The organism is Nonomuraea sp. NPDC059007 (genome assembly GCF_042740555.1).
Taxonomy (GTDB): Bacteria; Actinomycetota; Actinomycetes; order Streptosporangiales; family Streptosporangiaceae; genus Nonomuraea.
In genome coordinates, this window is the sequence record NZ_JBHYJD010000006.1 from 112003 (window position 1) to 223635 (window position 111633).

The window sequence follows — 111633 nt, forward strand, 5'->3', positions numbered from 1 at the left end:
CCGACCCGCTCGCGAACCTGGCCGTCGGCTCCGGCACCCACGCCAAGCAGACCGCGGCGCTCCTGATCGGCCTCGAAGAGGTCTTCACCGAGCACGATCCCGACCTGGTCGTGGTCTACGGCGACGTCAACTCCACGCTGGCCGCGATCCTGGTGGCGGCCAAGCTCGGTATCAAGACCGCGCACGTCGAGGCGGGCCTGCGCTCGTTCGACCGCGGCATGCCGGAGGAGGTCAACAGGATCGTCACCGACTCGCTGTCGGATCTGCTGTTCACCACCTCGCCGGACGCGCTGCAGTTCCTCGCGCGCGAGGGCGTCGCGCCGGAGAAGGTGCACTTCGTCGGCAACCCGATGATCGACAGCCTCTTCTCCGCGCTGCCCAGGCTGGACCCCGCGCCGATCGTGGCGCGGCTCGGCCTGCCCGAGCGCTACGCCGTGGCCACGCTGCACCGCCCGGCCAACGTCGACAGCCCGGCCGCCGCCAAGGAACTGGTCGACTCCGTGTTGTCCGTGGCCGAGCGCATCCCGCTCGTCGTGCCGATCCACCCGCGCGGGCGTACCCGGCTGGCGGAGGCCGGCCTCGTGGACGGCCCGGCGGTCAAGGTCGTGGACCCGCTCGGCTACGTCGAGTTCCTGTCGCTGGTACGCGGGGCCGCGCTGGTCGTGACCGACTCGGGCGGCGTGCAGGAGGAGACGACCATGCTCGGCGTCCCGTGCCTGACCGTGCGGCCCAACACCGAGCGCCCGGTCACCATCACCCACGGCACCAACCGCCTGGTCACCCCGGCCTCGCTGCCGGCCGCGGCGGACAAGGCGCTGGCCGAAGGCGCGGCGACGCCCTCGGGCGAGCTGCCGCCCCTGTGGGACGGCGCCGCCGGCCCGCGGATCGCCCGGGTCGTGGCCGCGTGGCTCAAGGGGGACAACCTGTCTCCGGCCGCGCAGGGCACTCGGGGCGAATAACCCCACAAACCCGGACAAGGGGTACGGCGCAGCCGTACCATCGACTGACCCCCGCGAAGCGATAGGCGAGCACCATGGCCGAAACCCCAGAAGAGCCGACCTACCAGCGGCTCGGTCCCGTCAACTGGCTCCCGGAGGAGCGCAAGCTCGTCGAGCGCTACGAGGCCGACATCAGGGAGCTGCGGCGACGGCTGGAGATCGCCGAGGCCAAGGCCGCCTACGCCGGATGGAAGCTGGAGGCCACGCAGGCCAAGCGGACGTTCAAGCTGGGTGAGGCGCTCGGTGCCAAGAGCCCGGGGCAGATCATCAAGGCCGTCCGCTCGCACGACAAGGCGCCCAAGGCGCCCGAGCAGGCGGTGACCGAGATCATCGAGCAGGCGGGCAAGCGCCCGCCGCTGGTCGACGTGCCCGCGATCAAGTGGCCGGCGGGCCCGGTGAACCGCCCCGACCTGCGCGTGGCCGTGATCCTGGACGACTTCTCCCGGATGGCCTTCCGCTACGAGTGGGACCAGATCGAGTTCGGGCTCAAGGACTGGCCGGAGATCTTCGCCGAGAAGCGGCCCGACCTGCTGTTCTGCGAGTCGGCCTGGCACGGCAACCAGGGCCGCTGGCGCTACCAGATGACCGGCACCAACGCGCCCAAGGACCCGCTGCGCGATCTGGTGGCCTGGTGCAAGCAGGAGGGCATCCCCACGGTCTTCTGGAACAAGGAGGACCCGCCGAACTTCGACTTCTTCATCGACACGGCCAAGCTGTTCGACTACGTGTTCACCTGCGACGGTGACATGCTGCCGAAATATCGGGAAACATTGGGACACGACCGGGTGGACGTGCTGCAGTTCGCCGCCCAGCCCCGCGTGCACAACCCGATCCAGCAGAAGCAGGGCCGCCTGCACGACGTGGTCTTCGCCGGCATGTACTTCCGCGACAAGCACCCCGAGCGCCGCGAGCAGATGGAGACCGTCCTCGACCCGGTACGCGAGCTGGGCCTGCACATCTTCGCCCGCAACGGCGAGGTCGACGAGAAGTACGCCTGGCCGGAGAAGTACCGCCCGCACATCGTCGGCGAACTCCCCTACGACCAGATGCTGGCCGCGTACCGCATGTACAAGGTCTTCCTCAACGTCAACTCCGTGCTCGACTCCCCGACCATGTGCGCGCGCCGCGTCTTCGAGCTGTCGGCCTGCTCCACGCCCGTCGTCACCGGCTGGTCGCGCGCGATCGAGGAGACGTTCGGCGAGCTGATCCCGATCGCCCGCGAACCGATCGAGTCCTACAACCAGGTGCTCCACCTCGTCAACAGTCCCGAACTGCGCGCCCGCATGGGCCACCTGGCCATGCGCGAGGTGTTCGACAAGCACCTGTTCTCCCACCGCGTCGACCAGATCCTGCGGCTGCTGGGCCGCCCGGTCAGCGCCGGTGAGCGCTCGATCTCGGTCGTGCTGCCCACCAACCGCGCCTCTCAGATCGAGCACGCGATCTCCTCGGTGGCCAAGCAGATCCACCGCCCGCTGCAGCTCGTGATGGTGCTGCACGGCCTCGACATCGACCCGGTCGTCGTGGCCGACAAGGCGCGCATGGCGGGCATCAGCGACGTGACCGTGCTGCCGGCCGCCGCGGAACTGTCGCTCGGCGCGTGCATGAACCTCGGCATCGCGGCCGCCGAGGGCGAGCTGATCGCCAAGATGGACGACGACAACCTGTACGGCGAGCACTACCTGTCCGACCTGGCCCGCGCCTTCGACTACACCGACGCCCAGCTCGTCGGCAAGGGCGCGCACTACAGCTACTTCGAGGGCTCCAACACCACGATGCTCCGCCTGCCCGGCCTGGAGCACCGCTACTCCTTCCTGGTCCAGGGCGGCACGTTCCTCGGCAAGGCCGAGATGTTCCGCGCCTACCCCTTCGCCGACATCACCCGCGGCGAGGACACCCACCTGGTCCGCCGCCTGAAGGAGGACGGCGTCAAGATCTACTCGGCCGACCGCTTCAACTTCGTCTACTGGCGCAGCGCGGACGCCAGCATGCACACCTGGCAGGCCGACCACATCAAGCTGACCCGCAACGCCCAGTTCTCCTTCGTCGGCCACCCAGGCCCGCACGTGCTCATCTGAGCACCTGGCGGATCATCACGGCCAGGCAGAACACCCCGAGCACCAGCCCCCACACCACGTCGGTGACGTAGTGCATGCCCCGGTAGAGCCGGGAGGCCGCCACGATCAGCGGCAGCCCGGCGCCCATCGCCCACACCAGCCCGGTCAGCACCCGGTGCCCGTGCAGATGGATCGCCAGCAGGACGGCCAGGCCGCCGTAGAAGCAGACGGCGGCGCTGACGTGCCCGGACGGCCAGCTGCTCGTCGGCGGCGCGGCGTCCAGGTGCGCCACCGGCGGACGGCTCCTGGCCACGAGCGCGCTGGTCGCCAGGAACACCAGCGACTGCGACCAGACCGCCGCGACCAGGAACACCGACTCCCGCCAGCGCCCCAGCGCCAGCCGGAACCCGATCGCCGCCAGCGCGGTGAGCACCACGATGACCGGGGTGTCGGACAGGCTGCTGCCGATGTGGGTGGCCTGATCCAGGAGCGGCACGCGCTCGGCGGCGATGTCCGCCATGACGCCCGGCTCGGCCCAGTCGGAACGCTCGACCAGCTCCCCCAGCGCGAACGTCGCCGCCGTCATCAGCGACAGCCACACGACGGCCGGCCATAACCGGGCGATCACGTCACGCACGTCGCGCCACCTCCGGTTCCACGCCTTCGACCATCGGCTCGGCCGGCTCCCTTCCCATGTCGCGGCGCCACCCCTCGAACGCCGCCGTCGTGGCGGCGACCACCAGCAGGCCGAGCAGCACCCCGCCCACCGCGTCGCTGACCCAGTGCACGCCGAGCGCCACGCGCGTGGCGGCCACCGACACCGCGAGGAACGCCGCGATCCCCCACGCCAGCGCCTTGCCCGCCCCACGCAGCCGGGGCAGGAGCAGAAGCACGAGCACCCCGGCGCCGAGCGTGGCGGTCAGCGCGTGCCCGGAGGGGAACGCCTCGCCGGGCGCGATCGAGACCGGGTCGGGCAACTCCGGCCTGATCCGGCCGATGACGAGCTTCAGCAGCAGGCCGAGCACCCCGCCCGCGGTGATCGTGACCATCGCCCAGACCGCCGGCCGGCAGGCGCCCCGCCAGGCCAGCCACGCCGCGACCGCGATCACCGCCAGCCGCCACGGCCAAGGGCCGAACACGTCCGTCCAGGTCAGCATCCACCGGGTCAGCTCCGGGTTGGCCGTGGCGACGGCGTGCAGGCCGTACGCGGTGGCGCGGTCGAGCTGCCACAGCGGCGGGAAGGCCGCCTCGACCAGCAGCGCGAGCACGGCGAAGAGCGCACCCGCGCAGAGGGCGACGACGACGGCGAGCGTGAGCCTGAGACCGAAACGAGGCATCAGAAGTCCTGGGTACGGCGCAGCCGCGGCGGCCGGCCGTCCGGGTCGACGACGAGACGGTAGAGGGGCATCGCCAGCGCCTTGCTCACCCGCCCCAACTCGGGACGGCCATGGCGGCGCAGGCGGCCGGGCGGGCGGGGGCCGCGCCGGTCGTTGTCGTGCCAGGCGTCCAGCCGCGCCGCGGACTCGGCGAACGCGTCGAAGGCCGCCTTCGGATCGCACAGGTCGAGGACGTCGTCCTCGTCGCGGTCCAGATGCTCGGCGGCCAGCGTGAGGCGCAGGTCGCGGGCGAAGCGCCGCGCGCCGGCGGGCGGGCGCGGGTCGGGCTCCTCGTCGACCACCGCGCAGCTCAGCTCGGAGTCGAACGTCCAGGAGCGCAGGTTGACGTTGTCGGAGCCGATCGTGGCCCACACGTCGTCCACCACGCAGACCTTCGCGTGCACGTAGACGGGCGTGCCCTCGTGGTTCTCCAGGTCGTAGATGGCGATGCGGCCGTCCCCCGCGCGCGTCAGCCGGTCCAGCGCCTCCGCGCGGCCGATCAGGCTGGCCGGGCCGGCCAGCCAGCCGTCCTGGTCGGGATGGCGCGGCACCACGATGATCATGTGAAGGCCGGGTTCGCGCTCCAGCGCCTCGGCGAACGGCTCGATGACCTCCGTGGACCAAAGGTACTGGTCCTCCAGGTAGACCAGCGAGCGGGCGCGGGCCAGGACCTTGAGGTAGGCCCGCGCCACGCTGCGCTCGCCCTCCGGCGCGAACGGCAGGGCCTTGCGCAGATGCGGGTAGGTCCGCAGCAGTTGCACCGCGTGCGTGCCCGCCGGCTCGGGCGGCGGGCCCGGCTCTGGCAGCGGGGGCGCGTCGTCCATGCTGCTCAGGCGGTCGCGCAGGCGCCTGAGCGGGTGGCGGGTCTCCGGCGCCGGGTCCTCCCAGCGCTCGCAGAAGACCTTCTCCACCTCGGCCACCGCCGGGCCGCTGATCGCCGCCTGGGCGTCGTGCCAGGGCGGGCGGGCGCCGTACGCGCCCGGCATCGGGGCGGCCTGCGGGTCACCGCGGTGGGTGGCGTCGTCGCGGCGGCTGTGACACAGGTCGATGCCGCCGACGTAGGCCACGTCCCGCCGCGGGTCGCGGTCGTGGCGCAGGATGACGAACTTCTGGTGGTGGGAGCCGCCGTGCCGTACGCGGGTGTCGAGCAGGCACTGGCCGCCGGCGGCCTCGACGCGCTCGCCCAGGTGGCGGTTCTCCTCGGCGCTGAAGCGCAGGAAGTCCAGGTGCGAGCGCCAGATGAGGCCTCTGACCAGCGCGCCCCTCTCCGCCGCCGCGGCCATCGCGCTCGCGATGGCCGGGCCGTCCTTGGCCAGGCGCTCGTCCGGGTCGCCGCGCCAGTCGGCGAACAGCAGCAGGTCGTCGCGGCCCAGGGCGGCCAGGCGATCCCGGAGTTCGGCGAAGTAGGTGGCGCCGTGGATGAGGGGGCGGACGAGGTTGCCCCGGGTCCAGGTTTCGAGCTTGGTCTCGGGGTTCCCGCGTTCGTCCTCGGTGAGGAACCAGTCGTCGAGTCTCATGTCCGGCGCCAGCGCGACTCCCCGAAGCAGTAGCCGGCGAACAGCAGCAGCCCGAGCGCGACCACCACGAGCAGCCACGGGCCCGCCGGGGTCTTGGCGAAGGCCCTGAGCGTGCCGTCGATGCCGCTGACCTTGTCGGGGTCGAAGGTGAGCGCCGCCTGGACCACGAAGATCCCGGCCAGGCCGGCGATCAGCCCGCGGGCGACGTATCCGGCGAAGCCCAGGCGGTCCATCACCATGCGGGCGCGCGGCGGCATCCGGCCTATGTCGAGCTCCTCGCGGAACTTCTTCTTGACACCCTGGTACACCCAATACGCGCCCAGCGCGACCAGCACGAGCCCGATGACGGTGACGATGACCGCCCCGGCGGGCAGCGCGAGCAGGTCGCCGGTGACGTCCTGCGACTTCTTGTCCTCCGACTTCGCGCTCCCGGACATCAGCACGGTCAGCAGCGTGAAGACGATGAACACATACACCGCCACCCGGCCTGCCGACTCGGCGCGGTCCAGGGCCTTCCCGCTGCCGAAGAACACCTCCGACAACTGCCAGAGCGCCAGCGCGGCGAATCCGACGACCATGATCCATAGGACCACGGCGCCGAAGGGCAGGCCGGCCAGCATGCCGATGGCGCCGTTCTTGTCGGCCTCACGCTCGCCGTCGCCCAGGGCGATCTGGACGGCGAGCACGCCGATCAGGCCATAGAGCACGCCGCGGCAGGCGAGCCCGATGCGGGCCAGCCGTACCATGGCGGGGCTGTCGGCCGCTTGGCGGGCCGCGGACTCTGCCTGGCTCACCGTTCCTCCTGAGGGTCGTTGAGACCCCCAAGTGCCCGGAAAAATCCCGCTTAGACCTCTTTTACGGCTTCCGCCGCGTGCCAGCTCGCCAGAAACCGCAGCGCCTCCTCGGTACGCGAGCCCGGCTCGGCCAGGTAGGTGACCAGAACCTGGTCGCCCTGCTCGCCCGGCCGCAGGCTGTCGTAGTCGAGTACCAGTTCGCCCGCGAGCGGGTGGTCCAGGATGTTGCGCCCGGCAGACCGCTCCTGAACCTCGTGCTCGGCCCACAGGCGGCGGAAGTCCGCGCTCTTGACCGACAGCTCGCCCACCAGCGCGGCCAGTTCCCGGTCGCCGGGATGGCGGCCCGCGTCCAGCCGCAGGAACGCCACCGTCTCGCGGGCCTTGTGCTCCCAGTCGCGGAACAGGGTCCTGGTGTGCTCGTCGAGGAAGACCAGGCGGGCGCAGTTCAACGGGCCGTCCGGCGGAGTGGGCCGGTTCCAGAACAGCAGGGAGGCCAGCCGGTTGCAGGCCAGCATGTCGGTCCTGCGGCCCATGACGAAGGCGGGGATGTCGGGCATCGAGTCGAGCACCCGCCTGAGCGTGGGACGGACCCGCTCCACCGGGGCCTTCACCGCCTTGCCGCTCGCCGGGCGGGCGAGGTCGTGCAGGTGGGCGCGTTCGGTGTCGTCCAGGCCGAGCACGCGGGCCACGGCGTTCAGCACCTCGGCGGAGACGTTGCCCGCCCGCCCCTGCTCCAGCCGGACGTAGTACGGCACGCTGACCCCGGCGAGCAAGGCGACCTCTTCCCTGCGCAGCCCGGCCACCCGGCGGCGCTCGCCGTACGTGGGCAGGCCGGCGTCGGAGGGCCGCACCCTGGCGCGGCGCGATCGCAGGAACTCCCCGAGGTCATTGGCCATGACCCCATTGTCGGACATTTCGCCGAACGGCGCCTGACCCTGCGAGTACCACCCTCGGCACTGTCCTGGCTACCCCGGTCGGCGTCCTCCCAGGATGAGAGCCATGGACAACCGCATCGCCGTCATCACCGGCGCCTCCTCCGGCATCGGCGCCGCCGTAGCCGTCAAACTCGCCGAGCGGGGCGCCAGGGTCGCACTCGTGGCCCGCAGGAAGGAGCGCGTCGAAGCGCTCCGCGACCGGATCGGCGACCGGGCCATCGCCGTGGCCGCCGACGTGAGCGACCCCGCCGAGGTCGAGGCGGCCAGGAGCCGTGTCGCCGCGGAGCTGGGCCGGGCCGACCTCGTCGTCAACGCCGCGGGAATCCTCGTTCCCGGCCTGCTCGACACGCCGGGACCCGGTACGCCCGCGGACTGGCGGCGCCAGCTCGACGTGAACGTCGCCGGGCTGCTCCACGTCTTCCGCGCGTTCCTGCCCGACCTCCAGGCCGCCGCCGCGGCGGGCGGACCCGCCGACCTGGTGAACATCTCCTCGATCGCGGCCGCCAGGATCGAGCCGGGCGCGGCGGTCTACGCGGCCACAAAGGCCGCGGTCAGCCACCTGTCACGAAATTTCCGGAACGAGCTGGCGCCCCGGAACATCCGCGTCACCAACCTCGAACCCGGCGTCGTCGTCACCGAACTGCTGTCCGCCTCCGAGCTGGGAACGGCCTGGCTGGAGGACATGAAGACGAGGATCGACCCGCTGGCCGCCGCCGACCTGGCGGAGGTCGTGGCCTTCGCGGTCAGCCGCCCGATCCACGTGAGCCTCCCGGAGATCACCGTGGTGCCGACCCGCCAGGTGTAGATCTTCTATGTGCATGCATATTCTGTATGTGCATGTACAATGAGGTTCCGCTGGGAGGGAGGCGCCTGATGGCGACGGACGACGACGACATGTGGGTGGGCGTGATCCGCCTGCACGCCAGAGTCGAGCACGAGGTGGCCGCCGCCCTGCAGAAGCACGGCCTCGGCCTGTCGGAGTACCGGGCGCTGTGCCACCTGTCGACCGCCGACGGCGGCTCCCTGCGCATGCAGGAACTGTCCGAACTCCTGGGCCTCAACCAGAGCTCCGTGACGCGCCTGGTGGGCCGCCTGGAGAACAGCGGCCTGAGCCGCCGCGACTTCTGCGACCAGGACCGCCGGGGCGTCTACACCCTCATCACCGACGAGGGCCGCGCCAGAAAGGACGACGCCGCCCCCACCTACGAGGAAACCCTCACCGCCGCCCTGGACAGAGCCGCCAAGGAGGGCCTGGCCGACACCGTCACCGCACTGCGCGCCTCCATGCGCCGCACCACCTGAACCGTCGGCGGCATCAGGGCCTGATCGTGCGCAGTTCGGTGAGCAGATCCCTGATCACCGAAGATCCGGCCAGCTCGCGGGTGGTCACGTACCCCACCTGACGCAGCGGCGCCCCCTCCCCGAGCTCCTCCGTGGCCACCTTGGGCGGCGCCCCCGCGGCCGACAACCGGGGCACGATGGCCGTCCCCAGCCCGTGCCCGACCATCGACATCGCCACCCCGTCGTCCTCGACCGTGATGTCGCCCGACGGTATCCACGCCTGCGCCGCCAGCCACCGCTTGGTCTCGCCCGAGCAGTTCTCGTGCCAGTCGATCATCGGCAGCGCGCGCGGGTCCGGGTGTCCCGACGGATAGGCCAGCACGTACGGCTCCGCGTACAGCTTCTTGCTGACCAGCCCGTCCACGTACACCGGCAGCGACACCACCCCCACGTCCGCGCGCCCGTCGGCGACCTCCCCCGCGATCCCCCGCCCGAGGTCGGGCACGATCCGCACGTCCACGGTCACCCGAGGATGCCGCCGCCCGAACCGCACCAGCACCCCGGGCAGCAGATGGAAGGCCGCGCTTCTGAAGGCGGCCAGCCGGATGGTCCCGGTGGCCTCGCCGCGGGCGGCGGTGTGGGTGTCGGTCCGCATGACCTCCATGAGCCGCAGGATGCGCCGCGCGTGGCCGACCGCCGCCGACCCCGCCGCGGTGGCCGTGGCCCCGCCGCGCCCGCGCCGGAACAGCACCGCGCCCATCTTCCGCTCGGCCGCGCGCAGGGCGTGGGAGACCGCCGACTGGGTGAGGCCGAGCCGTACCCCTGCCCTGGACACGCTGCCCTCGCCGTCCACGGCGACGAGCACGCGGAGCTCGGCCGCGCTCAGATCGTTCACGGCGGCGACAACATATGAAGGACGTTCATACATTCCGCCACTCCCACGAACACCACCTGCTGGCTACGCGGGCACCCCTCTCCTAACGTCGGGGCCATGAGAGCGATGCGTGCGGAACGGCGTGGCGGACCCGAGGTGCTGACCCTGACCGAGGTCCCCGACCCGGTGCCGGGCCCCGGCCAGACCTTGGTGGACGTCGAGGCGGCGGGCGTGAACTTCTCCGACCTGGGCCGGCTGGACGGCAGCTACCAGCCGCCCGAGCTGCCGTTCGTACCGGGCGGCGAGGTGGTGGGCCGCACGCCGGACGGCCGACGGGTGCTCGCCTTCGCCGGCAGCGCGTTCGCGACGAAGGCGCTGGTGACGGAGGCGGTGGAGATCCCCGACGACATGGCGGCGGGCGCAGCGCTGGCCCTGCTGGTGCAGGGGCTGACCGCCTGGCACCTCCTGCGTACGGCCGCGCGGCTGGTACCCGGCGAGAGCGTCGTGGTCAACGCGGCGGCAGGCGGCGTGGGCCACCTGACGGTCCAGCTCGCCAAGGAGTTCGGCGCCGGCCGGGTGATCGGCACGGCGTCCACGAAGGAGAAGCGCGAGCTGGTCATGGGCTTCGGCGCGGACGCGGCCATCGACGGCGAGGCGGACGGCTACGCCGACCGGGTGCTCGCGGCCAACGACGGCGGCCCGGTGGACGTGGTCCTGGACGCGGTGGGCGGCCCGGTCTTCGACGCGGCGATCGGCGCGCTGGCCCCGTTCGGCCGCCTGATCGCGTACGGGATGTCGAGCGGCCTGGACCCGTCGCCGATCGATCCCGGCGAGCTGGCCCAGCGCAACGTCTCGGTGGGCGGCTACTGGCTCGGCGCCCAGCTCCGCCTGCCCGGGAGCACCGCCACGCGACCGCTGCCCGAGCTGATCGCCCTGACCGCCGCCGGCCGCCTGCGGCCGCTGACCGGCGGGGAGTACGAGCTGGAGCGGGCCGGGCAGGCGCTGGCCGACCTGGCGGCCCGCCGTACCGTGGGGAAGGTGGTTCTCAGGCCGTGATCCTGGCCAGCTTCTCGTCGGCCAGGCGGGCGAGCTCGTTCAGGCCCTCCTTCTTCACCTTGGTGCCGATGACCAGCAGGCTGGTGACCACGCCCTTCCTGGCGATCACCATCGCGGCGATCTGGGCGGCCTTGCCGCCGCTGACCGCGGTGGTGACGAAGGCGTGCGAGCGCTCGCCGCGGGCGGGCATCTTGAGCGCGACGGTCCGGTAGGTGACCTTGGCGCCGGCGACCTCGGCCCGGTACTTCACGCACCGCGCCGGCACCGGTCCCGGGAAAGAGTCGGTGGCCACGATGGCCTGGGTGATGGAGCCGTCCTTGGAGGAGTAGGCGACGACGGCCGCGGGCGCGCCGCCGAGCTCGGCCGGGTCGAGCTGGCCGACCCCGGCGCAGTCCGGCTCGGACACCTTGGCCTCCTTGAGCGCGGCCATGCCCTGCTTGGTGGCCTTGAGCGAGCCGTACGCGCCGGTCTCGGGGCCGTAGGCGACGCTCATGCCGTTCGGCGCGGACAGCAGCCCCGCGCCGAGCCTGGCCGCGTCGACGGGCTTCTTCGCGGAAGGGGAAGGGCTGGCGGCCTGCCCGCTGGAGCAGCCCAGGCCGACCGCCATGATGAGAATGATTCCGGAAAAAGCCTTATGCATGAATTCCCCAATTCGCATCAGCGGCATTTTTCATCACGCTAGACGAATCGGAGCACACGTTTTCCGGCCTTGACGGAACGCCCCGCCTTTACGGTTTCACGGGCTTTTGTGGTTTTTCTTCGGTTCCATTGGGCGTCGCTCCGTTGAGAATGGCGCGGGCCAGTCCCAGCCCGGTGCCGCCCAGCGTGAGCGCCTTGGCCAGCAGCTCCTCGACGCCCTGCGCGCCGTTGAGCACCACCATGTGGTCCACGTTGCCGAACGCCTGGGCGCCCGCCTGTACCACCTCCGGCCAGCGCTCGGCCAGCTGCTGGGCGATGACGGCCTCCTGGTTGTCGGCGAGCGCCTCGGCGCGCGCCCTGATGGCCGCCGCCTCCGCCAGGCCCTTGGCCTGCTCGGCCTCCGCCTCGGCCAGGCCCAGCGCCCTGGCCGCCTCGGCCTGGGCCAGACCGCGCGCCTTGGCCGCCGCGGCCTCCGCCTCTCCGGCGACCCGGGTGGCCGAGCCCGCGGCCTCACCGCGCAGCCGTACCGACTCCGCGTCCGCCGCGGCCGCCTGCTTGACCTGGGAGGCCTGGGCCACGGCGCGCAGCTCGGTCTCCCTGGCCTCGGCCTCGGCCTGGGCGATGCGGGCGTCGCGTTCCGCCTGGGAGAGCGTGACCGTCTCGTACGCCTTGGCGTCGGCGGGCTTGCGTACCTGCGACTGCAGGCGCTGCTCCGACAGCTGGGCCTCCAGCTCGGCGGCCCTGGTCTCCTGGACGACCACCTCCTGACGGGCGCTGGCCTCCGACAGCGGTCCCGCCTGGCGGGAGGTCGCCTGGGCGCGGTCGATCTCGGCCTGGTAGGAGGCCTGCTTGATCTGGGCGTCGCGCCAGGCCGCCGACTTGTTGGCCGCGGCGACCTGCTCGGCCTCGGTGGCCTCCTGGTCGCGCTGCGCCTCGGCGATGCGGGCGCTGGCGGCGATCTTGGCGGCGTGCGGCTTGCCGAGGTTGGCGATGTAGCCGGTCTCGTCGTCGATCTCCTGGATCTGCAGCGAGTCGACGATCAGGCCCAGCTTGCTCATCTCGTCGGCGGCCGAGGCCCTGGTCTCGCTGGTCAGGCGCTCGCGGTTGAGGATGAGGTCCTCGACGGTGAGGCCGCCGATGATCGAGCGCAGGTGGCCGGTGAACAGCTCGTGGATCGCGCCCGTCATGAAGTCCTGCTGGTCGAGGAAGCGCCGGGCGGCGTTGGCGATGGAGGTGAGGTCGTCGCCGACCTTGTAGATGACCACGCCCCTGATGTGGACGGGGATGCCCTGCTGGGTGACGCAGGAGACCTGGAGATTGGCGGATCTGGTGTCGAGGCGCAGGCGCCTGGCGGTCTGGAAGCCGGGCAGCACCGCCGTACCCTTGCCTGTGATGATCTTGAAGCCTAACGAGTCGAGAGCGTCGCCGCGGCGACGGGCGCCGAGGCCCGAGATGATCAGCGCCTCGTTCGGCTCCGCGACCCGCCAGACGGCCTTGAACAGCAGGATGATGACAACGACCGCGACGAGGATTCCCCCGCCGGCGATGAAGAACTCAGGGGACATCAGGTCTCCTTAGACCAATGCGCGAGCCACGTAGACCGTGCGCGGCGGGAAGTACTCCACCACCACCACGATCGTCCCGACCGGGAATTCCTCGTCGGCCACGCTCGGATGGGCGTAGAAGGCCTCCACGCCGCCCCTAACCTGGACCATCACCTCGCCGACCAGACCCGGGCCGATCCTCCCCGTGACCCGTCCCTGCTTGCCGACCATCGGTCTCCCCCCGTCGGTGATATTCCGGACGGTACTCCAATCAGGCATTCGCGGTAATAGGCGCCGCAAAATGTTCCTCCAGGGGCTGCGCGCCTTAGAGCGGTATTTACCGCCCGTAGCGATGATCGCGCCCATGAGTGACATCAACCCCCGCAGGGCCCACGAGCTCGGGATGGGACGGCCTATATCGCGCCGGGACTTCTTCGACGGCGTGGCGATGGCCGCGGGGGTGGCGGCGCTCGGCGCCGCGGCGGGGTGCGGGCCGGGTTCCGGTGAGCCGGGCGTCATCGGCACCCCCGAGCTCCAGGTTCCGGCGGACGTGAAGTTCCCGCCCACGCTCACCGGCCTGCAGGGCAACACCGCGCAGGCGCTCAGCGTTCCGCACGCCCTGCGCGACGACCGCTTCTGGGAGTACGCCGGCACGCCCGAGTTCACCGGCGAGAACTACGACCTCGTCGTGGTCGGCGGCGGCATCAGCGGGGTCAGCGCCGCCTTCGAGTGGCTGCGGGCCAACCCCAGCGCGCGCATCCTCATCCTGGACAACCACGACGAGATCGGCGGCCACGCGCGCCGCAACGAGTTCACCCCGCAGGCCCGCAAGGGCCCGCTCATCGGCTACGGCGGCTCGCAGTCGATCGAGGCCCCCTCGGTCTGGACGCCCGAGGGCAAGAAGCTCCTGCAGCAGCTCGGCGTCAAGGTCGAGAAGTTCGAGAAGTACTTCGACCAGAAGCTCTACACCAACCTCAAGATGTACGACAGCGTCATGTGCGACCGGGAGACCTTCCCGGTGGAGCGGCTGGTCAAGTACACGCCGGGGATCAAGGCCGAGGAGTGGATCGCCCAGCTCCCGGTGGCCGCGCAGGCGAAGAAGGACCTGCTGCGCCTGTACAAGAATCCGCCCGACTGGTTCCCGGGCATGCCGCAGGCCGAAAAGGAACGCAGGCTCGCCGACCTGACGTACTCGCGGTTCCTGCTGGAGGTGTGCAAGGTCCACCCGGACGCGGAGCTGTTCCTGCGCACGCAGTCCAGCGACGAATGGGCCTACAGCACCCAGGCGTTCGGGGCGATCGACGCCTGGGGCAGCGCGGAGGAGTGGGACTTCCCCGGCTTCCAGGGCCTGAAGCTCGACGCCGGCAAGCCCTCCAAGTTCAACTCCCCCAGCATGATCAAGGAATGGGACGCCGACGACGCGTACATCTACCACTTCCCCGAGGGCAACCAGGCCCTGGTCAGGATGATGGTCGGCCGGATGATCCCCGGCTTCGCCAGCGCGACCGGCATGGACGACATCACCACCGCCTCCTTCGACTACGGCAAGCTCGACCTGCCCTCGAACCGGGTGCGCTTCCGGCTGTCCAGCCCCGTGGTGACGGCGTACAACGACGGCGACCCCGACACCGCGACCACCGCCACCGTGGGCTACTTCGACGGCCACCAGATCAAGACCGTGCGCGCCGGCGCCGTCGTCATGGCCTGCTGGAACATGGTCATCCCCTACCTGGTCCCGTCGCTGCCGCCCGCGCAGAAGCAGGCCATGCACCAGGCGGTCAAGATGCCGCTGCTCTACGCGATGGTGCAGTTGCGCGACTGGGAGGCCTGGCGGAAGGTCGGCATCAACCACACCCGCTGGACCGGCGCCTACTGGTGCGTCTCCGAGCTCGACTACCCGGTCAGCATGCCCGGCTACGAGTGCCCGAAGGACCCCTCCCAGCCGATCAACGTGCACATGATCGCCACGCCGTGCGTGTCGGCGATGGGCCCGAGCGAGGGCGCGATCGCCGGCCGCCACAACCTGCTCAAGACGGACTTCTCCTTCTTCGAGTACACGATCCGCGACCAGCTCGCCAGACTCCTCGGCGCCGGCGGCTTCGACCCCGGCAAGGACATCGAGGCGATCACCGTCAACCGCTGGGGCCACGGCTACGCCCCCGAGTACTGCCGCCCCTGGAACGCCTTCTACCCCGAGGGCCCCTTCCCCGCCGAGACCGCGCGCAGGCAGCACGGCAGGATCGCGATCGCCAACTCCGACTCGATCCCGGCCGCCTACGCCGACGCCGCCGTCACCGCCGCCTACCGAGCCGTCGCGGAGCTGTCCACATGAGACCCTGGCTGAAGATCTTCCTCATCGGGCTGGCGCTGTGGGCCGCGTCGGTCCTGGTCACGATCTGGACGGAGAACTCCAACCTCGTCCCCACCGTGGTGCTGCTCGGCAGCTTCCTGGTGCCGGTGACGTTCGTGGTCTGGGCGTACACGCGCGAACGCTCGTCGGAGGTGACCGTCGAGCTGCTGTTCAAGGCGTTCGTGATCGGCGGCGTCCTCGGCGTGCTCGGCGCCTCGATCCTGGAGAGCTACCTCCAGCCGTCGCTGGTCATGTACGCCGGCGTCGGCCTCATCGAGGAGGGCGTCAAGCTGGCGGCCCTGATGCTGCTGACCCGCGGCCTGCGCCGGCACGACGTCTGGGACGGCGTCGTACTCGGCGCCACGGTCGGCTTCGGCTTCGCCGCCTTCGAGAGCGCCGGATACGCCTTCAACGCGATGTTCACCAGCGAAGGGCTCTCGGTGGTCGAGATGGTGGAGACCGAGATCCTTCGGGGCGTGCTCGCGCCCGTCGGCCACGGCCTCTGGACCGCGATCGTCGGCGGCGTACTGTTCTCGGCGGGCGGCAGGCTGGCCGGCAAGGTGATCCTGACGTACCTGGGCGTCTCCCTTCTGCACGCGCTCTGGGACTCGATGAGCGGGCTGGCGATCGCGATCACGCTGCTGCTGACCGGGCAGCCGTGGCAGTTCCAGCTGATCCGCATCGGGAAGGTGCCCGGCGTCACCGACGGGCAGATCCACCTCTACACGGTGCTGAACTGGGGCGGGCTGATCCTCATCTCGGCCCTCGCGTTGCTCTGGCTGCGCTCGATCAGCAACCGAGCGCGCTGAGGCTGGCCGTCCAGAGCCGCTCGGCCAGGTCGTGGTCGGCCCTGCCGCGGGCCGGCTTCTCCTTGACGTAGTAGCGGCCCGGCTCGCCCGCGGACGAGGCCAGGTGTACGAGCGTGCGCGCGCCGGTCTCCGGCGGCTTGGCCATGCCGGGGACCGCCAGGTAGAAGCGCATCAGCAGCGTGTCGCCGGCGAAGCCGGTGCGGATGACGCCCGGATGGAAGCAGGTCGCGTGCACCCCTCGGGCGGCCAGCGCCTGCGTGAAGAGCATGTTGGCCTGCTTGGTGTCGCCGTACTGCATCCACGCGTTCCACCGGCGCCGCTCCCTGCTGAGGTCGCCGGGGTCCAGGCGGCCGGTGTTCGCCGCCATGGAGGTCGTCGTGACCACCTTGTCAACCCGCCCGGTCAGAGAATGGGTCAGCAGGAACGGCGCGAGATGGTTGACCTGAACCATCAGCTCGTGGCCGTCTTCTGTCACTTGACGCCGCTTGCTGAGCACTCCGGCGTTGTTGGCCAGCACGTCGATGCGCTCGTAGCGCTCGCGGAGCACCCCGGCCAGCCGCCGCACGTCGTCGAGCGAGGCGAAGTCGCAGGTCAGGACCTCGGCCTTGGGGCCGGTCAACCCGTCGGCCACGGCCTTGAGCCGGGCCGCGTCGCGGCCCACGAGCACGACCTCGTGCCCGAGGGCCGACAGCCGCCCGGCCGCGGCGGCTCCGATCCCGGCACTGGCCCCAGTTATCACGGTAATCATCACGTTCCTCCCACTGCGCCGGAACCTTATTAGGTGCTAGTCTCCTGTGCGATCTTCCGGAGGTGTATTTACACAAAGTGTGGATATACGCCTCGACCCCGAGGTTGGAACATGGGCTCCCGAAACCGGTCAATTCGGTTCAAGATCTTCTTATTGCTGCTGCTCCCCCTGCTGTCTTTGAGCGCGCTCTGGGGGTTCGTCCTCAACCTCACCGTCGGTGACGGACAGAACCTTCTTCGGGCCAACACCCTGTACCAGACGATCGGCGTGACCTCCACCGATCTAGGGCTCCAGCTTCAAGCGGAACGTACGCGTTCCGTCGCCGCGGCCACCACGCGCAGGCTCACCGAGGACCTGGGCGAGCAGCGGGCCCGGACCGACACCTCCGTCACCCGGTTCCAGAAGGCCGCCGTGGAAGCCGGCGACGCCGTCACCGAGGAGATGCGGCCCACCCTCGACGCCCTCAACGCCGAACTCGCCCGGCTGGGCTCCATCCGCAGCGACATCGACACCGGCAACAGCTCCCGGCTGAGCGGCATGAACGAGTACAACCGGGTGCTGGACGCGCTCTTCCGCCTCTACGACCACCTCGTCACCGTGCCCGACCTCGCCCTGTTCCAGCAGGCCTCCTCGCTGCAGTCCATGGGCAACGCCCGCGAGCTCATCGCCAGGGAACAGGCACTCGTCGGCGGCGCCGTGATCAGCGGCGACCTCAGCCCCGCCGAGGTCACCGCCGTGACCGAGTACGTGGCCTCCCGCAAGTTCATGCACGCGCGCGGGCTGGCCGGGCTCGACGTGTCGCTGCGGCAGCCGTACGAGGAGGTGTTCGGCGGGGAGGCGTTCCTGAACTTCAGCGCCGCCGAGCTGAGCGTGGTCAAGACCGGCCGGCCCCCGGCCGACGCCGACGAGTGGAACACCGCGGTCACCAAGCTCGCCGACCAGCTCGACAAGATCGGCGCCTCCGCCACCGGCGTCATCGCCGAGCGCGCCACCGACGGCGCCACCGCGATCATCGTGCGCATCGCGCTCGCCGGCGGCGTCGGGCTCGTCGCCGTCATCGCCTCCATCCTCATCTCCGTGCGCTTCGGCCGCCGCCTCGCCGCTGAGCTCGCCGGCCTGCGCACCGCCGCCCTGGACCTGGCAGAGGTACGGCTGCCGCGCCTGGTCCAAAGGCTGCGCGACGGCGACGAGATCGACGTCAAGAAGGAGGCCAAGCCGCTCAAGGTCAGCGGCTCGGCCGAGATCACCGACGTGGCCAGCGCGTTCGGCTCGGTGCAGCGCACCGCCGTGGAGGCCGCCGTCGGCCAGGCGACCGTCCGCCAGGGCGTCAGCCAGGTCTTCCTCAACCTCGCCCGGCGCAAGCAGGGCCTGCTGCACCGCCAGCTCTCCCTGCTGGACGCCATGCAGCGCCGTACGCACGACCCCGACCGGCTGGATGAGCTGTTCCGCCTCGACCACCTGACCACCCGCATGCGCCGGCACGCGGAAGGCCTGATCATCCTGTCGGGCGCCGCCCCCGGCCGCGCCTGGCGCAAGCCGGTGCCGGTGCTCGACATCGTGCGCGCCGCCATCGCCGAGGTCGAGGACTACGCGCGGATCAACGTCGAGACCATGCCCGGCGCCGCCCTCGACGGCGGCGCCGCGGCCGACCTCACCCACCTCGTGGCCGAGCTGGTCGAGAACGCCAGCATCTACTCCTCACCGGAGACCGCCGTGCAGGTGCGCGGCGACCTGGTCAGCAACGGCTACGTGCTGGAGGTCGAGGACCGCGGGCTCGGCCTGAGCCCCCAGGAGTACGCCGAGATCAACGCCCGGCTGGCCGACCCGCCCGAGTTCGACCTGGCCGACAGCGACCGGCTCGGACTGTTCGTCGTGGCGAGGCTGGCCCAGCGCCACGGGCTGCAGGTGACGCTGCGCGCCTCCCCCTTCAGCGGCACCACCGCGATCGTGCTCATCCCGAAGCGGCTCGTCACCGAGCGGGAAGCGCTGCCTCCCGCGCCGGAGGAGGAGCCGATCGAGCTGCCGAGCCGTTCGAGCAAGAGGCCCAAACCGCTCGCCGTGGTGGGCCAGCCGAACGACGGCCTGCCCAGGCGGGTACGGCAGGCCAACCTGCCCGCCCAGCTCAGCAAGCCGCCGGATCCACCGCCGCCGCCCACAACTGAACGCTCTCCCGACGAGGTACGCGACCTATTCTCCGCGTTCCAGCGGGGAACCCAGCGCGCCCGAGAAGAAGCAGACAACGAGGGGGACGACTCATGAGCACGCCCATCACGAACACCGGGGAGCTCAACTGGCTCCTCGACGACCTGGCGACCAGGGTCGCAGCCGTCAGGCAGGCCGTGATCCTGTCGACCGACGGCCTCGCGGTCGGCTACTCCAAGGGCCTGACCCGCGAGGACGCCGAGCATCTGGCCGCCGTGGCGTCGGGTTTCCACAGCCTGGCCCGCGGCACCGGCCGCCACTTCGACGGTGGCGACGTGCGCCAGACCATCGTGGAGATGGAGCAGGCGTTCCTGTTCGTCACCGCCGCCGGCCAGGGCACCTGCCTGGCCGTGATGGCCGAGGCGAACGTGGACGTCGGCCACATCGCCTACGAGATGGCGATGCTGGTCAAACGGGTCGGGCAGCACATCACGACCAACCCCCGATCGGGCCTGTCATGACGATGTGGATGGACGACGAGGCCGGGCCGCTGGTCCGTCCTTACGCTCTGACCCGGGGCAGGACGCGGTCCGCCACGGGTGAGACGCTCGACCTGATCGCCATGGTGAGCGCCGTGGGCGATCCGCCGGGCGGTCTCGGCCCCGAACAACTCGCCATCCTGCGGGCAGCGCGCTCGCCGATCTCGGTCGCCGACGTCGCCGTCGAGCTCGACCTGCCGGTCGGCGTCGTCCGCGTGCTGCTGAGCGACCTGCACGACCACGGACTCATCTCGGTGACCGCTCCCAACGCGGCGGGGCCGCGGCCCAGCGAGCGACTTCTCAAGGAAGTGATCAATGGACTCCGAGCTCTCTGACGACCCCGTAGCGCTCAAGATCCTCATCGCGGGCGGCTTCGGCGTCGGCAAGACCACCCTGGTCGGCTCGATCAGCGAGATCAAGCCGCTGCGGACCGAGGAGGTGCTGTCCGACATCGGCATCGGGGTGGACGACCTCGACGGGGTCGAGACCAAGACGACCACGACCGTGGCCATGGACTTCGGGCGCATCACGATCAGGGAGGGACTGGTCGTCTACCTGTTCGGCACGCCCGGCCAGGAGCGGTTCTGGTTCATGTGGGACGAGCTCTCCCACGGCGCCCTGGGCGCGGTCGTCATCGCCGACACCCGGCGGCTGACCGACTGCTTCCCCTCGGTGGACTACTTCGAGCAGCGCGGCACGCCGTTCGTGGTCGCCGTCAACTGCTTCGACGGCGCCTCCAGGCACAGCGTCGAGGACGTGCGCGTGGCGCTGGACCTGGACGAGGACGTGCCGGTGCTGCTCTGTGACGTGCGGCGGCGGGCGTCCGCCAAGGAGGTCATGGTCTCCCTGGTGGAGCACTCCCTGCGCACGCTGACCGCCGCCGGCTAGGCGTGCGGCGGTCCGGTGTACGGGAAGCCGGGCAGCAGGTCGGTGTGCGGCCCGATCCCGTCACCCTGGATCTTGCCGTTGCTGACCAGCTGCAGGCGGATGTCGGTGACGTCGTCGTCGAGCCGCCTGCCGTTCGGGTAGCGGGCGGGCTTGGAGCGGTCGAAGCGCAGCACGTCGGGCAGGACCGCCTCCAGGGCCTTGGCGGCCTCTTCTGAGGTGTAGCCGCCGGTGTGCTCCAGCACCTTGACCCACGTGTCCCGATATTTCCGGACGTCGTCCACGGGCTCACCGGCGTTGTACGCGTCCTTGGCGTCCTCGGCGTTGAAATAGGCCGTGAGCGACGGATGGGCGCCCCGGTCCACCGAGACCCACCGCCCGTCCCGTTCGACGACCACGCGGCCCCACAGGCCGATCAGCGGCTCGTCTCCGAGCACCCGGTCGGGCATCTCCATCGCGATGCTGATCACGTTGTTGCCGGCCATGGTGTCGTTGCCGGTCCACGTGAAGTCGTTGCCGATGCCTTCGAGGTCGGCGAAGAACGGGTCGCTGCGCAGGCCCACGGAGAGCGTGAGCCAGCCCTCCCTGACGATGATCGGGTCGGGGCCGAAGCTCACGTCCGCGTCGCGGACGACCACCTCGCCGCTCGCGTGGTGCTCCCCGGCCCGCTCGCCGGTGGCGTGGTAGAGGGTGACCTTCTGGCCGCCCTCGGCGTCCGGCTCGGAGAAGACGAAGCTGAACGCCACGTCGGGCCGGTTGTCCCCGTCGGTGTCCACGTTGATCCGGTAGACGGCGCCCGGGTACGGGTGGGGACCGGCCGACGGGTCGAAGCCGAAGGAGTTCACATCCATGATCAACACGGTGTGCTCCCGCCGGTCCGGCGACTGGAACGCGAACAGGTCGGTGAGGTCGAGACGGGCGTCCCCCACGGGCGGGCGCAGGTTGGGGCCGCTCAGATGATGTGACATGCCCCGCTCGTTCCCGGGCCCGCCTCTGGGTTATCCCAGGATTTCTACAAGGCCTTGAGGCCGCTGATGACCTCTCTGAGCAGGTTCTCCGTCGGTGAGCCCACCTTGCCGAGCGGCGGGCGTACCTGGACCAGCCCGTAGTCGATCAGATCGCCCAGCAGCACCCGCACGACGCCGACCGGCAGGCCCAGCTCGGCCGCGACCTCGGCCACCGGCGCGCCCCGCCGCTGGGAGATCTGCCCCAGGAGCCTGCGGTGCTGCGTGCTCAGCTCCGCCTGCGCGGGCGCGGGCAGCCCGGTCGCGGCCACCGTCGCCAGCAGGTCGAGAGCCGCCGAAGAGGAACGCGTGCGGCCGCGGGCCACCGCGTACGGCCGCACCACCGGCCCGGCCTCCTCATCCACCCACTCGTCCTCGCGACTCACGATTCAGATCCCCCATCCTTCTCGCTGTCCTGGCGTCCGCGCTGCCAGCCTGACTGCAGCGAGGAGAGCAGCGCCCTCGTCTCCTCGGGCGAGCGTTCCTCTGTCTGTTCCTGCTTTACCCGTTGCGGAAGGTTTGCCTGCCTCGTACGGCGGGGCAGTTCCGCGTTTTTCGTCGTGGTCCGCGTACGGCGCGGCAACCCGGTCTCGGTCGTACGCACCACCGAGACGGAGACCGACTCCAGCTCCGGCGGCGCGTCGGCCACCGTGGGCAGCGGCTCGATCAGCACCGACGGCAGGAGCACGATCGCCGTCGTGCCGCCGTAGGGAGAGGGCTTGAGCGTCACCACCGCGCCGTGCCGGGCCGCGAGCATTCCCACGACCGCGAAGCCGAGCCGCTCGGTCTGCGACGGGTCGAACTCCTGCGGCCTGGCCAGCCGCTCGTTCACCGCCGACCTGGCCTCCTCGGACATGCCCAGGCCGCGGTCCTCGATCTCGACGGCGAAGCCCCTGCCGACCAGCTCGCCGCGGACCGAGACCTCGTTGCCCGGGGAGGAGAAGGCGGCGCCGTTCTCCATCAGCTCGGCGAACAGGTGCATGAGGTCGGCGACCGCGGCTCCGGCGACGCCGCACTCGGGCATCGGGTAGACGCGGACCCGGGTGTACTCCTCGACCTGGGCCGCGGCTCCGCTCAGGACGTCCTCGACCGGGATCGTGGAGCGCCACCTGCGGCCGGCCGTACCGCCGGACAGGAGCACGAGGCCCTCGGCGTGGCGGCGCATGCGGGTGGTCAGGTGGTCGAGGCGGAACAGGCGCTCCAGGGCCTCCGGGTCCTCGGTCTGGCTCTGCATCTCATCCAGCAGCTTGAGCTGGCGCTGGACGAGCGACTGGCTGCGGCGGGCCAGGTTGCGCAGCGCCTCGGCGATGCCCTGGCGGAGCCTGGCCTGCTCGACGGCGGCATCGATCGCGGTGCTCTGCACGCTGTCGAAGGCGGCGGCCAGGTCGACCACCTCGCTGGTGGACCCCGCCTGCACCGCGACGGGCGGCGCCTCGGCGACCAGGTCGACGTTCTCGCCCTTGCGCAGGCGGCCGACGAGCTCGGGCAGCCTCAGCTCGGCGAGTTCCAGCGCGCCACGGCGCAGCGTGGCCAGTTCGCGGGTGATCCGGCGGCCGACCCTGACGGAGACGATGATCGAGAAGATGACGGCCACCAGGCCGAGCGCGCCCGCGGCGACGGCCCGCAGGATGATGGCGTAGCCGGCCGGCTCCATGCGGGCCAGCAGCGCGTCGCCGTTCTTCCAGACGGCTTCGTCGTAGCCCTTGAGCACCGGTTCGGCGACGCCGCGCCAGAGCTCGACGTCGCTCTTGCCGCCCGCGAGGTAGCCGGTGATCATGCGGTCAAGGACCGTCGTGTCGACCTTCTGGAACGGCACCCGCAACCCGGGTTCGAGGTCGGCCATGGCCCTGGGGTACTGGTAGGCCCTGGCGCCGTCGAGGCGGGCCAGCAGCCGGCGGTCGGCCTCCGACGGCGCGCCCCCGGCGGCGACGATCAGCGCGTGCTCGCGGTTGAGCAGCTCGCGCACCTGGTCGGCGCCGATGAGGCCGCGGGCCTGCTGGTAGAGCTGCAGGTCGGTGCCCAGGGCGAACGCGGCGTACAGCCGGTGGACGGAGTCGGAGATCTCGCCGTAGGCGGCGATCAGCTCGGCCGGGGTCGCGGAGCCGGCGTCGACCAGCCGCCGGGCGTCGGCGAGGTCGCCGACGGCCGTGAGGGTCTCCTTGAGCTGGCGGGCCATGTCGGGGCTCAGGGCGGCGACGGTGTCGGCGGAAGAGGCCTGGTCGGTGAAGGTCTTACGAGCCTTGTCGGTCCTGGCCCTGCTCGCGGCCAGCGCCGCGGGGTCGCTCTGGTTTCCGGCCACCTTTTCTGCCGAGGCGAGCCGTTCCTGCTGGAGAGCGCCGACCAGACTGTCGGCGTGGTCGATCGCGCCGCGCCACAAGGTGTCGATCTTCAGCAGGTTGAGTGCGTCCCCGGAGGTGGTCCCGGCGGCGAATCCCCAGAGCCCCACGAGGGAGACCAAGGGGATCACGAGCAGCGCCGAGATCTTGAATCGGATGGATCTGCCCGATGCCATGACACCCGCTCCCGGTTAGAAGATCGCGGGAGAGGATAGCACCGAAGTAGTAGGTGATTATGATCAATTCGTGAGAAACTTGTGATATGTCAGGATTTGGACACGCTTTCCCCAGGCCAACCTGACCAACCACGCGGCCAGAACCCCGAGCACCGCGACCTCGGCGCCCAGCAGCACGCGCTCCACGAGCCCGATCAGCACCCGGTCGCCGGGCATCGCCGCGTAGGCGATCGCCAGCACGCCCAGCCCGCCCGCCAGGGCCAGCCACTCCATGGTCCGCGCGATCGGCTTCCACCGGGCGTCGGCCGTGAACCTCGGCACGAGCAGCGCGGCCGCCGCCGGCAGACTGATGAACGCCGCGACCGATACGTAGCGGTGGATCAGCGCCGTCGTGGTCATGTCCATCCCGATGGGCGTGGTCGGCACCGCCGCGGCGACGATCAGCGCTCCCGACCACACCCCCAGCAGCCACTGCGGCAGCCCCTTGATCGGCGCCCCCGCCGCCCGGAGCCCCGCCAGCAGCACGAACGACCCCAGCCCCAGAATCGCCATCCCCAGCTCCGTGACGCCCCCGCGGTCGGCCACGGCGTACTCGCTGACGGTCACGTTCATCGGGTCCAGATACGGGTCGGGCACGATCTGGCCCACGACGACGGCGATCACCGAGAAGGTGATCGCCAAGAACGCGATGTGGGGATAGAACCTCTTTACTGCGGCCATATCCCAAGCCTGCCCGGCGCGGGCCGGGGCGGGCATCGGGCCATACCCCTGACCTGACCCTGATCCCGTCTCAGGGGTTCCCGGGGGTCAGCGCTCGCGGTCCTCGGGGCCGCCTTCGATGAGGTGGTCCATCACGCGCTCGATGGCCTCTCCCACCGGGCGCAGGACGCCGGCCGCCGCGTTGACCAGCGGCGCCACGATCTCGGTCAGTTCGTCGAACAGGTCGGGCTCTTTGGTCTCCGGAGGCGCCCAGCGCATCGAGTCGGCGCTCATCGCCTCCCAGTCGTCGACCACCCCGTCGATGACGTCGACGATGTGCTCAGGGTCGCTCCGCATGACCTTCTCCCGGGCGGGTCAGTCTCCTATGGCAACGGTAACCCGGAAATCGGAAAGTCCGCGGAAAGTGTCCGTAGTGTCCTGGGAACCTGGCCGCGGCTCTAGGCGGGGATGGAGACGCCCACGCCGCCGCGGGTCTGCCCGCCGTACCGCTCGATGTCTTTGGCGAGGTCGAGCGGGCGGATGCCGGAGCGGGCGGCGATCACCTCGTCGGTGATGAGCGCGGCGGGCAGCAGCCAGGAGACCTCGAACTCCAGCCCGTCGGGGTCCTTGGCGTAGAGCGCCTTGGTGGTGGAGTGGTCGGAGGCGCCCGCGAGCGCGCCGAGCTCGCTCAGCTTGGCCGCGATGCGCCGCAGCTCGTCGAGCGTGTCGACCTCCCAGGCCAGGTGGTAGAGCCCGACGGAGGTACGCCCCGCGGTCGTGGGACCGGCCTGCGCGCCCATCTGGAACAGCCCGAGATCGTGGTCGTTGGTCGAGCCCGGAGCCTGCATGAAGGCGGCGCCCGGCATCTCCATGACGATCTCGAAGCCGAGCGCGTCGCGGTAGAAGGCGACGCTGCGCTCGACGTCGCGGACGTAGAGCACCGCGTGGTTGAGCCGCTGGACCGGCATGACGATCCCTCCTCGGAAATTTGAACTCTCAAGCAACATACCCCGACTTATTTGAGAGTTCAAATAAACTGACCGGCATGACCCGATGGCTCGACGACGAAGAGCAGCGCATCTGGCGCAACTTCCTGGCCACGACCCAGCTCGTCAACGAGCGCCTGGACCGCCAGCTCCAGCGCGACGCCGGAATGCCGCACACCTATTACATGATCTTGGTGGCCCTGTCGGAGGCGGAGGGCCGCTCCATGCGCATGACCGACCTCGCCCACCGGGCCCAGTCCTCGCAGAGCCGCCTGTCCCACGCCGTGGCCCGCCTGGAGGAGCGCGGCTGGGTCCGCCGCGCCCCCTGCGCCGACGACCGCCGCGGCAACATCGCCGTCCTCACCGACGAGGGCTTCGCCGCCCTGGCCGCCGCCGCCCCCGGCCACGTCGAAGAGGTACGGCGGAGCCTGTTCGACGCCCTCACCCCCGCCCAGCTACGCGCCCTCGACGAGATCTGTACGGCGGTGCGGAGCAAAACTGTCGGCGGCTCGTCGTAGCGTGACCCCGGGGAAAATCTGTCGACGATGAGACGGGGTCGCATGCACAACACGGACGCAGCGCTGTTCCAGGCCGTTCACGGCATCGCGGGCAGCCTGGCGGGCCAGCCGGTGCCGGTGGTGATGGAGGCGCTGCTGCGGCAGTTGCCCAAGGCGCCGGGCCTGGAGGTCTCGGAGATCCGCAGGATCGCCGAGGAGATCAGCGTGGGACGTGATCCCTCGGGCCTGTGAGACCCGCGGGGCATGCGGCCGACCGGATCACCGGTCGGCCTTTGCTCGTTCGTGAACGGGAGTTTGCCACCCCCTGAAACGGGGCATACCGGGGCCAATCTCTGCGCTCTAATCTCATCCGTGGGAGCTGATCAGCGTGGGAGAAGGCGCGGGGGACATCATGCCCGGCGAGCGCGAGTGGCCTGGGCCGCTCGACGTCCAGGGTCTCCTCGAATCCGGATGGCGTCCCACGCCGTTCCGGCAGTTCATCGTCAAGCTCCACAGCCGCTGCAACCTGGCCTGCGACTACTGCTACATCTACGAGATGGCCGACCAGGGCTGGCGCAGCCAGCCGAGGCGCATGTCCAAGGCCACCATCGACCGGGTGGCCGCCCGCATCGCCGAGCACGCCGCCGGTCACGGCCTGAGCGGGGTCGAGGTCATCCTGCACGGCGGGGAGCCGCTGCTGGCCGGCGTCGAGCACACCCGTTACGCGGTCACCGCGCTGCGCGCCGCCCTCGGTGAGACCGATCTGGTCCTCCGGGTGCAGACCAACGGCGTCCTGATCGACGAGTCGTTCCTGGAGCTGTTCGCCGAGCACGAGGTCTACGTCGGCGTCAGCCTCGACGGCGACGCCGAGGGCCACGACCTCCACCGCCGCCGCGCCTCGGGCCGCGGCACCTACGACGAGGTCCGCACCGGCCTCGAACGCCTCGCCACCCCCGCCTACCGCCACCTGTTCAGCGGCCTGCTGTGCACGCTCGAACTGGCCAACGACCCGGTCAAGACCTACGAGGCGCTGATCGAGTTCCGGCCGCCGATGGTGGACTTCCTGCTGCCGCACGGCAACTGGGAGACCCCGCCGCCCGGCTGGTCGGGCACCACCACGCCCTATGGCGACTACCTGTCCGCCGTCTTCGACCGCTGGTACTCCGCGCCTGAGCGGGAGACGCAGATCCGGCTGTTCACCGAGATCATCCGGCTGCTGTGCGGCAGGACCTCGCGCAGCGAGGCCATCGGGCTCTCACCGGTGGCCGTGGTCGTGGTGGAGACCAGCGGCGCCGTCGAGCAGGTGGACACGCTCAAGTCCGCCTACGACGGGGCCGCGGGCACGCTCCTCCACGTGCTCAAGGACTCCTTCGACGCGGTCCTGACCCTTCCGGCGATCGCGGCGCGGCAGATCGGCATGCGCGCCATGTCCGGCGCCTGCCTGTCCTGCGACCTCGTCCGGGTGTGCGGCGGCGGCCTCTACCCGCACCGGTACCGGCCCGGCAGCGGATTCCGCAATCCGTCGGTCTACTGCCAGGACCTGTACCGGCTGATCTCCCACATCCGGCAGGTGATGGTCGAGGATGTGTCGCTGCTGTCGCAGCCCCGCGCCTAGATCGGCGGCGGGTCGAAGTCGCAGTCGAGATGCCGGCCCTCCATCGCCACGACCGCGTCGCGGTGGTCGAGGCCCAGCGTGTCCCGGTAGCGGTCCATGGTGTCGGCCGACAGCGCCTCTGCCTTCTCCGTCTGGCCCGACTGCGCGAGGTCCACGACCAGGTTCGCCGCGGCGGCCAGCGTCGTGGGATGGTTCTCGCCCAGCAGGCGGCGCAGCCGTTCGAGGGCGTCGGCGCCCAGCTTGCAGGCCTCCTTGAGCTCGCCGAGCAAGGCCAGGTCGCTGGCGAGGTTGACGGCCACCGTGAGCGTGAAGTGGTGGTCGCGCCCGACCCGCTGGTCCAGGCCCTCCATGGCGTGCTCGTTGAGTCGGCGGGCCTCCAGCGGCTCGCCGCGCACCCGGTACATCAGCGCCACGTTGCTGGCGCAGCCGTAGTTGTAGGGGTGCTCGGGGCCGTACAGCCTGGGGTAGCGCTGCATCGTGTCGTTGGCCAGGTCGAACGACTCCTGGATGAAGCTGTTAACGCGCAGCGCGTTGGACAGGCAGGTCGCCGCGGCCAGGGTGCCGGGGTGGTCGAGGCCGTACAGGCGCACGTACCGCGCGTGGACGTCCTGGGCCAGCTCCAGCGCCCGCTCGTGCTCGCCGTAGCGGTGCAGGGCGATCGACAGGTCCTTCTGCGTCAGCAGGACGCGCGGGTGGTCGGCGTCCAGCAGCTCGCGGCCGAAGGCCAGGGCGTCCTCGCCGAGGTCGCAGGCCTCGCTGTAGAAACCGCACAGCCGGACCGACCGGCCGAGACCGGCCCACAGGTTGAGCTGCGTGATCCGGTTGACCGCGTTGCCGCCGGAGCGCAGGGCCTCCTCAAGCAGGGTCCGCGAGCCCAGGTAGTCACTGGTCAGGCCGTAGTCGAGCGCCAGGTTGTTGACCGCGCGCAGCGTGCTCACGTGGTCGGGCCCGAACACCTTGCGGTGCAGGCGCACCGACTCGGTGTCGTGGTCGCGCGCCTCCACGAAGAGCCCCTGGGCACGCAGGTCCGCGCCGATGCCGTTGAGCAGCACCAGGCTGTCGGGGTGCTCCACTCCCACGCTCGCCTGGATCTTCGCCAGCGTCGCGGTGTTGAGCCGGTGGCCCTCGGTGTACTGGCCCATGCTGCGCAGCAGGTCGCCCTGCACCCGCCGGGCCCGCAGCACGTAGAGGTCGTCGGGGCCGAACTCGTCGGTCCACTTCTGCAGGAACGTGTCGAGGTGGTCGCGCAGCCCCTGGTGGTTTCCCGAGGCGTTCAGGTAGGTGAAGACGTTGAGCGCGAAGCCCCGCACGTCGTCGCGGACGCTGTCGGCCAGCCTCGCCGGTTCGAGATGGGCCAGCAGCGCGTCGTACGTCGCCCAGTCCGTCGGGTTGTCCGGTGACTCCGGCGCCGCGCCCACGAGCAGGGAGTGCACCTCCGAGCGGATCTCCTCCTGCGTCTCCGGCTCCAGTTCCTCGCGCAGCAGCGCCTGGATCAGCCGGTGGACCTGGAGTGTGGTGGGCCTGGACGGCTCCGACTCGATGCGCACCAGCGCGTACTTGCCCAGGCGCCGGATGGCGGTGCCCAGCCGGATCGGGTCGGCCAGCAGGTCGGCGATGACCGGGCGGACCGGACCGTCGACCGAGACGAAGATCGAGCGCGGGATCGGCTCGGGACCGAAGAAGGCGCAGCAGCGCAGCAGCTCCATCGCCTCGGGCAGGTTGTCCTTGAGCTCGTTCACCGACAGGCTCCACGCCGCCGTCATCGGCAGCGGGTACTCGCTCGGCTTGCCCTCGCCCAGCAGGATCGCGGTGCGCTCGGTCAGCATGCGCAGGTAGTCGTCGGCCGACATGCCGGTCTCGGTCTGCAGGGCCGCCGCCTGCTCCAGCGCCAGCGGCAGGTCCCCGAGCGCGCCGGCCAGCCGGTCGGCGTCCTTCTCCGTGATCGAGCGGCGCATGCGCTTGATGAAGAACTCCACGCTCTCCGGACGGGGGAAGACGTCCACGGCCACCGTCTCGTACAGGCTGGCCCAGCGGTGGTTGCGCGAGGTGATCAGGACGTTGCCGGCGCCCTGGGGGAGGATGTCGTTGATGTCCTCTGGCTCGTCGGCGTTGTCGAAGATCAACAGCCATCGGTCGTACGGCTTGCCACTGCGCAACGTGTCGAGCACGGAGTTGGCGGCCTCCTCGATGCCCGTCGTGGTCGGGTCGGGCAGGCCCAGCTTCGGCGCGAGCTGTGCCAGCGTGGACCGGACCAGGCCGGGCTGGTCGGAGGGGATCCACCAGACGACGTCGTACTCGCCGCGGAAGCGGTAGGCGTACTCGATGGCGATCTGGGTCTTGCCGACACCGCCGAAGCCCTGGAGGGCGTGCGGGACCACGGCCGTGGTCTTCTTCGTGATGCTGGAGCGCAAGCTGCCCATGAGCTCGTCGCGCCCGGTGAAGTTCGTGTTGCGCGGGGGGACTTTCCAAACCTCAGGAAAGCCGCCGGTCGCCCCCCGCATGATGGGACGTTCCGAATCGGTCACGCGCTCCGCCCTCCCGTCCGCAGAGAATGGACAAGCAAGGAAACGATAGCCGCAACACCGGTGGGCGGACAGGCTCAGTGGCGGCCCTATCCGCACATTCGGCGTCGCAAAAAAGGCCTTGCGTTTGTGAAGGGTATACCGCGACCCGCGAATGTGATACATGCCAGTTGAGAACATTCACCGGAACGGCCGCGCCGGGCAGGAAGGAGTGTGATCCGGGCGGCGACACAGCAGGCCGTATGCAGGCGTCGATAGGGGAATGTCCGTGCGACCACAGCTTGCCGAGCACCGCAGCGATTTCGTCGATCTTTCCCTGCTCTCCCATCCCGACCTGGACCGACTCGGGGACACGGTCCTCGCGCAGGCCCTACGTGAGCTGCTCGAACCTGACCTCGAAGAAGGGGAGGGCTTCGCGCGCTTCGACAACAGCACCGCTCTCTAGCGGATCTCGAAGCACCAAAGTCGTCGGACGTGCATGCCTAATTGGCGATTTCGGCCACCCAAATCGAGCTCTTTCGAAATCGAGGAATTGCCGTATTATTGCGGAGCCTCTTGACGGGCGCGCCGCGACGGCGAGCGGGTTTCGGTCTCGCCACAATCGGCAGTATCGTCGCCAGGCGACAGCGGCGCGATCTCAAGGCGGTTGATCCGTACCGTCCTCCATGAGCGAGGTCTGGCTAATGACAGCTTTCTCAGCGGTTCCCGCGGCTCCACGCGGACCATTCATTGGAGCGCGGCCTTTCGAAGCCCACGATGAGATGCTGTTATTCGGACGAGCCGAAGAGGTCCGAAAACTAACCCGGACATGGCAGCAGCGCCGGCTGACGATCCTCCATTCCGACGCCGGCGCGGGCAAGACCTCGCTGCTGCGCGCGGGCGTTGTGCCGGCCCTGAAGGCGGGCAACGCCCACGTGCTCCCCATCGGGCTGACCGCGCCCACGCGCGTGTGGCCCGTCGCCGCCCTGCCCGACCACAACAGGTACGTGCTCGCCCTGCTGTCGTCCTGGCACGCGGCCAACGCGCACACCCACGTCCCGGGCCTGTCCATCGACGACTTCCTGCAACGCCGCGAGGAGGTCGACCGGCAGGGCCGCCCCGCGCCGACGCTGGCCGCCATCGACCAGGTCGAGCTGTTCCTGCGCCCGGCCGGCGACAACGAGCACGAACGCTGCGCCTTCCTCAACGAACTCCTCTCCACCGCCGCCAAGCGGCCCCGCCTGCGGCTGCTGCTGTCGGTGCGCACCGACTACCTCGACGAACTGCTGCGCGTGGTGAAGGGCTTCGAGGACCTGCAGTACGAGGAGTTCGCGCTCGGCCCCTTCTCCCCGGAGGCCGCCGCCGAGGTCGTCCGCCGCTCGATCGAGAGCTCCGGCTACCGCCCCGCCCCGTCCCGCACCCGCGAACTGCTCGACGAGCTCCGCACGATCAGGGACGCCATGGGCCGGCCGCACCGCCCCGTGTCCACCATCGACCCGATGCTGCTCCAGGTCACCGGCACCCGCCTGTGGAGCCGTCCGCCCGGCCAGGACCACCCCATCGCACGGATGGAGGACGAGGTCGACGCCGCCCTGACCGAGTACTGCTCGGCCACGCTCGCCTCGATCGCCGCCGACTTCGAGCTGCTGCCCGCCGCCTTCCACGCCTGGCTGCACCAGACGGTCGTGTCCGGCGTAGCCCGCAAGCTCGGCTCGTCGGAGCGGATCACCGCCGCCGTGGTGCGCTCCCTGGAGGACCGCCACCTCATCAGAGCCCCGCAGAAGTACGGCCTGCGCATGTACATCCTGCGCCACCCGAGGCTCATGGCCCCCCTCAGGCGGCTGGACCCCGGCCTGTGGCCCCGCCCCGCCCCCGGCACCGCGGACCGGCTGCGCGCCGCCATGGAGGCCGCCTTCGACGGCGAGCCGGAACGCGCCAGGAGCCTCGCCCGCAAGGCCGCCGACGCCTGCTCCCCCGACGAGCTGCGGGCCGGCGCGGCCATCGAGTCGCTGCTCGGCAGCATCGCCTACGAGCAGCACCGGCTCAACGAGGCCGCCGGCCACTACCTGCGCGCCTGTGAGCTCTACGAGGCGCTGCGCGACAACATCGCGGTGGGCTGGCTGCTGGCCGCGGCCGGCCGGGTCGCGCTCGACCAGGGCAGGCAGCGCCAGGCCACCGGCATGTTGCGCGCCGCCGTCGAGCGGGTCCCCCATGACGTCACCCTGCAGACCAGCCTCGGGCAGAACTTCTGGATGGCCGGAGAGCCGCAGGCGGCGCTGGCCGTACTCAACAATGTGATCAACCGCGAGGGCAACGTGCCCGAGGCCAGGCGCACCCGCGGCGAGATGCTGGCCGACCTGGGCGACGCGGAGTCGGCGCTGCGCGACATCGGGCAGGCGAGCAGCCGCTGGCCGCAGCCCTCCGCCCGCGCGGCCAGGGCGCTGGCGCTGGCGACGTTGTCACGTACGGAGGAGGCCGACCGGGAGCTGGCCGGCGCGGTCGCCGACGCCGGTGACAGCGGCCCGGTCTATCTGCGCGCGGCCAGGGTCCGCATGATCTCCGGCGACTCCTCTGACGCGGCCAGGTACGCCGAGCTCGCGATCCTGGCGATCCATCCTCCGCTGCCGCCGCATCAGCACGGTACGGCCAAGCGCCTTTCGGAGGAACCCTGAACCAGCTCGTCATGGTCGCCGTCATCTCCGCGTGCGCCGCCGTGTTCGGCGCGCTGACCGGATCGCTCACCGCGGTCCTCACCGAGCGGACCCGCTCGCGGCACACCCGGATCGCCGCGGCCGAGCAGCGGGCCGACGACCGGCGCGACGCTCGCGATCGCGAGCTCAGGGAGACCTTCGCCACCGCGGCCGAGGCCGTGATGAACCTGGCCCTGAACGTCGAGTACGCGCAGCAGCTCCGCCGAGGCGGCACGACGCGCTTCGACCCCGCCGATCTCGCCAAACAGGTCTGGCAGGTCAGGCATGACACCGTCGCCGCCAAGACCGCGATGGCCAGGCTGCGGCCGCTGTGCCCGCGGGCGTGCCACGCGCGGATCGAGGCGCTCGGGGAGTCGCTCAGCTGGGCCGCGGCGCACGGCGAGCTCGAAAGCCCCAAAGGGATCGCGCAGCCGGTCCGCTCCCGCCTGGAGAACGAGCTCTACGCCCTCAGCGACGCGATCTTTCCATCGCCCGGCCCGCAGCCGGACCCGGACGAGCAGCCCCCAGGCGAGCGAGCCGTATGACACGGTCAGCGCCATCAGCAGGATGACGCCGGCGACCATGACGACCGCCGTCTTGGTGCCGAGCCCCGCGATCACGTACCCGGCGGCCAGCGCCCCGAGCGGCACCGCCCCGCCGGAGAAGAACCGGCTGACACTGACCACCCGCGCGTGCAGGTGGACCGGCACCTCCTTGGCGTAGTGGACCGACAGCGCCACGTTGAGGCAGGCCCCGGTGAACCCGATCCCGCCCCAGGCCAGCGGCAACAGCACGGCGACGAAGAGCACCGAGCCATGGTCACTGACCGCCAGCGCCGCGCACAGGAACAACCACGCCCACACACAGATGACGATCACCCTGCGCGGCTGCCGCCCGCTCAGAAGCCGCGGCGCGACCAGCGACCCGAGCACCCCGCCGAACCCGGAGGCGGCGATCAGCACCCCCGTCAGCCAGTACGGCAGCGCCTGCGCATGAGCCAGCAGCACCAGAGAAAGTCCGACAATCTGGAAGAAAAAATTAGCAAGAGCGCAAACAATCACCACAAGGAACAGGAACGCATCACCGCGCAGAAAGCTGACGCCTTCCCTCAAATCACTCGTCATGGCGGATCGATGCGTCACCGGTGGCTTGAATGCCTTCTTGTCCATTTTCAGGAGGAAGAAAGCAGAAAGGGCGGAGGACACCGCATCGAGGAGAAACGGCAGTCCGTGCATCAGATCGAACAGCAGCCCGCCGAACGGCCGCCCCAGCAGCCCCGCCCCGTGGATGCGCGCCTCGTTGCGCGACACCGCCTTCGGCAGGCTCTCCTCCGGCACGAGCCGCGGCACCACCGCCAGCTCCGCCGTGGAGTAGAACACCGCGCAGACACCCTGCGCCCCGGCGACCAGCGGCAGCAGCAGGGTCACATCACCTTGGCCGAACACCCCCACGACCAGCACCGACGCCAGCGCCATCTGCAGGAACGCGCTGATCACCATGATCGCCCGGCGGTTGGACCGGTCGACGATCACCCCGGCGGGAAGGTAGAGCAGCAGGCGCGGCAGCGTGCCGGCGGCCGTGACCCAGCCGGCGAAGACCGGCGATCCGGTCTGCGCGAGCGCGAGCAGCGGAGCGGCCAGGGTGGCGTTGACGGTGCCGAACTGGGAGAAGGCCGAGCCGGTCCAGAGCAGCCGGAAATCCCGTTTCCAGGCGGAGTCACGAGCGGTGCCGGACTGTACGCCTCTGGTGCTGTCGGCCACCTCAATCCCCGCTCCAGGTGCAAAACGCCACATTTGCCGTAAAAGTGCCCCTGGAGCGTGATTACGCAGCGGCCCAAAGACGTAGCGCCCCGATAGACGGGCGTCAATCTACTGTATTCCCGGAGCCCTTGGGAACTGGTCTCTCCCCCTGGCAAACCCCTTTCATCAGATTGGGAACTGCTCCCTACCCCGGGTAAACCCCTTCCACCAGAGCGGCAAACTCCTCCGGCGACATGACCCGCACGCCCAGCGATTCGGCCTTGGTCCGCTTCGACCCGGCCTTCTCCCCCGCCACCAGCAACGACGTCTTGGCCGAGACGCTCGACGACGACTTGCCGCCCGCGCGTTCGATCAGCTCGTTCATCTGGTTGCGCGACAGCGACTCCAGGACCCCGGACATCGCCCCGGTCACCACCACCGTCATTCCGGACAGCGGCCCCTGCCCGCCCTCTTCCGGGGCGGCGTCGGGTGGGGTGGCGCCGGGCTCGGTCATGTTGACGCCCGCCTGGACCAGCTTGTCGATCAGCGGCGCGAGCTCCAGGAGCTCGGCCACCACCACCGGCGCCTTCTCCGGGCCGATGCCCTCGACCTGCTGGATCGCCTCGGCGTCGGCGGCGCGGATGGCCTCCATCGTGGCGAAGTGCCGGGCGATGCGCCGGCTCATCGAACGGCCCGTCCCCCGTACGCCCAGCGCGCAGAACACGCGGCTCAGCGGCCTGCTCTTGGCCTGCTCGATGGCGGCCAGGAGGTTGTCGGTGCTGGTCTCGCCCATCCGCTCCAGGCCGAGCACCTGCTCGCGGGTCAGGAAGAACAGGTCGGCGAAGTCGGTGATGAAGCCGGCGTCGAGCAGCTGCTGGATGCGCTGCTCGGCCAGGGTCTCGATGTCGAGCTGGTCGCGGCCGGCGGCGTACTGGATGGAGGCGATCGCGCGGCAGGCGCGGCCCCGCACGCACCGCCAGCGCTCCTGCGAGGCGTCGATCGCGTCGCCGCACGACGGGCAGACCTCCGGGATGGCGATCGGCTGTTCCTCGCCGGTGCGCAGGTGCACGACGGGGGCCTCGACGCGCGGGATCACGTCGCCGGCCTTGTAGACGACGACCGAGTTTATCTTGGGTTGTTGGCCTTTTCTCGCAGGTCAGGTAACGATGATCTTGTCAGGCACATAAGGCATGTAGAGCGAGTGCCATGAGCCGGGGCACCACGGCTCAGGCTCCCTGTGGCTGTCGCGGGCCACCATCCGGCCGACTACGGGAAGCAGCGGCCGCACAAGCAACGGCCCTCGCCAGCGCGGTGAGGGCAATCCCTCGTCTTTCCGGACCGGGACTTCGCGCGAGGTGGCCGAGGCAGGCCCCCACTTGATGCGCGTGTTGTGGAGGTCGATCAGGCTCAGCCGCCTCGTCACCAGGTCCGTTGATCGGTGAGCTGCCGACTACGCGGATTAGAAACAACCGGTCCGCGCCCCTGCTCCAACAGCGGGCCGCCATGGTGATTAGGGGTGGGACCCTCAGGAACCGCAGGACGCCGTGATCGCAGGGCTGGGGCCAGCGCAGCACACCCTGGCGATATGAGTAGCGGGTGGGGCACCGGGCCGTAAGCGGGTGGCTCAGCTCGCCAGGCGCCGGGCTTCCGCTCTGGCTTTGTTGCCTGCACGGAGCTTGTCGTAGTTCGGTGCGACCCGCACACCGTCGACACGGCTGAACATCTGCAGGGCGTTGCTGTAGTAGCGCTCGCGATCTGCGAGAGGGCCGTAGTCCAAGAACTTCATGCTGCTGTTGCATTCGGGGCAGAGCAGCCCGCGCCAAAGGTGGGTCTCGTGGTCGTGGTCGATCACCATGCGGTGCCGGCGGTCTGCCGGCACCGACTCGGCCTCGGGCCGGTTGCAGATCTGGCACTTGTGCCCGGCTGCGGCGCGGAGGGCTGCGACCTCGGCTGGCGAGATGTCGAAGTCCTTGCGGCGTCGCTTGGCCTCATCTCGATCGTATTGGGTGACCGAAGTGTCGAGGTATGGCGTCAGGTCCAGCCGGTTGTCGCGGTAGTGCGCAAGGGCACGCAGACGCCGTATGGATCCATAGGGGGTTCCGCGGGTTACATACCCGAGGTAGCGGGAGCAGCCGTCGAACGCGCGGCCGCGAGCGTTGGTGATGCTGCAGATCATGCCGACCCAGGTGCTCAAGTTCCAGAGATGGCGGTAGGGCTGAATGCCGCGCCAGCCCTGTTGGTCCGCCGCCGCCAGGCCGCTTACCAGCATCTCGCCGTTCTCGCAGATGTGGCACACCCTGCCGCCGAACTGTTCGATCTGGGCCTCAGAAAGTGAGTTGCCGCGCTTGGCGTGGGACTTGGTGCCTGAGTAGCAGCCCTCGGCACCTTTTCTGGACATACACGCCGTGCACAGGCCCAAGCTGGGTCGCCACCACTTTTGGTCACGTTGGCACCCGCCGTCGCACTGGGTCTCGGGGGTGCAGCCGCAGGCCCTGCAGGGGCCGAACTCGGTGATGTCGCTCAGGTAATCCCGGTAGGACATCTGGTCTCCCTTCGGACAGGGATCGGAGGCGAGCAAACCGTACCTCTCCGCACCGACAGATCGCTCGACAAGCCGGCCGTCAGCTGGGTCCTGGCTCTCCGGGTCTGACCTGTTAGTTCAGGCGACCTCGTCCGGCTTCTGCCGGGTGATGGTCAGGTCCGCGCGGGTGCGCGCCGTCATGGCCAGCGCAGCGGCGTCGACGGGGATGCCGTCGGGACCGAGCAGCAGGAGTCCGGCACCGGCCAGCGCCGGCACGACGGTCTCTGCCGTCTTCCAGATCAACTTGTCCGTCTCGTCGTCGACCGCGGTCTCATCCTCCTGCGACCGGGAGGGGTCGCGGTCGGCATAGACGCGTGCGGCGACCGTGCCGGCGAGGTGGAGCCGCATCAGCAGTCGGTCGCACCAGTACAGGTCATGCTCATTGTCCTCAACCGTGCGATCACCCTGCCAGTCTTCCCAGGGCTCAGCCGGACACCAGTCGCGCGGGAGCGCTCGCCGTACGGCCGCGACCAGGTCGTGGCCGGCGAGCCACCGGTTGCAGGCGCGTCGCCATGGCCAGATAGGCTCCTGGCCGTCGAGCGCGCAATTCCACAGATCCCGCGCCAGCTCCTTATGCGTGGCCTTCCACCCTTCCAGCTGCGGATGAGGGTCCGCCGATTCATCGACGAACTGGAAGCTGCATGGCAGTTCCGGATCCACATTGGCCAGCGCGCATAAAGGCGCGTTAATCGCGTACATGGTGCCCCATTGTCGGGGCAACTGGCCACCTTTCATCGCCCGCCGGACAGTTTCCTGGCTGGCGGTTCCGTCCAGATCCATGCCTCTGGCCTGGGCGACGATCTCTCGCAGACACGGACGTCCCGCACATCCGTACTTGTGGAACAGCTCCTTGAGCAACTCGCGGTGAGCACCTGACGGGACCACGACTTCGCTCGGCATCCGAATGCACCTAGTGGTCAACGCGGGGCCTCCATCGGCCAGTGACAACCGGCGGCAACCAGAGTCTGGATTTGACAAGTTCTGACACCCAGTGGCGTATCGGTGATATCCGGCGTCGGCGAGTAGCAGCGCTTGCACCGCATGTCCAAGGCCTCCACCTCGCCGACATCCGTCGGCCTGACGAGGCAGTCTCTGCCTTGAAAACACGTGTCGCATCAACTACTTCGCACGCAAGCAGATCCTGGTGGATACCACCGCATCAGGTCCGAAGCGGACGTCCCCTTGCTACCGGGAGAACAACATGCACCTGTTCACACTGCGCACCGCCGTCGTCCTTGGCGCCGCCGTCGGCGCTGCCGCCTTGGCCGCGGCACTCGTCCTAAAGGGCGGCAAGTCCTGGCCTGCCGCGGTCCTCATCGGTGCCGGCGCGTTCGCCGGAGCGGCCACCTTCCTCAACGGCGTGATCTCCTAAGCTTCCACGTGTCCGCCCTGTGCTCTCGGCGGGGTGGCACAGAGGCCCGACGGGTAGCCGGGGCGCGATATTGCGCCCCAGGCCCCGCGCTCCCGGGCGAAAGGCCTAGTAGCTGCGACGACGGCGCGCCCGGCTGGCTGAGCTCCATCGTGCGATCGAGGTGCTGAACAGCGCCCCTGCCGCCGTGCGCGGTCAGCCGCCTGCAGATGGCGTTGAAGATGGCCATCTGCCACCGCACCGTGACGAAGGTCGCCCTTCTGGGCGGGCTTCCCGGGCGGGAATCTAGGGCCGAACGGATCGTCGACCACCGAGCCGTTGGATCGAGGTCTGGCCAAGCCGGAGCGGACGGAACTGGACTGCGCCAAGGGGCGGTCAGGTCTGCCAGAATCGCCTGCGTGGCGGCCTCCCCCGATGTGACGACGTTGCGGCGCCTTCTCCAGGGCGTCGTCCAAGCCATCGGCGACAGATCAACCCACGCGTGTCTGCCGGAAGTCTGCCGGCGGCTCGGCCTGCCCGAACCGCCGGTGGATGCGGGCGCCAAGTGGAGGCGGGCGGTCGCGAGCCTGGCGGCGTTGCCGGACTCCGAGGTGCCGGTCGTTGCCCAGAACATCCTGGATCAGGAGGACGTCGACGCACCGACCCGCAATGCCATCGAGGATGAGCTGTGGGCGCCCCACCAGGGCCTTAGCATCCCGACACGCACCCGCCGCGACATCGCCCAAGAGCTCGACCTCGAACCCTTGGTGCACTACCCCGACCGTTTCACCGCGATGTTGGACCGGCTTTGGGTACTGGACGGCGGCCTGGCCGACGTGCTCGCCCCGACCCGCTCACTACGCGCCCTGATCGACCGGCACGTGCTCGCCAATCCCGGGGACTGGTCGGCCGAGGATCTCTTCGAGCGACTTGGCGCCTTCGACGCCGGCGATGCCAGATTCGAACGGTTCCTCCTCGCGCTCATGTCGCCTTACGTCCTGCCCGACGAACCCGCTCAACGCCGCGTCGTCGCCATCGTCAGCCCTCACCTGAACGCCATCGGGGCCGAACTCTTGGAGAACGGGCAAGAGGGCGGCTATCCCCTGTTCGTGATCGCACTCTCAGGAGCGTCACGTAACCGGACGCCGAAGAACCTGATTTTCGCGACGCTGTCCAAGCCCGACATCCGGTTTCGCAACGCCGTCGACAACGCTGTCGAACTTCTCGGCGATCCCGACGCCTGCTTGATGTACGACCAGCCCATCGGGCCCGGCGGGGTCCTCTGGCGCGACCTGCAGGCCTGGTGGAAAGACAGCCGCGACATCACCGATGACGGGGAGGCGAAGCGATCGCTTTATCAGCGGCTGGGCAGATGCCTGCCGGCCAATTCACCTGCCCAACGCAACCTGTGGGAGCTCTACCACGAGATCCACGGCCCCGCCGTCCACGAGCTGCCCGCTCTTCTGCCGGAGATCTGGCTGCACTGGGACCCCAAAACCGTCGAGCAACGCGGACGGGACGCGCTCCTGCACCTACGAATGGACTTTCTGCTGCTCATGCCCCACAACTGCCGGGTCGTGCTCGAAGTCGACGGATCCCAGCACTACGCCACCGCAGGCCGCCCCGACCGCCACAAATACGCCGCCCAGATGCGCGGCGACCGCAACCTCAAGCTCGCCGGATACGAGGTGTTCAGATTCGGTACCGCCGAACTCGAGGACCGCACCGCGGCCAAGCCGCTTCTCGAAGAATTCTTCACCACCGTGTTCCAGCGGTTCAACGTGCCCGTTGCCTGACTCTCTCCCTCGGGCGATTGAGGAGCCCGTCAGCGTGATTGCGTTGTACGCCCAATATTTGCACCGGCCCTAGGTACGTGCGGTAGCTGACTACCAGAAAGGATGCTGATTCCTACGATGGCCGACGTGAGACTTGCCGACTTCTCGGACCTGGCGGTGTTGTGCCGCGAGAATCGCCTCCGCTTCGAAGGCTTCGCACGAACGCCTGGTCAGATCGCTAAGGTGGCCGGACGACGTGGTTGAGCAGCTTCTCTACGACCACGGAGATGATGACGCGTTCCTGCTCGACTACGGATACATTGACCTCTCCAGAATACAATGGGATGTCGAGATAGTGCCCATCGGGGAATTCGCCGAAATGCCGACGGGAGCATCTGATAGCGGCTGCGTCGAGGAGTACGCCACGGGTCCAGATCACTGGGTTCAGGCGCGCGATCGCGGGATCCACCTAGGTGTTGCTCAATGCTGGGAAGCGCATGAGACGTGGAAGCGCTGGCCGATTCTGATCGACCGAAGACTGCTCGATGCCTTTGGAAGTGGCCTCCAGATTGTGGAGGGCCGGCCACGTGTGGGTGTACTGAGGGGCGCCATCGCCAAGGGGCCTTTGTAGCAGAGCGACACTTGGCGTGGGTCGGGCGCTCGTCAGCGTGAGCTGCACGGCCCGCCGACCGAGAGGTCCCGCGTCATGCTGCGGGACGTGGCTGTTGCTCCTCAGGCACGATGATGGTCATCGGTGCACAAGTTGACCATGCATTCACATCTGGAAGGAACCCCCGATGCTGTCCAACGACGTCCCCGCCGCCGAGACTGCTTTGCCTGTCCGACTGGACGGGCGGCCCGTCCTGACACGGTGGATCGGCGGGGTCAATCTCCAGCATCCAGTTGTAGCGGCCGCCGTCCCCGTGCCGGACGACCCGCAGCAGGACCCTGTGTTGGCGCGGCAACTCGACGTCTACGAGGACTTGCTCGCGACGCTGGAGGCCGGCGGGGCCGACCGGTGGAAGGCGAAGCGAGACAACGACTTCCCGGCGGTCACATCCCACGGCCAGCTCCTCGATCTGCGGGCCGAACTCGTGGTCGGCAGGGCCTTGCAAGATGCTGCCGTGAACTTCCGGCTGGGCAACACGAAGATCGCTAACCCCGATCTCGTCCTGTCTGACCACAACCTCGGCATCGAGGTGACGGCCAAGGCTCCGCTGAACATCGCTGCGCTGAACGAACGACTTGAAGACATCCTGCGGGACTTTCCGGGAATGGGTCTTCAGATGAGCTTCAGCGTGTATCCCACTCGGCTGGCCTCCCAGCCTGTCGAGGAGCTCGCCGCCAAGGTGGCCACTGCGATTCGGCAGGCCCAGCGGGACCACGCGAAGGTCACGGTCCAGCAGGTTGTCGAGGACCCCAAAAACGCCGCAACCGTGACCATCGAGGTCGTGCTCAAGCCGAACTCCGTGGGGGCGCTGGACGAGCCCGTTAGCTGGGAAGTACTGGCGGGCACCCTCCAAGGCCCGCTGAGCTCAGCCGAACACGCTGTGTTTGAGATCGGCAGTTCTCCTGCCAAGGCGAAGCAGGCCCGATCCATGGCCGGCGGAGTGATCTTGGCGGTGGACCTTTCGCGATACGGCGGAGCATGGATGCGACCTGCAGCCGTGTGGCCGGGCTGCCTGGCTCAGCGCTTCACGCCCACCTTTCCTTTCGCCGCCATTGCGGTGTTCCGGCAAGACCTCATGAACGCCCATATTGTGGAGCCTGCGGTGGCCATCTCCAGCCATGCCCCGCTCGACACGCAACAGCGCATCATGGAACTCGTCGAAACGATGTCCTGGCCCCACGCCCTTGGCCCGGACGCCAGGACCTCCAAGAAACCTGGACCGGTTCAAAGTGTGAGCCATCGTGGCGACGAACAAAGTCACATCCTCCACCATTGATTCGCGAAGCTGCGACGGACCGCAGTCACACACTTGCCGAGCCTTGGGAGTCGTAGTCGTCGTTGCCCTCGTCAGCAAGTGCATCCAGGAGCAGTAGGGTGCCCTCCGAGTCGACGCAGTTGAGTAGGTCGCGGTGCGGGACGTCGTCCACTGCGTATGCGTATCGCCTGGTCAGGAGGTCACGCATCGCTCCCTCGCCGGGTTCCTCCTGCCGCCCGCGGAGGTTCCAGCGGCTGGCGACGATAGCGGTCTGCATGTCCATGTGCATGTCAATGAGGCGGTCTGCGAACGCTGTGAGCGGCACCTGCGGGGATAGTGCGGTCTCGCTTTCGCGGGCGAGCTCCATGACCCTCGGGTCGCCGACGTCAGGCCGAATACCAGCGTGCTGCATCCGCCAGTTCCAGGCGGCGTTCATCAGAGCCACCAGAATCTGCCAGTCGAGCCAACCCGCTTCACGCAGCCGCACCACCGTCGTGTGGCCGCCTTCATCAGCCAGAAGACGCGGGAGGGTGTACCGGAGGGTATCGCTCGCAACCTCGTACCGCTCGCGGATGACCTGAAGCGCTTCCCTGCGGTCGTAACCCGGCCCGGCAGCAGTCGAAGGCCCGAGATGCTCCTGTTCGGCTGGCCGGAAAGTTCCCGACGACAGTGGCCTGGTTGCAGCGGCACACCGACCATAGTGGTCGTCATCGAGGAGAGCGGCAGACTCCGTGTACGGCCGACCGACTGAGACCTTGTGGAAGAGGCCGCCTTTGACCAGTGGCTCCAGAAGGTCTTGAAGATCTCTCGGCGAGCGGGCATGAACCGCCTGGAGAAGCTGATAGCACTGTGCGACGACGCCTGCGTCGAGATCGTCCCGTGTGCCGGAAAGGATCACGTTGGCTACGACTTCGGGCTTGGAGTCGTCGATGTCGATACTGTCGGTACCGTGGCTCGTACCCGCCCTCACCTGAACAGTGATACGGACCGTGCTGGTGATGAGGACCGGGTGCATGAGTGCAATATCGGCCAGGAGGACCTGGAGGGCAGCAACGAACCCTTCGGCAGCCAGCACTGTCATCCGGTCGTTGTCGAACTCGACGATCCAGCGAACGCCGAGAGCCCGGAAGTCGATCACTCTGCTCGGGCCGAGGTCGCCGAGGACCGGTCCTGCAACCTGCTCGGCCGCACGAGCCTGGAATTCTTCCTCGGTCAGGTCGAATGCAGCATCGACATGATTGATGGCCTCAACGAGCCGCTCATACCACTCTGTTGTGCTGTGCGCGGCTTCGATGAGTGGCTCAAGATCTGGCCAGAACGTGCGGATGCCGGACAGCTCGAGGATGGCGTTCGTCTCGTGCGCCGCGAGCTCGGGGTACTGATCGTAGTCGAACGGATCGGTCAGTAGCTGGGCTCGGGCGATGAGTGCGATCTCCGTCAAGGCCGCCGCGTCAACCCAGGTGCCGGCCTGTTGCGCGTACCTGGCTGCTTCGAGGAGCGCTTTCGGCACGTGCTGCTTCACATCGGGGTCGTCGCTCGTCATGGCCACGGTGGCGGATGTGCACGTGAACATCTTCGCCGCGTACATCAGCCCTAGATCGGCGTACACCGAGCCCAGGTATCGCATCGTGAGGATAGCGCCGTACAACGTGTCGCCGTGGAACCACTTGATCTTCGCGTGGTGCAGCTCGGCTAGGCCCTGCAGTGGCTTGCCGACCCGCAGAAAGGCTAATCCGCGATCGCGGCACCGTTCCGCGGTAGCGGCATCACCCTGAACCTGGGCCAGCGCGGCGTCGAGGCCGTCGCGCACCTTCTCGTAGTTCGGGTGCTCGGATGCGGCCGGGGCGAACATCGTGAACACGCGAGCCAGTTGCCTGGGCGAGTACACACGCGCTCGCGGGAGCAGATCCACCAGCTCCTCCAGGTGCGCCATCGCAGCCTCAAGGTCGACCAGGCCCGACTGCGCCACCCTTGAGGCGTCGACCTCGGATTCGCCGAATTGCACCCCGACGCCGAAAGCGACCGCTGCAGGTTCAGGCTTACCGTCGGCGGCTTCGACCTTCTCCCAGTTTGGAACCAGGTACGTGAAGGCAAGCGTTCCGGTCAGGGTCGCGGCACGGACCGGATGCGTGCTTGAGTCGGTCGCACGGCGCAGGTCGAGGAGATGCGCCCGCAGCCGCGCCATAGCCGCAGCGATCTCGGATGCCTCCGCCTTGGCGACGCCCGTTCTCCACATCACACCCCAGTACGAGGCCAAGGTCACGGCATCGTCGATGATGTCCGGCCGGTTGCTGGTGCCCGCGTAGCCGATGGCGCGGCGGACCAGATCCTCGATGCCGTCCGCGATTCCCATGCCGCGAAATCGTGCGACGGCCATCTCGTAGCAGGCCCGGAACACCAGTTCGGTGTCCTGACCGTCTTTGGAGTCAGCCAAGAACATGCCCATAAAGTTGAGCCACTCCGGCAAGTCGGCGTTCGCGTCCTGGTCCCACGTCGCATGTCGGAGCCCGTGCGTGACCTCCCCTTGCACCGCTGGCGTCAGGGCAACCGGCCCTCTGTTGCGCCGCAGGCCTTCGATGAGGTCGGCGTACCATTGCGGCGCCGGCTCACCCTCCAGCGGCGGCACCAGATGCGATGGGAGCTCCAGGTAGTGCCGTGCGACCCACACCAGGTCCTGCTGGGCAAGAAACGTCGCGATATCGGTACCGCAGAAGATGTCGAGCGTCACCCCGTACGTCTCTTGTGCAGTTCGCTGCAGGTCGTGGGTAATACCCTCGGAGATGGCGTGCACGCTGAAGAAGGCCACGTGTTCCGCTGGCGCGGCACTCTCAGCACAGATGCCGGCGAGGTCGTCGAGAACCTTTTGCTTCAAGCCCCCGTTCTGTACCGTGCAGGCCACCACGACCGGTGAGGTCGACGCCGCGGCGGCGAAGCCCGCCGAGTGCGGCAGTTCGTCAGGCAGCCGGGTTGTGAACGACTCCGCGTCCCGCTGCTGATCACCGCCCGAACTGACTGGCCCCGTGGCGATGAGGATGTTCGAGCTGATGCGCTTCTGGGCGACCCGTGTCGCGATCTCCTCGAACCGATGGTGCTCGTTCCTCGACGACATCTCGCTCAGGCGGAACCGGATGTAGGCCTCTGCTTCCGGGATCGGTTCAGTCATCGATCGTCCTTCACTTCCCGAGGCTGGCTGTCGGCCGGCTCAGCTCGCCGATCAATCGCCTGATGCTCGTAATGAGGAGATCAACGATATACGGGGCTTTCCACGGTGAAGACGGACACGGATCACCGGCGGGAAGCGGCGCGAGGGCTCTGCTGATGCCCGCCGGCGGCCCGCACGCCCGCCAGACCGGGTTCTTTCTCCTGGGATCGAGCTCTGGGCTCGTTGTTGATCCCGAAGGTTGTTGCCGGCAGAGAGGTCTTGCCGGGAATCCTTGGTCGGCGTGTCACGAATGGCCACAGGCCCTGGCGGCGCCGCTCGGCCAGTACGGTCTGGGCGGTTCCCGGGCCGCAGACGCGGTCGACGATCTCCCGCACCTCCTGGCCGGGTCATCGCTCCGACACCTGTTGGAGGTGCCTTGTGGAGGGTCTCTCGTTCCGCCTTTGGGGACAGCTGCCGGGACCGATCGGGTGCGTCACTGGTCACCGCGGCAGCCTACGCGAGCGCCGGAAAGTTCTCGGGATGCCGGTGTCCTGCGCGGCGTGCTACCGGTCGGGGGCGGCGGTCATCCGGGCGAAGGCGTCCGGCGTCACGATGGGAATGTCGTAGGCGCGGGCCTTGCGCGCCTTGCCCGACATCGTGTCGGGGTCTGCGGCGACCAGCAGTCGGACCCGCTTGGTGACGTTGGGGTGGGGGACGCAGCCGGCTTGGCGGGCCCGCTCTTCCCACAGCTCGCGGCCGCCGCTCATGTCCCCGGTGAACACGACGAGATCGCCTGGCTGGAGGCGGAAATGGCCAGCGGAGGCGGCATGATGCTCGGGTGGGGCAGCGGCGGCCAGGGCGTGTTCGACTGCGGCGGGCTCCAGGCCGAGCAGGGCGGCGGCAAGGTCGAGCTCGTGACGTTCCGCGGCGGTGACGACGCCGTCCGCCTTGGCCGCGGAAGCCAGCGCGTGCAGGTAGTCGTGGTGCAGGCGGAGCGCGTCGGCGCGGCTGAGGTCCAGGCGTGCGGCCAGGGCGATCAGCATGTCGGCCTCACTCACCGAGATGTGATGGTCCAGCAGCACCTGGTCGAGCAGGGCGAAGTATGGGTCGGCCCGGACGGTATCGGTTGCGCGCGGGAGCCGGTCCAGGAGCCGCGCCAGGAAGTGGCTGTCACGCTCGGCTGAGGCGCCTCGCCGTACCGGGGCTGCGGTGCTGCGGGGAACGATCGGCCAGACGGTTGCGGCGGCAGCGGTCAGGCAGGAGGCCCACGGCGATTGCGGGTGGGCCAACGTGAGGTAGTGGCGCAGGAGTTCGGCGGCGGCGTGGGCGTCGATGAGGGCGTCGTGGTGACGGTCGAGGGGAATGTCGGCGACCGCACAGCAACCGGCGAGCGTGCGCGGCGCGGCGGGCAGGAAGCGGGCGGCCTCGGTCATCGTGCAGACGCCGATGGAGCCCAGGCCGGGGATCGGCGTACCGGCCCGCGCGTATTCGTCGTGCAGGAAGCCCAGGTCGAAGCGGAGATTGTGCGCCACAGGGACCCGGCCGCGCACCAGCTCGGCAAGCGTTCCGGCGATGTCCTTGAAAAAGGGAGCGTGCCGGACGTCGGCGGCGCTGATGCCATGGATATGTTGCGGGCCCAGGTCACGCTCGGGGTTGACCAGCGTGCTCCACTCACCGGTGATCCGCCCGAGCGGGTCGAGCAGGACGACAGCGACCTCGATGATCCGGTCGTGCCAGGAGGGCCGCAGCCCTGTCGTCTCCAGATCGATGACGGCGTACCCGAGCTGGCTGTTGGTCATCCGACGCCCCTTTCCTGCCTGAAGGGACCATCGTCGGCAGGAGGTTGACGGTTTCGGGCAGCGCACGCATTGTGATGGGTTCGTGACAGAGGAGTTCCGGGCGATGGGTGGGGCGTATGCTCGTGACTCGTCATCACGCTCGCGCTCGGTTGATCCCGCAGCGAGACGGCTCGAGACGGCTGGCGGAGGGGGCACGGGCACCTGCCATGGATTATGGATTCGTTAATCACTAGGGTGAAGGGGTGCGTGGAGCGCCTCTGGACGACATCCGTGGGGTTTCTGCCTGCCTGTTCGGCCATCGGTACCGGCTGGAGGTGCTGGAGGCGTTCGCCAGCGCCTCCGATGGCCAGGTGAACCTCGGCAGGCTGGCCGCGCGGCACGGCGTGCAATCAGCGGTGTACTACCCGGTGGTGCGGGATCTGCTGGCTCTACGGATGGTGACCAGGGTGACGGAGCTCGGCCGGGACCGGCGGCGCTGGTATTGCCGGGCGGGCGGCGACGCTCTTTGGGAGCCTTTGGGACGGTTGGTCGCGGGCCTGCGAGGGCATCACGATCTGATCGCGGGGACGGGCCTGAACGGCACGAGTGAGCAGAAGAGGGTGGAGACGTGACCGGCACCGCAGAGGCTTTTCCTCAGGCCGTCGCCGACGCGCCCGGCTTCGCCCCGAACCGTACTTCGTCGTCGCGCGTGGTGCTGCAGGGCACCTCGGCCATGCTGCATTACGAGCTTGACCAGGCCGAAGTCGAGCGGCGCCGGCACGCCGGCCTGGGGGCCATCACGTCGCCGGACGCGTTGCGCGTCCTGCTGGATCTGCCGGTGGGCGTGCCGCTGCCGCTGTCGGCCGCCGGATGGACGACGCCAGATCTCCTGCGTCTGCTTCCGCGGGGTGCGATGCACCTGGGCCCGGGCCAGGTGACCTGTCTGGCGGTTCCTCCGATCGGGGCGCGCCTGGCGGTCGTGCCGGCGCGATCGTGGCGTGCCGGCCTGGAACGGGCAGGCCGGTTCGCGCCGTTCTGCTCGCGCGCGATGCTGCTGTCCTCGCTCCCACGCGAGCTCCAAGCGCTGCGGATGGAAGCCGACTTTTACGGCATTGGCGTGATCTGCGACGCCGATGGCGAACCCTGTGTGATCGTTCCTCCAGCCCCCTTCGAACGCCGCAGATTCACCGTCGCGGGCTGGCTGTTCCTGGAAGAGGCTTACCAGCAGATCACTTCGGCGGCGGCGGAGGCGTGACCGCCTGACCGTCGGTGCGGAGCGGCAGGCTGGCCCACTTCTCCAGTGACTTGGGCGGCTTGAGCCGGTTGGGCTGCTGGAGGCGGGTGTTCTCCAGGGCATGCGCGTTCACGGCCTGCTTGCAGCGGGCATGCCACCAAATCTGCCGGTCGGCCAGCGTGGGCTGCTGCAGCAGATCGGGCAGCCAGGCGTTCCAGGTGGCGCTGTTGTGCGCGTGTGCGGCGGCCTTGACCGGGTTGGTGAGGCCTGCGAAATCGTCCAGCGGCTTGCCCTGGCACTGACTGCAGGTGCAGCGGGGCGGGATGGCGTTGGCGTAGAGATCGGCGATGAACTTGGCGCTGCTGAAGCGCAGCAATTCGGGCATCAGCACCGAGGGGTAGTTTGCTCCGCCGCCGGAGCTCTCGGCGCGCTCCCCGGCGGGAACGAGGTGCCGCAACGAGCCGCCCGCGCCGATCCCGGCGAAGCCGGCACCATGGGCCAGCGCGTCGAACCCGGCCAGGTCCGTACGCCACAACCCGGTGCCCGGTACGTCGGCCAGTAGATCCCGCAATTGCTGGGGCGCAGCCGCGAAGTGCTGGAGCGGGTCGTATTGCCCGCCGAGGATCAGCGCGACCGGGTGCTCGATCGCACGGACCGCGGCCACCAGGGTCATGCGCGTCTCCGGCCGCAGCCAGACGATCGACACCGGAAGCGTCACCACGACGTCGTCGCGCCGCAGCGCCCCGGCTGCCTTCACCACGGCCTTCAAAGCCGCCGGATCGCCGGCCTTGATGTAACGGGTCGGGGTGATGGCGAAGGACGCCCCATTATCAAGCTGCTCCTGCAGCGCGCTGTCCAGGTCACCGCCGAACAGGGCATCCTCCGGCAGGCTGAACGGCGCGTCGGTGGTGGCGATCTCCTTCTCGTAGGCGGCGCAATCCTCGGCCAGTACGCCGGGGAAGGCTCGCCGGAGTGCGTTCAGCCGGCCCGAGCAACCGGTGCCACACACCACCAGGCCGCCGTGGTCGGGGTGCAGGTAACCGGGCGCTTCGGGCAGCAGGTTGGCGCGCTCCAAGGTCAGGGCGCGCTGGGTGATGGCGCGCCCGGCCGTACCGTGGTCGGGCAGCGAGGTGAGCAGGGAACTCGCCACGGTACGGGATGGGGCGCTGGTGCGGTCGTCCATGTGCTCACCTCGTGAGACGTAACCGGTGTCAGGCGGGGGTGGGGTCCGGCGAGCCGGGCTGGGGCGCGTACAAGCGGGTGAACTCCTCAGCGAGCAGTCCCGCGGTTTCGGCGGCGCGGTCGAGTCCGTGCTGAGCGACGAGGCGTTGCGCCGCGGCGGGCACGGTCTGCGGGAGTTCGCGGGGGATGTCGCCGGGCTCGTGGGTGCGGTAGCCGAGCGTGGACATTTCGATCATCAGGTTGCGGTACTGCCATTCGCTGATGGCGGCCAGGGTGAGCGCCTTGCGGGCCAGGGCGGCCATCGACACTCCCCAGCGCCGCTTCAGCGCCTGCAAGCGGGGCAGGTCCAGTCCTGCGCTCAGTTCGCCGCCGATGTCGGCGGCGGGCATCAGGAACTCGCTGGCGAATTCGTCGGCCTGCCGTTCCTGCTGTGGGGTGGCGCCGGGCTCGGGGTGCATGATCACATGCCCGAGTTCGTGGGCGAGGCTGAACCGGAAGCGGTCGGCGGGAGCGTGCGCCCCCAGCAGGAACAGCGGGCGCTCCGCATGGTTCCACTGGCTGGCCGCGTCCAGGTCGCGGCTGTCGAGGTCGCGGACGAGAATCAGCCCGCCGGCGGCCTCGATCACCCTCACCAGGTGAGTGATCGGCCCGGCCGGGACCTCCCACAGCTTGCGCAGCGTTTGTGCCGCCTCCGTGGGGGTGTCGAGGTCGTTCACGGCGATGTGCTCGAAGCGGTGCAGGCTCAGATCGACGGGTAGGGCCCGGAACAGACGGTGTGTCTGCAGGCGTCCCAGGGCGAGGTGCGCGTGGATGCGGCGCAGGGCGTGGGCTCCCAGCGCGGCCTTCTTGCGGTGGTGCACCAGCCCGATGCCGATCCCGGTCACCTCTGCGTCCAGGCGCAGCAGTCCTCGCGGATAGCCCAGCGCGCGGGCGTACACCGTCAGGCGCTCGCCCTCGACGGCAAGGCGGCCCGCCTCGGCCTTGCTCACATAGCCCTGACTGATCGGCTCTTGCGCCAGGTCCGACATGGCGCGGGCGAGCGCGGTCTGAGTCATCCCACGTGACTCACGAGCCAGCATCAGCATGCTCGCCTGCGCCGTCTCCTGGGCCACTCCACACTCCTCTTCCCACCATCCACCGCTGTTCTATCCCTCAGATTACCTCACCGAAATATTCCTCGTGTTGGAATGTTCTCTCCGTTGTACGGGGCTGCGCCTTCACTGGCTCGCTAAGCTGTTCGACCTGGCTCGTGGGAGCCCTCCATCCAGGCCGGCTCACAAGGGAGTGGCTGTGCGGGTCGATGCTTCTGTGCACGTCGAGCGTGCGGGTGTGGCTGCGTTGGCCATGGCCGCCCACGAACGTCTCGGCTGGTTGTGCCGGGAACAGCCGGTCAACGACTTCGGGGTCGATGCCATCCTCGAGCTTGTCGAGAACGGCCGTACCGCTGGGCGCCTGCTCGGTACGCAGGTCAAATCCGGTCAGAGCTGGTTCAACGAGCCGACTCGGGATGGCTGGATCTTCCGCTTCGATGACGAGCACGCTCAATACTGGTTCGACTACGACATCCCCGTTGTGATCGTCCTGTACGACCCCGCCTCGGGAGCGCTCTACTGGCAGTCGCTGTCCCACGACGCAGCCAAGTGCACAGGCAAAGGCTGGAAGGTGACCGTCCCCGCCGACCAGCAGATCGACCAGGCCAGCACGTCGGCGCTCACCCGCCTGGCGCGCCCCGCGCGCGAAGAAGGCGACCCGGCCGAGCAGCGTTTCGCCCGATGGCTGGACCGCCTGCCCGGCGAGGCACGCGACCGGCTCGGCCACCTCCGGCGCCAAGCCCGGCACGACGGCGACAGCACGGCAGCGCGGGCCGTCGAACGACTGGCGGATCTCCTGCAGGCAGGCCCGCCGGCCGAGGCGGTCTCCGCCCTCCTGGCGAAAACTCCCGCCTGGTGGCCGCCCGCAGAATGGGGGTGGCAGCTGTGGGCGTCGGTGGCCGACTATGCCAACGAGCATCTTCTGGAGCCCCAGGCGGCGGCATGCTTCGAGCGTGCCGTGACAGCGGGAGCCACCCCGGCATCGCGGTGGCGCGCCTTCGCCGGGTTGTCCTTGATCCGCTCCGACCCCGCCCGGGCGACCGCGATCCTGACCGAGGCGGCCATGTCGCCGGACGGCCGGCTCCTGGCCGAGATCGGCCTCGCCTTGCTTGAGCGCGAGAAGATCGGCGGAGCAGGACCTCTTCCCCTTCCCGCCAGCCTCGCCGAGGCCGTCGACGACGGCACTGTCCGGTCAGAAGGTACCGCTCTGCGCTTTCTCGCCGATCACGCCCTGGCCGGTCACGATCTCGACGCCGCCGTCACATGGCTCGAGATGCTCCTGTCCGCTTTTCCCCGGAGCGAGTCGGGTCGGGTCGCGCTGGCCAGGACGCTGGCTCAGCGGGCCAGCAAAGGACTGAGCCCGTTGTACGAGGGCGACCTCGCCCGTGCCCGCAAGCTCGCCGACAGCGCCCGGGCCGAGCAGCGACGGTGGGGCGGGCCGAGTCAACACCCGGCCTACGTCCTGTTTCACACTCACCTGCTCACCGACGACTTCGACGCGGCGATCGCCGTCGCGCTGCCGGAGCCGCACGGGCAGGCCAATGCCCGGGAGGCCGGCGCTGAGCATCTGGCACAGGCTGCCGCCCGGGTCGCGCTGCAACTTGGTCACCCGCAGGCCGATGACCTGGTTGCCAAGGTGCGCACTCCTGTCAGCGTCGCTGTGCTCGACGCCGTCCGCGCCGACGCCCAGGACGCCGAACCGAGTGACCTCATCGCCTTGTGGAATCACGTCGTCCAGCTGGCCGATGACGATGCCCTCGAAGAACGCATGATCGCCTTCAGGGCGCTGGCCGAACTCGGCCTCTGGCCGCTGCCCGGCCTTGCGGACCTGGTGGCCCGCGAGATCGTCACCGACGAGGAGGCCTCGGCCCTGCAGGCACGAGCCGACATCGCCCACGGCCGCCACCAAGCCGGCCTGATGCGCCTGCGACTGCTGGCCGACCGGTCCCTGTCCGGCGCAGCCGCCCTGGTGCAATCCCTGGTCGAGTTGGAGCGCCACGACGAAGCCGTCCACGCGTGCGACCGCGCGACCGCCCGGTTCGGAGACATCGAATTTCTGCAGCGGGCGATGCGGATCCTGCAGCGCACGGGCCGGCACGATGAGTGGAGGGACCGGGCCCTGCTGTTGCTGAGCCGGTCTAGTCTGCCCCAGGCCGTACGGGCGCGGCTGCGCCGCGAACTCCTGGATGACGCCTTTGGCCGCCGGGACTGGACGGCCGTCGAGCAGCATGCCGTCGCGGCCCTGACCGAGGGCGACACCCCGGGCGCGCCGGAACATACCGTGCTGGCGGGCACGCGCACGGGACCGCTGACGGCCGAGCAGGCGGGGTACGCCTGGAGCCTGATCGGCGCACGCTGCTTCGCACGCCAGCGAGACCTCGCGCTCCGGGCCTACACGGCGCTGCTCCCGCCGGTGCTCGCACTTACCCATGCCCAGCTCAAGGCGGCCGTGCTGCCCCGGGCGGGATGGTCGGCCGACACTGCGCAGGAACTGCTCGATCTGGTGGAGCGCTTCCCGGAACACCCCCAGTTCACCGGCCAGGTGCTCCTCGCGATCCTCCTGGCCACCGGCGAACCTCTCACGATGACGACTCGCCCCCCAGTTCCCGGCCACCCGCACTCGTCCTGCCTCCCACCCTGGGCGTCCGGCTCCAGGTAGCCCTGGAGACACATGTGCGCCTGCACCCGGATGGGCCGCTGCGCTCGGTCGGACTTCAGGACATCACCGATCCGGAGGCGTTGCGCCAGATGCTGGAGCCGGGTGCTCGCCGCGCCCAGCACCTGCGTAAGCACGTCCTGGCCGGCGCCATCCCGCTCGGGCTTATGGCCAGCCAGCTCCACCGCCCCTACGCGCTGGCACTGCTGCAGCGTGCGGCCGGCTGCATCCCCGCCGGCGAGGCAGATCCGGAACGCTTCGACGCCGAGGTGGCAACCGTTCAGGCCACGCTGGACCAGGTCGTGGTGATCGACACCAGCACACTGTACCTGGCCACCCAGACCGTCGCCGGCTTCGCCGAACTCCGTGCGCGCTTCGCCGCGGTGCGCCTGCCGGCCCCGTGCTACGACGATCTTGACATGGCCGCGACCGCCATCGAGCAGGTGCGGAAATCGTCGATGAACATCGGCGTCGAACCCGGCTCCGGCCTGCGCGTCTCCCAGCTAACGCAGCAGGAGAGGGACCATCTGGGTGACCGGATGGACCAGCTGATCAAAGCGGCCGAACTCACGGACATCGCCGCAGTGGCGGACCTGTCCCTCGTGACGGAACTCATCACCAGCGGTCTCGAGGCCGACCTGGTGGCCCAGAGCCCGACCTTCACCCTGCAGCGCGAAGGCGCATGGCTGGCGGCACTTCAACACGCCCTGGCGACAGGAGCACCGCTGTGGAGCGACGATGTCGTCCTGCGGGCCATCGCCGCCGAGGCCGAGATCCCCACATTCGGCACCTTCGCGTTGCTGCATGTCCTTTACGGCCAGGGCCTGGCCGACACCACCGAAGACGATCACCGCCGTTTCCTGGCCGACTTCGTGGTCGATCTTCCGTTGCACCGGGATCTGCTGATGCGGCAAGCCGAGGCCGACGGCTGGCAGCCGCGCAGCGCAGCCGTGCCCTTCGCCCGTCCCAGCGCCTGGCGGGAACCACGCGATACGCTGGAGACCTTTCTCGCCCTCGTCCGGGCGGTGCACCGGCAGGAGCCTCAGGCCGTCGCGGGATGGCTGCTGTGCGGGGTGTCCGGCTTCGCCGGGTCGGTGCACCCCCAGGAGGCACCCGTCCGTGCGGCTCGCCTGACCTGCTTGGTCGCCGAGCAGACCGTGGGGTTGACTCGGCAAGGACTCAGCGAGCTGGTGCTGTCGGCTGAGACGGGTGTGCGCCATGCACGCGAACTCGGCGCGATCCGCGCCGGCCTGGCCGAAGAACCGACGGCGTTCGGCCCTTCAGATGCCCCCGGGGTGTTGCGCGTCCACATCGCTGCGGTGCTGGTGGAAACTCTCCAGGCACAGAATCAGCCCGAAAACGACGCGGTCGCCCTCAAGCGAGAGGCGGAAGCGTTCGTCGACGGCGCCTATGCCCTGGCCGGAAGCTCCCAAGAAGATCAGCACCACCCCAGGTAGGGTCGGTCGCGGCGCCCGGTCGCCTCCCATGGGGACGCGGCATCATCGATGCTCCGCCGCTCCACTCCACTCGAACAAATCCTTGGCCGGCAGTCGCAGCGCGTCGGCGATCTGGAACACCTTGTCCAGGTGCGGACTATACATGCCGTTCTCGATCCGGTTGATCGTCTTGCGGTCGACGTCGGCCAGTTCGCTCAGTTGCTCCTGGGTGAGGCCGTGCCCTTCACGGAGTTCACGCAGCCGCAGGCCGAACTGTCTGCGCAGCTCAGCCAGGCGTGGCGTGATCGGATCGGGCACTTACCCACGGTGGCGGGCATGATCCTCAAGGGTCTGTACCAACGTTGGTACAAATGGCGCTGGAGGCGGCCAGCCGCACCGCTGTGACGTGCGAACATGCAGCCGCACCCCACCGCGTGCAGCCGTTCCCGCCGCGCTCTTTGGAGAAGAAGGCATGACCCGCTTCCGCCCGGCCAACTCCCTCCCGGTCCGCACCATCACCCCGCCCCGCCGCGACCGCCACGGCGGCATGTCGCCCGCGTGGCTACTCATGCAGGCCGCCCAGCTGTCCTGGGAGATCCGCAATGTGCTGCAGCTGATCAACGGTATGCGGCTCAACCTCAGCGAGGAGCTCCAGGTCCACAGCGAGGCCAGCGACATGCTGCTCAACGCCGCCCACGCCACCGCCATCATGGAAGCCCGGCTCCCACTCGCCCCCGCCTGGGGCAACGGGCCGCCCCGCGCGCGCTCCATCTTCGCCCAGGCCCGCGAGGCCGGCACCGAACCCGCCGAAGTCCGCCCGGACGTAGACCTGACGCGGCCGCCCGTCGACCCGCAGATCAAGCGCGACCTCGAAGCCGCCTACCACGAAGACCCCGACCCCGACGCGCAATGCGCCGGCGCCACGCTGAAGAAGGACCGCTGCGCCAAGACCATCGTCACCGGCATCGGCTCCCAGCACTGCGCCTCGCACCTCACCCCCGCCGAACGCCAACGCCGCGACACCCTGCGCGCCGCCCAGGACCGGCGCATGCAAGCCATCCAGGACGCGATGGAAGAGCACCGCGCGCGACTGGCCAGCACCTGGATCGACCGCTACGGGAACCACCCCCACCGCGTCGAACTGCCCGCCGCACCCAGCCGCCCACTCCAGGTGGTGCCCCTGTACGGACATCCAGGCCTGACGGCCGACAAGGACGAGCAGGCCATGCTCGCCCTGTTCGACACTGGTTGGCTGAGGCTGTGCCCCCGCTCGGCAGAAATCGTCGACGCGCTGCTGCAGCGCCCGCGCGCCACCACCACTGGCTTGGCCGACCTCGCCGCCGCCAAGGCGCCGGAGCGCTGGTCCAGCGGCGAGCAGTGGCTCGAATCCGACATCTGGGACGGCATCCGGCCCCCAGGTCTCGTACTGCCCGCCCCTGGCGAGGACCCTGAGCTGGACGAGCACCCCGCCGTACAGGAACTGCGCCGTCATATGAACGCGGGCCAGCGGGCCTGGGAGCTATGGCAAGTGGGCTTCGAAAGCATGGTTGAGGCCTGCGACGATCCGCCCATAGACACTATGGCCGACCTGCTGGCTTTTTGGCAGGACATCGGCATTCTGGTCTCGGACGGACGCGAGGCCGACGCTGCTCAATGGCAGCTCGCGGCCCTGCCGCCCTCTCCGTGGCGGGTGATGTACGCCCGCGGTCAGCTGGTCCCGTCTCACGTTCTTGCCGCCGCACTGGATTGGCTGCTCGAGCGCGGATCTCCTCAGGATCGCGATCTTCCACCGCGTGAGGTCTTCAGCTTGATTCTCTCTTCGGCCAAGCCGGCGAACTTTGAAAGCGCCATTGTCACCGCCCAGGCAGCGTCATGAACAAGCCTTGCCCATCCAGCCGGGCACAACTGGCGAGCATCGGGCACAGGCTCTCTTGTGCAGCTCAGGCCTCGGATCGCCGTCCAGAATTGTCGGTGGCAGGCGGCATGATGAACCCATGACCGACCAGCCCCCGATCACCCTCCTGGCCGACGACACGGCTTATGCCGAAGCCGTCCAGCTTGCCGTCGACTCCGCCGCGGCCTACTACGCCGACGGCACCTCGACGCTGGACGACGACTCCTATGACCGATTGGTCCGGGGCATTCAGGCATACGAGGAGGCACACGCCGACTCGGTGCTGCCGTCCTCGCCCACCGGCAAGGTGGCCGGCGGCGCGGTGGTCGGCGACGTACCGCACACGGTCCCGATGCTCAGCCTCGACAACGTCTTCGGCCCCGAGCAGCTTGCCGACTGGGCGGCGGGCCTGGAGCGCAGGCTCGGCAGGCCGGTGACGGTGTGGAGCGTCGAGCCAAAACTCGACGGCCTGGCCATCTCGGCGCGCTACCGGCACGGCCGCCTGACCCAGCTCGTCACCCGGGGCGACGGCACCGCCGGCGAAGACGTCTCCCACGCCATCGGCACCATCGTAGGGCTGCCCGAGCGGCTGGCCGAGCCGGTCACGGTCGAGCTGCGCGGCGAGGTGATGATGACCACCTCGCAGTTCGAGGACGCCTGCGCCAAGCGGCAGGCGCACGACGGCACCACGTTCGCCAACCCGCGCAGCGCCGCCGCCGGCACGCTGCGCGCCCAGGACCGCCCCTACGTGTGCGAACTGACCTTCTTCGGCTACGGCGCGATCCCGGCCCCCGACGACACCTCCAATCTGGCCGTGCGGCTGCGCGAGCTGCCGCACAGCGAGATCATGGGCTGGGTCGCCGCGCAGGGCGTGCAGACCACGGCCGCCACGCCGGTCGCCGGCATCGTCGCCCACACCCTAGAGCGGGTTCAGGAGCGCGTCGGCGAGATCGCCGCCGCCCGCGCCACGCTGCCGTTCGGCATCGACGGCATCGTCGTCAAGTGCGACCTGGCCGCCGACCAGGCCCAGGCCGGGTTCAGCTCGCGCGCGCCGCGCTGGGCGACCGCCTACAAGCTACCCGCCACCGAGAAGATCACCAAGCTGCTGGCCGTCGAGTGGAACACCGGCCGCACCGGCATCATCGCCCCGCGCGCCGTGCTGGAGCCGGTCGAGCTCGACGGCAGCACGGTCACCTACGCCACCCTGCACAACGCCGCCGACATCGGCCGAAGGCGGTTGATGCTGTTCGACAGCGTTGTTGTATACAAGGCAGGTGACGTGATTCCTCGGGTCGAGGCGCCGGTCGTCCACCTGCGCACGGGAGAGGAACGGCCGATCCAGATCCCGCAGGTCTGCCCGTCCTGCGGCGACGCCATCGACACTTCGCAGGAGCGGTGGCGGTGCGTGCGCGGGCGCGGCTGCCGGGCCATCGCCTCCATCGTCTACGCCGTCGGCCGCGATCAGCTCGACATCGAGGGCTTGGCCGAAAACCGCATCAAGCAGATGCTCGACGCCGGTCTGATCACCGACTTCGCCGACCTGTTCACGCTCACCCGAGACCAACTGCTCGACCTGGAGCGCATGGGCGAGACCAGCACGGACAACCTGCTGGCCGCCATCGAGCGGGCCAAGGCCCAGCCACTCAGCCGCGTGTTCTGCGCGCTCGGCGTGCGCGGCACCGGCCGCTCCATGAGCCGCCGCATCGCCCGTCACTTTGGCAGCATGGACGCCATCCGCATGGCTGGCGCCGAGGCGATCCAAAATGTGGAGGGTATCGGCCCGGAGAAGGCGCCAGTCGTGGTGACGGAGTTGGTCGACCTCGCCAGCCTCATCGACAAGCTGGTCGAGGCCGGGGTCACCATGACAGAACCAGGCTGGACGCCATCTGCCGAGCCCGGTACCGCGGCAAAGGACGGTGGAACATCTGAGCTTCCGTTGGCCGGGATGTCCGTTGTCGTGACCGGCACCATGAGTGGGGCGCTAGAGGCGCTGACACGTAACCAGGTGAACGAGCTGATTGAGCGTGCAGGAGGCAAGGCATCCTCCAGCGTTTCGGCGAAGACATCATTGTTGGTAGCTGGAGAAAAAGCGGGCTCCAAGCGGAGCAAGGCGGAGAGCCTGAGCGTGCAAATCGTCTCGCCTGAGGAGTTCGTTAGCCTGGTCAGCCCGTTCATCTAATCCAAGCGGTACACGTGATCGTACAAGCCCTGGGATCGAAAGGGGAGCTTGCCCCCCGCCGCGCAAAGTCGGTGATTTCCTCGGTAGCGGATAACGTGGGCGATCTCTTATCGGAGCCGCCCACGCTCCAGTTTCGCCTGTAGGCCGAAAGACGATCGTTCAGGCGTATGCCGTACCTGCGCTTGCATCAAGCTCAACGCCAGGGCGAACATCACGGGCCGGTGTTCTCCGTGTGGATCATGCGCCGCAGGCTGGATCGAGCGGCTGCCAGATCGTCTTCGGTATCGGCCAACCGTTCGGCAAGATCAACTGCTTCTTGCCGCAGTTGAAAAGCATCGTCGGTGAGTTTTTCGTTTTGGCGAGTCAGTTCATTGATCCGGGCCGCTAAGTCGGCCGTGCCGATCTGGTCCAGTTGCTTGCCCAATTGTCGCTGTAGGGCAACCTTGAGCTGGTCACGTTCGGCACGCAGGGTAGTGACCTGCTGTCGGGAAAGCTCCAAGTCGGTCGCCAGGCTTGCAGGACTGGAAACCAGACCGGTCTGCGCATCGAGGTGGAGCCGACCTCTCTGCTTCTTACGAGCAGCCTCGATGTACTCGCGCACTCCTGCGGCATACACCAGCCAGCTGGACACGCCCGCTGTCTTGGCAACGCCTGCGAAGGTAATCGCGTCTCCGCGCGCCGCCATCTCGTCCACAATGGCTACGACCCGAGCCCGCTTCTCGTGACTGTCCTTACGGCGAGAGGCAGCTAACACCTCGCGCGGGGTGCGCTTATCGGTCATGCACTGGACCCTCCGGGCTTGATCACAGTCAGTGGCAGCAAGGTACGGCCCTTGAAGGCCCTGCTCTTACGCAGAACCCTGGCTGATTCCATCAGTTCCTCACGTTCATTCTCCGGTAGCGCTTCAATCTGCTTACGCATGTTCGCGGCCGCATTCTTGAAGGAGTCGATCTGATCCTGCAAGTTGCGCACAACGTACTCCGCGGTGTTCATGGCTAGTGCGGTTTCTTTGTCAGCCTTCAGATCCCGGATATGGTCCTCAATCGCGGCCAGGTAGGACGGGTCGGGACGGTAGAAGCCACAGCCAGCGCACTGGAACCGGATTGGGCAGGCATGGCCGCCAGCCCTAACGTTCGACGGCTCACAGCAGTTGCCGAACGGAACCTGAATCGATCGCATCTCGTAAGTCTTGTTCGAGGACATCGGTGCCGGGTTGCCGTGTCGGTCCACGACATGTAGCCGCATCGACTTGACCGCTGCCTGCTTTCGCTTCAATGACACCCGATAATATCGGGCTGTGGTATCGACACTTGTGTGGTCCATAAGCTCCCTAAGAACGTCGATCGGGACGCCAGCGTCCGCGTGCCGCTGGGCGTAGGAATGACGAAATACGTAAGGGAAGACTTGCTTTCTGTCAAATGGGACAGGCAAGCCGTCTGGCCCGGTTCCCTCAGAATCGATCCGCTCGAAGGACTGCACCCACTGCCGCATCGCCTTGGCTAAATAGGACGAGGGCATATGCGGGTACTTACTCACATTGGAGATGCTCGGGAAAAGATATCTCTCGCTCCTATTGGGCGTGAGCAGAGCGGCTCGGCGCGCGGCCCAACGCTGGATCGTCTCGGCGGTGTCCCGGGTGATCGGCAACCGCCTCTTCAGGCGTTTGCCCTTGTAGTTGTTCCAGATCAGGAGGACGTCGTCGCCCTCGAACTCCAGGCAGTCTCGTTCTAGACTCACCACCTCCCATGGTCGTCGGCCAGTGTCTCTCAGGACTCGATAGACGGTCTGGAACATGTCCGCAACGTCCTGCGGCGCGTAACCCCGGTAAGGGAAGTTGACAGCGAACATGTGGAGGCGAGCGTCGAGTTGGCGGATCACTGATTCAGGGATGGCCTTGCCTAGCTCGTCCTCATTGACCTCCTCGCGGACGATCCGCAGCGACTTATGTCGGCCGAAAGCGCTGTGTAGGTCGTTCAACAGACCGGACCGGCGGCCGAAGTCCAAAACATTGTGGAGCATGGACAACGCGTCGGAACGTATCTTGCTCGTATGCAGAGCGCCATCTCGCCTGGTCATCCGGCGAAAGCCCTCGACAACCAAGGCCATCTCGGCGAACCGCACCTGGCCAGGATCCGTGCCTCCACCGGGCTGCCGGCCTAAGACTGTGGAGGTCAAGACACATGCGGAGACGTGCTTGCGCAAGCGCGTGCTGCTCGGCTGAGTCGATCGGGCCCACTCCAACAGAGCGTTCCGTAACCACGGTTGCTTGATGACCGTGAAATCCACCTTGCCCGCCCGAAAGCCTTCCCGGCCTTGGCCTGGCCTGCGACCTGCTGGGTTGTGCACCGCCTTCATGTCCCAGACGAGCTTATCGGTGGGCTGAATTCCGGCAAACTGCTCGCGCCCGCGATCGATGATCCATGCGATGTCCTGGATCAAAGACGTTCGGTTTGATGAAACCGGCCATTCGGAGGGCGAGAAAATCTCCGGCGTAGCAGTCAAAAGGCAGTCAACTTCGGTCAATTGCCTCACGACTGGACGGATCACGGACGGTTGCACAAGTTTAATGCGCAAGTCTCGTTGCTGTAGCGCGTACAGCATTTCCAGTCGGACAATGTCACTCAACGGCGCGAGGGAGAAGCTGTGACTGGCCAAATAGGGCGTGGTGTGCGCTATCCAGTACTCAAGGTCTGGCACGACGCCCACGGAAGCCTTGTGTCTGGACCACCACCCATAGTGTATTCGGCACAATCCGCTAGCCAAGGTCAACTGCTCTAGGCCACAGCCGGGGACACGGCAATCAGGCCAGGCATCGAGCGGTTCCGCCACGTTGGCGAGCCATTCGGTAAGCGTCCCGTCGAACGGTCTACGCTTGTCTGCGGCTTGCGTGGCCTTGATCCATTGGAGGCTATGCACTGAGCATAGCCCTCTGCTTCGCGCTTCACGCTTGCACCGCATCCCATTGCGCTCAACTATGCAACGCTCCGCTTTCATGCGGACGCCTTTTCGGCTGGGCTGGTAGGTTGCGGCGAACTCCTCCTCGCACAGCCCGCTGTGCCGGAAATGGTCTTCACAGGATTTGCATCGCCTGTTGCGTGCCTTCTGGACAGCCGAGCAGGTGGGGATGACGCAGGGCCAAGCTGCCGTATTTTCGCTGGCTAGCTCGCCGATGAACAACAAACAGGAAGCGTTCCACTCACTTGGCCTCCAGCTCTCAAGCAGCTGTGACTTAAGCCAGTTCATCCACGCGTCTATATCGGGTGCCGGTCTCTGCGGCAGCTGGATAGTCTTCGCGAGATTTTCGGTCACTCTCTGTTCTGACCCTTCTGAATAGCCGCCACTCGTTCAACGGCTTCCCGCTTGTCTTCCTCCGCTGCATGGAGGTACGGCTCCATCGACGACGCTGAGACGTGACCCAGCAGATTCTGCACCACATCTCGGGGCGTTCTACCTCGTACCCAGACGGTTGCTGCGGTGTGACGCAGCATGTGCGGATGCACCTTGAAGCCAGCTTGCCTCGCCAACCGATCAAAGAGGTCTTTAGCGTTATGGTAGGTCATCGCTCGGCCGAGCGGAGCTTTGAAAAGGTTGACAAATACCATGTCAACATTCGAGGCCTCGACTACCCGCCCTCGCTCAAAGTCGTAGTCAGCATAGAGCGTAACCAACTCCTCCGTCACCGGAATCCACCGTGGGAAGCGAGCCTTCGCCAAGGCGCCATTGGAATTCCGTCGCCGCCGGACATGGACATGCGGCCCAGAAACCTGGCAACCTAGCCCTGCGGAGTTCGCTAGGAAGTGCATGTCCTCGCGTCGAAGCCCTAAACCCTCTCCGATGCGCATGCCAGTGCCGGCCAACAGAGCTATCAAGAAGCGGTCCCTGGCGTGTCGTGTCAGGCCGACAATTGTCGCCAATTGCTGCTGGTTCAGCCACTCGAAGCCTTCGATTGCCACCTTAAACTTAATCACCTTCGTCCGCGCCACACGGAACTGCCCGTCCTCGCCCGGGTTGTACCCCGGCGGCAAATAGGACAAGTGCTTTTGCTCGGACAGTTGAGCCACCATCTCCACGGAGACCCATCCCTGCAAGGAGCAGAACCGCAAGAACCCGCAAATGGTCGTCATGATACCATTTGCGGTCTGTTTCTTCCGATAACGACTCTCATGAGGCTTTCGAGCCGTTTTGGATGGCAGCGGTTCATTCACTAGCCAGTGTAGAAATCGGGCCAGCCAGGGCAGACCCGGTTCCCTCCAGTCGAGGCCCTGGTCGCCGCAGTACGCCAGATACAGAGCAACCCGGCTTGCGTATGTGCGCTCTGTGTTGAACGACCGGTCTGCCATTCGAAGGCTCGCCAGGAAGGCACACGCTTCCACGTGCAACTCGAACTCCGATGAGACCACCACGCATGACACTGACTCGTCGTGAGGGGAGATGGCGCGTTCCGCTCTGTATCTAGAAGCCATGAACGCGAACGTAGCAGATGTAATCCAACGGCTAGTGGATACCTTCAAGGCTCATAGGAATAGGCACTCAATACTTATGTGCCAGACTCCATTTAGCTCCTAGAGATAACCGAGTCGCCGAGCATCAGGCCGCGGCGGGCGATGTCGGCCGGGTTGTGGAGGGTGGCGTAGGTGACGATGGAGCCGTCGAGCTCGACCGGCTCCAGCACGGCGCGGGGGGCGATGATGCCGGTGCGCCCGGTGTTCCACTCCACGGCGATCAGCTTGGTGATCTTCTCGGTGGCGGGCAGCTTGTAGGCGATGGCCCAGCGCGGGGCGCGCGAGCTGAAGCCCGCCGCCGCCTGGTCGTCGGCCAGGTCGCATTTGATCACGATGCCGTCGATGCCGAAGGGCAGGTCGGCGCGGGCCGCGGCGATCTGCTCGACGCGCTCCTGGACCCGCTCCAGGCTGTGGGCGACGACGCCGGCGACCGGGGTGGCGGCCGTGGTCTGGACGCCCTGGGCGGCCACCCAATCCATGACCTGGCTGTGGGGCAGCTCGCGCAGGCGGACGGCCAGCTCGGAGACGTCGTCGGGGGCAGGCAGCGCGCCGTAGCCGAAGAACGTCAGCTCGCAGGTGTAGGGGCGGTCCTGGGCGCGCAGGGTGCCGGCGGCGGCGCTGCGCGGGTTGGCGAACGTGGTGCCGTCGTGGGCCTGGCGCTTGGCGCAGGCGTCGTCGAACTGCGCGGCGGTCATCATGACCTCGCCGCGCAGCTCGACCGTGACCGGCTCGGCCAGCCGCTCGGGCAGCCCGACGATGGTGCCGGCGGCGTGGCTGACGTCCTCGCCCGCCGTGCCGTCGCCGCGGGTGATGAGCTGGACCAGCCGGCCCCTGCGGTAGCGGGCGGCGATCGCCAGGCCGTCGAGCTTGGGCTCCACGCTCCACTCCGCGACCGGCCTGCCGATCCTGCGCTCGACCGAGGCGGCCCACTCGGCCAGTTGCTCGGCGCCGAAGACGTTGTCGAGGCTGAGCATGGGCACGCTGTGCGGCACGTCGCCGACCACGGCGCCGCCCGCCACCTTGCCCGTGGGCGAGTCGGCCAGCACCTCCTCGGGATGCTCCTCCTCGTAGGCCACGATGCCGCGCAGCAGCCGGTCGTAGGAGTCGTCGTCGAGCGTGGAGGTGCCGTCGGCGTAGTAGGCCGCGGCGGCGTCGAGGGCCAGCTGCACCGCCTCCGCGTAGGCGGCGTGGTCGGCGATGAGGGTGAGGGGAGGCGCGTCGCTCATGGGTTCATCATGCCGGTCGCCACTGACATTTCCACGCCCTGAGCTGCTCAGACCCTCCGTTCCACGTGGAGCAGGTACTCCTTGCGGTTGAGCGGGTTGTGGTCGGTCCGCTCGCGCTCGGGCGGCGCGCCGGAGACCTCGTGGTGGCGCTCGAAGGAGCTCTCCAGCACGCCCTCGCCGCGGGTGAGCGCGGGCAGTTGCTGCTGCAGCTCGTGCACCCTGGCCGCGGGGATCTCTCCCTCGATCACGCCCTCGCTCTGCGTCCTGGGTACGGCCCGCAACCGCGCCAGCAACGGCAGCACCGGCCCCAGCGCGTCGGCCGGGATCTCCAGCCGGAAGCGGTGCAGCGGCTCGCACACCCGCGTACCCGCCCGCCTGAGCGCGCTCATCAGCACCAGCGGCGTCAGCCCCCTGAAGTCGGCCCCGGTGCTCGACATGCTCTTGTCGAAGCTCTGGTGCGCGTGACTCTGGCGCGGGTAGTAGCCGGAGTGCGTCATCGTGACCGTGCAGTCCACGACCTGCCACCCGCGCAGCCCCTGCCGGAGCGTCTCGTGGACGGTGTCCTCGACCGCCTTGAAGAACGCGTACGGCATGTCGCCCAGCGAGACCCCGAGCCGGAACTCCACCCCGCTGCCGACCGGCGCCGGATCCACGCGCAGCCCGACCGTGGCCAGGAACGGGTTGGGAGCCTTGTCGATGAACTCGACCGCCGAACCGGTGCCGGAGGGGCGTTCGACGCAGATCGTGGTGGTCTCGCGGAAGGTGACCGCGAGGCCGAACTCGTCGGCCAGCGTGGCCTCGATGACCTCCTTCTGCACCTCGCCGTAGAGGGACAGGAAGATCTCCTGCCGCAGGTCGTCCTGGCGCAGATCGATCAGCGGGTCCTGCTCGGCGAGCTGGGCGAGCGCGGCGCGCAGGGCGCCCTTCTCCGACGGGCGCGCGGGGATGACGACCGTCTCCAGGGAGGGCGGGGCGAAGTGGTGGGCGTCCGAGCCGGGCGCGGCCTCGCCGATCCGGTCGCCGATCCTGATGTCGTCCAGGCCCCAGAGTTTGGCGATCTGGCCCGCGCGCGCCTCCTGCCCGGGGATCGCCGCGCCGTTCTCGAAGGCGGCGATGGCGGTCACCTTGCCCTCCCGCGCGGTGCGGAAGGGCAGCTTGTCGCGCACGCGCACGGCGCCGGTGAACAGCCGGGCGTAGGCGATCTTCTCTCCCGCCGGGCCGCGTTCGATCTTGAAGACGGTGCCGGAGAGCGGTGCGTCCGCCCCGCCCTCGGCGGCCGGGAGGAGTTCGCGGATGCCGTCGCTCAGCTCCGCGACTCCGGCGCCGGTGATGGCCGAGCCGAAGAAGACCGGGTGGACCAGGGCGGCGGCGGTCTGGGCCGCCAGCTCGGTGCGCAGGCGGTCCTCCTCGACGGCGTCGGCCACGTACGCGGCCAGCATCGCCTCGTCGTTGTCGGCCAGCACGTCGGCTCCGCCGTACACGCGATGGAAGGAGGCGGCGGGAGTGCCGAGGTCGCGCGCGGTCCCCAGCGGGATGGCGGCGGGGGTGAGCCGTTCGGTGATCTGGCGCAGGACGGCGTCGGTCCGGGCGCCGCGGCGGTCGATCTTGTTGACGAACAGGATCGTCGGGATGCGCAGGCGCTTGAGCGTGCGCATGAGCACGCGGGTCTGGGCCTGCACGCCCTCCACGCCGGAGATCACCAGCACGGCGCCGTCGAGGACGCTCAGAACCCGCTCCACCTCGGCGATGAAGTCGGGGTGGCCGGGGGTGTCGATCAGGTTGACGGTGACGTCGCCGATCGCGAAGGAGACGACCGCGGACTTGATCGTGATGCCGCGGCGGCGTTCGAGCGCGAGCGAGTCGGTCTGGGTGCTGCCGTCGTCGACGCTGCCGATCTCGTCGATGACCCCGGCGGCGTAGAGGAGCCGCTCGGTCAGGCTGGTCTTACCGGCGTCTACATGCGCCAAAATCCCCAAGTTGAGCATCTTCACGAAGCGTCATGTCCCTAAAAGAGGTGAGGTTTACCTTTTGTGGAAACATGTACGCTTCGCGCATCTTGGGGCTCCTTCTTCTCATCGACGGAGCTGGGCGGCCGTCCGTCCCGAGTAGAGCAGACGGCCACCCCCGCTCTCAACGCAATTAACCCCCCGCCCTCATGCCGGTCAGCGCCCTGGTCAGGTCACGCGAGGACAGCCAGAGCTTGTACATGATCGCCACCTCGAAGACCAGCAGCAGCCCCGCCGCGGCCAGCGTGACCGGCACGACCAGCCCCAGCAGCGGCCCCACGATGAACACCGCCATCTGGAACTCGATGCCGCTCATCAGGTGCGTACGCACCCGGTGGTCGCGCAGCCAGTCGCGCGCCACCATGTACCAGGAGAAGCGGCTGCGGAAGCCGCGCTGCAGGTCGATCAGCTCCTCCGGCTCCACATGGTGCTCCTCGTCGTGCTCTTGGTCCGGGCCGCCGATCGCCTCGTCGAGCTGGCGGCGCATCGCGCGGCGGACCTTCGCCACCTGGAAGGCGTCGACGTAGCGCAGCATGTCGAGGAAGACCACCGCGATGCCGAGGATCAGGTAGAGGTCCTGCCCGGTCAGCCGGTACTGCCCCCACATGAGCGCCACGGCGCAGGCCAGCACCCGGATCCGGTCGAAGACGTAGTCGAGCCAGCCGCCGAAGACCGTCCCGGTCCCCTTGAGCCGCGCGATCTTGCCGTCCACGCAGTCCAGGACGAAGCTCAGGTGGTACAGGACCGCCCCGGCCGCCAGCCAGTTCCAGTCGCCCATGACGAAGCAGGCCGCCGACCCCAGCCCGAGCGCGAACGCCGCCCACGTGACCTGGTTCGGGGTGATCGAGGTGCGGTTGGCCGCGGCCACCACCAGCCGCCCCGCCAGCGGATCGACCAGGAACACCGTCCACCACGCGTCGCGCGGCTTGTACGTGCGCTCCCTGACCTCATTCAGCGTGAACACGATCGCTCTCCCAGTCCGGTTCCTCGTCCGTCCAGCCGATCTGCTGGTAGGCGGTGAAGGAGCTGACCTCCACGCTCTGGCCGTCGGCCAGCCGCCCCACGCCCTTGGTCTCGTTGGCCAGGGGGAAGCCGCTGTCCGGATCGACCACGAAGCGGGCGTCGCTGACCTGCCCCTCCGGCCGGTTGACCTGGTAGCGAAGCGCCTGTCCCGTACGGCCCAGCGGATCGGTCACCTCTCCCTCCGCCGTCATCCCGGGCAGCGAGGCCATCACCTGGTACGCGGAGGCGCGTACCTCAGGCGAGACCGGCAGCCCGGACAGGATCTCCATGCAGCTCTTGCGCAGCCGGGAATCCCGCTCCCGCGGGCTGACCGCGCCGATCTTCGCCTCCAGGTACGAGCGCAGCGGCGCCGCGCCCGCCGGGATCCTGCCGACCTCGTCCCAGTCGACCGGCTCCTTCGGCGCTCCGCCCACCCGCGCCCCCGGCGCCGACTGCACGGTCTCGCCCGCGCCGATGAAGCCCATGCCGGTGACGTCGTCCGGGTAGCGCCAGCTGACCGGCCCGCCCGCCGCCTGCCAGGCCAGCTTGTCCTTCTCCGAGGCCGGCCGGGCGCCCAGGTACTGGTTGAACGACCCGCTCCGCCCGCCAGCCGCCCGGGTCAGCCAGGTCTCGCTGGCCGAGTCGCGGCGCAGCACGTACCGGCGATCGGGGCTGACGATCAGCTTGCCGGTGACCGTGCGCGCCCGCCAGTAGTCGCCGGCCGAGGGCGTCCTGGCCATGGCCGTGGCCGCGGCGAGCAGGATCTGCCTGGCGGTCGGCGCGGTGGAGGCCGTGGTCGGGTCGGGGGTCAGCAGGACCAGGTCGTCCGAGGGCATGATGACCGCCACCCCCAGCGCCGTGGCCAGCGCGGCGGCGACCATGCCGGTACGCATCGGCGTGACCCATCTCCTGGGCCGGCGTGACAACGCGTCGCTCAGGCGCGCGCGGCCTTTGTCGGTCGTCTCCCGGGTGGGGCCCGGAGCGGAGAGCAGATCGCGCACCGCGGTCAGGTCGTCATCCATCGGTCCCTCCGATCATGGGATTGGTTCCGCCCAGGGCCGCGCGTAACTTCTTGCGAGCCCGGTTGAGGCGGGATCCGACGGTCCCGAAAGGAATGTCGAGCACCTGGGCGACCTCCTCGTAGCTGAGATCGGCCAGCGCGATGAGGAGCAGCACGTCGCGGTCCCCGTGGGACAGGCGTTCCAGCGCCGACGCGAGCCGCCCCTGTGCGTTCGCGGCGGCGACCCTCGTGGTCACGCTGTCCTCGGGGCCGTCGTCGGCCAACGCGTCCACCGGAGCGCGCTGGAAGGCGGCCAGCCGGCGGGTCTCACTCCTGCGGTGCTGGGCGAGGAGCTTGGTGGCGATCCCGTACAGCCACGGCCGTACGGCTCCGCGGGCTGCGTCGTAGGTCCGCCTCTTCCGGAAGGCGACGAGAAACGTCTCGGCGGCCAGGTCGTCGGCGATGTGCGGGCCGAGCCGGCCGGCGAGATAGCGGTAGATCTCGTCGAAGTACCGGTCGTAGAGCACCGCGAACACGTCCGGGCGGCGCCACGACTGCTCGATGAGTGCCGCGTCATCGACTGTCACAGGCACGTCCGGGGGAGCGGCCATTCGCATGGTGTCCCTTCTTTGGGTTACACCCGGTATTCCGCCGAAGCCCGGATTCGCCTTCACACTTTTTCGGGATATCTCCCACCAAGTTGCGTACAAGGTACCCAGTAACTTAGCCTGACCCCTAACCGCGTACAACGTACCCAGTATTGGAAGGGGCATCAGAATGGCGCACGAAGAGGTCCAGCGGATCCTGGACCAGGCTGTTGCCGAGGACGGCATCCCCGGCATCGTCGCCGAGGTCCACGACGCCGGTGAGACGTGGTTCGGCACCGCGGGAGTGGCCGACCTCGCCACCGGGCGGCGGCGGCAGCCCGGCGAGCACCTCCACATCGGCAGTTCCGGCAAGGCCTTCACCGCCGCCACCGTGCTGACCCTCGCGGCCGAAGGCAGGCTGAGCCTCGACGACCCGGTGAACACCTGGCTGCCCGGCGTCCTGGAGCCCGGCGGCTACGACGGCGGCAAGATCACCATCCGGCATCTCCTCAACCACACCGGCGGCCTGTTCCTCACCGGCCTCTCACCCGAACTGCAGCACAGCATGGTCACCCAGCCGACCCGCGTCTGGACCACCTCCGAACTGGTGAAGCTCGCGGTGTCCCAGCCGCCGGCCGGCCGGCCGGGCGAGCAGTTCGTCTACGCCAACGGCGGCTACTACCTGGCCGGCGCCATCATCGAGAAGGTCACCGGCAACACCTACGCCGCCGAAGTCGAACGCGCCGTCATGCGGCCGCTCGACCTGACCCACACCCACGTACGGCCCGCCGACGCCACCGGCTATCCCCACCCGCACCCCACGGCCTACCTCACCGGCGCACTCAAGGACGGCGTCGACCCCGCGACCCTCACCACCGAGAACTGGGCGTCAATGATCGACCACGACAAACCGCCCATCGACGTCACCGCGCTCAACACCTCATGGGGCTGGGCGGCCGGCGGCATCGTCTCCACCACAGAAGACCTGACCCGCTTCCTCCACGCGATCGCGACCGGCGGCCTGCTGCCACCGGCTCAGCACCGCGAGATGTGGACCATGGTCACCAACGACGGCGGCGTCGTCTGGCTGCCGCACGCCCGCTACGGCCTCGGCGTGATCGAGTTCGACAGCGCGGGCATGGACGGCCTGACCGTGCGCGGCGTCAGCGGCACCCTCCCGGGATCCTTCACCCTCGCGCTGAGCACCGACGACGGCCGGCGGAGCGTCGCCGTCCACACCAACATCGAGCCGGACACCATGGACCTCCCCATCAAGATCATCAAGGCGGTGTACGGCGTCGCCCTCGCCTGACCGTCGTTCGCGGACTAGCGGACTATCGGAGCGGCAGGTCGACGGCGAGGCGGAAGCCGACCGAGGGGGAACGGGTGAGCCCGGCGCCGAGCAGGAGCAGCTTGGCCGACACGCCGGCCGGTTGCGGGCCGCCGTCGAAGTACCAGTCGGAGCCTTCCGGGACGTAGGCGCTGCCGCCCTTGAGGATGCAGAACCGGGTACGCCCGTCGGTGTGCTCGCTCTCGGTGAGGTTCCACACGAGCGGCTCGCGGCGCTCCAGCAACCCCGCCTCCCCGGCGACCTGCCACTCGTCCTCGGTGGGAAGACGCGCTCCCGCCCAGGCGGCGTACGCGCGCGCGTCCTCCAGATCCACGTGGGTGGCGGGCGCGTCCGCGACGTCTCCGGCCAGGAACCGTTCGGGGCGGACCGGCCGGTAGCCGCTGGAGCGTACGAACTCCGCGTACTCCCCGGCGCTCACCTCCCTGACCCCGATGGCGAACCGCCCGAGCCGGACCGCCCGGCGCAGCGTGCCGGTGTGGTGCAGCCTGGGAGGCAGCGGCTTCCACTCATCGACGTAGGGCGCCTCGCCGTACAGGCCGGTCTCCCGCACGCGGTGGCGGACGGTCAGCTCGTACTCGCCCCCGCCCGCCTCCACCATCCCCGCCGGTACGGCTTCGCGAGGCGCGTACGGCTTCGCCATCCGCACAGCGGCCCTGGCCGGAAAGACATCATCCTCCGGCTCCCCGGCGTCCGGCGCCGACTGCACCTCGACACCCGGCGACACCTCGGCACCCCGCGGCACCTCGGCACCCCGCGGCACCTCGACACCCCGCGGCACCTCGACGCCCGGCGGCACCGGCATCACGGCCGCGACGCCGCCCGCCGGCAGCGGGCCGCCGATGTGGACGCCGCCGTCCGGGGCGGGGCTGACGGTCAGCGGCGTGCCCGTGGTCAGGTCGATCCAGCGGTGGCCGGGCCGATCGTCCGTGCTCAGCCAGGGCCCGTCGCAGGCCGCGCCGCGGTTGACGACCGTCCACAGCGGCACCCCCTCGTGGACCCAGCGGGAGCCGTACACCGTGGTGCCGGGGACGTGGTCGGCCAGCGGCGTCCAGTCCGGCGAGCCGAACCAGGCGGCGTGAGTCCGATGCACCCGGCGCATGCCGCGCAGCACCGCGCGGTCGCGGGCGTTCCAGCCGACCCAGACGCCGAAGACGTTCTCCCAGACGAGGATGCCGGCGCCGTTCAGCCAGGCGGAGTGCAGTTCGTCCAGATGGTCACGGTGCCAGCGCCGCGTGTGATGCGGCAGGTGCCCGCGCTCGAACCACTTGGCGCGCAGCACTCCGGGCACCGGCGAGTCGGCGAACCACTGGGCCCACGACATCTGGTGGTCGTGCACCCGGGCCAGCGGGATCCGCGACTCGCCCTCCATGACCAGTCCTGGCCGGATGGCGTCGAGCGCGGCGCGCAACTCCGGCCGGCCTTCCTTGGAGCTGTCGAGGAAGATGCCGTCGGCGCCGAGCCGCTCGGTGAGGTCCGCGATGTCGGCAGAGGTGTCGCCGGCCCAGGGGTAGTAGCTGAGATAGACCCGTACGCCGCGCCGCTGGAAGTCCGCGACGACTTCCCGCAGCTCGGGAATGTCGCGATAGAAGGCGAACTGGTCTCTGTCGTCGATCCCGATCACCGGGTAGGCGTGCCAGAGCAGCACGCCGTCGTACCCGCCGAAGTCCCGCTCGGCGGCATCGAGGAAGGCGTCCACGGTGAAGGTGCCGCGCGCGTGGTCGTACAGCGTCTCGTCCCACAGCCAGGCCACGCACACGCTGAAACGATCACGGTCGGACACCCGGTAGCGCTCGTCCGAGTAGCCGATCCGCTCCCGCGCCTGCTCCCGCCACTGCCCGATCCGCTCGCGCCACACCTCCCACAGCGCCGGATCGCCGGGTGCGGCGAAGATCTTCGCCTCGTCCAGCACCGACAGGTCGCTTCCCGCCGCCAGCGGTACCTCGGTCGGCAGGTCGATCGGCCTGGGCAGATACGGGTTGAACCCGGGGGATTTCATGAAGGCTCCCAAACGCCGTAAACGTTTACGGAACACCCTCGCACGGCCTGCCGCCCGAAACCAGCCCTTACTTCGTTGGGATCGCCCTCAATGAGACACGTTCGTGATTTATCCAACGAACACTCGTTTTGAGCGGATAAGTGGTTCGGTAAATCTCTTCCCCGGAACGGCACAGCGTCATCCCCCAAGGAGGACCAAGTGATCCGTGCGACGGTACGAATCCTGCGCGCCGCTGTCCGAGCTACCGGAGTGTCAGGCATGCTTGCCAAACTCGCCGGTATCCGCATGCGGCCCCGCTACACCCCACTGACCTCACACCCAGGGATATCCGTCCTCGTCAGCCGCGGGAAACGAGGACGCCTGAGCCTGATTCCCTCAATGGGGGAATATCCCGTCTACGACGATGTCATATATCACTTCATGACAAAGGACGAGAGAGGGAATGAGCCATTTCGTAAGGCTCTCAACCGGCTGGCGCCAGGACGCTCCGTACTGGACCTCGGCACCGGGCGTGACCTTCTCTGGGCTCGCCACGCCCTCCAGAGCGGCGCCAGGCGGGTGGTCGCGATCGAAGGGCAGGAAGACACAGCGCTGAAGGTCCGGAGGAAACTCACCAAGCTGGGCGTCGGCGACCGCATCGAACTCGTGGAAGGCTGGTCGACCGACATCGACCTCCAGGACCGGGTGGACGTCTGTGTCGCGGAGGTCATCGGGTGCATCGGCGGCTCGGAAGGGGCGGCCGCCGTGATCAGCGACGCCCGCCACCGGCACCTGAACGACTCCGGCATGATCATCCCCGCGCGCTGCGTCACCCTGACCGGTGCGATATGCATGCGCGACCTGATGCCCGCACCGGCCCTCGACCCCATCACCATGCACTACCTGGAGCGGACCCTGGACGTCATCGGCCACCCCTGCGACATGCGGATGGCCCTGCGCGGAGTCCGCCCGGACGACCTGCTCACCGGATCGGCCCCCGTCGAGACACTCGACTTCAGCACCGAACTCGACCCGACCGCGGAGGAGACGGCCGAGGTGATCGTGAAACGCCCGGGGCGCGTCGACGGGCTCCTGCTGTGGATCCGCCTGTGGGGACACGCCGACGACGAGCCCATCGACTCCCTGGCACAGGACCTGGGCTGGAACCCCGTCTACCTGCCCGCCTTCGCCCAACCCATCCCCGTCGAACAGGGCGACCGGCTGAACGTACGCTTCACCCGCACCCTCAGCGACGACCACGTCCACCCGGACTACTTCGCGACCGTCCGCCTGACGACCAGGCACGGGACCCACGAGGCGGAAGCGGAGTCCAGACACCACCCCCGCCAGTTCCGCGCCAACCCGTTCTACGCGACGCTCTTCTCCGATTCCAGGCACCGATCAGCTCACTGATCCCCTCAGACGGGGCCGAACTCCCGCCTGATCCCCTGACGCGCACCCGGCGGTACCACCACGACCGGTACCGCCGGAGCGTGACCAGTTTCCAGCGCACCCAGCGAAGGCAAGGCGATCATGTAAACGCGCGTTTCAACATGGGCTGCCTGGGGCGCCCACGCGACCGACGGCTCGCCCCTGGCGGCCGCGGGTGGGCCGGGCACACCGCCGGCGTCTCAAGCCGGCCTCACCTACATCTGGCGGCCGGGACGGGTGTCGAGGGGATCCAGGTTCTGCTTTTCGGGATAGCCAGGGGCCTTGTCGAAGCGGACGGTGCTGCCCTCACGGTTGAACCAGCCCTTGAACCGCCAGTTGATGAAGCCGCCGTCGCCGGGGTTCACGAGCGTCTCGGCGGTGTCGAAGATGTAGACGGAGTAGACATGGGCAGGAGCGACCTTCTTGCGGGTCTCGGGGTTGGTGGCGCCGAGCCCCCAGTGGCACAGCATCAGCTTGGCCGCCGGTTCGTTCTGGACGAGGCTGCCGCCCCAGTCGTGCTTCTTGAAGTAGGAGCTGCCGTTGCCCAGGCTGGGTGCGATGGTTTTGCCGTCGTAGCTGAGGCCCTGGTAGAGGACGGCGATGTTCCACCGTCCGCTGGAGGCCTTGTCCGCGGCGGTGAGGGCTTCCTCGGTGAACTTCTCGCGCCGGCCGTCCATCCTGGTCTCATCGACGATCATGGAGATGAGACCGCCGATCGCCTCTCCGGCGGTCATCGCTCCGTTGGAGCCGCCCCCGCCCTTGCCGTGTTTGCCGTTGGGGTTCCACTGGTTGGCAGCGGGGTTGACCGGCATGAACGGCGAACGCGCACGGCCCTCCTGGCACGGGTACTTGTCGTAGTCGGCGGCGGCCGAAGCCGGCGGCGCCGCCACGAGCATCGAGCCCGCCACCACGACGGCGGCTGCGAGTTTGCTGGTGATGGTCATGGATCATCTCCCTCGATCGGACACTGACCGGCAGACCGTAGCGACGGGGGATGGACAACCTGTGACCGATAGATAAATCCGACCACGACGTCGAATCAGCCAGGACGTCCCGCTCGTGTAACCATCACCTCTTCGGTGACTCCCCGCACGCGTTCGGGACGGGCGGTGACAGTTGGAGTGAGGACAACGCCGAGAAGAGGTCGTCGAAGGTGTGGAAGGAGTCGATGGCGCTTTCGTAGGCGTGGATACGTCGCCGATACTCGGCGATGATCGCTTCCCAGTCGTGTCGGTGGTCGCCGCCGGCGGCGACGAGGATCGAGTCGTAGGTTCCCAGATCGCAGCCGATGGTGATGTCGACGAAAACGTCTCCCGGGGCGAGCAGGGTCCCCATTTCAGGTGGCCGCTGTCCGCGTAGTGAATCGATAAGCCGGGTCTTGCGGTCGAGGTCGGTAAGGCCGAAGAGGTTCACGCTGCCGTAGGCGTCGGCCAGCGTGACGGTGGTCAAGGCTGTCAGCTCACGCAAATCCCGGACGGGGAACAGACCGGCCTCCCGCTGATGCGCGCGCTGCCAATCGCTGGGAGCCGGTCGAATGGGCAGCATATTGCGGGGGACAACGAACCCACGGTCGCGGGCGGGCCAGTCCGTCCGTTCGGCGTCGATTCCGTACTCCCAGCCGATGAGGTCGTAGTCCTGCCGCCCCTCATAATGGATCACCTCGTCGCGCGCCCAGGTCGGGACGGCGAAACGATGCCGTCCTGCCGTGAACGCCCAGGCCAGCCCGAGGTAGACCGCCACTTCTTCCTGGTTGTTGTTGTTCACGCCATAGCGGAAGAAGGGGTTGTGTCGCTCGTCGCTGGGATATTCGAGCTCGTAGAGACCAGGCCAGTGGCGTTCGATGACACCCTGCCCGAATTCGGCGATCAGCCGGGCAGAAGTAATGCCGTTGGCGTACTCGAAATCGAAGTCCAGGCGGCTCATGGTCACCACCCTAGGTTGGACGGGTGCCCGCCGTTCTGGGTTGTGTTCTTCCGGGCGGAAGCCGTACCCAGCAGACGAAAGCCCGCCGCGGACGCCTCCACCAGCTCGCTCGCTCCCGGGGTGTAGCCGTGCAGATCGCAGAAGAACATCCCACCCGCAAGCCAGCCCCGGGCCATCGCCTGATGGGCGGCAACCAGAGCCAGCGGGTCGGGTTCGGCAACGCGGGCCCGCTGAGCGACCAGGGCATGGCGCTCTGGCCGATCTTGACGGTCGTTGATAGGTTTCCTACAGGTGTGCCGGGAAGTCTGGTCGGCAATTTTCTTCCGTCTATCCCCGGAAAGGCGCCCGCCGTGCGCGCTCGCGACCTGCTCGCCGACTTCCCCACGGTCACCCTGGACACCGCGGTGATCGACGCCGCCCGGCTGCTGGCCGACCAAGATCTGCCCGGCCTGATCGTCGTGGATGACTCCGGCCTGCCGGCCAGCATCCTGCCCGGCACCCAGGTGCTGCGCCTGGCGGTCCCCGGCTACTGCCAAGACGATCCAGCTTTGGCGCGGGTGGTGGACGAAGCGCACGCCGACGCTCTGCTCGCCTCCATGACCGGCCGGACCGTACGCGAGGCGCTCCCCACCCGGGCCCGCGAGCTGCCGGTCACCGACTCGCAGGCCACCGCGCTGGAGCTGGCCGCGCTGATGGCCCGCACGCACAGCCCGCTGGTCGCGATCGTGGACGGGGACCGGCTGCTGGGCGCGGTCACCCTGCAGGCGCTCATGGACGGGCTGCTGGCCCAGTGACCGCACTGGCCTGGCTGTCGGTGGCGGTCTTTCTCGGCGCCTACGCGCTGATCGCCACCGAACGCATCCACCGGGTCGCCGCCGCGCTCGGCGGCGCCGGCCTGATGCTGCTCATCCACGCCAGCGACGCCGGTGCGGCGTTCTTCTCCGAGCAGAGCGGCATCGACTGGAACGTCATCTTCCTGCTGCTGGGCATGATGGTGATCGTCGGCGTGCTCAAGCAGACCGGCGTGTTCGAGTATCTGGCGATCTGGGCGGCCAAACGGGCGCGCGGCCGGCCGTACCGGCTGATGGTGCTGCTGGTGGTCATCACCGCCTCGGCCTCGGCGCTGCTGGACAACGTCACCACGGTGCTGCTGATCGCGCCGGTCACCTTCCTGGTGTGCCAGCGGCTGGCGCTGCCGGTGGTGCCGTACCTGATCGCCGAGGCGATGGCCTCCAACATCGGCGGCGCCGCCACCCTGGTCGGCGATCCGCCGAACATCATCATCGCCAGTCGCGGCGGATTGTCGTTCAACGACTTCCTCCTCCACATGGCGCCGATGGTCATCGTGCTGATGGTGGTGTTCGTCGCCCTGTGCCGGATCTTGTTCCGCCAGGTGTTCGTCTACGACCCGAAACGCGCCGCCGAGATCATGCGGCTGAACGAGCGGGAGGCGATCGCCGACCGCGCTCTGCTGTGGCAGAGCCTGGCCGTGCTGGGCCTGGTGATGGCGGCGTTCGTGCTGCATCCGGTGCTGCACTACGAGCCGTCGGTGGTGGCGATCTTGGGCGCCGGTCTGCTGGTGGCGGCCACCAAGGTGACCACGGAGCAGGCCATCGCCGAGGTGGAGTGGCCCACCTTGGTGTTCTTCATGGGCCTGTTCGTCATGGTCGGCGCGCTGGTCGAGACCGGTGTGATCGGCCAGGTCTCCCGCCTGGCCGTCGATGCCACCGCCGGCCAGCTCGGGCTGGCCACGATGGTGTTGCTGTGGGCCTCAGCCGGCCTGTCGGCGATCGTGGACAACATCCCCTACGTCGCCACCATGAGCCCGATCGTGGCCGAGCTCGTCCAAGCCTCGGGCGGCAACGACGGCGCTCAGGTGCTGTGGTGGGCGCTGGCCTTCGGCGCCGACCTGGGCGGCAACGCCACCGCCGTCGGCGCCGCCGCCAACGTCGTCGTCATCGGCATCGCCGCCCGCAACGGCACCCCGATCAGCTTCTGGACCTTCACCCGATACGGCCTGATCGTCGCCGTGGTCACCGTGGCCCTGGTCACCCCCTACCTGTGGCTGCGGTATCTATGAGCGACCTGGTAGCTCGACTCGGGCTGATCGTCCTGCTGCTCGTGCGCGCCGTGGTCTACCGCGGGCGTGATCGACGGTAGACCCCCGCCGGTCCAGCTCATGATCGGCTTTCCGTCAAGGAGGCGCCATGGTGACCGGTTCTCGCGCAGGCTTTCCCGAGCGCGCCACCACCCTCGCGCGCACGCCGGCCGGGCCGGTGGAATACCGGCTGCAGGGCCCGCTGGGCGGCCGGGTGGTGTTCCACGCCAGAGTGGAGGCCGGCACCTGGGCGGTCATGCGCTCACTGATCCGCCTGGCCCCGTCCCTGGCGCTACGCCTGCTGCTGCGTGAGCTGTCAGCGCTGCCCGCGCGCCAGGTCCTGGCGGGCCTGTCCCCTGCGGAGCGCGCCACGCTGGCGGGGTTGTTCACCAGGATGCGCTCGGGCAGCGGTTTCGTCGCCGACATGCTCCCCGTGCCCGACTGCGCCGCACAGGTCCACCAGCCCGTGCTGGTGATCGCCACCCGCCACGACCGGTCGGTGGCCTTCGCCCATGCCGAGTCCTTGGCGTCGGTCCTGCCGAACGCCGAACTGGTCGAAAGCCGGGCCGACAGCCACATGATCTGGTTCGGCCCCGACTATCCCCGCATCGCCACCAAGATCGGTGAATTCCTCACCCCAGGCTGAACGCTTGCCTGAACCTCAGGCATCAGCGGCGCTGCCGATGCCGGCGGTCCAGCAGGACGGGGAGCTCGGTCTCGTGCGCCTGCATGAACGGCAGAGCATCGAACACGCCGACTGTTCAGTAATTTCCGAAAATTCGGTATAGTTCGCTCATCGGCCTCCCGCGAGAGGTTCGATGGTGTGCCGGGAAGCCTGGTCGGCGATGTGCCCTCTCATCAGAGCCGACAGGAAGCAGATCCGGCCATGACCCTGCTCAGCCGTTTGTACGGCGTGCGCCCCGCCCCTGCCCACCGGGTGCGCGTGCGCCGCGACGTGGAGATCCCGGCCGCCGACGGTGTGCGGCTGCTGGCCACGCACTACTACCCGGCCGGTCAGCGCCGGCCGCCGCTGGTACTGCTGCGCAGCCCGTACGGGAGAGGCAACGTCCTGGACCGGCTGCCGGCGCTGCTGGCCGAGCGCGGCTACCAGGTGCATCCGCCTGCAGGTCTCCAGCGGCGCCCACCCGCGCTTCGGCCGCAACCCCGGCACCGGCGAACCGCTCGCGACCGGGACGAACCTGCGCTCTTCGGAGCACGAGATCTTCCATGACCACAACAACCCGTCAGCTCTCTGGCTGCCGCTTACTTCAGGAGCATCGTGAAAGTCATCGTCCTCGGCGGTACCCATCACGTCGGCCGCGCCATCGTCGAGGCCGCGCTGGAGCGCGGCGACGAGGTGAGCACACTCAACCGCGGACTCAGCCGGGATCCCGCTCAGGGCGTGCGGGCGCTGATCGCCGACCGTACCGACCTCGAGTCGGTACGGCGAGCCCTGGGCGACGGGGAATGGGACGCAGTGATCGACACCTGGGCGTGGGCGCCGCGCGTGGTCCGCGACAGCGCCCGGCTGCTGGCTGGGCGGGCTGGGCACTACGGCTACGTCTCCAGCCGCGGCGCGCACCGCTGGCCCTGGCCGCCGGGCGCCGACGAGAGCGCCCCGCTGGTCGATGCCGACCCGGAAAGTGACGACAGCCTCGACTACGCCGCCGCCAAACGCGGTGGTGAGCTGGCCGTGCTGGAGTCCTTCGGCGAGCGGGCGCTGCTGGCGCGCGCCGGCATGATCCTCGGCCCGTACGAGGACGTCGGCCGCATCCCCTGGTGGCTGCGCCGCCTGGAGAAGGGCGGCCGCGTCCTCGCCCCGGCCCCGGCCGAGACGCCGCTGCAGTACCTCGACGTCCGGGATCTCGCCGACTGGATGCTCCGGTCGGCCGATCGCGGCCTGAGCGGAGCCTTCACCGTGACCGGCCCGCCCGGCGCGATCACCCTCGGCGAGCTGCTCACCACGGCGTTGGAGGTCACCGGCTTCGACACCGACTTGGTGTGGACCGAGCCGGACCTGCTCATGCGCCACGGCCTGCCGCTCGGCATGGAGCTCGGCCTGCGCCTGCCCGACGGTACTGCGCCGAGCGGCATGCACGACGCCGACGTCAGCGCCGCCCTGGCCGAAGGCCTCACCACCCGCCCGCTACGCGAAACCCTCGCCGACACCTGGGCCTGGCTGCAGGCCGAAGGCGACCCGGCACCCCGCGCGGACGCGCCCTCCCCCGACACGTGGCTGGACGCCGCCGCCGAACAGCGGCTGCTCGACCAGCTCTAAAGGAGCACCACCTCATCATGCGCGCCATCATCATCGGAGCCGGCATCGCCGGCCTGGCCACCGCCCTGCGCCTGCACCAGATCGGCTGGGACACCCTCATCGTCGAACGCGCCCCGCAGCGCCGCGGCGGCGGCTACGCCGTCACCTTCGGCGGCATCGGCTACGACGCCGCCGAACGCATGGGCATCCTGCCCGACCTGCTCAAGAAGGGCTTCATCACCGACGAACTCGTCTACCACAAGCCGAACGGCCAGCGCCGCTTCTCCCTCGACCGCGCCACCATCGCCGCAACCACCGGGCCGCGCTCGATCGCCATCCTGCGCGGCGATCTCGAAGCCGTCCTGTACGAGAAGGTCGAGGGCCACACCGAGATCCGCTTCGGCACCACCCTCACCGCCATCAACCAGGACAGCCGCGACGTCCGCGTGAGCTTGACCGACGGCAGCATCGAGGAGGCCGACCTGCTGATCGGCGCCGACGGCCTGCACTCGGCCACCCGCGCCCTGGCCTTCGGCCCGGAGAAGGACTTCCTGCTCGACCTGGAGCACAAGGTCGCCGTCTTCATGCTCGACGAACGCCCTGCCAGCATCGCCACCGGGGCCGCCGGCACCCTGTCATCCGGCGGGCGCACCGCCGCGGTCATCAGTATCCCCGACGGCCGCAACGTCGCCTTCTTCGGCTACCGCTCCGACCACGCCAGGCCAGGTGAGGACGTCGCCACCGAACTGCAGCGCGTCTACGGCGACCTCGGCTGGGTCATCCCCGAAGCCCTGGCCGGACTTCAGCGGGCCGACTCGGTCTACTTCGACACCATCAGCCAGGTCGTCGCACCGTCCTGGAGCAAAGGCCGCGTGGTCCTGCTCGGCGACGCCGCCTGGTGCGTCACCCTTTTCGCCGGGTACGGCTCCGCGCTGGCCGTCGGCGGCGCCGACCGCCTCGGCACCGAACTCGAGGCCCACCCCGACGACATCCCCGCCGCCCTCGCCGCCTGGGAGGCCGCCATCCGGCCCGAGGCCGAGCGCAAGCAGAAGCTCGGCCGCCGCGTCAAAGGCGTCTACGCCCCCGCCAACCCCCTGGTGTTGTGGCTGAGCCAGCTACCGCTGCGGCTGGCCTCCCTGCCGCCGGTGCGCCGGTACATGACCCGCCGCTTCATCAAGGGCTGAGCGACATGTAGCACCTGGCCGGGCAGGCGGCCAGGTGCTACATTCCAGGCGACTGTAGGAGCGCACCCCGGCAAGGGGTTGCGACCGTCGGTGAGCCGGGAAGCCTGGTCGGCCCACGATCTTCCGATCGTGGAGCTAGGAGGCTCCCCCCATGCGCCCGACCACCACCCTGCTCGCCTGCGGCATCGCCTCCGGCGTCCTCGTCCCGGCCCTGCTGCTGCTCGACGGCGCCACCCGGCCCGGCTACAGCCTCTGGCACCACGGCGCCAGCCAGCTCGGCACCGGAGAGCGCGGCTGGCTGCAAACCGTCAACTTCGTGATCGGCGGGCTCCTGCTGCTCGCCTTCGCCGCAGGATTGCGCCGTGCCCTGCCCGGCGGCCGGGCCGCTGTCTGGGCGCCGCTCCTTCTGGTGGCCGCCAGTCTGGCGATGGTCGTAGCCGGGATCGTGCCCACCGATCCCGCCCTCGGCTATCCGCCCGGCCAGCCCGCGGCGGTCACCACCGCGGGCCGCCTCCACGGGCTGGCCGGACTGGTGCTGTTCGCCGCGCTGGCCGCCGCGCCGTTCGTGCTGGCGCGAAGCCCGGACATGGGTAGCCGGGGATGGGCGCTCTACTCGCGCTGGTCGGGGGCACTGGTCATCGTCTTCGCCATCGCCGCCGGGATCGCCTTCCGCCTGGACGCCTCCGGCTTGCTCCGGCCCGCACCCGCCGGGCTGCTCGAACACGCCGCCCTGCTGGTCGGCTTCGCCTGGATCATCGCCGTCGGCGTCCGCTTGCGCCGCGCGAACACCGCAACGGAGGCATGAGCGTCCTGCAGGACGGGCTGCTGGCCTGGGCGCTGTGCTTGCTCATCGCCCAGCGGCGAAGAAGCGCCTGATGGACAGTGCGGAGGCCCCGGTCCTTGAAGCGTCCGACCTGACCAGACGCTACAGCGACGTCCTTCTGAGCCTGCAAGCGGGCCAGATCTACGCCCTGCTCGGACTCAACGGCGCCGGCAGAACCACGCTGATCCGCATGATCACCCCAACCGCCGGATCGGCGCAAGTGCTCGGCGCGGCCGTCTCTGGACTCCGGAGGTACTCGGCCCGCCCAACGCGCCGCCGTGATGGCGGCGATGCACCTCAGCACGATCGTGCTCCACCAGCACCTGACCCGGCGATTCGGCATCGACGCGCTACACCGGGCCAACCTCGCCAGGCTCGGCATGGCCATGATCGACGTCTACGCGCACCTGGGCCAGTGGATCACCTCCGGACAGGGCGGCCAGGTCCGCCAGGCCATCGCCGACCACCACGCCAAGGAGCACCCTGATGACTGATGCGATCCAGATCCGGTCGCTGATCAAGAACTACGCCCGCACCCGCGCGCTGGACGGCCTGGACATGAGCGTGCGCGAAGGCGAAGTGCACGGCTTTCTCGGCCCCAACGGCGCCGGGAAGACGACGCAAGAAATGTGACCCTTTTGCGCCCTTGGGGGGCGTCGGTACGGGTTCGCGGGGTTGGGTTCCGTCTGGGTGTGTTTCCGGCTCGGTGGGCGGAGTGGCAGGGGTGTGGCTACGGGCCGAACTTGCTCGGGGGGCGTGGGAGGGGTTGGCGGATCGTTGCGGTGGTGCTGGCCGGTGGGGCAAGATCAGAATTGTGGGGCCATACGCTGTATGGCGGAGGAGGGGGGCTTGCACCCCGGACCGGTACCCCCTCCTGGCCCCACGATTGTGATCTTGGAGGGGTCCCCACCGGACGGCTCCGAAGCAATCCGGCAACGCCTCTGCTGTAGATGCGCCACGGGTCTGCTGTTCCTGTCTGTTGGTGTGTTCTGTTGGTGCGGGACGGAAGCGTTCGTGCCGTCTGAATGGCCGTAGGTCACCCCGTAGGGGCGAGCCTTTAGCGAGTTCAGCCGGCGCGGACGCGGCCCTAGTGACCTGCGGTAACAGGGTTGAAGGCGCTCCTCGCCTGAAGCGAGTGATAGCAAGAGCGGCCTCACCATGAGCGGTGAGGCCGCTTGATCGCAAAAGAGACGACGATATCCCTCTGAGGAGGTGGCTAGGTCGAGCCGTTGGGCCGATCTAGTCGAACTCGCCGTCCTTGACTCCGCCAAGGAACGCCGTCCATTCGTCGCGCGTGAAGAGGAGCACCGGTCCCGCTGCGTGCTTACTGTCGCGAACAGCAACGATTCCAGGAAGGTTGCGGGCCACCTCGACGCACTGTCCGCCGTTGTTCCCGCTACGGGTGCTCTTCTTCCACACGGCCATGGACAGGTCCACGGCGGTCAGGTCTCTTGACTCCATTGCTGCCTGGCTTCCTTGATCATGATGAGCGATTCGCCTGGACGAAACGCCTCTGTACGGACACTGTCATACCGGCTCCAAATCAGCGACACGAAATCGGGGTCCGTTGACACCTCGGCCTGGCCTGCTGAGTCCACCGACACGGTGGTGGGGGCCTCCGGTAGCTCGGCGATAGTGAACGCCGACATCAGGCCATCTGGGACTGTACAAAGAAGAACGGCTCTGGCCCGTAATCGGTGGTGGCGCCAAGTGATCACCTGCCAGTCTGAGCCGTGCTGAAGATCGGCGATCTTACGGGTGTGGTGTTTGCAGGGCTGTCTGCCCTGGTCATCCAGGGTGTCAATGACGAGGACCACCTCATCCAGGTTCTGGCCCGCACTCGCGACGAGCCAGTACCGTGCCCGATGTGCGGGACGTTGACCGGCCGGGTGCATGGCTACGGCAGCCGGACGGTCACTGACGTCCCGCTAGACGGGCGGCAGGTGGTGGTGTCAGTACACCTACGGCGTCTGCTCTGCCCGGCGTGGGGTGCCCTCGGCAGACCTTCCGTGAACAGATGCCCGGGCTGCTGGAGCGCTACCAGCGTCGAACGAGCAGACTCACCGGGCAACTGGGCGCAGTGGTCAAGGAACTGGCCGGCCAGGCGGGTGCACGACTGTCAGTGATCCTGGCCATCACGATCTCAAGGTCCACGGCACTGCGCCTGCTCATGCGAGTGCCGCTGCCACCGCTGCGGACCCCGCGCGTGCTAGGGGTCGATGCCCTCGCGCTCAAACGCCGCCACCGTGACGCCACCATCCTCACCGACGCCGAGACCGGCGAGCGGATCGATGTCCTGCCCGGCCGCGGTACCGACATCCTGGAGACATGGCTGCGGTCCCATCCCCGGGGCAGAGATCGTCTGCCGCGACGGCTCAGGCGCCTACGGCGAGGCGATTCAACGCGCCCTGCCGGACGCGGTGCAGGTCGGCGACCGATGGCACCTGTGGGCGAACCCCTGCGACAAGACCCTCGCCGAAGTTCGCTCCCACAGCACCTGCTGGGCCACGGTCAACCCGCCCCGGCCCGCCGGCATGCGTGAACAGACCACCCGCGAGCGCCGGCAGCAGATCCACGACCTACCGGACAAGGGCGCCGGCCTCCTGGAGCGCACCCGCCGCCTGAACCCGTCCCTGAACACCGTCAAACGCTACGCCCGCACCCGCGAGCCCGAGGCCCTGCGCCGTGCCCCCCGCTACCGGCCCACCCTCGTCGACCCCTACCGCGATCACCTGCGAGAACGGCGCGCCGCCGACCCGGCCGTCCCGGTTCGGCAACTGTTCCGCGAGATCAAAGAGCTGGGCTACACCGGCAGCCTCAACCTGCTCTACCGCTACATCACCAAGGCCGAGCCGAAGGCGTCAACACCCGCACGAAGCGAATCATGCGACAGATGCACGGCCGTGCCGGGTTCGACCTTCTTCGCCACCGCATCCTGCTGAAGTGAAGATCACTCGGCGCCACCACCGATTACGGGCCAGAGCCGTTCACTGGACAGACCCACCAGACCAAGGACGTCTCTGAGTGGCACTCGAAGCCCGACTCCCAGTACATCGTTCGGGCGACGCGGCCCACCGACTCGACGAGAAACAACTGGTGTCTAATCGAGCCTCAAGTCGAAATCTTCGACGATCCCTACGGCCGACCGTCCCGATGAAGTTCTATCTGTGGAGTCAGATCGTCAAGGACGAGAACGGCGACGACCGTCGCGTCCGACGGAAGGGCGACACCATCAACGCCCAAAACGGGGACCAGGCGACGGTGCCGATGTTCCGGTGCGACTGGAAGAAATTTGGACTCCAGAAAGATGACATCCACATAGGCGGATGCATTAATCACTACGCCAGTCGCGTCTTTACAATGTCGAAGAAGAACGACACCCTGTTTCCCGAAGTCATCGAGCACATCGAGGACGCATTGAATCCTGATACAAATGCGACCTCGTTCCCACCGCTCGTGGCAGGGCACAACTGGGATGAGGCCTCGTATCCTCCTTCGAAGTACAAATCCGGAACCCGCAAGAACATTCCTGGTAACTGGGCCGATCCGAACAGCGACCCCCTTGTGAAGGTTGCCTCAGATGCAGAGCGCGACCAAAATCGGGGGTATTTCTCCGACCGTGAACTGCATCTGGATGTCGGGGCCGGGCCCCACGCGAACAGTTTTGGCCCAGGACGTTCGGAACCAACTACTGCAAGTACTACATGCCTCAGAAGTACCTGCCGCCGCCATATGAGGGAGGCATTCCTCTAGGGAACGGCAACTCCTGCGACGAATACCCCTTTTCCTCCACCATCCAGGGGGCAGCCAACGCCGACGGGCACTTCTCGGTACGCGCCGTCAACCACCGACAAAACATCAACCAAGGTCACGTCCTGCGATCCTTCTACGCGCATTACCGAGTTGGCGCCGACAACCAGTTCTGGGTGTCAATCAAGCCCTGACCCGTTAGCCGGCACACAATAGCCGGGGGAGGGCCTGCCAGCCCCTCTCCCGCCTGCTCTGCCGCCAGGGACCCGCCTAGACCCAATCTGCCGTAGAGTACTTCCATGAATGACCCAGACACCCCCCGCTACCCATGGGCGGCACTTCTCCAAACGATGAGCAGTGGCATTGACCACGATCTCTACATTGATAAGGACCTCTCGTCCTACCCGTCCGAATGGCTGGGAACAACTCCCGCCACCGAAGCCGAGATCCTGCGACAGGAGGAGCGCCTCGGCCACCGCCTGCCTCCCAGCTATCGGGAGTTTCTCCAGGTGAGCAATGGCTGGGATGTGAATTCCTCCACGAGTCTTCACATTCTTCCCATCGCCGAGGTCGGATGGACACGCGACGTCGACCCGCACCTCGCACACTCATGGGGCCCGGCGCCAGGCTCTCCAATTCCGAAGTTGCCCGACGACTATTTCTTCGACTACGACGCGCCTCAGAACGAGGATTACTTCGATGGCGGGGACTTTCTGCCGCACACGTTGTGTGTTTCCGAAAACGTCGAGGGCGCCGTCTACCTGCTCAATCCGCACGTCGTCACTTCGGGCGACGAATGGGAAGCATGGTATCTCGACACCTCATACATGCTCGGTGCAACCCGCTTCCGGTCGTTCTGGCATCTGCTGGAAAAGGCTTTCCGGCGCCACTAATACTAGTTCAGGTAAGCCCGCCGACTCATGCACCGACTTGGATCCGCCATCGGCACTCCTGAGGACCGAGGAGAGCCGATTGCGAAGGACGCTTATCCGAGCGGCGCTGCTCGCGTTGGCGGCAGCTTTGGCCCTGTCCGGTACCGGAACTCGCTCGTAGCGCTGGCCTGCGGTTTCGCACGTCTTTCAAACGGCTCTGCGATACTCGTGGATCAGGCCGCAGACGGCGCTTCGTCACTCTATTCGAGCCGTGAGATCGACCCCCTCGGCCGGATCGTGAATGGGTTGGCGTAGTGACAGCACCTGATGCGGACGGTGCTGGTTGTAGTGACGCTCATGCTCGGCCAAGATCTGTCGCAGGCGCCGCTCCCCCTGAACCAGAAGGTGATCGAGGCATTCGCGCCGGGGCGTGTGATGAACCGCTCGGCGAACGCGTTCGCCCGTGACGAGCGCGGCGAAATCTTGAGGACGCGCATGTCCGCCCCCGGCGAGCACATTGTCAAATCCTCCGCCGAACTTGCCACGATCCTTTCTGGATCCGCGTCCAGTAGTTGGCAAATGAGACGCCGCCTCGCCAGGGAGGCGGCGTCCGATTTACAGAGAGGGACTATGGCCTGCAGCACGCACCTCTATGATCTCCTAGCCACACACTGGGCAGGCGTCCACAACGGCTCTTTCTCAGCCGTCTGGAGCGAAAACCTGGATGTCGAGGAGACCGCCCTCAAAGTTGGCGCCGACCTCACCACGGCAACCCAGGTGACTTTGGCCAACCTTCCCGAAGGTTTCGAGGGCGATCAGATGCCTGGCGACTATGACGGCATCGTGTTGATCGGCCAGTTTGGTGCATGGTCTCTCGCCTTTCAAGTGCAATGGAGCAACATTGTGGATCCGTCGGTGCTCGCGGCGCTTTCCCAAGACGGGCGTGCAGTCGGTCTCAGCTGGAACGCGAACGGAAGCGCATACCGATTCCACTACACCATGCGCGATCACGCTGCCCAGAGCCACTCCATGCACACGATTCCCACCGCACTCGCCCTATTTGCCGTAGGCCTGCGTATGCCTGACGAGGACGAGTGGGACCTCCCCGCCGACCAGGCCTCCCCTCGCGAAGAAATGATCACCGTCGGCCTTGCTCTCATGGGGCGCATAACTGGACGTGAACTCGACCAGGAGTGGCTTAACACGCCACACACTCGCTACCTCATACGCGCTAGCCGCTGAGGACCACTAGCACATTCGAGGGATTGGGGCAGCGGGCCCGCCTAAAGCGACCGATGTACTTCGGTCTTTCTACGCACATCACCGAGTCGGCGGCGACAACCAGTTCTGGGTGTCGATCGAACTCTAGCCCCTTAGCCAGCACACGCTAACCGAGGGAGAGCCGCACCCGGCCCTCCCTCATCCTCTCCACCGCCAGCGGACCCCGCCTAGCTAGACCGCGAGCATCCGCATTGTCCTGACGGTTGTTCCGGAAATGAACGGAGCGGCCGTTTGCTTTGCCTAAAGCACCGCGGCCAACTCCAGACGCGGGCCCTCAGGCAAGCAGGCTGATCCCGTCATGGACTCGTACATGCGGTTTCGATTCCGCAGCCACAGCGTCGTGCAGGCGTACGGCGAATGCCTCGACCATTCGATCTGAGATCTCTTCCAGGGTGAGCCAAGCCACTTGGGTGGCCTCTTCGGTGGGGCATGGCTCGCCCTCGATCGGGTGGCAGCGGAAGACGAGCGAGATGACGCCCAGGGCCATGTTTTTGTAAACGCCGGTCAGTGCCTCGGGCTCGACCAGCACGCCGGTCTCCTCCAGGACTTCGCGTCGTACTGCCTGGAGTGGGCCTTCATCTCGTTCTAGGATGCCGCCCGGTAGTTGCCAGGCGCCGGTGTCGCGGCGGCGGATGGCCAGGAGCCGATTGTCTTCGCCGACCACGGCGGCCCCGACGCTGACGGAGTGCAGGGGCCGTTCGCCTGCGGTCACCGCGCCTCCGACAGGAACTGGACGAAGGCGAGCGCCTTGTCGTCGTGTGCCTTGAAGCGTGGCCAGCGCCGTGCGTGTGGGTCGCCGAGTTCGGTCTGGTGGACGAGGTCGATCACCGCTTCCACTCCATGGTCCTTGGCCATGTTGAATCCGGCGGCCCAGTCGTCGAGTACGTGATAGGCATCGATGCCGACGGCGGCACCATCGGTGGCCACGAGCGCTGCGGCCACTTCTTCGCGCGGCCAGATGCCGTGCACAGCCTCGTCCGCGGCTTCTGGTACGGCTTCGGCGACCCAGAATCCGCCAGGTTGGTTGCGGTACTCGCGGGTGAGCGCCTGCATGCGCCGGAGGCGCTCGCGATCGAAGGGGCTGCCAGTTCTGATGGCGTCGAGATAGGCGGCCCGGTCGGGATGGCCGAGCTTGTGGAGGCGGTCATCGTGCAGGACGGTGGTCTGCCCGGCGGGCGACTGGAGGGCGAGGCTCGTGTCGCAGAGCACCAAGCCTTCCACCACCTGTGTCGACCAGCGCAGGATCGTCACAGCAGTGGATGGGGCTTGGCCCGGCCGGAGGCCGTGAGTGACGACCAGGCTCGCGATCGCGTCAGCGAGCGCCACGCGTAGGTCAAGGTCGCCGGAAGAGGCGAGTTGGCGAGCCAGGTTCTGACCCAGCAGATCGGCGTACCAGCCACCGCTTCCCGGCCCGAGCTCCACGCTTGTGGCGCCGTCCAGGACGATCACCGCCTGGGGCAGCAGGAATATCCGGTCCTCGGTCTCGCCGTCACCGGCTCGCTCTGCGGTCGCGACGGTCGCGTCCACGTGGGTATGAGTCATGTGGGACTTAGCTCTGAGACACGTGTATTCGATATCTGGGTGTGGTGTACCTGTGTACCAGCTCAGCATGTCGATGCCGGGCTCGTGGGCCGAGGTCGTCGTCGCAAGCCCCTTCCGGCAGATCAAACGCCGGCTCGCAATGGTCGCGCTGTACAAGCCGCCGTAGTGCGAGGTCAGCCGATGAGGTCGAAGGCGAGGCGCGGTTCGATCGCCTGGAGGCGGGTGGCGCCGGCGCGGGTGGTGAGGACGGGGGCGGAGCGGACGAGGGCGAGGTCGGCGGTGTGGGCATCGTCCAGGGCCAGGCCGAGCACGCTCGGCCGCCTTACGGGACAACTCCGGCATGATCGTCACCGGTGACCTGCACGCGGCCCGGCGGCCGCCGCTGCCGCCACCTGCCCGGGTGGAGGCGCCGGCCGGGCTGCTGGGGTTGCCGCGCCGGCCGGCGGCCTGGTTCGCCGGTCGGGAGCTCGCGCTCGAGGACCTGGCCGCGACGCTGGAGACCGGTACCGGAGCGGGGGTGATCAGTCAGGCGGTGGTCGGGCTCGGCGGCGTCGGCAAGAGCGAGCTGGCGTTGCAGTACGCCTTCGCCCGCCGCCTGGATTACGGGCTGGTGTGGTGGATCGATGCCGACAGCCCGGCGCAGATCGAGGCCGGGCTGGCCGGGTTGGCTCGTGCGCTGGTGGCTGGTGTCGATTCGGTGGCCGCGGCTCAGGCCTCGCCGGAGGAGGCCGCCGCCTGGGCGCTGGCTTGGCTGGCCGGCCGTACCGGCTGGATGCTGGTGTTCGACAACGTCGAAGAGGTAGCGCACGTCGAGCCGTACCTGGCCCGGCTGACGAGCGGGCAGGTGCTGATCACCACTCGGCGCGATGTCGGCTGGCGGCAATTCGGCGTCACCCCGCTACGGCTGGACACCCTGGCCCGGCCGGCCTCGATCCGGCTGCTCGGCGATCTGATCGGCCCGCCGGACGCCGCCCACCAGGTGCTGCTGGACGAGCTCGCCGCCGAGCTCGGCGACCTGCCGCTGGCACTGACCCAGGCCGGCGCCTACATCGCCCGCACTCCACGCTGCACCCTGGCCGGCTACCTGCGGCTGCTGCGGCAGACACCGACCCGGATGTACGCGGCCGCAGCCGCGGGCGGCGACGCCGAACGCGTCGTGGCCAGAGCCTGGGAACTCAGCCGGGCCCGCGTCACCGAACTCGACCCGCTGGCCGGATGGCTGCTGAACCTGCTGGCCTGCTATGCCCCCGACCACCTGCCCTGCGCAGTCCTGGCCGGAGCCGACGACGAGCAGGCGGTCAACGAGGCCCTGGCGCTGTTGGCCTCCTACAGCCTCATCACTGTCACCCGACTGCCCGCCTCCGCAGGTTCCGCGGCTGCGGGGGACGATGGCGATGAGCAGGAGAGGATCAGCATCCACCGGCTTGTGCAGGCCGTCATCTGGAACGACCTCGACGACGACCAATGCGCCCGGCTACGCCACCAGGCCGCCGATCTGATTGCCGCGGTCCTGCCCGGCCTGCCTCACGCGTCGGCGTGGTGGCCGATGTATCGGCAGGTGCTGCCGCATGCCCGTGTCGTCCTGCCGCCCGAGCCCGCCGCATGGGCGGACCTGCTGGACTACCTTCGGGCCAGCGGTGACCACGCCACCGCGCTCGATATCCAGCGGGCTATTCACCACCACACCCTCACCCGGCTCGGCCCGGAACACCCCGACACGCTGGCCACCTGGCACGACGTCGCTCACGGGACGGGGTGGGAAGGGGACGCGGCCGGGGCGCGTGACCGCTTGACCGAGCTGCGGTTGGTGCAGGAGCGGGTGCTCGGATACGAGCATCCCGACACGCTGACGACCTGGCACAACATCGCTCACTGGACGGGAGAGGCGGGGGACGCTGTCGGGGCGCGTGATCAGTTGGCCGAGCTGTTGCTCGTGCGGGAGCTGATGCTCGGCTCGGAGCATCCCGACACGCTGACGACCTGGCACAACCTCGCTCACTGGACGGCAGTGGCGGGCGACGCTGTCGGGGCGCGGGACCGGCTCACCGAACTGTTGCTGGTGCGCGAGCGGGTGCTCGGCCTGGAGCACCCGGCCACGCTGACCACCAGGAGCAACCTCGCCCGCTGGACAGGGGAGGCGGGGGATGCGGCCGGGGCGCGCGACCAGTACGCCGAGCTGTTGCCGGTGGAGGAGCGGGTACTCGGCCCGGAGCATCCGTACACGCTGATCACCCGGAGCAATCTCGCTCACTGGATAGGAGAAGCAGGCGACGCTGTCGGGGCGCGGGACCGGCTCACCGAACTGTTGCTGGTCCACGAGCGGGTGCTCGGCCTGGAGCACCCGGCCACGCTGACCACCCGGTACGAGTTCGCCCTATGGACAGGGCGGGCGGGTGATGTGGCCGGGGCGCGCGACCGGTACGCGGAGCTGGTGCCGCTAGCGGAGCGGATGCTCGGAATGGTGCATCCCGACACCCTGAGCGCTCGGCACAACCTCGCTCACTGGGCAAGGAGAGCGAACGAGGTCTCAGTGGATAACTGACATTATCCACTGAAGGGGTGTACTTCCGGGGCCCTGGCCGCGGATGGCAATCCGGGTCACGGTGTAGACCGTGAAAACCTGTTTCGGTGGTGGTGGCCGCGGCCGGTGTGGCACTGGTGGTGGGGATCGTCTGGATGCTGGGCCCTGGAGCGCGCTGGGTGCTGGAACACGTGGACGGGGTGGCCATCGGCGGCCCCGACGGGCTGGCCAGCAAGGACGTGGCGGCGGCCCTGGACGCGATTCGCGGCCGGGTGCTGGCCGTGGCGACCGGCCTGGCCGCGCTGGCCGCGGTCTACTACACCGCGCGCAACGCCGAAACGGCCCGGCGCACCTTCCAGCTCGGTGAGCGTGGCCATGTGACCGACCGCTACGGCAAGGCCGTCGAGCAACTCGGCAGCGCCCAGGCCCCGGTCCGCCTCGGCGGCCTGTACGCCCTGGAACCCGGCGTTGCCGAGGAAGGTCGTGCTCTCGAACCAGGCGTAGCTGCTGAAGGTCACGCCGATCGCCGCGCACGAGCAGGCCGCCGCCATCTTCGAGGAGGTTGGTGATGACCACAATCAGGCCATCGCTTTGGGCAATCTGGCCGATGATCGCCGCCTGCGTGATGAGTTGAGCGGACGCTGCCCGAGGGGTCAGGTGATTGAAGGCTGCCGGGCTGTGCGGAGTTCTTGGAGGTCGGGGATGTGGTTGTAGAGGGTGCCCACGCTGATGCCGAGCAGTTTGGCGATGGAGGTGACGGAGCGGTCGGGGTCGGGCAGGAGGTCGCGGGCGGCTTTGAGGAGTTCGGCGTCGACGACGGTGGGGCGGCCGCCGACGCGGCCGCGTGCTCGTGCGGCGGCCAGGCCTTCGTGGGTGCCGGCGATGATGAGTTCGCGGATGAATTCGGCCAGGGCGGCGAAGACGTGGAAGACGAGGCGGCCGCCTGGGGTGGTGGTGTCGAGGTTCTCGTGCAGCGAGGTGAAGCCGATCTCGCGGCGGCGGAGATCGCCAACCATGGTGATGAGGTCGTGCAGGAAGCGGCCGTAGCGGGCGAGTTCGGGCGCCAACTAGTCGGTGGTGGGCTGACCGGCGGAATCGCGGGCGAGGGCGACGATCCGCTCCAGGGCCGCCGCGTGTCGCTGGAAGGCCAGCCGTCCCAGCGGGGTGATCTGCACGTACGTGCGCCGCGCCCGCTTGTCCTGGTCCTTGCGGACGGTGACGTATCCGGCGGCGGTGAGCGCGGAGACCTGCTTGGACAGCGCCGAGTCGCTGGTGCCGACCGAGTCTCTGAGGAAGCCGAAGTCCACCCACTCGGCCGGCACCAGCAGCGCCACGACCGACAGACGTGCCGGGACGTGCAGGAACTCGTCGAAGAGCGGATCCATCAGGCGACCCCACTGCCCTGCTGGACGATCGACTTCATGATGGAGCGGTTCACGGGCGTGGCCGCCAGGTAGGCCACGGCAGCCACGATCGCGCCCGCGACGGCCTGTGACAGGAGCCCCTGGGGCGGCAGGTCGAACAACGCGTAGGCGGCGATCCGGCCGATGATGAAGGCCGCCATGATGCAGGCCAGCAGCCCGCAGTGGAACAGCATCTCCTGACGGGTGGCCTTGCGGCGGACCGAGGCCCAGTGCTCGTAGACGATCCCCACGCCCATGTACAGGACCGTCCCGAGCGCCAGGCCGACGAAGTCCCAAGGGTGTGGCAGGTCGATGGTCGCGAAGGCGATGAAGACGCCGAGCGCGGAGATGAGCACGCGCGGAAGCGCGAAGCTCTGGCGGAGGAGCTGCTGCCGGGTCTTGTCCTGGAGGCGGTGGATGTCGTCGAGCGAAGTCTGGGCGTCGTGCTGGTTCATGGGACTCTCCCCTGAGTCGACTACTTTCCTGTGAGGAAAATACCATCTGTTTTCCTCACAGGAAAGTAGTCGACGTGCCGCCAGATGCTCAAAGAGGACGGTGTCAAGACCCGCTGGGCCAAGACGGGAGCCAACGGCGCCGACCCGGCGCTGCTGGACATGGCGCTCATCGAGGCCGCCAAAGGACACCGGCGCTTCGTGGTCGTCTCCGCCGACGCCGACTTCGTCTTCCGCAGAGGGTTAGCCGGAATGCGACAGAAAGCCACTGCAGGACAGGGTGACGCGGGCAATCGAGGTGTTCATCTAACGACCGTTTACAGAACGCGAGCCGGACAGCGCGCCAGATCAAGGCATCGGCGTGCTATGTCCGGTTCGGGTGTTCATTTTCTCGTTCATCTTCGATTGTTTGCTGCTAGTGTTCAGATACCTTGCACGAGACGTTTGATGAACGGAGGTGTGGCGGGATGGCGCTCATCGGCCTGGTCCGGGTCAGCACCGACAAGCAGAAGACCCAACGCCAGCACGACGCCCTCGATCCGATCTGCCTGAAGGTCATCGAGGAGAAGGCCAGCGGCAAGCTCGCCACCCACGATCGGCCCGAGTTGCTCACCGCGCTGTCCTACATCCGCGAAGGCGACCTGCTGACCGTCCAGGAGGTCGACCGGCTCGGCCGCAACCTGCTGGAAGGGCTCATCGTCCTCAACGACCTGTTCCAGCAAGGCGTCGGCGTCAAGGTACTGGAAGGCATCGCGGCCGGGGAGCACACCGAGCGCTCGTTCACCCTCGACCTGGCCCTGGCGCTGGCCGAGGACCGGCGTCGCGACATCGTCCGCAAGACCAAGAACGGGCTGGAGACCGCCCGCAACCTGGGCAAGGTCGGCGGCCGCCGACCCGTGGTCGACGACGACAAGCGCGCCGCGATCCTCGAGCGCCGCCGACGCGGGGAGTCCATCCGCACCATCGCGGCCGGCGTCAAGGTGTCGGTCGGCGTCGTTCACAAGACCCTCACCAACACCAACACCAACGCCGACGCCGACGCCGACGCCGACGCCGAGCAGGCGACCGCGACCGCCCAGAGAATCGAGCCGCTGTGACCGACGACGACCCGATGGACATGGGCCCGGCTGACTGACCTTGGGTCCTGAACGGGATCTGTCGTCCCCCGCAGGAAACGACGTTTCGCCGTGATGTGCGGATAGGTAACGCCTTCGCTACTTTCGCTGCCCGCCCTGCCGGTTCGGGTGCACTGTGGAGCCATGTCGAAGACGACGCCGGAGGGCGGGCGTACGGCGGGTTCGCGGCGGTGGCGTGTGGTGGCGGTCATCGCTTCGGTGCTGCTGGTGGCCTCGCTGATGGCGGGGCTGGTGTGGTTCTTCGCCGACCCGCTGAACCTGCCCCCGACCCTGCTGGAAGCCTTGGATCAGCGGGCCAGCGTGCTCGCCATGTTCACCGGCACCACCGTCGGCGCGGCCGGCCTGATCGTGGCCGTGCTGGCGCTGCGCGCCCAGACCCGGGCCGAGCCCGCCCCGCCGGACGCCGGGCACGTGACGCCGCCGCAGGTGTCGGCCTCGGGAGAGCGGTCGGTCGCCATCGGCGGCGCCAACCCCGGCATCATCGCCACCGGCGACAACGCGCGCAACGTCCAGCACCGGGCACAGGTCTCCGGGCCTGGCCGGGTGTACCAGGCCGGCGGCGAGCAGAACGTCCACGAAGGCGACGACCACCCACGCAGCTACGACGGCGATCACGTCGAGCTCCACCACAACACCTTCACCGGCAAGGTCGTCGGCAAGCAGGTGAACACCCCCACCCCACCGCCGCCCGACCGCGACGGCGATGAGCAGCCCTGAAGACAGCCCCTCGACGGCCGGCCAGGCGACGGGCGGACCGAGGGCGGGCGTCCCTGCCAGGGGCGACCACATCGACTTCCACGACAACGTCTTCCACGACAAGGCCGTCGGCGCCGAATACCACCAGCACCACCACTACCCGCCCAAGCCGACGCCGGGCCAGATCGTTGAGGGCGACATCCCGCAACGCCCGCCTGGCTTCCAGCCCCGCGTGCACCTGCTGCAGCAGGTGGCTGGCCCGCTCGGCGACCAGGCCCCGGGCCACACCGGCGACGACGTCGGCACTGGTGGTGGGGCGGCGGTGATCTGCGCTGTGGGTGGCACGCCCGGGGTGGGCAAGACGATGCTGGCCGCCTCCTACGCCTGGGCCTGCCAAGCCGCGCGCTGGCCGGTAGTCGCCTGGATCCCCGCCGAAACCATCGAGCAAGTCCACACCGGGCTGGCCGCCCTGGCCCAGCGCCTCGGCGAACGCCACACCGACGACGACGCCGCCGCCGCGCGGGCCAAGGCCTGGCTGGCCGCCACCGAACGGCCGGCCCTGGTGGTGTTCGACAACGCTTCCGAGGTGGAGACGGTACGGCGCTGGTGCCCGGCCACCGGCGCCACCCGAGTGCTCATCACCACCCGCAACCGCGCCCTCATGCGCCAGTTCGAACCGGTCGAGGTCGAGGTGTTCACCCCCGAACAAGCCGCCGACTTCCTGCACCGCCGTACCGGCATGGACGACACGGGCGCCGCGGGCGCTGGCGCGGAGTTGGCCGAGGAGCTGGGGCATCTGCCGCTGGCCCTGGACCAGGCGGCCGCCATGATCGCGCGCCTGCGGCTGTCCTACCCCGACTACCTGGCGCTGCTGCGCGACCTGCCCGTCGCTGAACATCTGCCCGCCCAGCGCGGCGACCCCTACCCGCGGGGTACGGCCGAAGCCATCTTGCTGTCGGTCACCCAAGCCGAGACCACCCTGCCGACCGCTGCCGAACTGCTGCCGCTGCTGGCAGTACTGTCCCCGGCCGACATCCCGCTACCGGTGCTGCACGCCGAAAGCGGCGAAGGCACCGAACGGGTTCGCCTGCAGCAGGAACTCGCCAACCTGGCCGACACCTCACTGATCACCTTCAGCGAAGACGGCACCACGGTGCTGATGCACCGACTGATCCAGCGGGTGCTACGCGAGCGTGCCGACCACCACGACACCCTCGACGCCGCCCTCGACCAAGCCACCAACCTGCTGCACGCCTTCAACAACACGCTGCCCGACGGCGCCCACACCTGGGCAGCCCGGGCCGCGGTCGAGATGCTCATCGAACAGACCAGCGCGCTGTATCGATGCGCGCAGACGAACGACACTATGTCCGCCGACCTGCTGGCGCTCCGCGCCTGGTGCGGCCAATATCTGCAGGACCTGGCCGATCTCACCCGCGCCATTCCTCTGCTGAAGACCACTCTCACCGAATTCGAGCGGGTGCTCGGCCCCGACCGTCGCGTATCGGTGGGCGTCGGCACCGGCGTGATCCGCCAGAATGGCGGGCGAGGCTGGGTGCCGGAGTGCTAATAAACGGTCTCGGAGGTTGTTGAAGACACACGGTTGTTGAAGCGAGTTTTTGAAGATCCCCGCCCTAAGTCGCCGTCATCCCATGATCATCGTCATATAGCGATCGTTTAATGAAGCCCCCGAGCCTCAACCTGATCACTCCAATAGGCGAGGTTGGCGCGGGTGGTCAGCGTGTCGGGGTGCTCGGGACCGGAGACGCGTTCGCGGATGGGCAGCAGTTCGGCGTACAGGGCGCGGGCGGCCGCAGGGTCCCCCGCCTCCCCCGTCCAGTAGGCGAGGTTGGCACGGGCGGCCAGTGTGCTGGGGTGCTCGGGACCGAGGGTTTCGGCCTGGGCGATGTAGTGGGCCTGTTACAGGGTCTTGGCGGTGGTGTAGTCGCCGCTGGCATCCGCGAACTCGATGACCTTGTTCATCGTGTGCGAGCCGGGCGGGGTGACGGCGCGGGCGTGGGGGAGCAGCCGGAGGTAGCGGGGCCAGTTCGCGCGGGTCCGAGGGTCGGCGGGCAGTGCCAGGTCCAGCAGGGCGGCGGCGCGGGTGCGGGTCTGGTCGCGCTGGGTGGTGGTGAGCTGGTGCCAGATGACCGTTTGGGTGAGCCGGTGGATGCTCACGCCCTCCCGATCGTCATGGTCTCCGTCCGAGGTGGTCGGGTCGGCGGGGTGGATGGTCAGGGTGATGAGGCTGTAGGAGGCCAGCAGGGCCAGTGCCTCGTTGACCGCCTGCTCGTCGTCGGCCGCGTCGGCCAGGACGCTCGCGGGCAGGTGATCGGGCGCGTAGCAGGCCAGCAATTGCAGCAGGCGTTCGGCCAGCGGGTTCTGTGCGGTGACGCGGGCGCGGCTGACCTCCCATGCCTTGGCCACCACCCGCTCGGCGTCCCCGCCGGCCGCGGCGGTGGCCAGCATGGCCTCGGGCACCTGACGCAACAGGCACAGGTAGCCGGCCGGTGTACAGCGCGGAGTCACGGTGATGTATGCGCCGGCCTGGGTCAGCGCCAGCGGCAGATCTCCCAGTTCCTCGGCCAGCTCGCCCAACACGGCCGCGTCGACGGCGTGCGGCGGGCCGATCAAGTCGCCCAGCAGCCGGATCGAGGCCGTGCGGGGCAGGGTCTCCAGCCGTAGCGGGGTGACACCCAGTTGCCGCCAGCCGACGTCACGCCGGGTGGTGATCAACACATGCCCGCTGGTCAACCTGGCCAGGTACGGCTCGACGTGCGCTACCTCTTCGACGTTGTCGAACACCAGCAGCCAGCCGGTACGGCCGGCCAGCCAAGCCAGCGCCCAGGCGGCGGCCTCCTCCGCCGAGGCCTGCCCGGCCGCCACCGAATCGCTACCCGCCACCAGCGCCCGCGCAAGGGCGGCCAGCCCGGCCTCGATCTGCGCCGGGCTGTCGGCGTCGATCCACCACACCAGCCCATAGTCCAGACGGCGGGCGAAGGCGTACTGCAACGCCAGCTCGCTCTTGCCGATCCCGCCCAGTCCGACCACCGCCTAACTGATCACCCCCGCACCGGAGCCGCCCACAAGCGTGGCCGCCAGCAGGGCCAGAGCCTCGTCGCGGCCGACGAACCACGGTGCGGGACGGCGCGGCAATCCCACCAACCCGGCGGGCGCCTCGATCTGAGCCGGCGCAGGCAGGGGCGGCCGCCGCGCCGCGTGCAGGTCGCCGGTGACGATGGTGCCCCGAGTTGTCCCGCACCGCGGCCGACCGCGGCCCGCTCGCCCCCACCCGCACACCCACAGGCTCACCGGGAGAAGCGGCATCATCGTGGACACTCACAACCGCCACGATGACCAAGCCCGCCACCCCGGGGCAACCCATTCCACCGAAGTCAGCCCGGATCCGGATCAGGCATACGTTCGGGCGAAACACATCGGTCGCAGACAACACAAAACGTTTGATTTTTTACGGCACCCCGGTGGCGTCGCGGTCAAGGTGCTGGAGGCCGCCCGCGAGCGCGGGAAGACCACCCGCACCATCGCCGCCGGCGTCAGGGTCTCGATCGGCGTGGTCTACAAGACCCTGGCCGAAGCTCCGGCAGCAGGCACGCCCTGCAGGAGCGAGAGGGCGTCGCCTGAGTTCTGCGCGCTCGCCCGCGCCGGTGATCCGCGCTCCTCCCGGTCCCGCCGAGGACCACGACAGGCTGGAACCCTGAAAAGAATCTTGAAGTTCTCGGGCTCGGGGTGCGACGGAAGGGGCCTTGGAAGAGTTTGTTTCTTTCGACAGGGGTCCCCCTGTCGACTCGCCTGTCGCCCTTCGGCACTGGGGCGGGGGCGACCTGTTGTTCAAGGAGCCCCGAGCATGAGCTGCTTTCAGCGCTTGCGCGAGGTCACACGTTCGGTCAGGGACGTCCCGGCAGGTACCACCCGCGCCGGGGTGGCCGAACTGAGCAAAACCGTCCAGGAAGGCGCCGCGGGCGCCTTCGCCACCCACAAGCGCCGGGAGCTTGGGGCATGAACCACACCCCCCATGCCGACGGCACCAAGCCGGAGTACTCTGCGTGGCTGCAGGAGCACCACCCCGCTCTGTTCAGGGCCGCGGTGTTCCACGCCCGGGGAGACAGGCAGACGGCCATCGACGTCGTTCAGATAGCGGCAGTCAAGATCGGGCGTAGCTGGGACAACGATGAGATTCGCGAGAAGATCATCGCCAGTGAGGCCTACGTGCACACGATCGTGAAGAACTGCTTGTCCACCTACCTCAAGATCCGCTCGCGGATCGAGGGCAGGGAGCGCGAGCTGGACCCCGATCGGCACCATGTGATCGACGACGGCCCCGATCTGGAGCTTCGCGCGGCGATCCTCAGTCTGCCGCAGATGGAGCGCAGCATGATCCTTCTGCACTACTACATGGGATACACGATCATCGCGGCGGGCGCGAAGCTGGACCTGTCCCGTGATCAGTCCCACCGGCTGCACAGCAAGGCCATCAAAAGGCTCAAGGCACTCATCACCGATACGGAGTGAGGACAGGAGCTTGAAGTTCGAACAGCGTCTGGCGAAGGACATCGCGTACTTCGCTACAGAGGTTCAGCTGGTGGACGAGGCCGAGGCCCTCGCCAGCACCCTGGCGGTGCTGACGGCCCTGGACGAGGACGACAGCGCGATCTTCGACGACGCGTTCCCGGCGGCCGACCGCGACGAGCGGCCGGCCGCGGCCGGGGAAGCCGACTAGATCGCAGGCCCGGCTGATCCACAACTGAATACGCGCACACAACAGCAACAGCGCAGCCGCCGGCCAGGGCGGGATTCGTCCCATCCCCCTCTGGCGAAGGCGACTTCCGCTGACCGGCGAGATGATCCCAGTGCGTCCCGCCTCGCCACAGATCAGGAGCGATCATGCGAAAGGAAACTCGCACGGAATGAGTAGAGGGGGCGGCAGTCCTTCTCCCGTCACTTACCGGGGTGCAAACCCCGCAGGGGCGGAGTGCCGGCGAGCGCAGAGGCACGCCGGAAGCCACGGAGGATTGCTGCAATGATGCGCTGGACGATCTCGGCAGGGAACGTCCGGATGAGCATCAACATGATCAACATAATCGGCTTGATCTTGCTCAGTGAGCGTGGTCTTCAACAGGCATGGCGGCCGGCCATGTCTGAGGCGACCGCGACCCTTGGCCCACACCTGACAGGACGCGCCGACCGCGTGATCATCTAAGGGTCCCCCCGAGGGGACCCGTGAGGGATCGGCCCTCCAGGCGCATTCGGCGTCTGGAGGGCCGATTCCCGTCTGCGGGCCCCACCTCAGCTTCCTGTCCGAGGCACGCGAATGCGCCAGCGCGTACTCCCGCGACCTGCTGAAGTCGCAGCCTCTACACCCGCGAGTTCACCGGTGGCGGCGAAGTCGAGAACGACGACACCAGCTGCACGACCCCAAGGGGAACGACTTGCGCACAAAGATCATCTTCTTTGTCGTGGCTGCGCTCACCGCCGCCGGCATCGCGCTCCTCAGCGCCACCGCGATGATCGCAATCGGCCTCATCGTCGCCATGCCCACCGCCAGCATCATCGTCGCCGCCTCCAGCGCCGCCCTCACCGGCTTCGGCATCACGATCGGTCTGTTCTCTCTTGCCGCTGCCCTCTTCCTCGCACCATCGAACCGTCCCCCTGAGCTTCGACCTGGTCACCGGCCGCCCGGCCGCGCTGCGCGCCCCCGGCTTCCGCGGCAAATCGCGCTGGCACGGCTGGCACACCCGCGGCGGCGCGTTCGACGACCGCTTCTACGCGCCCGAAAGCGTCGACATCCTGCGGCGCTCCTACCTGCTGACCTACACCACCGCCTCCTTCGCCCTGGCCGCCGAGCAGCTGCCGCTGCCGGCCGGGCCCGAGGACGAGATCGAGTGCACGCCATGGAGATCGTCGTCGACGCCCTGAACGACGTCCTCAACCCGATCCTGGCCGCCCTCGACCGCGGCTGAACGGGGGCGACCATACACGCATCCATCAACGGGCAGGCCGTCATCGTGACGATGCCCGCCCAGCAGGCCACCCTGCTGGAGAACGAGCTGCTGTGGTCGGCAGGAGATGACGACCCGGTCAGCAAGCAGCTGTGGGAGACGCTCAACGAGTTCGGCGCGGGAGGCCGGTCATGACGAAGATCGACACCCGGCAGGTGCCGGCGCAGGTAGTCATCACCAGCTTCGGCTACCTGCATCAAGACGCGCCGCAGGCCGACCTCACCATCGACGCCCGCCGCGCCCTGCGCAACCCCCACCACGAGCCCAGCATGCGCGAGCTCACCGGCCACGACGCGGCCGTGGCCCGGCATGTCCTGGACACCCCGGGCGCCCGCGGCCTCATCGCCCGCACCGCGAACCTCGCCCGCGGCCTGGTCGAGGACCTGCCGCCCGGCCGCCAGGTCACCGTGGCCACCGGATGCGCCAGCGGCCGCCACCGTGCCGTTGACCGGACTACCACGCGACACGCCGTAGTGAAGCACCTCCTCTCCGCGACATAGCCGGTGCACGTTGCGCACCCCCGAGCGCAGGGAGCGCAACGACGTGAACGAACCATCTCGCGACATCCGATCGATCTGCCTGCCCCGCTGGGGACGGGTGGCCCCCGACCAGGGCGTGGTGCCTTGGCTGGTCTTCGACGACGAAGGGAGAGCCGTGCAGCCGATCCACCGGTTCCTCCTGGACTTCATTGCTCGTGACAACCGCACCGGCAGCGTCCGCAGCTACGCCTACGACCTGCTGCGCTGGTGGCGCTGGCTGCGAGTCGTCCAGGTGGGGTGGGACAAGGCGACCTCGGTTATCTTGGGTGACTCTCAGTTGTTCGGCAAGTACTTCAAGTAGTGTGGGCGGCTACTTGACGCACAGTATCTGGGGTCCGTACGGCATGTTGGGCAGGTCAGATGCGGCCGAGCGGCACTACCGGGCTGAACGGGCGGTGGCCGCCGACGAGTCGGTGTCGTGGGTGGTGGTCGATGAGGACTTCGGGTTGCATGTCGAGGCGTGCGCGTACCTGGCGGGCCGGATCGCCTGACGAACCGCCGGATGCGGGCCCGCATGTCCGGTGGTGTGAGAGGGGGACGGGTCAACCCCGTCCCCTACTCGATTCCGTGAAGGCGCCCAGGACGTCGCCGTACTCGAGGTCGCCCGCGTCCAGGTCACGGGTCTTCCCGGTGCGCACGTCCACGGCAGCCAGGTAGACCTCGTCGTCCACGTCCGAGAGGCGCACCATCACCTCGTTGGCGTTGAGCCAGCGCTCCACGGTGTCGATCTCTTGGGCACCCTCCTCGTCCGCCAGGCGCCGTAGTTTGGTGACGTGTCCGGTGCGCGTATCCAGCGTGATCACGTGCTTGTCGTCGTCGGCCACGGCGAGCGTCCGGCCGTCGGGTGAGAGCGCCGCGCCGCTGATGCCCACCTCGGCGTCGACGCGGAACCGGCGTCCGGCCAGCTTGATCTTCGTGTCCGACGAGGCCTCGCTCGCCATGGACTCGTCGATCACGCGCTTGCCGTCGTCCGTGATGGCCATGGTCCAGGCGCCGTAGGTCGTCCTGCCCTTGGTGAAGTCAAGCATCGGGCTGTCGGCGCCGCTCTGGAGGAAGTTGACCGCGAAGTAGCGGCCGTTGCGCGAGGAGACGAACTCGGGATCGGAGCCGTGCAGCTGGATCGCGAACGTCTTGTGCTTGCCGGTGGCCAGGTCGCGGACCACGTAGTCGTTCCAGGTGTCCAGGTAGGCGACGCGCCGGCCGTCCTGGCTGACGGCCACGTCCGGCACCGTCGTGGTCTGCTTGGCGGCCTGGGAGGCGTCCAGCCGCCACTCAGTGCCCGACTTGCCCACCAGCCGCCACTGGGCGCACTCCGGGGGCCTGCGCGTGTCGTAGGGGGCGTCGCTGTTGCAGAAGCCTTGATAGGCACGGCTGATCGGCTCGTCCAGGCGCTCCGGCAACGGGTCGGGCTGCGGCTCCTCGGCGGTGGGCGTGGGGTCGAGCTCTGTGGGTGTGAGGTCGGGCTCGGAGATCGGGGCGTCGGCCCGCTGGGCGGCCCTTTCCGCGCTGTTCGCCAGAGCGCTCAGCACGACTATGGTGAGCGCCACGAACGCGCCGGCGCCCGCGAAGCTCAGGGTGGTGAACACGCTCCGCATCACGAGGCGCCGCCTGAGGACCAGGCGGGGCGCGGTCTGGGCAATGTTCATGGGCACCGCGACGGGCAACTCGGCCGCCAGCCGTACCAGGGCGGGCGACGGAGCGAGCGGAGCCGGTGAGGGCGGGGCCGGCCAGGGGCTCGGGGGCGCCGCGAGGTCGTCGGCCTGCCAGGGTGCCGCCCACGGGCTGTCCCCGGGCGCTTCGATGGCCTCATGGGGCCGGAGCTCCGTGGCGGCTTCCCCGCCGAGGTCGAGGAGGTGCGGGTGGGTGGCTCGGACGCGTTCCGTCTCCTCCTGGAGCGCGCCGGGCATCCAGGTGCCGACCAACTGGGCGGCGCGGTGCGGGTCCAGGCCGTCATGGAACTGGGCGACCACGGCCACCCGCCCGAGCGGGGACATCCCGGCCAGTGGGAAGCTCGCGGGCGGCTCCGCGGGGTCGACGAGGTATGCCCGGTAGAGCGTGCTGAGCACTGCCTCGACCGGTCTGTTCCACCGGTGCACGGACCAGCGGCGGCCCGTCTTCACCAGGGCCTGGATGGCCAGGTCCCTGGCGCGTTCCGGGTCTCCTGTCAGGAGGTAGGCCGATCGGGCGAACCACTCCGCATGGCCGGCGGCGAACTGCGATAAGCCATCGTGCTTGGTCAATTGTTCGACTCCTCGTGGAGTTGATCACTTGCGTTTTAACGACTTCACGCGGTTGACCATGACGGACTCGCTGTTGGTCATTACGTTGTTGACCGGCCGACGAGATCGTCTTGATTGTCGGCGGCCCACTGCGCGAGTTGCGCCAGGGGGCCGTTCGTGAACGATTCCCCCAGCGTGGAGAGCCTGTAGACCGCGCCTGTGTGCATTGACGCTTGATCGGTGCTGCTGCCTCTCACGACGAGCCCGCGCGCCTGGAGACGTTGTAGCGCCTGAGTCAGCACCTTGTCGCTGACTCCCGCGATCCTCGTGAGCAGTTCCTTGCGTCGCGTTGGTCCCAGGCGCAGGGCCGAGAGCACGACGGGATCCCAAGCGTGGCTGATGAGTTCGGCCGCCGCGCGCACCTGACAATCGGAGACGAATGTCTGACAGGACCCCTCGAGCACGAAACCCAGTATCGCATCGGTCTCCTACCAAACGGTAGGAGCTCCGTTCGTAGCGTCCTGCTGAACGGCTACCGCGGCCAGGTGGTGGCCATCGAGGCCAACGGCGACGTGCGCGTGTGCTGGCGCGGTATCGGGCCGGGCGGGCCGCGCCTGCACACCGCGACGGTCAAGGCGAAGTTCATCGCCGGCGGCGGCCTGTCCTACGGCACCGTGATGACGGTGGCCGCCGCCCAGGGAATCACCGCCGACCACGCCCTCATCTACGGCCTGGGCTTGGATCCGCACACGCTGTACTCGGCGATGACGCACTATCGGCAGACCGCCCGCTTGTACCTGCCGCGCCAGCTGCTGGAGTCCGACGCCGACCGCGCCCGCCACGGACCCGCCCGCTCGGCGGCCGATGAGCTGCAGCGCGCCCTGGCCGCTTACGCCGCCACCCTGCAGGGCGACCGCGCCGACCGACTCCTCACCCCCGAACCCGCCCCGATCGCCGGCCAGCAGCGCCCCACCGGGACCGCCGCCCAGCGGGCCCAGACTGACCAGGAGGCCCAGGCCGCCCAGCACCGCTCCGCCGTCCTGGTCGCGCTGAGCCAGAGCGACTACCGGGTCGGGCTGCTGACCGACGACCAGCTCGCCGCACGCATGACCGCCCTGGCCCTTCAGGCCCAGACGGCGGCCGCCGACCTGGCGGCCGCCGAGCAGGACATGCGCCACTACGCCCGCCATGGCGGCGGCCCCGCCGAACGCGACCTGCAGGCCCGGCGCGAACGGCTCGCCGAACAGGTCACCCGAATCGGCGCAGCAGAAGCCGACGGCCAGCGCCTGGCCCGCGCCCGCGAGGCCCTCACCGAAGACCGGCGCCAAGCCGCCCAGCTGCGCCGCAGCGCCGCCACCATCGAAGCCGAGCTGGCCGCTCTGCGCGGGTGGCGGCCTTCCGACCGGGCCAGGCGCCGGGTCCTGGCCCAGGAACTGCCGCGCATCCGCGAGCGCCTGGCCCACCTGCAGACACGCATGGAGCCGCTCCGCCGCGGCGGCCCGGAGCTGGAACACCGCGCCCGGCGCAGCGCCGCGCAAGCCCCGCCCGCCACCGACTGGCCACAGATCCGCCGCGAGCACCAGGAGCTGACCCGCGCCGGGGAAGCCGCCGGCCGCTAAGCCCGCGGCCGCGACATCACTGTGGCCGACAGCCGCTGCGCCGCCGCCCGCCTCACCCATGAGCGCGCCCCGCGCGAACTCGACGCCGTCCAGCGCGAGAAGCTGCGCCGCCTGGACCTGGCCCCCGACCGGCGCGAGAGCGAACACGCCGCCCGCGCCCTGCACCCCAGCGGCGGCCGCGCGGCCGCCGCCCGGCTCGCATCACTCACCGGCCAAACGCCGCGCGAGCGGACTGAGCGGACCGGGCCCGTCGCCTATCGGCCGCCACCCGCTCACGAACACGACCCGCAGCTGGGCCAGGGCTTCGACCGATAGATCAGGCAGGCAGCCGCCGCGCCCGCCCAGAAGATCAGCCACGGGACAGCCAGGGCGGCGGGCGCGGGGTCAGCCTTCGGTGACGCCCAGGCCCTGGATACTGCCGGCGCGCACGTCGGCCAGCGCCATCAGGTAGCCCGTCTCCAGGGCGTGGCCGATCGCTCGCATCTGTTCCATCGTCAGGGGCAGCGAGGTTATCCCGAACCCCGACAGCTTCATCGCCACCGCGTGCTCGGCGAGCGACTCATCGCCCGCCTCGAACCGGTCGCTGTCGAAGCGCAGGGTGGCGATCGCCGAGACGATGGTCTCCAACTGTGTTTGACGGTCGTCGCTCACGAAACCTCCGAACACCAGGGGGTGAAGGATCATGGTCCCTCTGACCGTACGCCGTGTATTGCGGTGCCGGGCTGGTACGTGCCGAGCGTGCTGGCGAGCACCGTGTCCAGCGCCTGGCGGGCGGAGGTGATGCCGCGGAAGGTGGTGTGGCAGGTGCGGGGACGCTGTCTTCCCGCGACCAATCCGCAGCCCGGAAAGTCCGCCTCAGCTCTGGCGGGCACCTGGCATTACCTCCAGGCGGATGTCGTCTTCTTCCTTGAAGACGAAAGTCCGGCCATGGCCTTTGGCCCAATCGGCGGGGGTGATGACAGGAATCAGGTAGTAGGTTTCCCCGCGGATGAGCAGCAGGCGCAGACCCACATATCGGAACTTGTACGTGCCCTGGCTGAAGGACTCGCGAGCGACCCCGGGAGCGTTTATCGCCAAGGTGTCCGCGCTGTAGAGGGCCACCTGACGGTGATCGGCAGGTCTCCCGATGACGGACCAAGCCGAATGATCACCACGCTGCAAGGCATAGACCGCAGCCGCCCACAGCAAGCAGAAAATGGAAATGGCGGCAGCCATGGCGAAGGCCACTCGTCCCAGCGGCTTGGCTCTCGATGGCCAGGTGAGCAGCAGCGGCCCAATGATGGCTGGGGCCAGCAGCAGGTAGGTACTGATATGGCCGCCCGACAGTGCGGTAATGGCCAGGGCCATCGCGGCGATGGTGATGACAGCGCCGACGGCGACGGCGTTGCCCAGCAGGCGCAGGACGCGATGCGCTCGGCCAGCACTGGCGAGAGCGCGCAGCCGTGTGGGAATCAGGGGCAGCAAGGTATCCCGGTGTGTGAACATGGCCAGCGCCAGAGGGACGGCTGCCAGCCACGGCAGGTACGCAGGGGAGAACAGATTGAGCCCGTACAGCGCGTACTCGTCTGGGCGGTAGTTCAAGTCTGTCGGCCTCAACGAAAACGGCCGCAGGTAGCCGGACAGATAGGCCCAGCCCATGTAGATGAGAATGGCCGCGCCTGTGGCCACCAGCAGCGTGATCAGCCCCACGACGTCGAGCGGCCGGGGCCGATCTTTCTCGGGGGGGTCGGCCGTCATGGCGAAGCCTCGTCCGCCGGCGCATCTGGGGATGTCTCCGGGATTACCTCAGGCTCGCTCACTGAGGGAGTCGGTGTCTCCGAAGGTTCTGGGGTTGGTGCGTCTGTAGGTAGGGGAGCGGTAATAGTCGAGGACGGACTCTTCGATCGTTCCATCGACGGGCATGGCGCTGACACTGCATCTCCGCCGCCGGATAGGCATGCCTGCCTAGCGTCTGTCGGCTTGCTGTCTCTCTTGGTGGGCGACGCTGTGACGGTGGTTGTGATCGTGACCGGTGCTTCGGACCCACCGCATCCGCCCGCTCCCACCACCAGCGCCGGGATACACCCCACCACCATTGCCGTACCACGCAGCCAACGCACAGTAGTGCCCCCCTCGCCTCCAGACGGTCATCCATGCCAGAAATATCGGCGTTACAGGCTTCGGAACTAGCCACTCACCCATGACCGAAATCTCTCAGTGCCTGGCACTCACGAAGCCCCTTGACCGTACGCGGCCAGCCCGGCTTGGCCGAGGCCGGCGACGACAAGCCTCGGTCGACCACGCAGGGGGCACCCTGCGAAAGGCTGCGCCAAGCCTTACACTCGCCTGCCGCCGTTGCTTCCACGCGCCCCGATTCGGCGCGATTGTGCTCTGCAGGCTGGCGTGGGGGCCGCAGCAGCTCCCGCCGGTCCGTTGCTCCGCAGCGACCGGTCGGCAGCGTGCACACGAACACGAACGCGCGAAGCCGAAAAGGTGCAGTGCAGAACCACCCGCCCCCGCCCCGGCCCGAAGGAGTAGCTGATGCAGATCCGCCTGGTCGACCTGCCCGACGAGGTCGAACGCGCCGTCGCCCTCATCGCCGGCGTCATGACCATCGTCGAAGACTCCGGCCCCAGAGCCCGCCGCAACGGCAGCAGTCAGGTTCAGCGCTACCTCGAGGTCCGGCTGCCCGAACCGGTGCCGCCCGCACCCATCACACCCTGCCGCGCCCGCTCCGCCCGGCACACCGACCCCGGCCAGGCCGGCCCCGACCCGGTCGACCTCACCGCATGGACCTGACCCCTTGAGATCCCCCAGCCCGTTGACCTGAGCGCCTGATCGGGCACAGGATCAGAGCTCACCCGTCGCGAGGGACCACGCCAGAGCCTCTGCCCGCAACAACATCCTGGGCAAAGGCTCTGTGCGTTCATGAAGAAGGGGCCGACCGCCCTGCGAGACCGCCAGACCCCTGCGTGAGATCCCTCCGGCGCACGGGCCCGTTCCACGCCACGCTGCCCTCGCAGCCTGCCCGCCCGGACTGCGCCGCTGTGATACCACAGAATCGCGCTGGCCGGCTTTCGGGGGGAACGGCCTCGCGCTTGGAGGAGGGCAACAAAGCGCCGGTGTCTGCGTCATTCCCAGCGCTCTTGCCCGTCCCGGTCCCGGCCCGCCCGCCGGCATCCTGTAGGCGGGCCGGGACACCCGCGCCCCCTGTCGCGCACCCGGTCGCAGGACTGCTGTTGCCCGCCGCAGCGACCCGGCCGGCAAGGGCTGGGCCGAGTCTTTTCCGCTTGCTTGCCGGGTGATGTGCCGGTACGGAGCGTTTCGCGTGCGACGGCCGGGTACGGCTCGACCGCACCCTTCGGCAATCACGGAAAGTGTGGATTATTCGCATGGGTAACACCTGGAACTACCGCAAGGACGTCACGGCCGCGATCTCGCATGCCGGGCGAGATCGCGGGCCAGGTGGGCGGGACGCAGGCCGCGTGAGCGCAGGTAGCGGAAATCCTCGGCGGTGTCGTACATGAGCTGGACGTGGAAATAGTTCACATGCTCCAGCGCCGCGAACAACCCGAACGCCAGACCTGGCCAGCTGCCCGCTCCCGGATCGGTCACCACGGTCCAGACGATGAAGAGCAATCCGACGGTCAGGACGGCGACGTTGGTCCTGCGGGCGACCGCAAAGGCTCCGGCTCCAGGGAGGGATCCGCAGCGCGTGGCCAGCCCACGAAGCTTGGCGAACCAGTAACCCGCTCCCTCCAACAGGACAAGCGTGAACAGCGCGAAGCCCACGCTGTTCGCCGCTGTCACCGGAAACCCGACCACGCCGAACCAGATCACCGCCTGCAACGGGATGTTAAGCAACTCGAGCCACGCCAGCGAACGCAGCCGTCGCCGGATCCAGGAGCGGGAGCGGTGATTCACCTACCGACTATGGCATGGCAGACACGCTCCGCTACACCTCACCCGGAGTGGTGTCTGAAGCGTGGCTCAGTGGATGGCGTAGACGTTGACTGCCCCGACGTACAGCCGATCTCCCGCCGTGACCAGGGCAGGGGTGAACCCCTCGCCATACTCGTAGCTTTTCCGGCGCGTGCCGGTCGCCGCGTCGAGTTGCCGGAGTGTTCCGCCGCTCGCCGCATACAGGAAGTCGCCTGCCAGCAGCAGGGCAGCGTCGGCCCCTCGGCCGCCGACTCACCGTCGAGGACCTGGGTCCATCGGCGCCAGCCGGTCGTCGTGTCCACCGCGTCCACGTGGACACCTTCGAATTCGGCGCGCCCCAGGTAGACGGTGCCGCCGGCGACGGTCATGGCTTGCGCGGAGTCGCCGTCGCGGTCGGTCGCGAACGACCACAGCGCTTCGCCTGTGGCCGCGTCGAGCTTGTGCAGCGCACCGCCGCCACTAACGTAGACCTCGCCGCCGTCGGCCCACGGACCGGCGAGGATCGGGGCACCGACGGGGAACTGCCACCTGGGGCTACCGGTGATTCGGTCGAACGCGTGGAGCCGGTCGTCGGCGCCCGCGACGAAGACGGTGTCACCGGTCACGGCGACACCGTCCGACCCGGCGCCCTGTTCGATGCGCTGGCGCCAGCGCGGGTTGCCCGACCCGGCATCCAGCGCCACCAGCCCCCGCTGTCGGTGACATAGACAAGGTCGCCCGCTGGGTGCGGGATGACGTCGTCGATGCTGGCGCTCGGTCTGGCCGTCCATCGGGTACGGCCGCTCGCCGTGTCGAAGGCGACCATCTGTGTGTCGTGGGTCCAGGCGTAGACCGTGCGCGAACCGACCGCGAGACCGTCCACCCATTCAAGCCTGTGGCTCCACCGCGTGCGGCCCGTGGCGCCGTCCAGCGCGACGACCCGATTTCCGCTGGCGACGTGCACGGCGCCATCCGCAGCAACGGGCCCAACAGCAGAGTCCGCAAACATCCCGATCTGGCGGCTCCAGCGCAGAGCGCCGGTCTCGGCGTTCAAGGCGTAGTAGTCGCCGCCACCACCCGCGTACACGCTGCCATCCACGGCCACCACCTTGCTGATGGGCTCGTCGGCGGGGAAGCTCCAGCCTGCCTGCGGCGCGGGGGGCATGACCGTGCCCGGCGCGTAGCGGTCCAGCAGGTTGCGCAGCAGCGGGGTGAGCAGGCGCAGGGCCCGCCGCGAGGTGGAGGTCAGCTGGAACAGCACGGGACCCGCGATGACGACGGACTCGCTCATGCTTCCGTCGGGTCCGGTCAGCACG

Annotated in this window: 112 protein-coding genes and 3 pseudogenes (2 of these 115 cut by a window edge); 60 read left to right on the plus strand and 55 right to left on the minus strand. The window is 68.7% G+C overall.

What is annotated here, in order from left to right; all coding sequences use genetic code 11:
- Together wecB and ACFWY5_RS11685 are read left to right on the plus strand one after the other, a co-directional pair.
- Positions 1–959 carry the 3' portion of a non-hydrolyzing UDP-N-acetylglucosamine 2-epimerase gene (wecB, locus tag ACFWY5_RS11680; protein WP_379631566.1) on the plus strand. 172 nt of this gene lie to the left of the window's left edge, so only the last 959 of its 1131 coding nucleotides appear in the window; its start codon lies beyond the left edge, outside the window; its stop codon occupies positions 957–959.
- Positions 960–1033: 74 nt separating this feature from the next.
- A complete protein-coding gene (locus tag ACFWY5_RS11685) occupies positions 1034–3073 on the plus strand; it encodes a glycosyltransferase (protein ID WP_379631568.1) in 2040 nt (679 codons plus the stop codon).
- On the opposite strand, the gene ACFWY5_RS11690 is transcribed toward ACFWY5_RS11685, so the two are convergent.
- Genes ACFWY5_RS11690 through ACFWY5_RS11710 form a run of 5 tightly spaced genes read right to left on the minus strand, consistent with a single transcriptional unit; the run spans position 3066 to position 7635 of the window.
- A complete protein-coding gene (locus ACFWY5_RS11690; RefSeq protein WP_379631570.1) occupies positions 3066–3689 on the minus strand; it encodes a phosphatase PAP2 family protein in 624 nt (207 codons plus the stop codon). The genes ACFWY5_RS11685 and ACFWY5_RS11690 overlap by 8 nt on opposite strands.
- The gene (locus ACFWY5_RS11695; protein ID WP_379631573.1) at positions 3682–4389 is read right to left on the minus strand and encodes a phosphatase PAP2 family protein; all 708 of its coding nucleotides are present in this window, start codon (positions 4387–4389) and stop codon (positions 3682–3684) included. Before ACFWY5_RS11695 ends, ACFWY5_RS11690 begins: the two co-directional genes overlap by 8 nt.
- Positions 4389–5945 carry a phospholipase D family protein gene (locus tag ACFWY5_RS11700; protein ID WP_379631575.1) on the minus strand — a complete coding sequence of 519 codons (1557 nt, stop codon included), beginning with the start codon at positions 5943–5945 and terminating at the stop codon, positions 4389–4391. Before ACFWY5_RS11700 ends, ACFWY5_RS11695 begins: the two co-directional genes overlap by 1 nt.
- Positions 5942–6739, minus strand: a complete 798-nt coding sequence (locus ACFWY5_RS11705) for a DUF1206 domain-containing protein (protein ID WP_379611191.1) — start codon at positions 6737–6739, stop codon at positions 5942–5944. Before ACFWY5_RS11705 ends, ACFWY5_RS11700 begins: the two co-directional genes overlap by 4 nt.
- Positions 6740–6789: 50 nt before the next feature.
- Positions 6790–7635 carry a helix-turn-helix transcriptional regulator gene (locus ACFWY5_RS11710; protein ID WP_379611190.1) on the minus strand — a complete coding sequence of 282 codons (846 nt, stop codon included), beginning with the start codon at positions 7633–7635 and terminating at the stop codon, positions 6790–6792.
- Between the two features lie 103 nt (positions 7636–7738).
- Here ACFWY5_RS11710 and ACFWY5_RS11715 point away from each other — a divergent pair, with 103 nt between their 5' ends.
- Both ACFWY5_RS11715 and ACFWY5_RS11720 read left to right on the plus strand, forming a co-directional pair.
- Positions 7739–8479 carry an SDR family oxidoreductase gene (locus tag ACFWY5_RS11715; RefSeq protein WP_379631577.1) on the plus strand — a complete coding sequence of 247 codons (741 nt, stop codon included), beginning with the start codon at positions 7739–7741 and terminating at the stop codon, positions 8477–8479.
- Positions 8480–8547: 68 nt separating this feature from the next.
- Positions 8548–8976 carry a MarR family winged helix-turn-helix transcriptional regulator gene (locus tag ACFWY5_RS11720; protein ID WP_379631579.1) on the plus strand — a complete coding sequence of 143 codons (429 nt, stop codon included), beginning with the start codon at positions 8548–8550 and terminating at the stop codon, positions 8974–8976.
- Between the two features lie 13 nt (positions 8977–8989).
- On the opposite strand, the gene ACFWY5_RS11725 is transcribed toward ACFWY5_RS11720, so the two are convergent.
- Complete coding sequence (locus ACFWY5_RS11725; RefSeq protein ID WP_379631581.1) at positions 8990–9850, minus strand: LysR family transcriptional regulator; 861 nt, start codon at positions 9848–9850, stop codon at positions 8990–8992.
- A gap of 96 nt (positions 9851–9946) precedes the next feature.
- On the opposite strand from ACFWY5_RS11725, the gene ACFWY5_RS11730 reads away from it, so the two are divergent.
- Positions 9947–10885 carry a zinc-binding alcohol dehydrogenase family protein gene (locus ACFWY5_RS11730; RefSeq protein WP_379631583.1) on the plus strand — a complete coding sequence of 313 codons (939 nt, stop codon included), beginning with the start codon at positions 9947–9949 and terminating at the stop codon, positions 10883–10885.
- Here the strand turns inward: ACFWY5_RS11730 and ACFWY5_RS11735 are convergent.
- The 3 genes from ACFWY5_RS11735 to ACFWY5_RS11745 form a co-directional block, all read right to left on the minus strand.
- Positions 10875–11492 carry a hypothetical protein gene (locus ACFWY5_RS11735; RefSeq protein WP_379631585.1) on the minus strand — a complete coding sequence of 206 codons (618 nt, stop codon included), beginning with the start codon at positions 11490–11492 and terminating at the stop codon, positions 10875–10877. The genes ACFWY5_RS11730 and ACFWY5_RS11735 overlap by 11 nt on opposite strands.
- A gap of 121 nt (positions 11493–11613) precedes the next feature.
- A complete protein-coding gene (locus ACFWY5_RS11740) occupies positions 11614–13089 on the minus strand; it encodes a flotillin family protein (protein WP_379631587.1) in 1476 nt (491 codons plus the stop codon).
- A gap of 9 nt (positions 13090–13098) precedes the next feature.
- Positions 13099–13299 carry a hypothetical protein gene (locus ACFWY5_RS11745; protein WP_379611183.1) on the minus strand — a complete coding sequence of 67 codons (201 nt, stop codon included), beginning with the start codon at positions 13297–13299 and terminating at the stop codon, positions 13099–13101.
- Positions 13300–13432: 133 nt separating this feature from the next.
- On the opposite strand from ACFWY5_RS11745, the gene ACFWY5_RS11750 reads away from it, so the two are divergent.
- Both ACFWY5_RS11750 and ACFWY5_RS11755 read left to right on the plus strand, forming a co-directional pair.
- Positions 13433–15400, plus strand: a complete 1968-nt coding sequence (locus tag ACFWY5_RS11750; protein ID WP_379631588.1) for an NAD(P)-binding protein — start codon at positions 13433–13435, stop codon at positions 15398–15400.
- Entirely contained in the window at positions 15397–16227 is an 831-nt protein-coding gene (locus tag ACFWY5_RS11755) for a PrsW family intramembrane metalloprotease (protein WP_379611181.1), read from the plus strand. The genes ACFWY5_RS11750 and ACFWY5_RS11755 overlap by 4 nt, the downstream gene beginning before the upstream one ends.
- Here ACFWY5_RS11755 and ACFWY5_RS11760 read toward each other — a convergent pair.
- Positions 16208–16975 (minus strand): SDR family NAD(P)-dependent oxidoreductase, encoded by a 768-nt coding sequence (locus tag ACFWY5_RS11760; protein ID WP_379631590.1) that lies wholly within the window; start codon positions 16973–16975, stop codon positions 16208–16210. The genes ACFWY5_RS11755 and ACFWY5_RS11760 overlap by 20 nt on opposite strands.
- Positions 16976–17128: 153 nt before the next feature.
- Here ACFWY5_RS11760 and ACFWY5_RS11765 point away from each other — a divergent pair, with 153 nt between their 5' ends.
- Genes ACFWY5_RS11765 through ACFWY5_RS11780 form a run of 4 tightly spaced genes read left to right on the plus strand, consistent with a single transcriptional unit; the run spans position 17129 to position 20544 of the window.
- Positions 17129–19234, plus strand: coding sequence for a nitrate- and nitrite sensing domain-containing protein (locus ACFWY5_RS11765; RefSeq protein WP_379631592.1), 2106 nt, complete (start codon positions 17129–17131; stop codon positions 19232–19234).
- Positions 19231–19638 carry a roadblock/LC7 domain-containing protein gene (locus ACFWY5_RS11770; protein WP_379611178.1) on the plus strand — a complete coding sequence of 136 codons (408 nt, stop codon included), beginning with the start codon at positions 19231–19233 and terminating at the stop codon, positions 19636–19638. The genes ACFWY5_RS11765 and ACFWY5_RS11770 overlap by 4 nt, the downstream gene beginning before the upstream one ends.
- Complete coding sequence (locus tag ACFWY5_RS11775) at positions 19635–19991, plus strand: DUF742 domain-containing protein (protein ID WP_379611177.1); 357 nt, start codon at positions 19635–19637, stop codon at positions 19989–19991. The genes ACFWY5_RS11770 and ACFWY5_RS11775 overlap by 4 nt, the downstream gene beginning before the upstream one ends.
- Positions 19972–20544 carry an ATP/GTP-binding protein gene (locus ACFWY5_RS11780; RefSeq protein ID WP_379611176.1) on the plus strand — a complete coding sequence of 191 codons (573 nt, stop codon included), beginning with the start codon at positions 19972–19974 and terminating at the stop codon, positions 20542–20544. The genes ACFWY5_RS11775 and ACFWY5_RS11780 overlap by 20 nt, the downstream gene beginning before the upstream one ends.
- On the opposite strand, the gene ACFWY5_RS11785 is transcribed toward ACFWY5_RS11780, so the two are convergent.
- The 6 genes from ACFWY5_RS11785 to ACFWY5_RS11810 all read right to left on the minus strand — a co-directional run bounded on the left by ACFWY5_RS11785 (position 20541) and on the right by ACFWY5_RS11810 (position 25724).
- Positions 20541–21509, minus strand: coding sequence for a DUF4331 family protein (locus tag ACFWY5_RS11785; RefSeq protein WP_379611175.1), 969 nt, complete (start codon positions 21507–21509; stop codon positions 20541–20543). The two genes, ACFWY5_RS11780 and ACFWY5_RS11785, sit on opposite strands and share 4 nt — an antisense overlap.
- 44 nt (positions 21510–21553) lie before the next feature.
- Positions 21554–21931, minus strand: a complete 378-nt coding sequence (locus tag ACFWY5_RS11790; RefSeq protein WP_379631594.1) for a DUF742 domain-containing protein — start codon at positions 21929–21931, stop codon at positions 21554–21556.
- On the minus strand, positions 21928–24057 hold the full coding sequence (locus tag ACFWY5_RS11795; protein ID WP_379611173.1) for a nitrate- and nitrite sensing domain-containing protein: 2130 nt from the start codon (positions 24055–24057) through the stop codon (positions 21928–21930). Before ACFWY5_RS11795 ends, ACFWY5_RS11790 begins: the two co-directional genes overlap by 4 nt.
- Before the next feature lie 63 nt (positions 24058–24120).
- Positions 24121–24777, minus strand: coding sequence for a DUF998 domain-containing protein (locus tag ACFWY5_RS11800; protein ID WP_379631596.1), 657 nt, complete (start codon positions 24775–24777; stop codon positions 24121–24123).
- Positions 24778–24864: 87 nt separating this feature from the next.
- Positions 24865–25113 (minus strand): hypothetical protein, encoded by a 249-nt coding sequence (locus ACFWY5_RS11805; protein WP_379611171.1) that lies wholly within the window; start codon positions 25111–25113, stop codon positions 24865–24867.
- Positions 25114–25214: 101 nt separating this feature from the next.
- Positions 25215–25724 (minus strand): VOC family protein, encoded by a 510-nt coding sequence (locus ACFWY5_RS11810; protein ID WP_379611170.1) that lies wholly within the window; start codon positions 25722–25724, stop codon positions 25215–25217.
- Between the two features lie 77 nt (positions 25725–25801).
- Between ACFWY5_RS11810 and ACFWY5_RS11815 the strand changes: the two genes are divergently transcribed.
- The 3 genes from ACFWY5_RS11815 to ACFWY5_RS11825 all read left to right on the plus strand — a co-directional run bounded on the left by ACFWY5_RS11815 (position 25802) and on the right by ACFWY5_RS11825 (position 27854).
- On the plus strand, positions 25802–26260 hold the full coding sequence (locus ACFWY5_RS11815) for a MarR family winged helix-turn-helix transcriptional regulator (protein ID WP_379611169.1): 459 nt from the start codon (positions 25802–25804) through the stop codon (positions 26258–26260).
- Positions 26261–26302: 42 nt separating this feature from the next.
- Positions 26303–26491 (plus strand): hypothetical protein, encoded by a 189-nt coding sequence (locus ACFWY5_RS11820; protein WP_379611168.1) that lies wholly within the window; start codon positions 26303–26305, stop codon positions 26489–26491.
- A gap of 136 nt (positions 26492–26627) precedes the next feature.
- Positions 26628–27854, plus strand: coding sequence for an FxsB family cyclophane-forming radical SAM/SPASM peptide maturase (locus tag ACFWY5_RS11825; RefSeq protein ID WP_379631598.1), 1227 nt, complete (start codon positions 26628–26630; stop codon positions 27852–27854).
- Here ACFWY5_RS11825 and fxsT read toward each other — a convergent pair.
- On the minus strand, positions 27851–30355 hold the full coding sequence (fxsT, locus tag ACFWY5_RS11830; protein ID WP_379631600.1) for an FxSxx-COOH system tetratricopeptide repeat protein: 2505 nt from the start codon (positions 30353–30355) through the stop codon (positions 27851–27853). The two genes, ACFWY5_RS11825 and fxsT, sit on opposite strands and share 4 nt — an antisense overlap.
- A 289-nt stretch (positions 30356–30644) precedes the next feature.
- On the opposite strand from fxsT, the gene ACFWY5_RS11835 reads away from it, so the two are divergent.
- Positions 30645–30821: a hypothetical protein gene (locus ACFWY5_RS11835; protein ID WP_184958929.1), complete on the plus strand. Its 177-nt coding sequence runs from the start codon at positions 30645–30647 to the stop codon at positions 30819–30821.
- A 238-nt stretch (positions 30822–31059) separates the two neighbouring features.
- Positions 31060–33027, plus strand: coding sequence for an ATP-binding protein (locus tag ACFWY5_RS11840; RefSeq protein ID WP_379631602.1), 1968 nt, complete (start codon positions 31060–31062; stop codon positions 33025–33027).
- Here the strand turns inward: ACFWY5_RS11840 and ACFWY5_RS11845 are convergent.
- The 4 genes from ACFWY5_RS11845 to ACFWY5_RS11860 all read right to left on the minus strand — a co-directional run bounded on the left by ACFWY5_RS11845 (position 32988) and on the right by ACFWY5_RS11860 (position 38265).
- Entirely contained in the window at positions 32988–34805 is a 1818-nt protein-coding gene (locus tag ACFWY5_RS11845) for an MFS transporter (RefSeq protein WP_379611164.1), read from the minus strand. The genes ACFWY5_RS11840 and ACFWY5_RS11845 overlap by 40 nt on opposite strands.
- A gap of 184 nt (positions 34806–34989) precedes the next feature.
- The gene (locus ACFWY5_RS11850) at positions 34990–35880 is read right to left on the minus strand and encodes a BRCT domain-containing protein (protein WP_379631604.1); all 891 of its coding nucleotides are present in this window, start codon (positions 35878–35880) and stop codon (positions 34990–34992) included.
- A gap of 528 nt (positions 35881–36408) precedes the next feature.
- The gene (locus ACFWY5_RS11855; protein WP_379631606.1) at positions 36409–37326 is read right to left on the minus strand and encodes an endonuclease domain-containing protein; all 918 of its coding nucleotides are present in this window, start codon (positions 37324–37326) and stop codon (positions 36409–36411) included.
- Between the two features lie 117 nt (positions 37327–37443).
- A complete protein-coding gene (locus ACFWY5_RS11860; RefSeq protein ID WP_379631608.1) occupies positions 37444–38265 on the minus strand; it encodes a hypothetical protein in 822 nt (273 codons plus the stop codon).
- A 301-nt stretch (positions 38266–38566) separates the two neighbouring features.
- Between ACFWY5_RS11860 and ACFWY5_RS11865 the strand changes: the two genes are divergently transcribed.
- From ACFWY5_RS11865 to ACFWY5_RS11880, 4 genes are all read left to right on the plus strand, one after another.
- Entirely contained in the window at positions 38567–38737 is a 171-nt protein-coding gene (locus ACFWY5_RS11865; protein WP_379631610.1) for a hypothetical protein, read from the plus strand.
- A gap of 395 nt (positions 38738–39132) precedes the next feature.
- Complete coding sequence (locus ACFWY5_RS11870; RefSeq protein WP_379631612.1) at positions 39133–40509, plus strand: hypothetical protein; 1377 nt, start codon at positions 39133–39135, stop codon at positions 40507–40509.
- Between the two features lie 235 nt (positions 40510–40744).
- Positions 40745–41119, plus strand: coding sequence for a hypothetical protein (locus ACFWY5_RS11875; RefSeq protein ID WP_379631614.1), 375 nt, complete (start codon positions 40745–40747; stop codon positions 41117–41119).
- 166 nt (positions 41120–41285) lie between these two features.
- Positions 41286–42434, plus strand: a complete 1149-nt coding sequence (locus ACFWY5_RS11880) for a hypothetical protein (protein WP_379631616.1) — start codon at positions 41286–41288, stop codon at positions 42432–42434.
- Between the two features lie 25 nt (positions 42435–42459).
- Here ACFWY5_RS11880 and ACFWY5_RS11885 read toward each other — a convergent pair whose 3' ends face one another.
- Positions 42460–45576, minus strand: coding sequence for a hypothetical protein (locus ACFWY5_RS11885; RefSeq protein WP_379631618.1), 3117 nt, complete (start codon positions 45574–45576; stop codon positions 42460–42462).
- 542 nt (positions 45577–46118) lie between these two features.
- Entirely contained in the window at positions 46119–47354 is a 1236-nt protein-coding gene (locus tag ACFWY5_RS11890; RefSeq protein WP_379631620.1) for an exonuclease domain-containing protein, read from the minus strand.
- A gap of 242 nt (positions 47355–47596) precedes the next feature.
- Between ACFWY5_RS11890 and ACFWY5_RS11895 the strand changes: the two genes are divergently transcribed.
- Positions 47597–47965 (plus strand): hypothetical protein, encoded by a 369-nt coding sequence (locus ACFWY5_RS11895; protein WP_379631622.1) that lies wholly within the window; start codon positions 47597–47599, stop codon positions 47963–47965.
- Positions 47962–48588, plus strand: coding sequence for a hypothetical protein (locus tag ACFWY5_RS11900; protein WP_379631624.1), 627 nt, complete (start codon positions 47962–47964; stop codon positions 48586–48588). Before ACFWY5_RS11895 ends, ACFWY5_RS11900 begins: the two co-directional genes overlap by 4 nt.
- On the opposite strand, the gene ACFWY5_RS11905 is transcribed toward ACFWY5_RS11900, so the two are convergent.
- Both ACFWY5_RS11905 and ACFWY5_RS11910 read right to left on the minus strand, forming a co-directional pair.
- The gene (locus tag ACFWY5_RS11905; RefSeq protein ID WP_379631627.1) at positions 48563–49750 is read right to left on the minus strand and encodes a hypothetical protein; all 1188 of its coding nucleotides are present in this window, start codon (positions 49748–49750) and stop codon (positions 48563–48565) included. The genes ACFWY5_RS11900 and ACFWY5_RS11905 overlap by 26 nt on opposite strands.
- Before the next feature lie 28 nt (positions 49751–49778).
- Positions 49779–50861, minus strand: coding sequence for an ImmA/IrrE family metallo-endopeptidase (locus ACFWY5_RS11910; RefSeq protein ID WP_379631629.1), 1083 nt, complete (start codon positions 50859–50861; stop codon positions 49779–49781).
- A 178-nt stretch (positions 50862–51039) separates the two neighbouring features.
- Between ACFWY5_RS11910 and ACFWY5_RS11915 the strand changes: the two genes are divergently transcribed.
- Both ACFWY5_RS11915 and ACFWY5_RS11920 read left to right on the plus strand, forming a co-directional pair.
- Entirely contained in the window at positions 51040–53499 is a 2460-nt protein-coding gene (locus ACFWY5_RS11915) for a DUF4365 domain-containing protein (protein WP_379631631.1), read from the plus strand.
- 14 nt (positions 53500–53513) lie between these two features.
- Positions 53514–54953: a hypothetical protein gene (locus ACFWY5_RS11920; protein WP_379631633.1), complete on the plus strand. Its 1440-nt coding sequence runs from the start codon at positions 53514–53516 to the stop codon at positions 54951–54953.
- A 42-nt stretch (positions 54954–54995) separates the two neighbouring features.
- Here the strand turns inward: ACFWY5_RS11920 and ACFWY5_RS11925 are convergent, their stop codons facing one another.
- On the minus strand, positions 54996–55250 hold the full coding sequence (locus tag ACFWY5_RS11925) for a helix-turn-helix transcriptional regulator (protein ID WP_379631635.1): 255 nt from the start codon (positions 55248–55250) through the stop codon (positions 54996–54998).
- A 154-nt stretch (positions 55251–55404) separates the two neighbouring features.
- Between ACFWY5_RS11925 and ACFWY5_RS11930 the strand changes: the two genes are divergently transcribed.
- The gene (locus ACFWY5_RS11930; protein WP_379631637.1) at positions 55405–56808 is read left to right on the plus strand and encodes a hypothetical protein; all 1404 of its coding nucleotides are present in this window, start codon (positions 55405–55407) and stop codon (positions 56806–56808) included.
- Positions 56809–56926: 118 nt separating this feature from the next.
- Entirely contained in the window at positions 56927–59005 is a 2079-nt protein-coding gene (gene ligA / locus ACFWY5_RS11935; protein ID WP_379631639.1) for an NAD-dependent DNA ligase LigA, read from the plus strand.
- 211 nt (positions 59006–59216) lie between these two features.
- Here the strand turns inward: ligA and ACFWY5_RS11940 are convergent, their stop codons facing one another.
- From ACFWY5_RS11940 to ACFWY5_RS11975, 8 genes are all read right to left on the minus strand, one after another.
- On the minus strand, positions 59217–59786 hold the full coding sequence (locus tag ACFWY5_RS11940) for a DUF6262 family protein (RefSeq protein WP_379631641.1): 570 nt from the start codon (positions 59784–59786) through the stop codon (positions 59217–59219).
- The gene (locus ACFWY5_RS11945) at positions 59783–61702 is read right to left on the minus strand and encodes a tyrosine-type recombinase/integrase (protein WP_379631643.1); all 1920 of its coding nucleotides are present in this window, start codon (positions 61700–61702) and stop codon (positions 59783–59785) included. The genes ACFWY5_RS11940 and ACFWY5_RS11945 overlap by 4 nt, the downstream gene beginning before the upstream one ends.
- Positions 61703–62310: 608 nt before the next feature.
- Positions 62311–63069 (minus strand): tyrosine-type recombinase/integrase, encoded by a 759-nt coding sequence (locus ACFWY5_RS11950; RefSeq protein WP_379631895.1) that lies wholly within the window; start codon positions 63067–63069, stop codon positions 62311–62313.
- 491 nt (positions 63070–63560) lie between these two features.
- Complete coding sequence (locus ACFWY5_RS11955) at positions 63561–64733, minus strand: hypothetical protein (RefSeq protein ID WP_379631645.1); 1173 nt, start codon at positions 64731–64733, stop codon at positions 63561–63563.
- Positions 64734–64780: 47 nt separating this feature from the next.
- Positions 64781–66718 (minus strand): GTP-binding protein, encoded by a 1938-nt coding sequence (locus ACFWY5_RS11960; RefSeq protein ID WP_379631897.1) that lies wholly within the window; start codon positions 66716–66718, stop codon positions 64781–64783.
- Positions 66719–66872: 154 nt separating this feature from the next.
- Positions 66873–67703: a CDP-alcohol phosphatidyltransferase family protein gene (locus ACFWY5_RS11965; protein ID WP_379611162.1), complete on the minus strand. Its 831-nt coding sequence runs from the start codon at positions 67701–67703 to the stop codon at positions 66873–66875.
- Entirely contained in the window at positions 67687–68763 is a 1077-nt protein-coding gene (locus ACFWY5_RS11970) for a CU044_5270 family protein (RefSeq protein ID WP_379631647.1), read from the minus strand. Before ACFWY5_RS11970 ends, ACFWY5_RS11965 begins: the two co-directional genes overlap by 17 nt.
- Complete coding sequence (locus ACFWY5_RS11975; protein WP_379611160.1) at positions 68756–69328, minus strand: RNA polymerase sigma factor; 573 nt, start codon at positions 69326–69328, stop codon at positions 68756–68758. The genes ACFWY5_RS11970 and ACFWY5_RS11975 overlap by 8 nt, the downstream gene beginning before the upstream one ends.
- A 190-nt stretch (positions 69329–69518) precedes the next feature.
- Here ACFWY5_RS11975 and ACFWY5_RS11980 point away from each other — a divergent pair, with 190 nt between their 5' ends.
- Positions 69519–70640, plus strand: a complete 1122-nt coding sequence (locus ACFWY5_RS11980; RefSeq protein ID WP_379631649.1) for a serine hydrolase domain-containing protein — start codon at positions 69519–69521, stop codon at positions 70638–70640.
- 22 nt (positions 70641–70662) lie between these two features.
- Here ACFWY5_RS11980 and ACFWY5_RS11985 read toward each other — a convergent pair whose 3' ends face one another.
- Positions 70663–72675 (minus strand): SUMF1/EgtB/PvdO family nonheme iron enzyme, encoded by a 2013-nt coding sequence (locus ACFWY5_RS11985; RefSeq protein ID WP_379631651.1) that lies wholly within the window; start codon positions 72673–72675, stop codon positions 70663–70665.
- A gap of 420 nt (positions 72676–73095) precedes the next feature.
- Here ACFWY5_RS11985 and ACFWY5_RS11990 point away from each other — a divergent pair, with 420 nt between their 5' ends.
- The gene (locus tag ACFWY5_RS11990) at positions 73096–74067 is read left to right on the plus strand and encodes a hypothetical protein (RefSeq protein WP_379631653.1); all 972 of its coding nucleotides are present in this window, start codon (positions 73096–73098) and stop codon (positions 74065–74067) included.
- Between the two features lie 233 nt (positions 74068–74300).
- Here the strand turns inward: ACFWY5_RS11990 and ACFWY5_RS11995 are convergent, their stop codons facing one another.
- Positions 74301–75029, minus strand: a complete 729-nt coding sequence (locus tag ACFWY5_RS11995; RefSeq protein ID WP_379631655.1) for a hypothetical protein — start codon at positions 75027–75029, stop codon at positions 74301–74303.
- A 124-nt stretch (positions 75030–75153) separates the two neighbouring features.
- On the minus strand, positions 75154–76008 hold the full coding sequence (locus tag ACFWY5_RS12000) for a hypothetical protein (RefSeq protein WP_379631657.1): 855 nt from the start codon (positions 76006–76008) through the stop codon (positions 75154–75156).
- A 350-nt stretch (positions 76009–76358) separates the two neighbouring features.
- Between ACFWY5_RS12000 and ACFWY5_RS12005 the strand changes: the two genes are divergently transcribed.
- From ACFWY5_RS12005 to ACFWY5_RS12050, 10 genes and pseudogenes are all read left to right on the plus strand, one after another.
- Complete coding sequence (locus ACFWY5_RS12005; RefSeq protein ID WP_379631659.1) at positions 76359–76802, plus strand: CBS domain-containing protein; 444 nt, start codon at positions 76359–76361, stop codon at positions 76800–76802.
- Positions 76799–78088, plus strand: coding sequence for an ArsB/NhaD family transporter (locus ACFWY5_RS12010; protein WP_379631661.1), 1290 nt, complete (start codon positions 76799–76801; stop codon positions 78086–78088). Before ACFWY5_RS12005 ends, ACFWY5_RS12010 begins: the two co-directional genes overlap by 4 nt.
- 127 nt (positions 78089–78215) lie before the next feature.
- Positions 78216–78752: an alpha/beta fold hydrolase gene (locus tag ACFWY5_RS12015; RefSeq protein WP_379631663.1), complete on the plus strand. Its 537-nt coding sequence runs from the start codon at positions 78216–78218 to the stop codon at positions 78750–78752.
- Positions 78753–78992: 240 nt separating this feature from the next.
- Positions 78993–79337: a CocE/NonD family hydrolase gene (locus ACFWY5_RS12020; RefSeq protein WP_379631665.1), complete on the plus strand. Its 345-nt coding sequence runs from the start codon at positions 78993–78995 to the stop codon at positions 79335–79337.
- A 48-nt stretch (positions 79338–79385) separates the two neighbouring features.
- A complete protein-coding gene (locus ACFWY5_RS12025) occupies positions 79386–80384 on the plus strand; it encodes an NAD-dependent epimerase/dehydratase family protein (protein WP_379631667.1) in 999 nt (332 codons plus the stop codon).
- Positions 80385–80401: 17 nt separating this feature from the next.
- On the plus strand, positions 80402–81547 hold the full coding sequence (locus ACFWY5_RS12030; protein ID WP_379631669.1) for an FAD-dependent monooxygenase: 1146 nt from the start codon (positions 80402–80404) through the stop codon (positions 81545–81547).
- A 151-nt stretch (positions 81548–81698) separates the two neighbouring features.
- Positions 81699–82352 (plus strand): DUF998 domain-containing protein, encoded by a 654-nt coding sequence (locus ACFWY5_RS12035; protein ID WP_379631671.1) that lies wholly within the window; start codon positions 81699–81701, stop codon positions 82350–82352.
- Between the two features lie 70 nt (positions 82353–82422).
- Positions 82423–82644, plus strand: a pseudogene (locus tag ACFWY5_RS12040) (ATP-binding cassette domain-containing protein); the annotation flags it as partial.
- A 16-nt stretch (positions 82645–82660) separates the two neighbouring features.
- Positions 82661–82864, plus strand: coding sequence for a hypothetical protein (locus ACFWY5_RS12045; RefSeq protein ID WP_379611438.1), 204 nt, complete (start codon positions 82661–82663; stop codon positions 82862–82864).
- A pseudogene (locus tag ACFWY5_RS12050) lies at positions 82857–82991 on the plus strand (ATP-binding cassette domain-containing protein); the annotation flags it as partial. The gene ACFWY5_RS12045 and the pseudogene ACFWY5_RS12050, both read left to right, overlap by 8 nt.
- Positions 82992–83609: 618 nt before the next feature.
- On the opposite strand, the gene ACFWY5_RS12055 reads toward ACFWY5_RS12050, so the two are convergent.
- Together ACFWY5_RS12055 and ACFWY5_RS12060 are read right to left on the minus strand one after the other, a co-directional pair.
- Positions 83610–83831 (minus strand): DUF397 domain-containing protein, encoded by a 222-nt coding sequence (locus ACFWY5_RS12055; RefSeq protein ID WP_379631673.1) that lies wholly within the window; start codon positions 83829–83831, stop codon positions 83610–83612.
- On the minus strand, positions 83813–84187 hold the full coding sequence (locus tag ACFWY5_RS12060) for a Scr1 family TA system antitoxin-like transcriptional regulator (RefSeq protein ID WP_379631675.1): 375 nt from the start codon (positions 84185–84187) through the stop codon (positions 83813–83815). The genes ACFWY5_RS12055 and ACFWY5_RS12060 overlap by 19 nt, the downstream gene beginning before the upstream one ends.
- Here ACFWY5_RS12060 and ACFWY5_RS12065 point away from each other — a divergent pair.
- From ACFWY5_RS12065 to ACFWY5_RS12085, 5 genes and pseudogenes are all read left to right on the plus strand, one after another.
- Positions 84134–85317, plus strand: a pseudogene (locus ACFWY5_RS12065) (ISL3 family transposase). The gene ACFWY5_RS12060 and the pseudogene ACFWY5_RS12065 overlap by 54 nt on opposite strands.
- A gap of 206 nt (positions 85318–85523) precedes the next feature.
- Positions 85524–86123: a hypothetical protein gene (locus ACFWY5_RS12070; RefSeq protein ID WP_379631677.1), complete on the plus strand. Its 600-nt coding sequence runs from the start codon at positions 85524–85526 to the stop codon at positions 86121–86123.
- Positions 86075–86314: a NucA/NucB deoxyribonuclease domain-containing protein gene (locus ACFWY5_RS12075; RefSeq protein ID WP_379631679.1), complete on the plus strand. Its 240-nt coding sequence runs from the start codon at positions 86075–86077 to the stop codon at positions 86312–86314. Before ACFWY5_RS12070 ends, ACFWY5_RS12075 begins: the two co-directional genes overlap by 49 nt.
- A 105-nt stretch (positions 86315–86419) precedes the next feature.
- Entirely contained in the window at positions 86420–87013 is a 594-nt protein-coding gene (locus ACFWY5_RS12080) for an SMI1/KNR4 family protein (protein ID WP_379631681.1), read from the plus strand.
- A gap of 306 nt (positions 87014–87319) precedes the next feature.
- Positions 87320–88234, plus strand: a complete 915-nt coding sequence (locus ACFWY5_RS12085; protein ID WP_379631683.1) for a hypothetical protein — start codon at positions 87320–87322, stop codon at positions 88232–88234.
- Positions 88235–88547: 313 nt separating this feature from the next.
- On the opposite strand, the gene ACFWY5_RS12090 is transcribed toward ACFWY5_RS12085, so the two are convergent.
- From ACFWY5_RS12090 to ACFWY5_RS12100, 3 genes are all read right to left on the minus strand, one after another.
- Complete coding sequence (locus ACFWY5_RS12090) at positions 88548–88985, minus strand: NUDIX hydrolase (RefSeq protein WP_379631685.1); 438 nt, start codon at positions 88983–88985, stop codon at positions 88548–88550.
- Positions 88982–89800: a hypothetical protein gene (locus tag ACFWY5_RS12095; protein WP_379631688.1), complete on the minus strand. Its 819-nt coding sequence runs from the start codon at positions 89798–89800 to the stop codon at positions 88982–88984. Before ACFWY5_RS12095 ends, ACFWY5_RS12090 begins: the two co-directional genes overlap by 4 nt.
- 188 nt (positions 89801–89988) lie before the next feature.
- A complete protein-coding gene (locus ACFWY5_RS12100) occupies positions 89989–90126 on the minus strand; it encodes a hypothetical protein (RefSeq protein ID WP_379631690.1) in 138 nt (45 codons plus the stop codon).
- Positions 90127–90155: 29 nt separating this feature from the next.
- Between ACFWY5_RS12100 and ACFWY5_RS12105 the strand changes: the two genes are divergently transcribed.
- Positions 90156–92357 (plus strand): tetratricopeptide repeat protein, encoded by a 2202-nt coding sequence (locus ACFWY5_RS12105; RefSeq protein ID WP_379631692.1) that lies wholly within the window; start codon positions 90156–90158, stop codon positions 92355–92357.
- An 86-nt stretch (positions 92358–92443) separates the two neighbouring features.
- A complete protein-coding gene (locus ACFWY5_RS12110) occupies positions 92444–92905 on the plus strand; it encodes a hypothetical protein (RefSeq protein ID WP_379631694.1) in 462 nt (153 codons plus the stop codon).
- Positions 92906–92989: 84 nt separating this feature from the next.
- Here ACFWY5_RS12110 and ACFWY5_RS12115 read toward each other — a convergent pair whose 3' ends face one another.
- From ACFWY5_RS12115 to ACFWY5_RS12125, 3 genes are read right to left on the minus strand one after another with little or no spacing between them, the layout of a single operon-like run.
- Positions 92990–93403, minus strand: a complete 414-nt coding sequence (locus ACFWY5_RS12115) for a recombinase family protein (protein ID WP_379631696.1) — start codon at positions 93401–93403, stop codon at positions 92990–92992.
- Positions 93404–93721 carry a winged helix-turn-helix domain-containing protein gene (locus tag ACFWY5_RS12120; protein WP_379627653.1) on the minus strand — a complete coding sequence of 106 codons (318 nt, stop codon included), beginning with the start codon at positions 93719–93721 and terminating at the stop codon, positions 93404–93406.
- Entirely contained in the window at positions 93721–94194 is a 474-nt protein-coding gene (locus ACFWY5_RS12125; protein ID WP_379631698.1) for a hypothetical protein, read from the minus strand. Before ACFWY5_RS12125 ends, ACFWY5_RS12120 begins: the two co-directional genes overlap by 1 nt.
- 464 nt (positions 94195–94658) lie before the next feature.
- Between ACFWY5_RS12125 and ACFWY5_RS12130 the strand changes: the two genes are divergently transcribed.
- From ACFWY5_RS12130 to ACFWY5_RS12140, 3 genes are all read left to right on the plus strand, one after another.
- Positions 94659–95288 (plus strand): recombinase family protein, encoded by a 630-nt coding sequence (locus ACFWY5_RS12130; protein WP_379631700.1) that lies wholly within the window; start codon positions 94659–94661, stop codon positions 95286–95288.
- A gap of 162 nt (positions 95289–95450) precedes the next feature.
- Positions 95451–96044 (plus strand): hypothetical protein, encoded by a 594-nt coding sequence (locus tag ACFWY5_RS12135; RefSeq protein WP_379631702.1) that lies wholly within the window; start codon positions 95451–95453, stop codon positions 96042–96044.
- Positions 96031–97593: an NB-ARC domain-containing protein gene (locus tag ACFWY5_RS12140; RefSeq protein ID WP_379631704.1), complete on the plus strand. Its 1563-nt coding sequence runs from the start codon at positions 96031–96033 to the stop codon at positions 97591–97593. The genes ACFWY5_RS12135 and ACFWY5_RS12140 overlap by 14 nt, the downstream gene beginning before the upstream one ends.
- 107 nt (positions 97594–97700) lie before the next feature.
- On the opposite strand, the gene ACFWY5_RS12145 is transcribed toward ACFWY5_RS12140, so the two are convergent.
- Both ACFWY5_RS12145 and ACFWY5_RS12150 read right to left on the minus strand, forming a co-directional pair.
- Positions 97701–97931 (minus strand): tetratricopeptide repeat protein, encoded by a 231-nt coding sequence (locus tag ACFWY5_RS12145; protein ID WP_379631899.1) that lies wholly within the window; start codon positions 97929–97931, stop codon positions 97701–97703.
- Positions 97932–97943: 12 nt separating this feature from the next.
- Positions 97944–99074, minus strand: coding sequence for a hypothetical protein (locus tag ACFWY5_RS12150; protein ID WP_379631706.1), 1131 nt, complete (start codon positions 99072–99074; stop codon positions 97944–97946).
- Between the two features lie 814 nt (positions 99075–99888).
- On the opposite strand from ACFWY5_RS12150, the gene ACFWY5_RS12155 reads away from it, so the two are divergent.
- From ACFWY5_RS12155 to ACFWY5_RS12170, 4 genes are all read left to right on the plus strand, one after another.
- On the plus strand, positions 99889–100044 hold the full coding sequence (locus ACFWY5_RS12155; protein ID WP_379631708.1) for a hypothetical protein: 156 nt from the start codon (positions 99889–99891) through the stop codon (positions 100042–100044).
- The gene (locus ACFWY5_RS12160; protein WP_379631710.1) at positions 100041–100553 is read left to right on the plus strand and encodes an RNA polymerase sigma factor; all 513 of its coding nucleotides are present in this window, start codon (positions 100041–100043) and stop codon (positions 100551–100553) included. The genes ACFWY5_RS12155 and ACFWY5_RS12160 overlap by 4 nt, the downstream gene beginning before the upstream one ends.
- Before the next feature lie 10 nt (positions 100554–100563).
- A complete protein-coding gene (locus ACFWY5_RS12165; RefSeq protein ID WP_379631712.1) occupies positions 100564–100761 on the plus strand; it encodes a hypothetical protein in 198 nt (65 codons plus the stop codon).
- A 336-nt stretch (positions 100762–101097) separates the two neighbouring features.
- Positions 101098–101241: a hypothetical protein gene (locus tag ACFWY5_RS12170; RefSeq protein ID WP_379631714.1), complete on the plus strand. Its 144-nt coding sequence runs from the start codon at positions 101098–101100 to the stop codon at positions 101239–101241.
- A gap of 168 nt (positions 101242–101409) precedes the next feature.
- Here the strand turns inward: ACFWY5_RS12170 and ACFWY5_RS12175 are convergent, their stop codons facing one another.
- Entirely contained in the window at positions 101410–101631 is a 222-nt protein-coding gene (locus ACFWY5_RS12175; RefSeq protein WP_379631715.1) for a hypothetical protein, read from the minus strand.
- Between the two features lie 20 nt (positions 101632–101651).
- Between ACFWY5_RS12175 and ACFWY5_RS12180 the strand changes: the two genes are divergently transcribed.
- The 5 genes from ACFWY5_RS12180 (at position 101652) to ACFWY5_RS12200 (ending at position 103070) form a co-directional block, all read left to right on the plus strand.
- Complete coding sequence (locus ACFWY5_RS12180; protein WP_379631716.1) at positions 101652–101957, plus strand: hypothetical protein; 306 nt, start codon at positions 101652–101654, stop codon at positions 101955–101957.
- A gap of 89 nt (positions 101958–102046) precedes the next feature.
- Positions 102047–102175: a hypothetical protein gene (locus ACFWY5_RS12185; protein WP_379631718.1), complete on the plus strand. Its 129-nt coding sequence runs from the start codon at positions 102047–102049 to the stop codon at positions 102173–102175.
- Positions 102172–102540 (plus strand): hypothetical protein, encoded by a 369-nt coding sequence (locus ACFWY5_RS12190; protein ID WP_379631720.1) that lies wholly within the window; start codon positions 102172–102174, stop codon positions 102538–102540. The genes ACFWY5_RS12185 and ACFWY5_RS12190 overlap by 4 nt, the downstream gene beginning before the upstream one ends.
- 43 nt (positions 102541–102583) lie before the next feature.
- A complete protein-coding gene (locus ACFWY5_RS12195; protein ID WP_379631722.1) occupies positions 102584–102880 on the plus strand; it encodes a hypothetical protein in 297 nt (98 codons plus the stop codon).
- A gap of 43 nt (positions 102881–102923) precedes the next feature.
- Positions 102924–103070, plus strand: coding sequence for a hypothetical protein (locus ACFWY5_RS12200; RefSeq protein WP_379631724.1), 147 nt, complete (start codon positions 102924–102926; stop codon positions 103068–103070).
- 51 nt (positions 103071–103121) lie between these two features.
- On the opposite strand, the gene ACFWY5_RS12205 is transcribed toward ACFWY5_RS12200, so the two are convergent.
- Positions 103122–104819, minus strand: a complete 1698-nt coding sequence (locus ACFWY5_RS12205; protein WP_379631726.1) for a hypothetical protein — start codon at positions 104817–104819, stop codon at positions 103122–103124.
- Between the two features lie 80 nt (positions 104820–104899).
- Complete coding sequence (locus ACFWY5_RS12210) at positions 104900–105262, minus strand: winged helix-turn-helix transcriptional regulator (protein WP_379631728.1); 363 nt, start codon at positions 105260–105262, stop codon at positions 104900–104902.
- 81 nt (positions 105263–105343) lie between these two features.
- Here ACFWY5_RS12210 and ACFWY5_RS12215 point away from each other — a divergent pair, with 81 nt between their 5' ends.
- Both ACFWY5_RS12215 and ACFWY5_RS12220 read left to right on the plus strand, forming a co-directional pair.
- Positions 105344–106417: a hypothetical protein gene (locus ACFWY5_RS12215; protein ID WP_379631730.1), complete on the plus strand. Its 1074-nt coding sequence runs from the start codon at positions 105344–105346 to the stop codon at positions 106415–106417.
- A gap of 21 nt (positions 106418–106438) precedes the next feature.
- Positions 106439–106732 (plus strand): hypothetical protein, encoded by a 294-nt coding sequence (locus ACFWY5_RS12220; protein ID WP_379631732.1) that lies wholly within the window; start codon positions 106439–106441, stop codon positions 106730–106732.
- A 69-nt stretch (positions 106733–106801) separates the two neighbouring features.
- Here the strand turns inward: ACFWY5_RS12220 and ACFWY5_RS12225 are convergent, their stop codons facing one another.
- Both ACFWY5_RS12225 and ACFWY5_RS12230 read right to left on the minus strand, forming a co-directional pair.
- On the minus strand, positions 106802–107068 hold the full coding sequence (locus ACFWY5_RS12225; RefSeq protein WP_379631734.1) for a hypothetical protein: 267 nt from the start codon (positions 107066–107068) through the stop codon (positions 106802–106804).
- A gap of 204 nt (positions 107069–107272) precedes the next feature.
- Complete coding sequence (locus tag ACFWY5_RS12230; RefSeq protein WP_379631736.1) at positions 107273–108154, minus strand: hypothetical protein; 882 nt, start codon at positions 108152–108154, stop codon at positions 107273–107275.
- A 783-nt stretch (positions 108155–108937) separates the two neighbouring features.
- Here ACFWY5_RS12230 and ACFWY5_RS12235 point away from each other — a divergent pair.
- Positions 108938–109195, plus strand: a complete 258-nt coding sequence (locus ACFWY5_RS12235; RefSeq protein ID WP_379631738.1) for a hypothetical protein — start codon at positions 108938–108940, stop codon at positions 109193–109195.
- A gap of 624 nt (positions 109196–109819) precedes the next feature.
- Here ACFWY5_RS12235 and ACFWY5_RS12240 read toward each other — a convergent pair.
- The 3 genes in view from ACFWY5_RS12240 to ACFWY5_RS12250 are tightly spaced (at most 38 nt apart) and all read right to left on the minus strand, a layout consistent with a single transcriptional unit that may run on beyond the window.
- Positions 109820–110320, minus strand: coding sequence for a hypothetical protein (locus ACFWY5_RS12240; protein ID WP_379631740.1), 501 nt, complete (start codon positions 110318–110320; stop codon positions 109820–109822).
- Positions 110321–110358: 38 nt separating this feature from the next.
- Positions 110359–111021, minus strand: a complete 663-nt coding sequence (locus ACFWY5_RS12245; protein ID WP_379631742.1) for a PQQ-binding-like beta-propeller repeat protein — start codon at positions 111019–111021, stop codon at positions 110359–110361.
- Positions 110940–111633, minus strand: the 3' portion of a protein-coding gene (locus ACFWY5_RS12250) for a PQQ-binding-like beta-propeller repeat protein (RefSeq protein ID WP_379631744.1). 212 nt of this gene lie beyond the right edge of the window; only the last 694 of its 906 coding nucleotides appear in the window; its start codon lies beyond the right edge, outside the window; the stop codon is at positions 110940–110942. Before ACFWY5_RS12250 ends, ACFWY5_RS12245 begins: the two co-directional genes overlap by 82 nt.

What these genes read in the sequence shown, in the direction of transcription:
- ACFWY5_RS11685 (WP_379631568.1), top strand. Translation starts at nt 1,034, where the DNA reads ATGGCCGAAACCCCAGAAGAGCCGACCTACCAGCGGCTCGGTCCCGTC.
- ACFWY5_RS11695 (WP_379631573.1), bottom strand. Translation starts at nt 4,389, where the DNA reads ATGCCTCGTTTCGGTCTCAGGCTCACGCTCGCCGTCGTCGTCGCCCTC.
- ACFWY5_RS11700 (WP_379631575.1), bottom strand. Translation starts at nt 5,945, where the DNA reads ATGAGACTCGACGACTGGTTCCTCACCGAGGACGAACGCGGGAACCCC.
- ACFWY5_RS11710 (WP_379611190.1), bottom strand. Translation starts at nt 7,635, where the DNA reads ATGGCCAATGACCTCGGGGAGTTCCTGCGATCGCGCCGCGCCAGGGTG.
- ACFWY5_RS11715 (WP_379631577.1), top strand. Translation starts at nt 7,739, where the DNA reads ATGGACAACCGCATCGCCGTCATCACCGGCGCCTCCTCCGGCATCGGC.
- ACFWY5_RS11720 (WP_379631579.1), top strand. Translation starts at nt 8,548, where the DNA reads ATGGCGACGGACGACGACGACATGTGGGTGGGCGTGATCCGCCTGCAC.
- ACFWY5_RS11730 (WP_379631583.1), top strand. Translation starts at nt 9,947, where the DNA reads ATGAGAGCGATGCGTGCGGAACGGCGTGGCGGACCCGAGGTGCTGACC.
- ACFWY5_RS11735 (WP_379631585.1), bottom strand. Translation starts at nt 11,492, where the DNA reads ATGGCGGTCGGCCTGGGCTGCTCCAGCGGGCAGGCCGCCAGCCCTTCC.
- ACFWY5_RS11740 (WP_379631587.1), bottom strand. Translation starts at nt 13,089, where the DNA reads ATGTCCCCTGAGTTCTTCATCGCCGGCGGGGGAATCCTCGTCGCGGTC.
- ACFWY5_RS11745 (WP_379611183.1), bottom strand. Translation starts at nt 13,299, where the DNA reads ATGGTCGGCAAGCAGGGACGGGTCACGGGGAGGATCGGCCCGGGTCTG.
- ACFWY5_RS11750 (WP_379631588.1), top strand. Translation starts at nt 13,433, where the DNA reads ATGAGTGACATCAACCCCCGCAGGGCCCACGAGCTCGGGATGGGACGG.
- ACFWY5_RS11755 (WP_379611181.1), top strand. Translation starts at nt 15,397, where the DNA reads ATGAGACCCTGGCTGAAGATCTTCCTCATCGGGCTGGCGCTGTGGGCC.
- ACFWY5_RS11760 (WP_379631590.1), bottom strand. Translation starts at nt 16,975, where the DNA reads ATGATTACCGTGATAACTGGGGCCAGTGCCGGGATCGGAGCCGCCGCG.
- ACFWY5_RS11770 (WP_379611178.1), top strand. Translation starts at nt 19,231, where the DNA reads ATGAGCACGCCCATCACGAACACCGGGGAGCTCAACTGGCTCCTCGAC.
- ACFWY5_RS11775 (WP_379611177.1), top strand. Translation starts at nt 19,635, where the DNA reads ATGACGATGTGGATGGACGACGAGGCCGGGCCGCTGGTCCGTCCTTAC.
- ACFWY5_RS11780 (WP_379611176.1), top strand. Translation starts at nt 19,972, where the DNA reads ATGGACTCCGAGCTCTCTGACGACCCCGTAGCGCTCAAGATCCTCATC.
- ACFWY5_RS11785 (WP_379611175.1), bottom strand. Translation starts at nt 21,509, where the DNA reads ATGTCACATCATCTGAGCGGCCCCAACCTGCGCCCGCCCGTGGGGGAC.
- ACFWY5_RS11795 (WP_379611173.1), bottom strand. Translation starts at nt 24,057, where the DNA reads ATGGCATCGGGCAGATCCATCCGATTCAAGATCTCGGCGCTGCTCGTG.
- ACFWY5_RS11800 (WP_379631596.1), bottom strand. Translation starts at nt 24,777, where the DNA reads ATGGCCGCAGTAAAGAGGTTCTATCCCCACATCGCGTTCTTGGCGATC.
- ACFWY5_RS11805 (WP_379611171.1), bottom strand. Translation starts at nt 25,113, where the DNA reads ATGCGGAGCGACCCTGAGCACATCGTCGACGTCATCGACGGGGTGGTC.
- ACFWY5_RS11810 (WP_379611170.1), bottom strand. Translation starts at nt 25,724, where the DNA reads ATGCCGGTCCAGCGGCTCAACCACGCGGTGCTCTACGTCCGCGACGTC.
- ACFWY5_RS11815 (WP_379611169.1), top strand. Translation starts at nt 25,802, where the DNA reads ATGACCCGATGGCTCGACGACGAAGAGCAGCGCATCTGGCGCAACTTC.
- ACFWY5_RS11820 (WP_379611168.1), top strand. Translation starts at nt 26,303, where the DNA reads ATGCACAACACGGACGCAGCGCTGTTCCAGGCCGTTCACGGCATCGCG.
- fxsT (WP_379631600.1), bottom strand. Translation starts at nt 30,355, where the DNA reads ATGCGGGGGGCGACCGGCGGCTTTCCTGAGGTTTGGAAAGTCCCCCCG.
- ACFWY5_RS11840 (WP_379631602.1), top strand. Translation starts at nt 31,060, where the DNA reads ATGACAGCTTTCTCAGCGGTTCCCGCGGCTCCACGCGGACCATTCATT.
- ACFWY5_RS11855 (WP_379631606.1), bottom strand. Translation starts at nt 37,326, where the DNA reads ATGTCCTACCGGGATTACCTGAGCGACATCACCGAGTTCGGCCCCTGC.
- ACFWY5_RS11860 (WP_379631608.1), bottom strand. Translation starts at nt 38,265, where the DNA reads ATGCCGAGCGAAGTCGTGGTCCCGTCAGGTGCTCACCGCGAGTTGCTC.
- ACFWY5_RS11865 (WP_379631610.1), top strand. Translation starts at nt 38,567, where the DNA reads ATGCACCTGTTCACACTGCGCACCGCCGTCGTCCTTGGCGCCGCCGTC.
- ACFWY5_RS11880 (WP_379631616.1), top strand. Translation starts at nt 41,286, where the DNA reads ATGCTGTCCAACGACGTCCCCGCCGCCGAGACTGCTTTGCCTGTCCGA.
- ACFWY5_RS11885 (WP_379631618.1), bottom strand. Translation starts at nt 45,576, where the DNA reads ATGACTGAACCGATCCCGGAAGCAGAGGCCTACATCCGGTTCCGCCTG.
- ACFWY5_RS11890 (WP_379631620.1), bottom strand. Translation starts at nt 47,354, where the DNA reads ATGACCAACAGCCAGCTCGGGTACGCCGTCATCGATCTGGAGACGACA.
- ACFWY5_RS11905 (WP_379631627.1), bottom strand. Translation starts at nt 49,750, where the DNA reads ATGGACGACCGCACCAGCGCCCCATCCCGTACCGTGGCGAGTTCCCTG.
- ACFWY5_RS11930 (WP_379631637.1), top strand. Translation starts at nt 55,405, where the DNA reads ATGACCCGCTTCCGCCCGGCCAACTCCCTCCCGGTCCGCACCATCACC.
- ligA (WP_379631639.1), top strand. Translation starts at nt 56,927, where the DNA reads ATGACCGACCAGCCCCCGATCACCCTCCTGGCCGACGACACGGCTTAT.
- ACFWY5_RS11940 (WP_379631641.1), bottom strand. Translation starts at nt 59,786, where the DNA reads ATGACCGATAAGCGCACCCCGCGCGAGGTGTTAGCTGCCTCTCGCCGT.
- ACFWY5_RS11950 (WP_379631895.1), bottom strand. Translation starts at nt 63,069, where the DNA reads ATGGTGGCTCAACTGTCCGAGCAAAAGCACTTGTCCTATTTGCCGCCG.
- ACFWY5_RS11955 (WP_379631645.1), bottom strand. Translation starts at nt 64,733, where the DNA reads ATGAGCGACGCGCCTCCCCTCACCCTCATCGCCGACCACGCCGCCTAC.
- ACFWY5_RS11960 (WP_379631897.1), bottom strand. Translation starts at nt 66,718, where the DNA reads ATGCTCAACTTGGGGATTTTGGCGCATGTAGACGCCGGTAAGACCAGC.
- ACFWY5_RS11970 (WP_379631647.1), bottom strand. Translation starts at nt 68,763, where the DNA reads ATGGATGACGACCTGACCGCGGTGCGCGATCTGCTCTCCGCTCCGGGC.
- ACFWY5_RS11980 (WP_379631649.1), top strand. Translation starts at nt 69,519, where the DNA reads ATGGCGCACGAAGAGGTCCAGCGGATCCTGGACCAGGCTGTTGCCGAG.
- ACFWY5_RS11985 (WP_379631651.1), bottom strand. Translation starts at nt 72,675, where the DNA reads ATGAAATCCCCCGGGTTCAACCCGTATCTGCCCAGGCCGATCGACCTG.
- ACFWY5_RS11990 (WP_379631653.1), top strand. Translation starts at nt 73,096, where the DNA reads ATGACAAAGGACGAGAGAGGGAATGAGCCATTTCGTAAGGCTCTCAAC.
- ACFWY5_RS11995 (WP_379631655.1), bottom strand. Translation starts at nt 75,029, where the DNA reads ATGACCATCACCAGCAAACTCGCAGCCGCCGTCGTGGTGGCGGGCTCG.
- ACFWY5_RS12000 (WP_379631657.1), bottom strand. Translation starts at nt 76,008, where the DNA reads ATGAGCCGCCTGGACTTCGATTTCGAGTACGCCAACGGCATTACTTCT.
- ACFWY5_RS12015 (WP_379631663.1), top strand. Translation starts at nt 78,216, where the DNA reads ATGGTGACCGGTTCTCGCGCAGGCTTTCCCGAGCGCGCCACCACCCTC.
- ACFWY5_RS12020 (WP_379631665.1), top strand. Translation starts at nt 78,993, where the DNA reads ATGACCCTGCTCAGCCGTTTGTACGGCGTGCGCCCCGCCCCTGCCCAC.
- ACFWY5_RS12030 (WP_379631669.1), top strand. Translation starts at nt 80,402, where the DNA reads ATGCGCGCCATCATCATCGGAGCCGGCATCGCCGGCCTGGCCACCGCC.
- ACFWY5_RS12035 (WP_379631671.1), top strand. Translation starts at nt 81,699, where the DNA reads ATGCGCCCGACCACCACCCTGCTCGCCTGCGGCATCGCCTCCGGCGTC.
- ACFWY5_RS12045 (WP_379611438.1), top strand. Translation starts at nt 82,661, where the DNA reads ATGCACCTCAGCACGATCGTGCTCCACCAGCACCTGACCCGGCGATTC.
- ACFWY5_RS12055 (WP_379631673.1), bottom strand. Translation starts at nt 83,831, where the DNA reads ATGGAGTCAAGAGACCTGACCGCCGTGGACCTGTCCATGGCCGTGTGG.
- ACFWY5_RS12070 (WP_379631677.1), top strand. Translation starts at nt 85,524, where the DNA reads ATGAAGTTCTATCTGTGGAGTCAGATCGTCAAGGACGAGAACGGCGAC.
- ACFWY5_RS12075 (WP_379631679.1), top strand. Translation starts at nt 86,075, where the DNA reads ATGCCTCAGAAGTACCTGCCGCCGCCATATGAGGGAGGCATTCCTCTA.
- ACFWY5_RS12080 (WP_379631681.1), top strand. Translation starts at nt 86,420, where the DNA reads ATGAATGACCCAGACACCCCCCGCTACCCATGGGCGGCACTTCTCCAA.
- ACFWY5_RS12085 (WP_379631683.1), top strand. Translation starts at nt 87,320, where the DNA reads ATGCGGACGGTGCTGGTTGTAGTGACGCTCATGCTCGGCCAAGATCTG.
- ACFWY5_RS12105 (WP_379631692.1), top strand. Translation starts at nt 90,156, where the DNA reads ATGATCGTCACCGGTGACCTGCACGCGGCCCGGCGGCCGCCGCTGCCG.
- ACFWY5_RS12120 (WP_379627653.1), bottom strand. Translation starts at nt 93,721, where the DNA reads ATGGATCCGCTCTTCGACGAGTTCCTGCACGTCCCGGCACGTCTGTCG.
- ACFWY5_RS12125 (WP_379631698.1), bottom strand. Translation starts at nt 94,194, where the DNA reads ATGAACCAGCACGACGCCCAGACTTCGCTCGACGACATCCACCGCCTC.
- ACFWY5_RS12130 (WP_379631700.1), top strand. Translation starts at nt 94,659, where the DNA reads ATGGCGCTCATCGGCCTGGTCCGGGTCAGCACCGACAAGCAGAAGACC.
- ACFWY5_RS12135 (WP_379631702.1), top strand. Translation starts at nt 95,451, where the DNA reads ATGTCGAAGACGACGCCGGAGGGCGGGCGTACGGCGGGTTCGCGGCGG.
- ACFWY5_RS12140 (WP_379631704.1), top strand. Translation starts at nt 96,031, where the DNA reads ATGAGCAGCCCTGAAGACAGCCCCTCGACGGCCGGCCAGGCGACGGGC.
- ACFWY5_RS12155 (WP_379631708.1), top strand. Translation starts at nt 99,889, where the DNA reads ATGAGCTGCTTTCAGCGCTTGCGCGAGGTCACACGTTCGGTCAGGGAC.
- ACFWY5_RS12160 (WP_379631710.1), top strand. Translation starts at nt 100,041, where the DNA reads ATGAACCACACCCCCCATGCCGACGGCACCAAGCCGGAGTACTCTGCG.
- ACFWY5_RS12170 (WP_379631714.1), top strand. Translation starts at nt 101,098, where the DNA reads ATGAGCATCAACATGATCAACATAATCGGCTTGATCTTGCTCAGTGAG.
- ACFWY5_RS12175 (WP_379631715.1), bottom strand. Translation starts at nt 101,631, where the DNA reads ATGCCGAAGCCGGTGAGGGCGGCGCTGGAGGCGGCGACGATGATGCTG.
- ACFWY5_RS12190 (WP_379631720.1), top strand. Translation starts at nt 102,172, where the DNA reads ATGACGAAGATCGACACCCGGCAGGTGCCGGCGCAGGTAGTCATCACC.
- ACFWY5_RS12200 (WP_379631724.1), top strand. Translation starts at nt 102,924, where the DNA reads ATGTTGGGCAGGTCAGATGCGGCCGAGCGGCACTACCGGGCTGAACGG.
- ACFWY5_RS12230 (WP_379631736.1), bottom strand. Translation starts at nt 108,154, where the DNA reads ATGACGGCCGACCCCCCCGAGAAAGATCGGCCCCGGCCGCTCGACGTC.
- ACFWY5_RS12235 (WP_379631738.1), top strand. Translation starts at nt 108,938, where the DNA reads ATGCAGATCCGCCTGGTCGACCTGCCCGACGAGGTCGAACGCGCCGTC.